Annotated in this window: 78 protein-coding genes and 2 pseudogenes; 22 read left to right on the forward strand and 58 right to left on the reverse strand. The window is 73.1% G+C overall.

Translation table 11 applies throughout. The features are described from left to right. A partial coding sequence (locus ACFP1K_RS19220) for an acVLRF1 family peptidyl-tRNA hydrolase (RefSeq protein WP_380755095.1) occupies positions 1-631 on the reverse strand: 631 nt, incomplete at its 3' end. Positions 632-1039: 408 nt separating this feature from the next. Here ACFP1K_RS19220 and ACFP1K_RS19225 point away from each other — a divergent pair. Beyond that, complete coding sequence (locus ACFP1K_RS19225) at positions 1040-2470, forward strand: EAL domain-containing protein (protein WP_380755098.1); 1431 nt, start codon at positions 1040-1042, stop codon at positions 2468-2470. Positions 2471-2476: 6 nt separating this feature from the next. Here the strand turns inward: ACFP1K_RS19225 and ACFP1K_RS19230 are convergent, their stop codons facing one another. The 7 genes from ACFP1K_RS19230 to ACFP1K_RS19260 are packed head-to-tail and all read right to left on the reverse strand — an operon-like array spanning position 2477 to position 11330. Next, positions 2477-3556, reverse strand: coding sequence for a ketoacyl-ACP synthase III family protein (locus ACFP1K_RS19230; protein WP_380755101.1), 1080 nt, complete (start codon positions 3554-3556; stop codon positions 2477-2479). Continuing rightward, positions 3553-5001 (reverse strand): cytochrome P450, encoded by a 1449-nt coding sequence (locus tag ACFP1K_RS19235; protein WP_380755104.1) that lies wholly within the window; start codon positions 4999-5001, stop codon positions 3553-3555. The genes ACFP1K_RS19230 and ACFP1K_RS19235 overlap by 4 nt, the downstream gene beginning before the upstream one ends. Next, positions 4998-6194 (reverse strand): hypothetical protein, encoded by a 1197-nt coding sequence (locus tag ACFP1K_RS19240; protein WP_380755109.1) that lies wholly within the window; start codon positions 6192-6194, stop codon positions 4998-5000. The genes ACFP1K_RS19235 and ACFP1K_RS19240 overlap by 4 nt, the downstream gene beginning before the upstream one ends. Then, positions 6191-9049, reverse strand: a complete 2859-nt coding sequence (locus ACFP1K_RS19245; protein ID WP_380755112.1) for a PEP/pyruvate-binding domain-containing protein — start codon at positions 9047-9049, stop codon at positions 6191-6193. Before ACFP1K_RS19245 ends, ACFP1K_RS19240 begins: the two co-directional genes overlap by 4 nt. Continuing rightward, entirely contained in the window at positions 9046-9768 is a 723-nt protein-coding gene (locus ACFP1K_RS19250; protein WP_380755115.1) for a nitroreductase family protein, read from the reverse strand. The genes ACFP1K_RS19245 and ACFP1K_RS19250 overlap by 4 nt, the downstream gene beginning before the upstream one ends. 3 nt (positions 9769-9771) lie before the next feature. Then, positions 9772-10440, reverse strand: coding sequence for a methyltransferase family protein (locus ACFP1K_RS19255; protein ID WP_380755118.1), 669 nt, complete (start codon positions 10438-10440; stop codon positions 9772-9774). Continuing rightward, the gene (locus ACFP1K_RS19260) at positions 10437-11330 is read right to left on the reverse strand and encodes an AfsA-related hotdog domain-containing protein (protein ID WP_380755121.1); all 894 of its coding nucleotides are present in this window, start codon (positions 11328-11330) and stop codon (positions 10437-10439) included. The genes ACFP1K_RS19255 and ACFP1K_RS19260 overlap by 4 nt, the downstream gene beginning before the upstream one ends. 379 nt (positions 11331-11709) lie before the next feature. Here ACFP1K_RS19260 and ACFP1K_RS19265 point away from each other — a divergent pair, with 379 nt between their 5' ends. Together ACFP1K_RS19265 and ACFP1K_RS19270 are read left to right on the forward strand one after the other, a co-directional pair. Next, positions 11710-12132, forward strand: coding sequence for a YciI family protein (locus ACFP1K_RS19265; RefSeq protein ID WP_380755260.1), 423 nt, complete (start codon positions 11710-11712; stop codon positions 12130-12132). Beyond that, positions 12129-13376, forward strand: coding sequence for an RNA polymerase sigma factor (locus ACFP1K_RS19270; protein ID WP_380755261.1), 1248 nt, complete (start codon positions 12129-12131; stop codon positions 13374-13376). Before ACFP1K_RS19265 ends, ACFP1K_RS19270 begins: the two co-directional genes overlap by 4 nt. A 28-nt stretch (positions 13377-13404) precedes the next feature. Here ACFP1K_RS19270 and ACFP1K_RS19275 read toward each other — a convergent pair whose 3' ends face one another. The 7 genes from ACFP1K_RS19275 to ACFP1K_RS19305 form a co-directional block, all read right to left on the reverse strand. Next, positions 13405-14010 (reverse strand): response regulator transcription factor, encoded by a 606-nt coding sequence (locus tag ACFP1K_RS19275; protein WP_380755124.1) that lies wholly within the window; start codon positions 14008-14010, stop codon positions 13405-13407. A gap of 22 nt (positions 14011-14032) precedes the next feature. Continuing rightward, positions 14033-15178, reverse strand: a complete 1146-nt coding sequence (locus tag ACFP1K_RS19280; RefSeq protein ID WP_380755127.1) for a sensor histidine kinase — start codon at positions 15176-15178, stop codon at positions 14033-14035. A gap of 3 nt (positions 15179-15181) precedes the next feature. After that, positions 15182-15919 carry an ABC transporter permease gene (locus tag ACFP1K_RS19285; RefSeq protein ID WP_380755130.1) on the reverse strand — a complete coding sequence of 246 codons (738 nt, stop codon included), beginning with the start codon at positions 15917-15919 and terminating at the stop codon, positions 15182-15184. A 3-nt stretch (positions 15920-15922) separates the two neighbouring features. Next, positions 15923-16813 carry an ABC transporter ATP-binding protein gene (locus ACFP1K_RS19290; protein WP_380755133.1) on the reverse strand — a complete coding sequence of 297 codons (891 nt, stop codon included), beginning with the start codon at positions 16811-16813 and terminating at the stop codon, positions 15923-15925. An 86-nt stretch (positions 16814-16899) separates the two neighbouring features. Continuing rightward, entirely contained in the window at positions 16900-17745 is an 846-nt protein-coding gene (gene hisG / locus ACFP1K_RS19295; protein WP_380755136.1) for an ATP phosphoribosyltransferase, read from the reverse strand. 75 nt (positions 17746-17820) lie between these two features. Then, positions 17821-18084 (reverse strand): phosphoribosyl-ATP diphosphatase, encoded by a 264-nt coding sequence (locus ACFP1K_RS19300; RefSeq protein WP_189163533.1) that lies wholly within the window; start codon positions 18082-18084, stop codon positions 17821-17823. A 115-nt stretch (positions 18085-18199) separates the two neighbouring features. Then, a complete protein-coding gene (locus ACFP1K_RS19305; RefSeq protein ID WP_380755264.1) occupies positions 18200-20629 on the reverse strand; it encodes a glycoside hydrolase family 2 protein in 2430 nt (809 codons plus the stop codon). A 317-nt stretch (positions 20630-20946) separates the two neighbouring features. Here ACFP1K_RS19305 and ACFP1K_RS19310 point away from each other — a divergent pair, with 317 nt between their 5' ends. Next, positions 20947-21990, forward strand: coding sequence for a LacI family DNA-binding transcriptional regulator (locus ACFP1K_RS19310; RefSeq protein WP_380755139.1), 1044 nt, complete (start codon positions 20947-20949; stop codon positions 21988-21990). Positions 21991-22261: 271 nt separating this feature from the next. On the opposite strand, the gene ACFP1K_RS19315 is transcribed toward ACFP1K_RS19310, so the two are convergent. From ACFP1K_RS19315 to ACFP1K_RS19360, 10 genes are all read right to left on the reverse strand, one after another. After that, positions 22262-23785 carry a DEAD/DEAH box helicase gene (locus ACFP1K_RS19315; protein ID WP_380755142.1) on the reverse strand — a complete coding sequence of 508 codons (1524 nt, stop codon included), beginning with the start codon at positions 23783-23785 and terminating at the stop codon, positions 22262-22264. Between the two features lie 344 nt (positions 23786-24129). After that, positions 24130-24432, reverse strand: a complete 303-nt coding sequence (locus tag ACFP1K_RS19320) for a metal-sulfur cluster assembly factor (RefSeq protein ID WP_380755266.1) — start codon at positions 24430-24432, stop codon at positions 24130-24132. 124 nt (positions 24433-24556) lie between these two features. Beyond that, on the reverse strand, positions 24557-24994 hold the full coding sequence (gene sufU, locus ACFP1K_RS19325; protein WP_380755144.1) for a Fe-S cluster assembly sulfur transfer protein SufU: 438 nt from the start codon (positions 24992-24994) through the stop codon (positions 24557-24559). A 3-nt stretch (positions 24995-24997) separates the two neighbouring features. Further along, positions 24998-26269: a cysteine desulfurase gene (locus ACFP1K_RS19330; protein ID WP_380755149.1), complete on the reverse strand. Its 1272-nt coding sequence runs from the start codon at positions 26267-26269 to the stop codon at positions 24998-25000. Beyond that, on the reverse strand, positions 26266-27012 hold the full coding sequence (gene sufC / locus ACFP1K_RS19335; RefSeq protein ID WP_380755152.1) for a Fe-S cluster assembly ATPase SufC: 747 nt from the start codon (positions 27010-27012) through the stop codon (positions 26266-26268). The genes ACFP1K_RS19330 and sufC overlap by 4 nt, the downstream gene beginning before the upstream one ends. Position 27013: 1 nt before the next feature. Continuing rightward, positions 27014-27352, reverse strand: coding sequence for a Rieske (2Fe-2S) protein (locus ACFP1K_RS19340; protein ID WP_380755154.1), 339 nt, complete (start codon positions 27350-27352; stop codon positions 27014-27016). Continuing rightward, positions 27349-28470, reverse strand: coding sequence for a Fe-S cluster assembly protein SufD (gene sufD, locus ACFP1K_RS19345; protein ID WP_380755157.1), 1122 nt, complete (start codon positions 28468-28470; stop codon positions 27349-27351). The genes ACFP1K_RS19340 and sufD overlap by 4 nt, the downstream gene beginning before the upstream one ends. A 2-nt stretch (positions 28471-28472) precedes the next feature. Beyond that, positions 28473-29861 carry a Fe-S cluster assembly protein SufB gene (sufB, locus tag ACFP1K_RS19350; protein ID WP_380755268.1) on the reverse strand — a complete coding sequence of 463 codons (1389 nt, stop codon included), beginning with the start codon at positions 29859-29861 and terminating at the stop codon, positions 28473-28475. Positions 29862-29881: 20 nt separating this feature from the next. Next, the gene (locus ACFP1K_RS19355) at positions 29882-30661 is read right to left on the reverse strand and encodes a helix-turn-helix transcriptional regulator (RefSeq protein WP_380755159.1); all 780 of its coding nucleotides are present in this window, start codon (positions 30659-30661) and stop codon (positions 29882-29884) included. A gap of 136 nt (positions 30662-30797) precedes the next feature. Next, positions 30798-31547 (reverse strand): VOC family protein, encoded by a 750-nt coding sequence (locus tag ACFP1K_RS19360; protein WP_380755161.1) that lies wholly within the window; start codon positions 31545-31547, stop codon positions 30798-30800. A gap of 179 nt (positions 31548-31726) precedes the next feature. Between ACFP1K_RS19360 and ACFP1K_RS19365 the strand changes: the two genes are divergently transcribed. The 3 genes from ACFP1K_RS19365 (at position 31727) to ACFP1K_RS19375 (ending at position 34566) form a co-directional block, all read left to right on the forward strand. Then, on the forward strand, positions 31727-32641 hold the full coding sequence (locus tag ACFP1K_RS19365; RefSeq protein ID WP_380755165.1) for an ABC transporter ATP-binding protein: 915 nt from the start codon (positions 31727-31729) through the stop codon (positions 32639-32641). Between the two features lie 181 nt (positions 32642-32822). After that, complete coding sequence (locus ACFP1K_RS19370; RefSeq protein ID WP_380755270.1) at positions 32823-33536, forward strand: ABC transporter permease; 714 nt, start codon at positions 32823-32825, stop codon at positions 33534-33536. A gap of 55 nt (positions 33537-33591) precedes the next feature. Further along, positions 33592-34566 carry an EamA family transporter gene (locus tag ACFP1K_RS19375; protein WP_380755169.1) on the forward strand — a complete coding sequence of 325 codons (975 nt, stop codon included), beginning with the start codon at positions 33592-33594 and terminating at the stop codon, positions 34564-34566. 50 nt (positions 34567-34616) lie between these two features. On the opposite strand, the gene ACFP1K_RS19380 is transcribed toward ACFP1K_RS19375, so the two are convergent. After that, positions 34617-36530: a sensor histidine kinase gene (locus ACFP1K_RS19380; protein ID WP_380755171.1), complete on the reverse strand. Its 1914-nt coding sequence runs from the start codon at positions 36528-36530 to the stop codon at positions 34617-34619. 105 nt (positions 36531-36635) lie between these two features. Between ACFP1K_RS19380 and ACFP1K_RS19385 the strand changes: the two genes are divergently transcribed. Continuing rightward, positions 36636-37319, forward strand: a complete 684-nt coding sequence (locus ACFP1K_RS19385; protein ID WP_380755173.1) for a response regulator — start codon at positions 36636-36638, stop codon at positions 37317-37319. Between the two features lie 13 nt (positions 37320-37332). Here the strand turns inward: ACFP1K_RS19385 and ACFP1K_RS19390 are convergent, their stop codons facing one another. Next, positions 37333-37728, reverse strand: coding sequence for a response regulator (locus ACFP1K_RS19390; RefSeq protein ID WP_380755175.1), 396 nt, complete (start codon positions 37726-37728; stop codon positions 37333-37335). 389 nt (positions 37729-38117) lie between these two features. On the opposite strand from ACFP1K_RS19390, the gene ACFP1K_RS19395 reads away from it, so the two are divergent. After that, positions 38118-38948, forward strand: a complete 831-nt coding sequence (locus tag ACFP1K_RS19395) for an ATP-binding protein (RefSeq protein WP_380755177.1) — start codon at positions 38118-38120, stop codon at positions 38946-38948. 129 nt (positions 38949-39077) lie between these two features. Here ACFP1K_RS19395 and ACFP1K_RS19400 read toward each other — a convergent pair whose 3' ends face one another. Next, positions 39078-40433, reverse strand: a complete 1356-nt coding sequence (locus ACFP1K_RS19400) for an aldehyde dehydrogenase family protein (protein ID WP_380755179.1) — start codon at positions 40431-40433, stop codon at positions 39078-39080. A 249-nt stretch (positions 40434-40682) separates the two neighbouring features. On the opposite strand from ACFP1K_RS19400, the gene ACFP1K_RS19405 reads away from it, so the two are divergent. Continuing rightward, positions 40683-41720 carry a COX15/CtaA family protein gene (locus tag ACFP1K_RS19405; protein WP_380755181.1) on the forward strand — a complete coding sequence of 346 codons (1038 nt, stop codon included), beginning with the start codon at positions 40683-40685 and terminating at the stop codon, positions 41718-41720. A 327-nt stretch (positions 41721-42047) separates the two neighbouring features. On the opposite strand, the gene ACFP1K_RS19410 is transcribed toward ACFP1K_RS19405, so the two are convergent. Then, complete coding sequence (locus tag ACFP1K_RS19410; protein ID WP_380755183.1) at positions 42048-43052, reverse strand: lytic polysaccharide monooxygenase auxiliary activity family 9 protein; 1005 nt, start codon at positions 43050-43052, stop codon at positions 42048-42050. A gap of 324 nt (positions 43053-43376) precedes the next feature. Continuing rightward, entirely contained in the window at positions 43377-44810 is a 1434-nt protein-coding gene (locus ACFP1K_RS19415; protein ID WP_380755185.1) for a PrsW family glutamic-type intramembrane protease, read from the reverse strand. A gap of 386 nt (positions 44811-45196) precedes the next feature. On the opposite strand from ACFP1K_RS19415, the gene ACFP1K_RS19420 reads away from it, so the two are divergent. Beyond that, positions 45197-46633, forward strand: coding sequence for an NAD(P)/FAD-dependent oxidoreductase (locus tag ACFP1K_RS19420; RefSeq protein ID WP_380755187.1), 1437 nt, complete (start codon positions 45197-45199; stop codon positions 46631-46633). Between the two features lie 27 nt (positions 46634-46660). Here the strand turns inward: ACFP1K_RS19420 and ACFP1K_RS19425 are convergent, their stop codons facing one another. Further along, entirely contained in the window at positions 46661-47596 is a 936-nt protein-coding gene (locus ACFP1K_RS19425) for a heme o synthase (protein WP_380755189.1), read from the reverse strand. Between the two features lie 390 nt (positions 47597-47986). Here ACFP1K_RS19425 and tkt point away from each other — a divergent pair, with 390 nt between their 5' ends. The 6 genes from tkt (at position 47987) to pgl (ending at position 57223) form a co-directional block, all read left to right on the forward strand. Continuing rightward, positions 47987-50098, forward strand: coding sequence for a transketolase (gene tkt / locus ACFP1K_RS19430; protein WP_380755191.1), 2112 nt, complete (start codon positions 47987-47989; stop codon positions 50096-50098). An 18-nt stretch (positions 50099-50116) separates the two neighbouring features. Next, positions 50117-51223: a transaldolase gene (tal, locus tag ACFP1K_RS19435; RefSeq protein ID WP_380755193.1), complete on the forward strand. Its 1107-nt coding sequence runs from the start codon at positions 50117-50119 to the stop codon at positions 51221-51223. Positions 51224-51768: 545 nt separating this feature from the next. Then, positions 51769-53397, forward strand: coding sequence for a glucose-6-phosphate isomerase (locus tag ACFP1K_RS19440; protein WP_380755195.1), 1629 nt, complete (start codon positions 51769-51771; stop codon positions 53395-53397). A gap of 197 nt (positions 53398-53594) precedes the next feature. Continuing rightward, positions 53595-55127: a glucose-6-phosphate dehydrogenase gene (gene zwf, locus ACFP1K_RS19445; protein WP_380755272.1), complete on the forward strand. Its 1533-nt coding sequence runs from the start codon at positions 53595-53597 to the stop codon at positions 55125-55127. Positions 55128-55138: 11 nt separating this feature from the next. Further along, entirely contained in the window at positions 55139-56038 is a 900-nt protein-coding gene (locus ACFP1K_RS19450; protein WP_380755274.1) for a glucose-6-phosphate dehydrogenase assembly protein OpcA, read from the forward strand. 411 nt (positions 56039-56449) lie between these two features. Beyond that, entirely contained in the window at positions 56450-57223 is a 774-nt protein-coding gene (pgl, locus tag ACFP1K_RS19455; protein WP_380755197.1) for a 6-phosphogluconolactonase, read from the forward strand. 380 nt (positions 57224-57603) lie between these two features. Here the strand turns inward: pgl and ACFP1K_RS19460 are convergent, their stop codons facing one another. Beyond that, positions 57604-58470, reverse strand: a complete 867-nt coding sequence (locus tag ACFP1K_RS19460) for a sulfotransferase family protein (protein ID WP_380755199.1) — start codon at positions 58468-58470, stop codon at positions 57604-57606. A gap of 212 nt (positions 58471-58682) precedes the next feature. Between ACFP1K_RS19460 and ACFP1K_RS41385 the strand changes: the two are divergent. Beyond that, positions 58683-59105: pseudogene (locus ACFP1K_RS41385) on the forward strand (Clp protease N-terminal domain-containing protein); the annotation flags it as partial. 253 nt (positions 59106-59358) lie between these two features. Here ACFP1K_RS41385 and ACFP1K_RS19470 read toward each other — a convergent pair. Continuing rightward, the gene (locus ACFP1K_RS19470) at positions 59359-60393 is read right to left on the reverse strand and encodes a GNAT family N-acetyltransferase (protein WP_380755203.1); all 1035 of its coding nucleotides are present in this window, start codon (positions 60391-60393) and stop codon (positions 59359-59361) included. Positions 60394-60596: 203 nt separating this feature from the next. On the opposite strand from ACFP1K_RS19470, the gene ACFP1K_RS19475 reads away from it, so the two are divergent. Continuing rightward, positions 60597-62231: an amidohydrolase gene (locus tag ACFP1K_RS19475; RefSeq protein ID WP_380755205.1), complete on the forward strand. Its 1635-nt coding sequence runs from the start codon at positions 60597-60599 to the stop codon at positions 62229-62231. A gap of 60 nt (positions 62232-62291) precedes the next feature. Here the strand turns inward: ACFP1K_RS19475 and ACFP1K_RS19480 are convergent, their stop codons facing one another. The 11 genes from ACFP1K_RS19480 to uvrA form a co-directional block, all read right to left on the reverse strand. Continuing rightward, complete coding sequence (locus ACFP1K_RS19480; protein WP_380755207.1) at positions 62292-62636, reverse strand: RNA polymerase-binding protein RbpA; 345 nt, start codon at positions 62634-62636, stop codon at positions 62292-62294. A 68-nt stretch (positions 62637-62704) separates the two neighbouring features. Then, complete coding sequence (gene secG, locus ACFP1K_RS19485; RefSeq protein ID WP_380755209.1) at positions 62705-62935, reverse strand: preprotein translocase subunit SecG; 231 nt, start codon at positions 62933-62935, stop codon at positions 62705-62707. Between the two features lie 129 nt (positions 62936-63064). After that, positions 63065-63850: a triose-phosphate isomerase gene (tpiA, locus tag ACFP1K_RS19490; protein ID WP_380755211.1), complete on the reverse strand. Its 786-nt coding sequence runs from the start codon at positions 63848-63850 to the stop codon at positions 63065-63067. 43 nt (positions 63851-63893) lie between these two features. Next, positions 63894-65081: a phosphoglycerate kinase gene (locus ACFP1K_RS19495; protein ID WP_380755213.1), complete on the reverse strand. Its 1188-nt coding sequence runs from the start codon at positions 65079-65081 to the stop codon at positions 63894-63896. Continuing rightward, positions 65081-66085, reverse strand: coding sequence for a type I glyceraldehyde-3-phosphate dehydrogenase (gene gap / locus ACFP1K_RS19500; protein ID WP_380755214.1), 1005 nt, complete (start codon positions 66083-66085; stop codon positions 65081-65083). The genes ACFP1K_RS19495 and gap overlap by 1 nt, the downstream gene beginning before the upstream one ends. Before the next feature lie 118 nt (positions 66086-66203). Next, on the reverse strand, positions 66204-67184 hold the full coding sequence (gene whiA, locus ACFP1K_RS19505; protein ID WP_380755217.1) for a DNA-binding protein WhiA: 981 nt from the start codon (positions 67182-67184) through the stop codon (positions 66204-66206). A gap of 147 nt (positions 67185-67331) precedes the next feature. Further along, positions 67332-68249, reverse strand: a complete 918-nt coding sequence (locus tag ACFP1K_RS19510; RefSeq protein ID WP_380755276.1) for a gluconeogenesis factor YvcK family protein — start codon at positions 68247-68249, stop codon at positions 67332-67334. Positions 68250-68482: 233 nt separating this feature from the next. Beyond that, complete coding sequence (gene rapZ, locus ACFP1K_RS19515) at positions 68483-69373, reverse strand: RNase adapter RapZ (RefSeq protein ID WP_380755278.1); 891 nt, start codon at positions 69371-69373, stop codon at positions 68483-68485. 626 nt (positions 69374-69999) lie between these two features. After that, on the reverse strand, positions 70000-71892 hold the full coding sequence (uvrC, locus tag ACFP1K_RS19520) for an excinuclease ABC subunit UvrC (RefSeq protein WP_380755280.1): 1893 nt from the start codon (positions 71890-71892) through the stop codon (positions 70000-70002). A gap of 1061 nt (positions 71893-72953) precedes the next feature. After that, on the reverse strand, positions 72954-73421 hold the full coding sequence (locus tag ACFP1K_RS19525) for a Rieske (2Fe-2S) protein (protein WP_380755219.1): 468 nt from the start codon (positions 73419-73421) through the stop codon (positions 72954-72956). Between the two features lie 263 nt (positions 73422-73684). Further along, positions 73685-76525, reverse strand: a complete 2841-nt coding sequence (gene uvrA, locus ACFP1K_RS19530) for an excinuclease ABC subunit UvrA (RefSeq protein WP_380755221.1) — start codon at positions 76523-76525, stop codon at positions 73685-73687. Positions 76526-76723: 198 nt separating this feature from the next. Between uvrA and ACFP1K_RS19535 the strand changes: the two genes are divergently transcribed. Together ACFP1K_RS19535 and ACFP1K_RS19540 are read left to right on the forward strand one after the other, a co-directional pair. Next, on the forward strand, positions 76724-77503 hold the full coding sequence (locus tag ACFP1K_RS19535) for a maleylpyruvate isomerase family mycothiol-dependent enzyme (protein ID WP_380755223.1): 780 nt from the start codon (positions 76724-76726) through the stop codon (positions 77501-77503). After that, positions 77500-78144 (forward strand): MBL fold metallo-hydrolase, encoded by a 645-nt coding sequence (locus tag ACFP1K_RS19540; RefSeq protein WP_380755226.1) that lies wholly within the window; start codon positions 77500-77502, stop codon positions 78142-78144. Before ACFP1K_RS19535 ends, ACFP1K_RS19540 begins: the two co-directional genes overlap by 4 nt. Before the next feature lie 76 nt (positions 78145-78220). On the opposite strand, the gene pssA is transcribed toward ACFP1K_RS19540, so the two are convergent. From pssA to ACFP1K_RS19600, 12 genes are all read right to left on the reverse strand, one after another. Continuing rightward, on the reverse strand, positions 78221-79057 hold the full coding sequence (gene pssA / locus ACFP1K_RS19545; protein WP_380755282.1) for a CDP-diacylglycerol--serine O-phosphatidyltransferase: 837 nt from the start codon (positions 79055-79057) through the stop codon (positions 78221-78223). Then, positions 79050-79697: a phosphatidylserine decarboxylase gene (locus tag ACFP1K_RS19550; RefSeq protein ID WP_380755230.1), complete on the reverse strand. Its 648-nt coding sequence runs from the start codon at positions 79695-79697 to the stop codon at positions 79050-79052. The genes pssA and ACFP1K_RS19550 overlap by 8 nt, the downstream gene beginning before the upstream one ends. Before the next feature lie 121 nt (positions 79698-79818). Continuing rightward, positions 79819-80802, reverse strand: coding sequence for a TerC family protein (locus ACFP1K_RS19555; protein ID WP_380755232.1), 984 nt, complete (start codon positions 80800-80802; stop codon positions 79819-79821). A 335-nt stretch (positions 80803-81137) separates the two neighbouring features. After that, complete coding sequence (locus ACFP1K_RS19560; protein WP_380755234.1) at positions 81138-82277, reverse strand: glycosyltransferase family 4 protein; 1140 nt, start codon at positions 82275-82277, stop codon at positions 81138-81140. Continuing rightward, complete coding sequence (gene murJ, locus ACFP1K_RS19565; protein WP_380755237.1) at positions 82264-84216, reverse strand: murein biosynthesis integral membrane protein MurJ; 1953 nt, start codon at positions 84214-84216, stop codon at positions 82264-82266. Before murJ ends, ACFP1K_RS19560 begins: the two co-directional genes overlap by 14 nt. A gap of 10 nt (positions 84217-84226) precedes the next feature. After that, positions 84227-85096: a hypothetical protein gene (locus ACFP1K_RS19570; protein ID WP_380755239.1), complete on the reverse strand. Its 870-nt coding sequence runs from the start codon at positions 85094-85096 to the stop codon at positions 84227-84229. Positions 85097-85159: 63 nt separating this feature from the next. Continuing rightward, positions 85160-86143 (reverse strand): copper transporter, encoded by a 984-nt coding sequence (locus tag ACFP1K_RS19575; protein WP_380755243.1) that lies wholly within the window; start codon positions 86141-86143, stop codon positions 85160-85162. Beyond that, entirely contained in the window at positions 86140-87336 is a 1197-nt protein-coding gene (steA, locus tag ACFP1K_RS19580) for a putative cytokinetic ring protein SteA (RefSeq protein WP_380755246.1), read from the reverse strand. The genes ACFP1K_RS19575 and steA overlap by 4 nt, the downstream gene beginning before the upstream one ends. A 160-nt stretch (positions 87337-87496) precedes the next feature. Next, positions 87497-89212 (reverse strand): DNA repair protein RecN, encoded by a 1716-nt coding sequence (gene recN, locus ACFP1K_RS19585; protein WP_380755248.1) that lies wholly within the window; start codon positions 89210-89212, stop codon positions 87497-87499. Between the two features lie 179 nt (positions 89213-89391). After that, positions 89392-90300, reverse strand: coding sequence for an NAD kinase (locus ACFP1K_RS19590; protein WP_380755250.1), 909 nt, complete (start codon positions 90298-90300; stop codon positions 89392-89394). Between the two features lie 148 nt (positions 90301-90448). Next, positions 90449-91267, reverse strand: a complete 819-nt coding sequence (locus ACFP1K_RS19595) for a TlyA family RNA methyltransferase (protein WP_380755284.1) — start codon at positions 91265-91267, stop codon at positions 90449-90451. Between the two features lie 28 nt (positions 91268-91295). Continuing rightward, positions 91296-91505, reverse strand: coding sequence for a hypothetical protein (locus ACFP1K_RS19600; RefSeq protein WP_380755253.1), 210 nt, complete (start codon positions 91503-91505; stop codon positions 91296-91298). A 202-nt stretch (positions 91506-91707) separates the two neighbouring features. On the opposite strand from ACFP1K_RS19600, the gene ACFP1K_RS19605 reads away from it, so the two are divergent. Further along, a complete protein-coding gene (locus ACFP1K_RS19605) occupies positions 91708-92055 on the forward strand; it encodes an SCP2 sterol-binding domain-containing protein (protein WP_380755256.1) in 348 nt (115 codons plus the stop codon). A gap of 526 nt (positions 92056-92581) precedes the next feature. On the opposite strand, the gene ACFP1K_RS19610 is transcribed toward ACFP1K_RS19605, so the two are convergent. Together ACFP1K_RS19610 and ACFP1K_RS19615 are read right to left on the reverse strand one after the other, a co-directional pair. Then, positions 92582-92929, reverse strand: coding sequence for a hypothetical protein (locus ACFP1K_RS19610; RefSeq protein ID WP_380755286.1), 348 nt, complete (start codon positions 92927-92929; stop codon positions 92582-92584). Between the two features lie 117 nt (positions 92930-93046). Continuing rightward, a pseudogene (locus tag ACFP1K_RS19615) lies at positions 93047-93757 on the reverse strand (HAD-IIA family hydrolase); the annotation flags it as partial.

A 93757-nucleotide genomic window follows, 5' to 3' on the forward strand; every position in this document is an offset into this window, starting at 1 on the left:
GGCCGGTGCGGAAGTCGTGGGGGGTGGCTTGGAGGATGGCCAGTTTGGGGTCGGGGACGTCTAGGAAGGGTGGGGTTTCCAGGGCGAAGACCGTCTTGAGGCGGGGGTCGGAGCGGAGGGGGGTGATCGCTCGGCGGTCGCCGCCCAGGATCACGGCTTCCAGGGTGGGGGTCTGGGGGGTGAGGATGCGGGCGGCGGTGTCGGCGGCGGCCTGGGCGGCTTCGCCGGCCTGCTTTTCGCGGCGGCGGGCGAAGCGGTGCTGGGACCAGCCGCCGGCGGCGCTGCGGCCGTGGACCTGGCGGGAGCCGACCTTGGAGGCGACCAGGCGAGAACCCTCGAAGACTCCGGCGGCGTACCCGCCGAGGCGGACCAGCAGGACGCCGACGCGTCGCTCGGCCATGGCGTGGGTCACCAGGGCCCGCACGGGGTCCGCGCCGGGGGCGGCCAGCGGGGGGAAGGGCACGTGGCACTCGGCCACCGCGCCGTCGAGCCCTCGCAGGCGCACCACGTCCCCGGCCAGGGTGGCCTCCACCGGGCCGTGCCGGTCGGTGAAGCCCCCGATCCACCCGGCCAGGCGCTCGGCCCCCACCGGCACCCAGCGCCCGCCGCCGGCGGCCGGTCGTGACGTCATGCCGCCGAACGATACCCCTCCCGCACGGATCAACCGGCCGGCCCCGGGCGCGCGCGGTGTACGAATCAACCGGCCGGCCCCGGCGCGCGCGGTGTACGGATCAACCGGCCGGCCCCGGCGCGCGGTTGCGGTCGCCCGCGCCGGCAGGAGCTTGATTACGAACGGTGACAACCGTTGAGGTGGGCGGTAAAAGAAGGATCGCGATCCAACAGTGTGAAAAATGTGGGTGAACTCCGGCCACGGTGGTATCAATCGGTCAGGAAGCCGCAGGACAATCCAGAGGTGACGGTCCCACTTCCTCGCCCGGCGGCGACCATTCCGGGAACCGCTGCTGCCTCCGGCGCGCAGCCGGCACCTCACGCAACGCAGTCACAGGGCACGGGCGGCCGTACCGGGGCGGGCGTCCTGGTGGCCTTCCTGCCGATCGTCGATCTGGACTCGGGCGGAGTGATCGCGGTCGAGGCCTCGACCGCGCACCGGCCCGGCACCGGGCACAGCGGTCACCACTCCGGCCCCGTACCCGGCGACCGCGACCCCGGGTACAGCGACCAGACGCCGTACGGAGACCACGCCCCGGCGTACGGCGACCACACGCCCAGACACGGCGGCCACACGCCTGCATACGGCGGCCACACGCCTGAGTACGGCGAGCTGACACCCGGGTACGGCAACCAGGCCTCCGGGTACCGCGACCAGACACCCGGGCACGGCGACCAGGCCTCCGGATACGGCAACCAAGCCTCCGGATACCGCGACCAGACACCCGGATACGGCGAGCCGGCACCTGGATACGGTGCGCTCGGGGGCGCGCCGCGGGGATCCGTGGGGGGACGGGACATCTCGCCCACTGTGGCGGCCGCGCATGCGGCGGCGCGGGAGGAGGCGTTGCTTCCGCTGGTGTTGTCGGTGCCGTCGGGGGCGGTGATCGAAGGGTCGGCGGCGATGGCGCCGTTGCACGAGGCTATGCGGGCGACGAAGCGGCGGCCGCGTGAGGTGATCCTGGTCGTCGGAGGGGACTTCGCGGCGGAGGACCGGCGGGCGCTGCTCGTCGGGATGGACGGGCTGCGCACCATCGGCTATCTGGTGGCCCTCGGCGGCCTCGGGGCCTCGCATCTGCCGCTGGACCTGATCGCCGACGCCGCGCCGTACGCGGCCGTGCTGTCGCCGGGTCTGGTGGACCGGATCCCGGGGGACGCGCGGCGCAACTCGGTGGGCGAGGCCATCGCCCGGATGGCGACCGGGATGGGCGTCCACGTGCTGGCGCCGGGCGTGCGGGACGAGGCCCAGCTGGCCGCGTTGCGCCGCTGGGGGGTACGGCTGGCCCAGGGCCCGCTGCTCGCGCCGCTCGACTGGCGGCCCTCGCACGGCCGGGTGCGGGTCCCGCTTCCCGTCGCGGTGGACGAGCCGGAGCAGCCGAGCTTCGCCGACCTCGGCCCGCGGGTGCAGGAGTTCCTGATGCCCGCGGTGACCCTGGACCTCGGGGCGACGGCCGAGAACGTCGTCGACGCCCTCGGCACCGAGCCGTCCATCACCAGCGTCATCCTGGTGGACGAGTTCCAGCGGCCGACGGGCAGCGTCGACCGCAGCCGCTTCCTGCTGTCCATCGCCGGGCCGTACGGCCACGCCCTGCACGCCAAGAAGCCCGCCCACCGCCTGGCCGACCCGCCGCGCGTCGTGCCGAAGACCACCCCCGCCATCGCCGCCATGCAGCTCGCGGGCAAGGACGCCGCCCGGGTGTACGACGACCTGGTGGTGGTCGACGAGGTGGGCCGCTGCATGGGCATCGTGCACGTCGGCGACCTGATCCGGCACGCCGCCGGTGTCGGCTCCGCCCGCTGACCGCGTTCATCGCGCCGCCCCGGCGGTCCGGGGCGGGGCGGTGAGCCATGCGGGGCGTCCGGTGATCTCCACGACGGCGCAGGCGAGGGAGGCGCCGCCGTTGCTGAGCATCAGGACGTGGTCGCCCGGGACGACGCCGCCGGTCGCGACGAGATGGTCCAGGGCCACCACGGGGTCGCAGGTGCCGAGGTGGCCGAGGCGGCGGCCGAACTCCAGCATCCCGCGCGAGGCGTCGATGCCGAGCGGGGTGAGCACCCCCTCGACGTAGGGCCGCGCGCCGGCGAACACGTGGGTGACCCGGGTGATCTGGTCCGCCGTCACCCCCGCCTCGTCAAGGGTGCGGCGGGCCAGCTCGGCCCGGGCCCGGGACAGGGCGTCCTTGGCCGCCGCGAACGCCGCGGGGTCGCGCCGCCGGTAGTCGGCGAACCGGGCGCCCACGTCGGGGATCCGCCCGAGTGTGGGCTCGGGCGGGAACAGCGGGATCCCGCTGCGGAACAGGTCCTCCAGCCAGGGCACCGACATCGACCCGACGGCGCACAGGCGGGCGAACCCGCCTTTCCGGGACAGCACGAGCGCCGCTCCGGCGTCCCCGGTGATGGACGTCCGGTTGGTGCCCGCCGCCGCGGCGTAGCGCCAGCGGTCGAACATCGGTGTGCCGAAGTTGTCCGCCCCGGTGACCAGCGCCGCGAGCCGGTCGTGCGCGGTGAGGAAACACGCGGCCAGCTCCACGCCGCCGAGCATCCCGTTGCACTGCTGCCTGATCTCCACCGCCGGTATCGTGCCGCCGACCACGCGCCGCTGCACGTACGTCTGCGGCGGCCATCCCTCCGGCCCGTGCGGCAGGATGCTGGCGTACATGAGCACCGCGATGTCCGCCGGTCCGTGCGCCGAGCGCGCCAGTGCCTGCTGCGCCGCCTCGGCGGCCATCTCGGGCGCCGGCCGCTCCCCCGCGACCGCCACGCCGGTCCAGCCGCTCTCGACCGCCTCCGCCGCACCGGGCACCCCCCGCCCGGCCGCCTCCCGGGTGTCCATCACCCCGGGCAGGCACACCCCCACCCCGGCGATGTGCACGCCGTCCAGCCTCACGGCCGCGCCGCCTCGTCCGGCGGGGACGGCGGGGACGGCGGGGACGGCGGGGACGGCGGGGACGGCCAGGTGACCGGCAGCGATCTCGGGCCGCGGATGAACATTCCGCGCCGCCATTCCAGCTCGTCCGCCGGGACGGCGACGGTGAGGCCGGGAAAGCGGTCCAGCAGGGCCGTGAGGCCGACGCGGAGTTCGGTCCTGGCCAGGTGGGCGCCCAGGCAGTGGTGGCGGCCGTGGCCGAAGGCCAGGTGGGGGTTGCCGGGGCGGGCCGGGTCGAAGGCGCCGGGGGCGGTGAACACGGCCGGGTCGCGGTTGGCGGCGTCGGTCAGGGGGACGACGACCTGGCCGGCCCGGACCAGGGTGCCGCCGAGGCGCACGTCCTCGGTGGCGACGTGCGGGGCGCCGCCGGTGGCGACCAGGGAGCTCCAGCGCAGCATCTCCTCCACCGCCGGGGCGACCGCGCCGGGGTCCGCCCGCAGCGCGGCCGCCCAGGCGGGGTCGCCGAGGACCGTCAGGGCGCACATGGCGAGCTGGTTGGCGGTCGTCTCGTATCCGGCCATCAGCAGGCCCGCGCCGAGCACCGAGATCTCCTTGGGACTGAGCCGCTCCGGCCCGGGGGCGGCCAGCAGCTCGGTGAGCAGGTCGCTCCCGGGTTCGCCGCGGGAGAGCGCGGCCTCCCGTGCGGCGACCAGGTCGTCGAAGTACCGCCCGGCCTCCGCGTGCGCCCGCGCCACCTCGTCCGGGGTGAAGGCGGTGGTGGACATCATCCGGTCCACCAGGGGGCGCAGCCGGGCGCGGTCGCCCGGCGGGATGCCGAGGATCCCGGAGATGGCGCGCAGCGCGAACGGCACGGTGAACGTCTCCACCAGGTCGACCGGCTTCGGCAGCGCGGCCATCCGGTCCAGGAGCCCGGCGGCCAGGCCCTGCAGCCACGGCACCTGCCGCCGGGCCCGCCGCGCGGTGAAGGCGCCCAGCACCGCGCGCCGCCTGCGGGTGTGCACCGGAGGGTCGCTGGTGGCCAGGGCCAGCGACTCGGGCGTCCGCGCGAACATCGGCCTCCCGGGGTAGCGCGCCCGGCTGAACCGATCGTCCGACAGCACCGCCCGCACCTCGGCGTACCGGCTCACCAGCAGCGCCTCACCTCCGTTCGGCAGCCGCACGGCGAGCGGCCGGGAACGTCCCAGCAGTTCGTCGTACTCCCGCGGCGGCCGCACACCGGGCCGCTCGGAGAAGGGGAAGGACTGCGGCTCCAGAGGTTCCGGCTCCCCCAGGCGCCCGGAGCCGGGCGGCCCCGCGAAAGGGACTGACGGCGGCTCCAGAGGTTCCGGCTCCCCCGCGCGCCCGGAGCCGGGCGGCCCGGCGAAAGGGAAGGGCGGCTCCGGGTGGTGCGGCGGGGTCTCGGGGTCCCGCAGCGGGGGGAGGCCGGAGGCCGTGGGGGGTGTCACACCAGGTCCTTTCCTAGGGCGGCGGCGGCCAGGTAGGCGAGGAAGGTCGTCAGGAGGAACAGGGCGGGGGGGAGCAAGGGCCAGCGGGGGGTGCCGGTGCGCCAGAAGCGATAGGCGCCGAAGGCGACGAAGAGCAGCGGGAGCAGGACCAGCCAGCCCCAGGGGGCCGCGCCGGGGATGTGCTGCCAGGGACGGGTCAGCGCCAGGGCCAGGCCCGCCGCGACGACGGCGCCGACGACGGCGAACACGGCGGTGCGGTCAGGGCCGTACGCGACGGCGTAGCCGCGCTCGCCGGGGCGGGGGACACGGGTGACCTTGCGCGCGTATTCCAGGTGCAGGAAGGCCGCGGTGGCGGTGAGCAGGGCGGGGACGGCGTGCGGGCTCGGTGTCAAGCCCTCCTGCTGGAGCACCCCGGCGTAGAGGTACAGGTTGAGCAGGATCTGCACGGGAGCGCTGACCAGGTTGCTCAGCCCGAGGTCGTCACCGGACGGCCAGCCCCACCGGCGGTCGACGGCCAGCAGCAGCAGCGTGTAGCCGAGCTGGGCGGCCAGCAGGGCGAGGACGACGCCCCGGCCGGCGTTGAGCGCCAGGACCGCGGCGGTCCCCGCCGCGATGAGCACGCCGAGGTCGCGCACCCGCACCGCGCCGCCCGGCAGCGGGCGGCCAGGGTTGTGCACGCGGTCGTACTCCAGGTCGCGGATGTCGTCCACGGCGCGCATGAGCAGCAGCGTGATCGCGAACGTGAGCACCGAGACCAGCGCCCCGCCGTCCGGCCGCCACACCCCGACGCGCGGGTCGGCCAGGGCGACCAGCGCGCTCACCCCGAGGGCCCAGGTGACCGCGTAGGGCAGGTAGAACGCGGGCGGATAACTGCCGATCACGTACCGCCGGAGCCTCGCGGCGGTCGTGGATCCTCCCCCGGCGCCGCCCGCCTCGGCCCGGACGCCGCCGGGCGCGGTCGTCGTGTCCCCCGCCACGCGCGCGGGCCCGGCGACGGTCATCATGTCCTCCGCGTCACGTGCGGGCCCGGCAGGGCCGACGCGGACGGTCGTCGTGTCCCCAGCCGCGCGCGCGGGCCCGGCGACGGTCGTCGTGTCCGCCGCGTCGTGTGCGGGCCCGGCAGGGCCGGCGGGGACGGTCATCGTGTCCCCCGCGGCACGGGTGGGGCCGGTGGCGCCTTCAGGGGTGGTCATGGTGTCTCCTCGAGGACGCGGACGGTTCCGGCGGCGCCGTCCAGTTCCACCCAGGCGCCGTCGGGGATGAGGGTGGTCGCGCCGGGGACCGCGACGACGGTGGGGACGCCGAGCAGGCGGCCGGTGATCGCGGTGTGGGAGAGCAGGGTGCCCCGTTCGACCACCAGGCCCTTGGCCGCGGTCATCAGGAACAGCCAGCCGGGGTCGGTCTCCCGGGCGACCAGGATCCGGTCCTGGCAGGACTCCGGCGGCACCGACGGATGCTCCACCACCTTGGCCCGCCCGCGCACCACCCCCTCGCTGGAGGCCAGTCCGCGCAGCAGGCGGGTGTCGGGCGATCCGGGGTCGCCGGGCACGGCGCCATCGGGGGTGCCGGGCGGCCAGGCGGAGGCCGGGTCGGCGAGCGGGCGGGGGACGGCCAGGGGGACGCCGGCGTCGGTGACCAGGCGGGGTGGCGGGGGTGGGAGGGTGGCGTGGTGTTCGCGTTCGGCGCGGCGGTGGGCGGCGAGGGGACGCAGGGCGGTGCCGGGCAGGGTGCCCTCGAAGGCGCCGAGCACCTCGGGGACGGTCAGGTCGATGACGTCAGCCGCGTCGTCGAGGTGCCCGGCGGCGGCCAGTTCCGCGCCCAGGCGGAACAGGACGCGGCGGGAGAGGCCGTAGAGCTGGCTGCGGCAGAACCGCATGTCCTCCCGGGCCGTGACGAAGCCGCGCAGCGCGCCGGACAGCGCCCGTATCACGGCGCGGCGCGGGAGGCTCGGGCAGCGCAGGCGCAGCTCGCGCTCGGCGTCCCGGCGCACGCGCAGCTCCTCGGCCCGGCTGGCGGCCACGGTACGGCCCTGGCGCACCAGGGGCCGCAGCAGGTCCAGCACCGTCCACGGCCGCTGGCGCGGGGTGGGCTCCTCCAGCTTCAGGTCACCGGTGGCCCGGTCCCCGTAGCGGCGCAGGTACGCGGTGGCGGCCGTGGCGGGCCGGGGCCCGTAGGCGCCGGACACCAGCCGCTCCCACAGCTCGCGGGCCGCCTCGGGGTCCCGCGCGGCGAGCACGTCCTCGCGCAGCCGCCGGTCGGCGCCCGCCAGCTCGGCCAGCGCGATCGCGGACCGCACCGCGGCCAGCGACCGGTTGTCCGGCCCCCCGGACAGCAACCCGAGCATCAGGGAGTGGCCGTCCTGCCCCGCCCAGCGGCGCAGCAGCCCGTCCAGTGTCTGCACGACCACGATGCCGAGGATGCTGTTGGTCAGGGTCACCCCCCAGCGGTCCGCCACCCGCGCCCACAGGCCGCGGTAGTACACGACCAGTTCCTCCGGGCCGAGCGCGTCCACCCGTTCGGCCGCCGCGATCCCGTCCCACCAGCGCAGGAAGGCGCGGACCTCGGCCTGGTGGGTGAACATCCGCCTGAGCAGCCCGGGGGCGGCCCGCAGGGCCCGCAGCCGCCACCCGGGGCGCAGCGGGGCGGCGCGCGGGGTCTCGGCGAGCCCCATGCCGTGCTCCCACCAGCCCCGGATGAACTCGAAGACCGGCATCTGGCCGTGCAGGGCGTACCAGGCGTCCATCCGGTAGAAGATCCGGCCGTCCAGCGTGCCGATCATCCGGGCCAGGTGGTGGGCGTTGCGCCGCAGCGTCCGGTCGGGCACGCCCATCCGCCGGTACAGGTCGGTGAAGATCCACCGGTAGAAGTCCCGGGCCAGCGAGTAGGTCAGCGCCCCGGACACACCGGGATAGCTCTCGGTGATGTTGTGGTTGCTCCACTCCACCTGCCCGGCCGCGGCGCCCCCGGGCCCCGGGTGGGCACCCGCGGGGGCCCGCTGGGCGCTGGAGGCCGAGTGGGCCGGGGAGTCGCGACGGGCCGAGGAGGCGGACGACGCGTCGAGGGCCGTGGCGGGAGCCGGAGGAGCGGCGGCGGTCACGATGGGGCGGGCCTGGACGACGTGGAGGGTGCCGTCCGGGGTGAAGGTGCCCTCGATGTCCTGGGGGCCGCCGAAGTGCCGTTCGATCCGGGCGGCCACCTCGGCGATCCGGGCGATGTGGCCGTCGTCGAGCACGGGGGCGACGGCCAGTTCCGGCGGGACGTCCAGCAGGGCGGGCTCGCCGGGGCCTCCGGGGGCGGGGGGCCCGACCATCCGCAGCTTGCGGACCGGTTCGGCGCGCGTCTCGCCGGTGGCGGGGTCGACGAAGAAGTGGTCCACGTCGGCCTTCTCCTGCACCACCCCCTCGCCGATGCCGTGCGCGGCGGCGATCACCAGCCGCGAGGCGCCGTCGCGCGGGTCGCGGGTGAAGGCCACGAACGAGCGGGTGCCGAGCGCCATCCGCTGCACGCCGACCGCGACCCGGGTGGCGGCGGGATCGACGCCCCGGCGCATCCGGTACAGCACGGCCTCGGGCTTGTACGCCGACGCCCAGCAGTCCACGATCCGGGCGAGCAGGTCGCCGCGCGGCACGTACAGGAAGCTGTCGCTCATCCCGGCGAAGGGGTCGGAGGCGTCGTCCTCCCCCGGCCCGCCCTCCACCGGCACCACACAGGCCCGTACCGCGGCCAGGCCGTCCGGACCGATCACCTCGTCGAACGCGGCGAGCGCCGCCCCGGCGAGCGCGCCCGGCACCTCCAGCCGGGCCACCTGCCCGGCGGCGCCCTCGCCCCAGGCCCGGACCCCTTCGGTGTCCGCCGCGGCGGGCAGCGGCGGCAGCCCGGCGCGCACCGTCCCGGTGGCCAGGTCGAAGGCGGCGGCGGGCAGGCAGTACAGCGGCGGCACCGGGAATCCGGCCGCCCGCATCGACTCCAGCCGGGAGAACTTGTTCCCCACCTCGGCCGCGTCCAGCAGCCCGGCCGCCAGCACCGGTGCCACGGTCTGCGGTGTCATACGCGTCCCTCCTCAGGGATCTCGTCACGGACCCGCCCATGGGCGCGGTCGCCGACACGGTCGGTCCGGTGGTGAACGCCGGTCCCGCCTCGCCAGCCGTCGACGTGCAGGACCTCCTCCAGGGGGCGGCGCGGGCCCGGCCGGAACCTCGTCCTGGTCCCGTAGGCGGTGGGCAGCAGGGCGCCCTGGTGGACGGTGGGAGGCAGGCCGAGCAGGCGGGCGACCTCCTTCTCCCGGTCCAGGTGCACCGTGGTCCACGCGGTGACCAGGCCGTACGTGCGGGCGGCCAGCGCGTAGCTCCAGGCGGCGGGCAGCAGGGAGGACCACAGGCTCGCCTGGCTCCCGGCCGGCAGCTCGGAGGTGTCCAGCTCCAGGCAGGGGATCACCAGCACGGGCACCCGGTGGAGCTTGGCGGCCAGCTCGCGCGCGTCCGCGGCCATCCGCGCGGGCCGGTCGCCGGGAGCCGGTGGGCTCGGCGGCGGCGGGCCGTTGCGGTCGTCGAAGGCCCGGCGGTACACGGCGGCCACCTCGGCGCGCAGATCCGGGTCGGTGAGCACCAGCCAGCGCCAGCTCTGCCGGTTGGCGCCGTTGGGGGCCTGCAGGGCGACGCTCAGGCACCGTTTGACCACGTCGAGGTCCACGTCCCTGGTCAGGTCCAGGCCGCGGCGCACCGACCGGGTGGTGGTCAGCAGCTCGTCACAGGTGAGCTCGGGCCGCATCGCTCACCACATCCCGGGGATCAGGCGGGGACGGCCGTCCGCGTACGCCCGGTAGGCGGGGATCGCCATCAGCTCGCGCTCCTCCACCCGGACCCGCCAGCCGATCACCACGGCCAGGGCGGCCAGCAGCGGCACGCTCACCGGGTTGAGGAAGAACAGCACGAGGCCGGCGTGGCCGAGCAGCATGCCCGCGTACGCCGGATGGCGGATCAGCCGGTAGGGGCCGGTCCGGACGATCACGTGGTCGTCCCGGCGGATCACATGGTGGGAGTAGAACCGCCCGAGCTCCCGCATCGCCACCACCCGCAGCAGCACACCGGAGGCGAACAGCAGCACCGGGACGGCGAGCAGCGGCGAGGGCCGCTGCCACACCGGCGGAAGGAGGATCGCCGCGCTCATGGTGGCCACCCGGGTGAGCGCGTACGTCACCAGGGTCGCCACCTCCCGGGGCGGCGCGGACGGCCGCCGGAAGGTGATCGGCGCCTCCAGCACCAGCCACCCGAGGTTGGCGGCGATGAACGCGGCGGTGAACAGCCGCAGCGGCCCGTCCTGCCCGAGGCACAGGGCCACGGCGGCCACGCTGATCGCGACACCGGCCACGAACAGCACGGGCGCGACGTACCCCGCCCAGACCCGGGACGAGGCGGGGGCCGTGGCGAGCGGGGCGCTCACGCGTCTCCCCCGTTCGCGCGGAACCGTGCGTAGCCCACGGGGGACATGCATCTGGTCGTGTAATAAAGGGAGCCCGCGGGCCTTCCGCCGGCCAGCAGGGTGAGGTCGAAGTGCGCACGGCCGCCCCGGGGCGGGGTGATCTCCCAGCGCAGCGCCAGCGGCACCGAGCGGTGCGCCGGGGCGGGCAGGTCGGCCGACACCGACAGCCACAACATCGCCGTGTCGCGGGGGCGGCGGTGCGCCCCGTGCATGGCGGCGGTGACCAGCTGCCGGCCCGCCTCGACGATCTCCTCGGCCGCGTACCGCTCGGCGCCGTGGCGCAGCAGGAAGTGCCCGGCCGGCGGGGAGACCAGCGCCGCCTCGTACCTCTCCCGCGTGACCACCGGCTCGCCGACCACCACGTTCCACACGTCGGAGCGGTGCACCAGCTCCTGGGCGATGGGCGTCACCGGAACGTCCCCGCCTGGCACGGACGTGCCCTGCCCGGCCGCGCCGGGGGGGTCGCCGTCCGCGGGGATCAGCTCGATCGTGCCCGCGCACACCGGGGCGCCGTGTTGCGCGGCCGCCACCGCGAAGGTGTCGCGGCGGCCGTCCTGGACCGGCTCGGCGCGCAGCGTGACGGGGCCGTCCAGCTCGCACATCCGCCGGAACCGCAGCGACAGGCGCACCCCGTGGCCGCCGGGCCGGGCCCCGGCCGCGGCTCGCGCGAGATCCAGCAGGCCGGTGACCAGCAACATGCCCGGCACGTGGTCAAGCGGGTGGTCGAAGAAGAACGGATGGTCCTGGTCGACCCGCAGGACGGCGCCGTCCGGTTCCGCCGCGGGGATGACGACGCTCAGCCAGTCCGACGCCGGAGCGGCAGCCGGGGCACGCAAAAACGAATTAGACATCGAGGTTCCCGCCCTCCACAGAAAAAATGAGTACCGGCTCGGCGACGGCAGGCATGCCACGCCGATGGTCCGGAACCGGGAACGCGCAGATGTCAGGTGCCGCGCGTGACTACCCCCCCGATCGGCCCCCCGACCGGTTCGTAGGCTTCATCATCACCGTGTGAATCACGAGTCCCATCTCGCAGAGTGCGCAGTTGACGACGAGCGGTGGGCCGAACGCCGCCCGGGGACCCCCGGACGAGCGCGGAACGGCCCGCCGGCACGGAGATCGGCGGCGAGGGGACGACTTTGTGATTCGGTGGCGGGTGGGTGTCCGGGATGGGGGGACGGCGTCGACGTCTCCGGTGGAGGCACCGGGTAGGTGCTCGTGGAAGAGGAGATGCGCGTGAAGTACATGATCTTGACCTATGCGTCGCAGCAGGACTACGACGGGATGGCGGGGAAGGACGGCGGCGCTCCGGCCTGGTCCGGGGAGGACTTCGCCGCGATGGGGGCCTTCATGGAGCAGTTCAACAAGGATCTGGACGAGTCGGGGGAGCTCGTCGAGACGCGTGCTCTGGCCGCTCCGGTGCACACCAGGCGGATCGGGTCGCGGGACGGGGTTCCGGTGGTGACGGACGGGCCGTACGCCGAGACGCAGGAGGTTCTCGCGGGCTACTGGATCGTTGACTGCGCGAGCTTCGACCGGGCGACCGAGATCGCCGCGCGGCTGGAGAGCTGCCCGGCCCCGGCCCATGTGGCGGCGCGTGCCTACGCGGACGTGCGGCCGCTCGCCGAGTCCCGGGCCGACCTGGAGTTCTGATCACCTCCGAGCCCGAGGTCGAGGACCTGCTGCGCGTCCTGGCGCCGCAGGTCCTCGGCGCGGTGGTACGGCGTTACGGGCATTTCACCATCGCCGAGGACGCGGTCCAGGAGGCGCTGCTCGCCGCCGCCACCCAGTGGCCGGACGACGGCGTCCCGGACCACCCGCGGGGCTGGCTGATCACCGTCGCCTCGCGCAGGCTGACCGACCTGCTGCGCGCCGAGCAGGCGCGGCGGCGGCGTGAGGACACCGTCGCCGGCCGGACGCCGGCCGACCACTGGCTGGCTCCCGCCGCCGACAGGCCGGTGCATGACTCCGACGACACGCTCATCCTGCTGTTCATGTGCTGCCACCCCGCGCTTTCGCCGGCCTCGCAGATCGCGCTCACCCTGCGGGCGGTCGGCGGGCTGACCACCGCGGAGATCGCCCGCGCGTTCCTCGTACCGGAGGCGACCATGACCCGGCGTGTCAGCCGGGCCAAGCAGCGCATCAAGGAGAGCGGCATCCCCTTCGGCATGCCCCCAGGCCCGGAGCGCGCCCCGCGGCTCGGCGCGGTCCTGCACGTGCTCTACCTGATCTTCAACGAGGGGTACGCCAGCACGTCGGGGCCCGACCTGCAACGCACCGAACTGGCGGCCGAGGCGATCCGGCTGACCCGCATGACGCACCGGCTGCTGCCCGAGGACGCCGAGGTGACCGGCCTGCTCGCCCTCATGCTGCTCGTCGACGCCCGCCGCCCGGCGCGTACCGGGCCGGGCGGCGAGCTGGTGCCGATGGCCGAGCAGGACCGGAGCCTCTGGAACGCCGAATCCATCGCCGAAGGCGTGGCGCTCGTCACCGGCGCGCTTTCCCGGGGGACACCCGGCCCGTACCAGCTCCAGGCGGCGATCGCCGCGGTCCACGACGAGGCACCGAGCGCCGAGGCGACGGACTGGCCGCAGATCGCGGCGCTCTACGAGGTGCTGATGCGCGTCACCGGCAATCCCATGGTGGCGCTGAACCACACCGTCGCCGTGGCGATGGCGCGAGGCCCGCGCGAGGGGCTCGGCCTGCTGGAGGGGCTCCAGGCCGACGAGCGGATCGCCGAGGACCACCGGTTCCACGCGGTACGCGCGCACCTGCTGGAGATGCTCGGCGATCTCGCCGCGGCCCGTGATTCCTACCACGCGGCGGCCCGCCGGACGACCAGCCTCCCCCAGCAGCGCTACCTCCACGCCAAGGCCGCCCGCCTGACGGACACCTGAGCCCACCGGGCCCCGCACCGGTGGCCGGTCAGAGCCAGCCCTGGGTGCGGGCGCGCTGGACGGCCTCGATGCGGTTGCGGGCGTGGGTCTTCTGGATCGCCGAGGACAGGTAGTTGCGGACGGTGCCCTCGGACAGGTGGAGGCGCAGGGCGATGTCGCCGATCGTGGAGCCGTCGGCGGCGGCGGTGAGGACGTCGCGTTCACGGGCGGACAACGGGTTCGGGCCGGCGCTGAGGGCGGCGGCGGCCAGGGCGGGGTCGATCACGCGTTCACCGGCCAGCACCCGCCTGATCGCGGCGGCCAGTTCCCGGGCGGGGCTGTCCTTGACCAGGAACGCCACCGCGCCGGCCTCCATGGCCCTGCGCAGGTAGCCGGGCCTGCCGAAGGTCGTGAGGATCATGACGCGGCAGCCCGGCGCCGCACGGGCGATCTCAGCCGCCGCCGTGATGCCGTCCTTCACCGGCATCTCGATGTCCAGGAGCGCGATGTCGGGCCGGACCCGCAGGACGAGGGCCACGGCCTCCTCCCCGGTGGACGCCTCGCCGACGACCTCGATGTCGGCCTCCAGGCCGAGCAGGGACGCCAGCGCGCCCCTGACCATCGCCTGGTCCTCTGCCAGCACGACCCTGATCACGTGCCGCTCCCGGCGGGCGCGGTCACGTGCCGGATCCCACGGCGGCGGGCACGGTCACCCGCAGGCGGAAGCCGCCTCCGGGGGACGGGCCGGCGGCGAAGGCGCCGCCCGCGACCTCGACGCGTTCGGCCAGCCCGGTCAGGCCGCTTCCCGCCTCGTACGGCCCGGCGTGCCGCCCGTCGTCGGCGATCACCAGGATCGCCTCGCCGTCCTGGCAGGCCACGGCGATCTCGCACCGCCCGGCCCGGGAGTGGCGCACGACGTTGGTGACCCCCTCGCGCACGGCCCAGCCGAACAGGTCGTCCAGGGCGCCGGGCAGCGGGGTGCCCGCGGTGCGCACCGCGACGGTCACGCCGGCCGCGTCCAGCGCGGCCCGCGCGCTGTCGAGCTCCTCCGACAGCCCGCGCCGGCGGTAGCCGGTGACCGCCTCGCGGACCTCCTGCAGGGACATGCGGGCCACCGACTCCACGTCGCGGATCTCGCCGGCGGCCTTCGGCGAGCCCTGCTCGGCGAGCCGGGCGGCCAGCTCGCTCTTGAGGACGATGAGCGACAGGCTGTGGCCGAGCAGATCGTGCAGGTCGCGGGCGATGCGCAGGCGCTCCTCGTTCGCCGCCAGGCGGGCCACCTCGCTCTGCGCCCGGTGCAGCCGGGTCACCAGCACGCGGGTGTTGCGGACGCTCATGAACAGCACGCCGAGCGTGACGACCTGAAGCAGCAGGAGCGTCATGGTGCCCCCGTCGGCCCCGGTGACGTGGCCGTCGACGGCCACGACGGCGGCCATGCCGAGGATGCCGGCCACGGCCGCCCGCATGGGCAGGCCCATGCTGATCACGACCGTGACGTAGATCGGCAACGCCAGCCAGCCGCCCCCGAAGACGATCGGGAACACGACGGCCATCAGCACGAGGACGGACAGCAGGGGGTAGGTCCACCGCCCGGGCTCGCCGTAGTCCCGCGGGCTGAGCACCGTGGCGACGTAGCAGGCGACGAACACCACCAGCGAGGCGACCGCCCAGTACGCCTTGGCCCCGGTGACGGCGCCGGAGGTGATGTCGGTCACCGGGTAGAACAGGTAGGCCATGCCGAAGGAGGTGCCGAGGAGACGCCTCCAGCGGGACGGCTTGTCGTCCGCCCCGCCGAAGCTGAAAACGCTGCTCAGACGACCCATCACTCAGGACCGTACCGTCGCCCTGCGGTAGGCGAGGACCGCGAGGACGCCGAGCGCGACCCCCCAGCCGAGGATGCCCGCCACCGACGCCCCCGGAGGCGCGTGCCCGGCGACGATCTCCCAGCCGATGGAGGCGTAGTCGTAGGACGGCAGCGCGTGGGCGACGGCCCGCATGGTCTCGGGCAGCAGGTCGACGGGGAACCACAGCCCGCCGAGCAGCGCGAGGCCGAACATGCCGATGATGGCCAGCGGCTGGGCGGTGTCCGGCGGGACGAGCGAGCCGATGATGAGGCCGAGCGCGGCGAACGGCACGGTGCCCGCCCACATGGCGGCGATCAGCGCGGCCCACTGCCCGGCGCCGAGGCCCACGTGCCGGGTGAGCACCGCGGCGAGGACGACGAGCAGCAGGGCGGGCAGCACGAGCAGCAGCGACGCGATCAGCTTCGTCACGATGATCGCCCAGCCGGGCAGCGGGGTGATCTGGAGCTGCCGCAGCCAGCCGCTGTGCCGTTCCTGCGACCACGGCACGGCCGTCGACATGATCGCCGCCGCCAGCGCGCCGTACGCGGCCATCGACACCATGAGGGTGACGCTGCCCCTGACGCCGGTCGCCTCGTCGACCTGGTCGCCCCAGAGGTTCGAGTACAGCAGGTAGAAGCCGACGGGGAAGGCCACGACGAAGATGACGTAGCGCTTGTTGCGCAGCATCCGCGTGACTTCCAGCTTCACGTAGTTCAGCATGGCTCAGACCTCCGCGGCCTGGGTGAGGGAGAGGAAGGCGTCCTCCAGGTCGGCCCCGCCGACCGTGAGGCCGCGCACGTCGAGCGTGGTGCGGCGGTAGAGGGCGGCCACGGTCGCGTCGGCGTCGGACGTGCGGAGCGTCACCGTGCCGGAGACGATCTCGACGCCGGTGACGCCCGGCAGCGCGTCCAGGCCGGCCGCCGACTGGGCGCCGAGCGAGAAGCCGACGGTGCCGCCGCCGGCGCCCGCCTTGATCTCGGCGGCGGTGCCGTCGGCGACGATCCCGCCCCGGGCCATGACGATCACCCGGTCGGAGTTCTCGTCGGCCTCCCGCAGGTAGTGGGTGGCGAACAGGACGGTGCGGCCCAGCGCGGCGTAGGCCCGCATGCCGGCCCAGAAGGCGCGGCGCGACTCCACGTCCATCGCGGCGGTCGGCTCGTCGAGCACCAGGATCTTCGGCGCCCCCGCGATGGCGAGGGCGAACCTGACCCGCTGGGTCTGCCCGCCGGACAGCCTGGCGGCCCGCCGCGAGGCCAGATCGGTGAGGTCCGCCGTCCGCAGGACCTCGCCGAGCGGCAGCGGGTCGGGGTAGAGGCGGCGGACGAAGTCGACGAGCTCGCGGACGGTCAGCTCGGGGATCAGCGTCCCCTCCTGGAGCATCGCGCCGATCTGGCCCGCCGCGACCGCCTCGCCGGGCGTGCGGCCGAGCACGCGGACGCGTCCGGAGGTGGGCCGCAGCAGGCCGAGCAGCATGGTGATCGTGGTCGACTTGCCCGCGCCGTTCGGGCCGAGGAGGGCGACCGTGCGTCCCGGTTCCACGGTGAGGTTCAGGTCGTCGACGGCGAGGACCTCACCGTAACGCTTGCTCACGCCGGTGAGTTCTATGGCGTTCATGGCCCCAACGCTAGGCCGGGGCGCCGGGGAACCTCAGTGCCCGGCGTCCGGGCCTGGCGATGACATTTGTCAGACGGGGCGGCGGCTCAGAGGCGGCAGGCGAAGATCGCGGTGGCGAGCACGGCCTTGGCACCGATCTCCCACAGGCGGTCCATGACCTGCTGGTGCCCGTTGCGGGGGACCATGGCGCGGACGGCGACCCAGCCCTCCCGGTGCAGCGGGGAGACCGTGGGGCCCTCCATGCCGGGGGTGATGGAGATGGCCTCGTCGATGCGCTCGGCCCGGATGTCGTAGTCGATCATCACGTACTCGCGGGCCACCCGCACGCCCTGGAGGCGGCGGACGAGCTGCCGCACCCCGCTGGTCTCCTCGGCCCCGGCGCGCCGGATCAGCGCGGCCTGGGAGTGGGCGATGGGCTCGCCGAACACCTCGAGGCCGACGTTGCGCAGGGTGGTGCCGGTCTCCACGACGTCGGCCACGGCGTCGGCGACCCCGAGGCGGATCGCGGTCTCCACGGCGCCGTCCAGCTTGATGACCCGGGCCTCCACCCCCACCTCGGCGAGGTGCTTGGCGAGCAGGCCGGTGTAGGAGGTGGCGATGCGGAGGCCCTGGAGGTCCTTGACCGAGGCGTACTCGCCGGGCCGGGCGGCGAAGCGGAAGGTGGACACGCCGAACCCGAGCGGCATGACCTCCTCAGCGGGGGCGCCGGAGTCGTACAGCATGTCGAGGCCGGTGATCCCGGCGTCCAGGGTGCCCTCGCCGACGTACACGGCGATGTCGCGGGGACGCAGGAAGAACAGCTCGCAGGAGTTCTCCGGGTCGACGACCACGAGCTCCTTGGCGTCCTTGCGGGAGCGGTAACCGGCTTCCTTGAGCATGGTCTGGGCCGCCTCGGTGAGAGCGCCCTTGTTGGGTACGGCGAGTCGCAGCATGGTGAAAGCACCTTTGATCGGATGGACGGCGGGTCGGAACGACGAGGCGTGCCGGGCCGGGTGACCGGGCCGGCACTACAGATGCTTGTAGACCTCGTCGAGCCCGATGCCGCGAGCGATCATCAGGACCTGCACGTGATAGAGAAGCTGGGAGATCTCTTCGGCCGCCCGGTCGGTGGACTCGTGCTCGGCCGCCATCCAGCTCTCGGCGGCCTCCTCCACGACCTTCTTGCCGATGGCATGGACACCGGCGTCCAGCGCCGCGACGGTGCCCGACCCGGCGGGACGGGTGCGCGCCTTCTCGGACAGCTCGGCGAACAGCTCTTCGAAGGTCTTCATGATCTCTCTCACGTCGGAGTCCCTGCTCCGCCAAGAGTAGTCGGCCCCGGACGGAAGACGTGCGAACCACGCCCCCGGAACGCTCAGGGGCCCGGACGCCCGCGCTCGCGCGTGGTCACCTGCGGGCCTCGTTGACGCACCGCAGCACGGGGTAGGAGGTCAGGGCCGCCGGGTCCAGCGGCTCGGGGGAGCTGACGTGGAAGGTGGCGGTGGCGCCGGGCGGCAGCGTGACCAGCATGTCGTCCACCTCGGCCCGCGGGTCGAGGCGGTCGGGGAACAGCGCCAGGTCGCGGACGAGGGTGCGCGCGGTCACCGTGACGCGCGTGCCGCCGGGCACCTCCTCGGTGACGACGTCCATCTCGGCCTCGGGGTAGGCCACCTCGGTGTCCTCGGCGAAGAAGCGCACCGCGGTCAGGCCGCCGGCCGAGGCGGTCATGAGCTCCTTGGCGGGGTCGCCCGCGGCCGCCACCGCCTCGGGCAGCGGCACGGACAGGGTGCCGCGCGCGGGGACGGCGACGGGGAGGGTCTCCACGGCCAGGGGTTCGCCGCTGAGCGCGAGCCGGGTGACGGTCAGCTCGCCCGACCACCCGGCGCCGCCGTCGTTGACCAGCGTGATCGCGTCGCCCTGGAAGGTCAGCAGCCGGTCGGCGTAGGCACGGCGGACGGCGTACCACAAGGGCTTGCGGCGCCCGTCGCCGTCGACGGCGGCCCAGGAGATCACCGGCCAGCAGTCGTTGAGCTGCCAGATGACGGTGCCCATGCAGCGCGGGGCCTGCGCCCGGAAGCGCTCCAGCGCGAAGGCGAGGGCGCGGGCCTGGTTGAGCTGGGTGAGGTAGTGCCAGTCGTCCAGGCCGGACGGCTGGGGCAGGTGGTCGCCGAGGCCGCGCAGCAGCTTGTCCATGCCGTCCGCGGCCTTCTGGTGGTGCGCGAGGCCGGGCGAGGCGGGGGTCAGGTGCTCGTCGCGCACGGCGCGGCGCAGCGTGGCGTACGCGGGCGGGCCCTGGAAGCCGAACTCGGCGACGAACCTCGGGTGGTAGGCGCCGTAGCGCAGGTAGTCCTCGCGGTTCCACACGTCCCAGATGTGGACGGTGCCCCGGGCGGGGTCGTTGGGCGGGAGGTCCGGGGCGCCGGAGTAGGGGCTGCCCGGCCAGTACGGGCGGGTGGGATCAAGCTCGGCGACCACGCGCGGCAGCAGGTCGTGGTAGAAACCGCCGCCCCAGGTGCGCCCGGCGAGGCTCTCCCGCCAGCCCCAGTCGTGGTAGCCCTCGATGTTCTCGTTGTTGCCGTTCCACAGGACCAGGCTCGGGCGGGGCATGAGCCGCGCCACGTTGTCCCTGGCCTCGGCCTCCACCTCGGAGGCGAACGGCTCCTCCTCGGGGTAGGCGGCGCAGGCGAAGGGGAAGTCCTGCCAGACCAGCAGGCCGAGGCGGTCGCAGAGGTCGTAGAAGTCGTCGCTCTCGTACAGGCCGCCGCCCCAGATCCGCAGGAGGTTCATGTTGGCGTCGCAGGCCTGGCCGAGGCGCTCGGCGAGGCGCTCCCGGGTGATCCTGGCCGGGAAGCAGTCGTCGGGGATCCAGTTGGCGCCGCGGGCGAACACCGGCACGTCGTTGACGACGAACGTGAACGCGCCGTCCGCGAGGTCAAGGCGCAGGGACCGGAAGCCGACGGCCCGGGTCCACTCGTCCTCGCCACCCCCGCTCGCGAGGCCGTGGCCGCCGGCGGGGGCCAGGCGGACCGTCAGGGGATGAAGGGGCTGGTCGCCGTACCCGCGCGGCCACCACACGTCCGGCCCGGGAACGGCGAGCACCAGGACGGCCTCGCGCTCGCCGGGCGCGAGGCGTGCCTCGGCGCGGACCCCGGCCACCTCGGCGGTCACCGTCAGGGACACGTCCGGCGCGGCCCGCTCCACGGTGGCGCGCACCTCCACCCGGCCGTCGTGGCCCTCCATGGTCACCAGGGGGCGCACGGAGGCCAGGCGGGCGCCGCTCCAGGCGTGCAGGCCGATGGAGCGCCAGATGCCGGCGGTGACCAGGGTCGGGCCCCAGTCCCAGCCGAAGTTGCAGGCCATCTTGCGGATGAACTGGTACGGCTCGTCGTAGGCGCCCGGCCGGTCCCCCACCTCGGCCCTGCGCTCCTCGGCGTAGTCGTAGGGCGAGCCGAACACCACCCGCAGGGTGTTCTCACCCTCGCGCAGCAGCTCACGCACCGGGAAACGATGGAACCGGTGCATGTTGGCGGTGGCGGCCACCTCGGTGCCGTTCAAAAGGACGGTCGCGACGGTGTCCAGGCCGTCGCAGACCAGGTCGACCCGCTCGGCGTCTGCGGCGCCGTCCGCGGGCCACAGGAAGGTCGTCTCGTACGCCCAGGTGGTGCGGCCGATCCATGTGAGCCGGTTCTCGTTGTCGTCCAGGTAGGGGTCGTCGATGAGGCCGGCCGCGAGCAGATCGGTGTGCACGCAACCCGGGACGACCGCCGGGACGCCGGCGATGTCCACTTCATCCGAGACGGCGGTGAGGGTCCAGCCGTCGTGCAGCGGATGGTACATGCTCAAGGGTGTCTCCTTCGGGGTCGGCCTTTCGGCCGGACGGCCGGGATTCCGCGAGGTCGCGGATTTCCGGAGGAGCGGGCTTCGGCATCGCACTGAACCGGATAAGTACCGTGAAAGTACGGTGGCCGTGTCGGAGATGTCAACGGCCGCATGACGTCGCCTCCGGAGCCCAGGCTATTCGCTGCTCCGGTTCAGCTCGAAGGGGCCCCGTGACACACGCCCGGTCCCGGCGCGCACGTTTCGTTCGCCGGAGGGCATAGTAAAGTACTGGCCGTCGGGGGTTGGTCTAGGCCTGTTCACTTGAGGGGGGCTCAGTGAAGCGACCGACGATCGCCGACATCGCCCGGCAGGCCGGCGTCTCCAAAGGCGCCGTGTCGTACGCGCTCAACGGCCAGCCGGGGGTGTCCGCGTCCACCCGCGCCCGCATCGTCGCCATCGCCGAGGAGATCGGCTGGCGGCCCAACAGCGCCGCGCGGGCGCTCAACGGCGCCCGCGCCGACACCGTGGGCCTGGCGCTGTGCCGGCCCGCCCGGTTCCTCGGCGTGGAACCGTTCTTCATGGAGCTGATCAGCGGCATCGAGAGCGAGCTTTCCGCCCGGTCGTACGCCCTGATGCTCCAGGTGGTCCCCGACCACGACGAGGAGATGGCGGTGTACAACCGCTGGTGGGGCGAGGGGCGCATCGACGGGGCCATTCTCGTCGACCTCTACTTCGCCGACCCGCGGGTCCCGGTGATGGAGACGCTCGGCATGCCGGTGGTGGCGCTCGGCCACCCGTCGGAGGCGGGGGCGCTGCTGCCGGTGTGGTCCGACGACGGGCTGGCGGTGCGGGAGGCGGTGGCCTATCTCACCGCGCTCGGCCACCGGCGGATCGCCCGCGTCGCGGGGCTGCCCCGGCTGGCGCACACGCTGCTGCGGGACCGGGCGTTCGGCGCGGTCTGCGCGGAGCTGGAGATCACCGAGGCGATCACGGTGCACACCGACTACACCGGCGAGGAGGGGGCCCGGGCCACCCGGCGCCTGCTCAGCCGTTCGCCGCGCCCCACCGCGCTGATCTACGACAACGACATCATGGCCGTGGCCGGCCTGTCGGTCGCCCAGGAGATGGGCCTTGCGGTCCCCGGCGACCTGTCCGTCGTCGCCTGGGACGACTCCCCGCTCTCCCAGGTGGTACGCCCGCCGCTCACCGCCCTCACCCGGGACATCGCCGCCTACGGCGCCCAGGCCGCCCGCCGCCTCCTCGCCCTCATCGGCGGCGAGGAGGTGACCGGCTACGAGGACAGGGCCGCCCGCCTCACCCCCCGGGCCAGCACCGGCCCCCCTCCGAGCCCCGTACCCGCCCAGGCACCGCCCTCCTGACTCACCGGCCACCCTGGTCCTGTCGCGGGCCCGCTCCGGCGCCGCCTTCCCGACTCACCGGCCACCCTGGTCCTGTCGCGGGCCCGCTCCGGCGCCGCCTTCCCGACTCACCGGGCGCCCTCGTCCTGTCACGGCCCGCTCCGGCGCGGCCACCCCGACCTCACCAGGTCCCGGACCCGCTCCCGGCCCCGCGCGGCGGGGGACGTCCCCCGGACATGCGACAGGCCCGGCCGATGATCGGCCGGGCCTGTCGTGTTCCGCTGTTTACTGCTCAGTGGCCGGTGCGGGGACCGCCGGAGCGGTCGGCGGGGCCGGAGCGGCCGCGGAAGCCGCGGCCGGACGGGGAGCCGCCGCGGGCGCCGCGGGCGTCACGGGCCGGGCGCTCGCCGCGCGGGCCGCCGCCGGAGCGGCGGTCGTCGGAGGAGCCCTCACGGCCGTCCTCGCGGGAACGGTCGTGGAAGCGGCGCGGACGCCGGCCGCCGTGACCGCCGCCCTCGCGGCGCGGACGCTCGGACGCCGGGGTCGCCGGCTCCCACACCGGGACCGCCACGCCGCTCGGCGCCTGAGCGCCCGCCAGCTCGGCGAGGCTCGGGTGGCCCGGGGTGGCCCTGAGGCGGTTCGGGCGCACGCCGGCGCGGCGGGTCATCGACTCGGCCGAGCGGCGCTCGTTGGGGAGCACCAGGGTCATCACGGTGCCGCGCTCGCCCGCCCGCGCCGTACGGCCGCCGCGGTGCAGGTAGCTCTTGTGGTCCATGGGCGGGTCCACGTGCAGGACCAGGCTGACGTCGTCCACGTGGATGCCGCGCGCGGCGACGTCGGTGCACACCAGCACGCCGATGGCGCCCTCGCGGAACTCGGAGAGGATGCGGGAACGCTGGTTCTGCCGCTTGCCGCCGTGCAGGCCGCCGGCCCGCACACCGACCCGGGCGAGCTGCTTGACCAGGCGGTCCACCCCGTGCTGGGTGCGGACGAACATGATCGTGCGGCCCTCGCGGCCGGCGATCTCCGCGGTGACGGCGAACTTGTCGTCCCGGGTGACCTGGAGCATGTGGTGCTCCATGGTGTCGACCGAGGAGGTGGCCGGGTCCAGCGAGTGGGTCACCGGCGCGTCCAGGAAGCGCCGGACGAGCTTGTCGACGTCGCCGTCCAGGGTGGCGGAGAACAGCAGGCGCTGGCCGTCCGCGGGGGTGCGCTCCAGCAGGGCGCTCACCACCGGGAAGAAGCCGAGGTCGCACATGTGGTCGGCCTCGTCGATCACGGTGATCCGGACCTCGGAGAGCGAGCACTCGCCCTGCTGCACCAGGTCCGTGAGGCGGCCCGGGGTGGCCACGACGATCTCGACGCCGCGCCGCAGCGCCTCGATCTGGCGGCCCATCGACATGCCGCCGACGACGGTCTTGATCCGCAGGCTCAGCCCGCGGCCGAGCGGCTCCAGCGCGTCGGTGACCTGCATGGCCAGCTCGCGGGTGGGAACCAGGATCACGGCGAGCGGCCGGTGCGGCGCCGCCTTCACGCCCGCGATCCGCGTGAGAGTGGGCAGTCCGAACGCCAGGGTCTTGCCCGACCCCGTCTGCCCCCGGCCGAGCACGTCCTTACCCGAGAGGATGTCCGGGATGGTGGCCCGCTGGATGGGGAACGGACTGTCGATGCCCTGCCGCGCGAGCGCGGACACCAGGGGCTTGGGCAGCCCCAGCAGGGCGAACTCCGGCGGCCCCGCGGGCGCGGCCGGTACCGCCTCGTCCTGCTGAGCGCCGGTGGGCGCGTCGGCGGGCATGGCGGCATTGAAGCTGGTCACGTTGTGTCGTGCCTTTCGATAGAAGAGATCATGGCACGTCACTTCTCGAAAAGGACGAGCCGGTGTAGTGCGGCCCATGCCGCACCTAGGGGAACAGAGCGCCGGGCGGTTCGTGATCATCTGACAACACGCGAACACCGCCCGCAGTAAAGCGCATGCCGAGTCTACCCGACTCCGGCTCCCCCACGATCAGCGGCCACCCCTCACGCCTTGTTTCCGAGGGGCCGGCCCCGCGAACACGCGCCCCTCTCACCCGCCCCAGCAGGCCGTTTCCCGCAAGGGAACGATTTCGAAAGTCACTCAGAGTGGTGCTCGCCCGGGGCGGGCGGAGGGGGTGAGGCGGGTCAGACGTTGAAGCCGAGCATGCGCAGCTGGTCCCGGCCGTCGTCGGTGATCTTGTCCGGGCCCCACGGGGGCAGCCAGACCCAGTTGATCTTGACGTCGGAGACCATGCCGTCGAGGGCGGTGTGGGCCTGTTCCTCGATCACGTCGGTGAGGGGGCAGGCCGCGCTGGTCAGGGTCATGTCAAGGGTGGCCACGGGGGCCGCGCCGGGCTCGCCGGGGTCGAGGTTGACGCCGTAGATCAGGCCGAGGTCCACGACGTTGACGCCGAGCTCGGGGTCGACGACGTCCTTGAGGGCCTCCATCACGTCGTCGAGGGTCGTATCACCGTCGAAGCCGACGGGGGTCTCCACAGGCTTGCTCACGCCGCCACCTCCTTGAACATCGCCGCTACACGGGCCAGGGTACCGCCGGGAAGGCGGACGGCGCTCATGCGGAACTCCGGACCAGTGCGTCCTTGTAGGCCATCCAGGCCAGGAGCGCGCACTTGACCCTGGCGGGGTACTTGGCGACGCCGGCGAAGGCGACGGCGTCCCCGAGGACGTCCTCGTCGGGCTCCACCTGGCCGCGCCCCTGCATGAGGCGGGTGAACTCGTCCACGATCGCCAGGGTGTCCTCGACGGTCGCGCCGGTGGCCAGCTCGTGCAGGACCGACGCGGCGGCCTGGCTGATCGAGCAGCCCTGGCCGTCGTAGGAGACGTCCTCGACCTTGCCGCCATCGCCCAGCTTCACCCGCATGGTCACCTCGTCACCGCACGTCGGGTTGACGTGGTGAACCTCGGCGTCGTAGGGCTCGCGCAGACCGCGGCCAAGCGGGTGCTTGTAATGCTCCAGGATCAGCTCCTGGTACAGCGACTCGGCGATCATGTCTTATCCGAACACCTTCTGGACGTGGTGGAGACCGCGGACCAGGGCGTCGATCTCGTCCGTGGTGTTGTACAGGTAAATAGACGCCCGCGTGGTCGCGGGTATTCCGAACCGCAGGTGGAGCGGCCGGGCACAGTGATGCCCGACACGGACGGCGATGCCGAACCGGTCGTCCAGGATCTGCCCAACATCGTGCGGGTGCACACCGGGGATGGTGAACGACAGGGTGCCGCCGCGCTCCTCGGCGTTCCGCGGCCCGATGATCCGCAGCCCGGGGAACTCCTGGAGCGCCTCAAGACCGTACACCGTCAGGTCGTGCTCGTGCCGCTGGATCTGGTCCATGCCGATCGACGTGAGGTAGTCGACGGCGGCGCCGAGGCCCACGGCCTCGACGATCGGCGGGGTGCCCGCCTCGAACTTGTGCGGCACCGGGGCGTAGGTCGAGTGGTCCATCCAGACCGCCTCGATCATCTCGCCGCCGCCGAGGAACGGAGGCATGGCCTCCAGCAGCTCCTGGCGGCCCCACAGCACGCCGATGCCGGAAGGCCCGACCATCTTGTGCCCGGTGAACGCCACGAAGTCCACGCCGAGCGCGGCCACGTCGACGCGGCGGTGCGGCACCGACTGGGAGGCGTCCAGCATCATCAGCGCGCCGACCTGGCGCACCCGGGCCAGCACGTCGGCGACGGGGTTGACCGTGCCGAGGACGTTGGACTGGTGGACGATCGACACGATCTTGGTGCGCTCGGTGACCAGCTCATCCAGCCCGGACAGATCGAGCCGGCCCTCGTCGGTGACCGGGAACCACCGCAGCGTCGCGCCGGTGCGCTGCGCGAGCATCTGCCACGGCACGATGTTGGAGTGGTGCTCCATCTCGGAGATGACGATCTCGTCGCCGGGCCCCATGCGGAACCGCTCGTCCTGCCCGATGGGGTTGCCGAAGGCGTACGCCACGAGGTTCAGCGCCTCGGAGGCGTTCTTGGTGAACACCACCTCGTCGCGGGACGGCGCGCCGACGAAGGCCGCGATCTTGTCCCGCGCCCCCTCGTACGCCTCGGTGGACTCGCTGCCGAGGACGTGCAGGGCGCGGCCGACGTTGCCGTAGTGGAGCGCCAGGTGCTCGCGCATCGCCTCGATCACCTGGACGGGCTTCTGCGAGGAGTTGCCCGAGTCCAGGTAGATCAGCGGCCGGCCGCCGGGCAGCTCGCGGGCGAGGATCGGGAAGTCGGTCCTGATCCTCTCCACGTCGAGCACGCTCGTCGTCATGGTGGTCATGCGGACGCCTTGGTGAAGCGCTCGTAGCCCTCGGCCTCCAGCTGCTCGGCGAGCTCGGGGCCACCCTCCTCGACGATGCGCCCGGCGGAGAAGACGTGCACGAACTGGGGCTTCACGTACCGCAGGATACGGGTGTAGTGGGTGATCAGCAGCACGCCGGTCTCGCCGCTCGCGCCGAAGCGGTTGATGCCCTCGGACACCACGCGCAGCGCGTCGACGTCCAGGCCGGAGTCGGTCTCGTCCAGGATCGCGATCTTGGGCTTGAGCAGCTCCAGCTGGAGGATCTCGTGGCGCTTCTTCTCACCGCCGGAGAAGCCCTCGTTGAGGTTGCGCTGGGCGAAGGCGGCGTCGATGGCCAGCGCGTCCATGCCCTGCTTAAGCTCCTTGGTGAACACCCGCAGCTTCGGCGCCTCACCGCGCACGGCCGTCACGGCGCTGCGCAGGAAGTTGGACACCGTGACGCCGGGCACCTCCACCGGGTACTGCATGGCGAGGAAAAGGCCGGCCCTGGCGCGCTCGTCCACCGTCATCGACAGCACGTCCTCGCCGTCGAGCAGGACCGCCCCGGAGGTGATGGTGTACTTCGGGTGGCCCGCGATGGCGTAGGCGAGCGTGGACTTGCCCGAGCCGTTCGGCCCCATGATGGCGTGGGTCTCACCCGACCGGACGGTCAGGTCCACGCCGCGCAGGATCTCCTTGTCGTCGACGGAGACGTGCAGGTCGCGAATTTCCAAGCTGGACACTTTAGGACTCCCCATTTTCGGCATTCTCGGCGCTGTCGAGCGAGACGAGCACGTCGTCGCCGTCGAGCTTGACTCGGTAGACGGCGACCGGCCGCGTCGCGGGGGGGCCGGTCGGCTTGCCGGAGCGCACGTCGAAACACGAACCGTGCAGCCAGCACTCCAGCGTGTCGTCGTACACCTCGCCCTCGCTCAGCCGCACCTCGGCGTGCGAGCAGACGTCGTGCAGGGCGAAGACCTCGTCGTCCTTGCGCACCAGCGCGACCGGCATCCCCTCCACCTCGACACCGGTCACGCCGCCGTCGGGGATGTCGGAGAGAGAACAGACTTTCTGAAACGTCATCGCGCCAGCTCCGCCTCCACGGCCGCGAGCACCCGGTCCCGGATCTCCTCGACCTCGATCTTCTGGATCAGCTGGGCGAAGAAGCCCCGGATCACCAGCCGTCGCGCCTCGTCGTAGGGGATGCCCCGCGCCTGGAGGTAGAAGGTGTGCTCGTCGTCCAGCCTGCCCGAGGCCGAGGCGTGCCCGGCGCCGGCGACCTCACCGGTGAGGATCTCCAGGTTGGGCACCGAGTCGGCGCGCGCGCCGTCGGTGAGCAGGAGGTTGCGGTTGAGCTCGTAGGTGTCGGTGCCGGTGGCCTCGACGCGGATGACCACGTCGCCGATCCACACGGCGTGCGCCTCCTCGCCCTGCAGCGCGCCGCGGTAGTCGACGTTGCTGCGGCAGTCGGGGACGCTGTGGTCGACCAGCAGCCGGTGCTCGATGTGCTGGCCGGCGTCCACGAAGTACAGGCCGCTGAGGTCGGCGTCGGCGCCCCGGCCGGTGTAGGCCACCGAGGGGGCCAGGCGCACGAGGTCGCCGCCGAGGGTGACGACGAAGCTCTTGAAGGTGGCGTCCTTGCCGAGGCGGGCGTGGTGGTGGGAGACGTGCACCGCGTCGTCGGCCCAGTCCTGCAGGCTGACGATCTTCAGCGTCGCCCCGTCGCCGACCACGAACTCGACGTTGTCGGCGTACACCGCGCTGCCCTGGTGGTCCAGGACGACAACGGCCTCGGCCATCGGTTCCACGGAGATCACGATGTGGCCGTACGAGACGCCCTGCCCGTCGCCGCGCAGGGTGATCACCGTCTCGGCGGAGGCCACCACCTCCTGCGGGACCGTGATCACGGTGGCCTTCTCGAACGAGGAGTACGCCTGGGCGCTCACCCGGTCGGCGGGGACGTACGCCCGGCCGAGCCGGGGGTCGTCACGGCCGACCGTCTCGACGGTGACGTCCGGCGGAGCGGACACCTCGACCACGACATTGCCCGAGACGGCGGCCGTGCCGTCGTGCAGGCCGCGCAGCCGCGACAGCGGGGTGAACCGCCATATCTCCTCGCGCCCGCTCGGCACGGGGAAGTCGTCCAGGGAGTAGGACGACGTCCCGTGCATGGCGGACAGCGGCTTGGTGTCGAGGCCCATCGTCAGCCCACCGCCCCTTCCATCTGCAGCTCGATCAGCCGGTTGAGCTCGAGCGCGTACTCCATGGGCAGCTCGCGCGCGATGGGCTCGACGAACCCGCGCACGATCATGGCCATGGCCTCGTCCTCGTTCATGCCGCGGCTCATGAGGTAGAACAGCTGGTTCTCCGACACCTTGGAGACCGTGGCCTCGTGACCCATGGAGACGTCGTCCTCGCGGACGTCGACGTAGGGGTAGGTGTCCGAGCGGCTGATCTGGTCGATGAGCAGCGCGTCGCACTTGACGGTGGACGCCGAGCCGGCCGCGCCCTCCTCGATCTGCACGAGACCGCGGTAGGACGTGCGGCCGCCGCCCCGGGCGACCGACTTGGAGACGATCGTCGAGGAGGTCTTCGGCGCGAGGTGCACCATCTTGGCGCCGGCGTCCTGGTGCTGGCCCTCGCCGGCGAAGGCGACGCTCAGGGTCTCGCCCTTGGCGTGCTCGCCCATGAGGTAGACGGCCGGGTACTTCATGGTGACCTTGGAGCCGATGTTGCCGTCGATCCACTCCATGGTCGCGCCCTCGTAGGCGACGGCGCGCTTGGTGACCAGGTTGTAGACGTTGTTCGACCAGTTCTGGATGGTCGTGTACCGGCAGCGGGCGTTCTTCTTCACGATGATCTCGACGACCGCGCTGTGCAGCGAGTCGGACGAGTAGATCGGCGCCGTGCAGCCCTCGACGTAGTGGACGTAGGAGCCCTCGTCGACGATGATCAGCGTGCGCTCGAACTGGCCCATGTTCTCGGTGTTGATCCGGAAGTAGGCCTGGAGCGGGATGTCGACCTGGACGTTCGGCGGCACGTAGATGAACGAGCCGCCCGACCACACCGCGGAGTTCAGCGACGCGAACTTGTTGTCGCCGACCGGGATCACCGAGCCGAAGTACTCCTTGAAGAGCTCGGGGTGCTCCTTGAGACCGGTGTCGGTGTCGAGGAAGATCACGCCCTTCTCCTCGAGGTCCTCACGGATCTTGTGATAGACGACCTCGGACTCGTACTGCGCGGCCACGCCCGCGATGAGGCGCTGCTTCTCCGCCTCGGGGATGCCGAGCTTGTCGTAGGTGTTCTTGATGTCCGCCGGCAGCTCGTCCCAGGACGTGGCCTGCTTCTCGGTGGAGCGCACGAAGTATTTGATGTTGTCGAAGTCGATGCCGCTCAGGTCGGAGCCCCACGACGGCATCGGCTTCTTGCCGAACAGCCGCAGACCCTTCAACCGCAGGTCGAGCATCCACTCGGGCTCGCTCTTCAGCGCGGAGATGTTGCGGACGACGTCCTCGGACAGACCTCGCCGCGCCAAGGCACCTGCGTCATCGGCGTCGGACCAGCCGAACTTGTACTTTCCGAGGCCTTCCAGCTCCGGGCGGTCGGTGACAGTCACCTTCCGGTCTCCTTGCTCGTCTCGATCGCGTTCTGCGAAGTGGCTTCGGTCACGCCGGGGTCCCCGGTCGTGTCCACGGTGGGGTCGCGGCGCGGTCGCCGCTGGGTGTTCCGCTGTGAGGCCAGCGCGGGCGGGCTGACGTGGGTCGTGCAGACCCCGTCGCCGTGCGCGATGGTCGCGAGTCGTTGCACGGGGGTGCCGAGGAGCCGCCCGAACGCCTCGGTCTCTGCCTCGCACAGCTGCGGGAACTCCGCCGCCACATGCGCCACGGGGCAGTGGTGCTGGCACAGCTGCTCGCCGCCGGACTTGGCCTCCGACGACGACGCGGCGTAGCCGTCCGCCGTCAGGGCCTCGGCGAGGTAGCGCACCCGCTCGTCGGCGGGCACGTCGCTCAGGGCGGGCGCCAGCCGCCCGACCAGGCCGCTCATCTGGGCGCGGGCGAAGTCGGCGACGGCGCTCTCCCCGGCGCGCTCGGCCAGGAAGCGCAGCGCGCCGCCCGCGAGCCCGTCGTAGGCGTGCACGAAGGTGCCGCGTCCGCGGTCGGTGATCACGAACAGCTTGGCGGGCCGCCCGCGGCCCCGCTGGCCGCGCGGGCGCGCGACGCGAGGCTCTATCATGCCTTCGGCGAGCAGGTTGTCGAGGTGACGGCGCACGGCCGCCGGCGTGAGCCCGAGCCGCTCGCCCAGTGCGGCGGCGTTGATCGGGCCGTGTTCCAGGATCAGCCGGGCGACGCGGGCGCGCGTCCCGCGCTCCGCCCCCGCATCGGCGTTCGCCATGCCAGCCACGTTTTTCACAACATCAGTGTGCCTTAATTCCTTCCCGCACGACAACCGCTGACCGCCACCCGCGACATGGGGTTTGTCACGCAGGTAAGCCTTACCTAACCCGCAGGTGAGGGCCGGTGCCGGGAAGTCAGCGGGCCAGGACGGCGAAACGGGCGCCGAGGGGGTCGGCGAGCACGGCCCGCCGCCCGGACGGCAGGTCGCGCGGCTCGCGCAGGACCCGGCCGCCACAGCGTACGCCGAGGTCCACGGCCCGGTCGCAGTCGGGCACCCCGAAATGGACCAGCCAGTGGGCCGGGACCTCCGGGGGGACGCCCTCCTCCATGGGCCGCAGGCCCGCCGCGGCGCGCCCGTCGGCCAGCCACAGGGCACCCGGCTCGCCGTCCTGGCCGCCGCGCGTCTCCCACCCGAACACCTCGGGGTAGAACGCCATGCCCCCCACAGGGTCGCGCGTCCACAGCTCGTACCGGCAGGGCGCCCCGGGCTCGTCCACCAGCCGGGCGCCGTGGCACCGGCCCGCCTGCCACACCAGGAAACGGGCCCCCTCGGGGTCCTCGAACACCGCCATGGTGCCCTCGTCGAAGACCTGCGAGGGGCCGGTGATCACCCGGCCGCCGGCCTCCTTGACCCTGTCGGCCGCGCACTCGGCGTCCTCGGCGGCGAAATAGGTGTTCCAGGCCGACGGGCGGCCCTCGGCGAACGTCGGCCCTGCACCGGCCACCGGCATGCCCCGCCAGGTGAAGCAGGTGTATCCCTCGTCGCCGGCTTCGGCGCGCCAGCCGAACAGGGCGCCGTAGAAGGCGGCCGACGTCCCCATGTCGGGGGTCGACAGGTCCGCGTAACAGGGCAGACCTGGCCGGTAACCGGTTCGTGTGGGCATGCCGGACCTCCCCGTCCGATCGCGGGCGCCGCGAAGCACACCCTGGCACGGCCCGGCGCCCGGCGGCCCGGGGCGCCCCGGGCCCTTGGCGATAGGCGCGCGCAACCTTTACCCGCGGCCGGTCACCGGCGCCCGGCCTGAGGACGGGACCACGCGACACGGTCCCTAGACTCGTCACCATGGAGTCCCCAGCCGTCGCGCTCACCGGTCTGGTCAAGCGGTACGGCCGGATCGTCGCCGTGGACGGCCTGACCCTCAGCGCCGCGCGAGGGGCGGTCACCGCGATCCTCGGGCCCAACGGCGCGGGCAAGACCTCCACGGTCGAGATCTGCGAGGGGTTCAGGAAGGCCGACGGCGGCACCGTCCGCGTCCTCGGCCTGGACCCCGTACGCCAGGCGGCGCGGCTGCGGCCCCGGGTCGGCGTGATGCTCCAGTCGGGCGGGGTGCCGCCCGCCGCGCGCGCCGGGGAGTGGCTTCGCCTGGTCGCCCGCTTCCACGCCCACCCGCTGGACCCCGGGGCGCTGCTGTCCCGGCTGGGCCTGTCCGAGCACGCCCGCACGCCGTACCGCCGCCTGTCCGGGGGCCAGCAGCAGCGGCTGTCGCTGGCCGCCGCCGTCGTCGGTCGGCCCGAGCTGGTGTTCCTGGACGAGCCGACCGCGGGGCTGGACCCCCAGGCCCGGCACGCCTGCTGGGAGCTCGTCGGCGAGCTGCGCGCCCGCGGGGTGGCGACGGTGCTGACCACCCACCACATGGACGAGGCCGAGCGGCTGGCCGACCACGTGGTCATCATCGACCGGGGCACGGTCGTGGCGCAGGGCAGCCCGAGCTCGCTCACCGGCGCCGAGCGCCAGCTGCGCTTCCGGGCCCGGCCCGGCCTGGACCTGGACGAGCTGCTGGCCGCGCTCCCGATCGGCAGCGCCGCCAAGGAGTCGCCGAGCGGCCATTACGTCATCGAGGGCCACGTCGGCCCCGAGCTCCTCGGCACGGTCACCGCCTGGTGCGCCGCCGAGGGCGTCGCCGCCGACGACCTCAGCGTGGAGCGCCGCACCCTGGAGGACGTCTTCCTGGAACTGACCGGCCGTGAACTCCGGTGACCCGGAAGACCACCCACACGCACGCAGGGCCGTCGGGCCCCTGGAGACGCGCACGGACGGACGTCGTGACCATCGCACCCGTGCGGGCCGCCGTGGCGGGCGCGCGGGCGACAGGAAGGGGGCCGCGGTGACCGCTGCGCTCGACTTCACGCCGCGGCCGGGGGCGGCCCCGCTGCCGCGGATGGTGCTGGCACAGGCGGGGGCCGAGGTGCGGGCCGTGCTGCGCAACGGCGAGCAGCTGCTGCTCACCCTGATCATCCCGGTGCTGGTGCTGGTGGGGTTCTCCGCCGCGCCGCTGCTGGAGCTGCCCGGCAGGCGGATCGACTTCGTCGCGCCCGGGGTGCTCGCGCTCGCGATCATGTCCACCGCCTTCACCGGGCAGGCCATCGCCACCGGGTTCGAGCGCCGGTACGGCGTGCTGAAGCGCCTCGGCGCCACTCCCCTGCCGCGCGCGGGGCTGCTGCTGGCCAAGACCCTCGCCGTGCTGGCCGTGGAGGTGCTCCAGGTCGCCGTGCTGGCCGGGGTGGCGCTGGCGCTGGGGTGGCGGCCCGGCGGGAACCCCGCCTGGGCGCTGGTGCTGATCCTCGCGGGCACGGCGGCGTTCAGCGGGCTGGGCCTGCTGATGGCGGGCATCCTGCGCGCCGAGGCCACCCTGGCCGCCGCCAACCTGGTCTACCTGGTGCTGCTCGGCCTCGGCGGGGTGGTGCTCCCGGTCACCGCGTTCCCGCACGCCGTGCGCGCCGTCGTGGAGCTGCTGCCGATCACCGCGCTCACCGGCGGCCTTCGGTCGGTGCTCGCCGCCGGCGGCGGACTCCCGGCGGGCCCCCTGCTCGTCCTGCTCGCCTGGGCCGCGGTTACCCTGGCGCTGGCCGCCCGGACCTTCCGCTGGGAGTGACCCGCCGCCCGTCCCCGAGCCGCACGCCCCCGTGCGGAGAACGTGAGTGCTTCCCATGACCGCGTCCCCCCCGTCCGCGACGCCGCGCCCCCGTGCCCGCGCACGGCCCGGCGCCGCCGCCCGCACGGCGTTCGCGGCCGTGCCCGCGCCGGGGCTGGTCCTGCTCGCCATCGTGTCGGTGCAGGTCGGCGCGGGGCTGGCCAAACAGCTGTTCGGGCAGTTCACCCCGAGCGCCGTGGTGTTCCTGCGCATCGCCACCGGCGCGGTGATCCTCGCCGTGCTGGCCAGGCCGCGGCTGCGCGGGCTGGCGCGGCGCGACTTCGCCGTGGTGGGCGCGTTCGGGCTGTCGCTCGGCCTGATGAACCTCGCCTTCTACGAGGCCTTGGCGAGGCTCCCCATCGGCATCGCGGTGACCGTGGAGTTCCTCGGGCCGCTCGGCGTCGCGGTCGCCTCCTCGCGCCGCCGGCTGGACCTGCTGTGGGTGGCGCTCGCCGGGGCCGGCATCGCGCTGCTGGCGCCGTGGAGCGGCGGGGAGGTGAGCCTGCTCGGGCTGCTGTTCGCCGCGCTCGCGGGGGCCTTCTGGGCGGGGTACATCGTCATGTCGGCCACCGCGGGCAGCCGCATCCCCGGGACCGGCGGGCTGACGGCCGCCATGATCGTGGCGGCGGTGGTGATCGCGCCGTTCGGCGTCACCAGCGGCGGGGCCGATCTGCTGGAGCCGCACGTCATCCTGATCGGCGTGGGCGTCGGGCTGCTCTCCTCGGTGATCCCGTACACGCTGGAGCTGGAGGCCCTGCGCCGCATGCCCAAGCGGGTCTTCGGCATCCTGATGAGCCTGGAGCCCGCGGCGGCCGCCCTGGTCGGCCTGATCATCCTGCACGAGTTCCTGACCCTGTGGCAGTGGGCCGCCATCGCCTGCGTCGTCGTCGCCTCCGTCGGCGCCACCCGCACCCAGGACCCGCCCCGCCCGGACGGCGAGACCCCGCCCGCCCCGCACGGCATCGAGCCGGAGGCCCGGCCGGTCCCCTGACGACGGGACCGTGGACGGCGGCCCTCCCCCGGCCGCCGTGCCGAGGTCTCTCAGGTGGCGGCCTTCGCCGCGGCCGGGGGAACCGTGTGGAGGGGGATGACGGCCTCCAGGCTGGTGCCCTCGCCGGGCACGCTGCTGACGGTGAGGGTGCCGCCGGCCACCTCGACGCGGTCGCCGAGACCCGCGAGACCCGAGCCGCCCTGGGGGTCGGCGCCGCCGATGCCGTCGTCGTGGACCGACAGGCGCAGCGTGCGGCCCCGCACGGTCACGCCGATCTCGACCACCGAGGCGTGGGCGTGCTTGGCGATATTGGTGAGCGCCTCCGACACGACGTAGTAGACGGCCACCTCCACCCGCTCGTCCAGCCGGCCGCGCACGCGCAGGTCGAGCTCCACCGGCACCGCCGAGCGCCGGGCGAGCATCTTCACCGCCGGGATCAGGCCGCCGCGGGACAGGATCGCCGGGTGCAGGCCGCGGGACAGCTCCTGCAGGTCCGCCACCACGCCGGCGACGTCGTCCGCCACGTGGTCCAGCCGCACGCCGAGACCGGGCAGCTCCGGCGGCACCTCCTCCCTGGCCGCGCGCAGGCCGAGGCCCACCGCCACCAGGCGCTGCTGCGCCCCGTCGTGCAGGTCGCGCTCGATCCGCCGCCGGGTGTCGTCCGCGGCGGTCACCGCGCGGGCCCGGGAGGCGGCCAGCTGCGTCCGGGCCTGCGCGTTGGAGATCGCGGTGGCGACCAGCTCGGTGAACTCCTCCATGCGCCGCTCCACGCCCGCGGCGGGCTCGGCGTCCGTCGACAGGGTGATCGCGACGCCCCACACCCGGCCGTCCACGCTGATCGGGGTGCCGACCGCGGACCGGACCCCCCGCCGCCTGGCCCACGCGGCGATCTCCCCGCACGCGCTGTCGAACCCGGTCATCCGGGCCCGCCGCCCGGTGCGCCAGACCATCCCGGCGACGCTCGGCACGTCCGGGGAGTAGCGCCAGCCCGGCGGGATCCTGAACTCCGGGCCGCGCGCGTTCCACGACCCCACCGAGACGAGCATGCCGTCGCGGTCGTACCGGACGATCGCCGCGTGCTCCACGTCGAGGATGCGGCCCATCTCGGCCGCCACCGCGCCGAACAGCTCCTCGGGGGTGACGCCGCGCGCGACCAGCGTGGCCACCCGCCGCAGCGCGGCCTGCTCGGCCACGATGCGATGCAGATCATCCCGGCTGGCCTTCAGCGCCTCGTGGATCTCGGCCCGGTCGCACGCCGCGCCGAGCAGCGACACCAGGACCGGTACGACACGCCGTTCCAGGTGACGCAGCACCGGCTCCTCCGCCTCGCCGACGATCAGCGTGCCGAGCGCCACGCCGCCCCGGCACAGCGGCAGCGCCACCCGGCCGGGGCCCGGCTCGGCGGCGCCGGGGACGAGCGTCAGGCCGGGGAGGCCGGCCGCGCGCCCCACGTGGAGCGCCGCCGCCGCCAGGGCCTCGGGCAGGTCGCGGACGCCGAGCAGTACGCGGGACAGGCGGGTCGCCAGGTCGGCCTCGCAGCGCCGCTCGTCGGCCTCCTGGCGGCGCGCGTCCGCCTCACGGCGGCGCTTCTCGGCCTCCGCGGCGAGCGCGCGCGAGACCGACGTGATGGAGCCGGTGGTCAGCGAGACGACGAGGAAGACCAGCAGGGTCACCAGTCCCTCGCCCTGGTGGACGGCGAGGGTGCCCTGCGGCGGGAGGTTGAGGAAGTCGAAGGCCAGCGCGCTCGCCACCGCCGTCGCCGCGCCCAGGCCGAGACCCCACACGATCGAGACCGCCAGGACGCCGACCAGGTAAACTACGCCGAGAGACGCGGGATCCGCGATCGTCTCGAGCAGATGTGCCAGCAGGGCCTCAACCGCGATCAGGCAGACGGCGGTCACGACGCCGAGCGCGACCGGCGGCCGCGCCGATCGCCGGAGCAGCAGCGGCAACCAGGCACACAACCACTGACAATACTCTCGCGGATCCCCCATCCCCGGGCCGGGGCACTTCCCCGGCGGCCCCCCATCGACGACCGAGCAGGGTGGCACGGAGCGAGGCGACCAGTGATGACGGCACCGGTGGGCGACCAGGGCGCGGAGCGCCGGCTCCGCGTCGTGCTGGCCGACGACGACGTTCTGCTGCGCGAGGGCCTGGCCGGACTGCTGGAGCGGTCGGGCTTCGAGATCGCGGGCCTCGCCGGGGACGGTCCCGGGCTGATCGCCCTGACCCGCGAGCAGCGTCCCGACCTCGCGGTGGTGGACATCCGGATGCCGCCCGGGCAGGCGATGGAGGGGCTGGAGGCCGCCAAGGCGATCCGTGCCTGCTGCCCCTGGATCGGCATCCTGCTGCTGTCGGCGCACGTCGAGGTCGAGGAGGCGATGGAGCTGCTCGGCTCGGGGCCCCGGGTGGGGTACCTGCTGAAGAGCCGGGTGATGGACGTCGCCGAGTTCATGGAGAACCTGCGGCGGATCGCGCAGGGCGGCTCGGTGGTCGATCCCAGCCTGGTGCAGGAACTGGTGGCCGCCCGGCACCGGGACGACCCGCTGGACCAGCTCACCCCGCGGGAGCGGGAGGTCCTGTCGCTGATGGCCGAGGGACGCTCCAACGCGGGCATCGCCCGGCGGCTGTGGATCACCGAGGGCACCGTCGAGAAGCACGTCCGCAGCATCATGCTGCGGATGCGCCTGCCCGAGACCGGGGAGGACCACCGCCGCGTGCTCGCCGTGCTGACGTTCCTCGACTCCCGCTGACGGCTCGCCGTCCTCAGGCCGGGTCCCTGTCCGCCACGGGGCACCCGTGGCCGTTCGCGCCGCGGACGATGGAGAGGATCAGCTCGGCGCACAGGTCCGACTTGGCGACGAACGCCACGGCCGGGCTCTGCTCGACCAGGTCCGCCACGTCGCTCCCCGGCCGTGCCGAGATAAGGATCAGGCACGGGGGGCGGAGCCGGGCGGCGCGCGTCAGCCGCTCCACCAGCTCGAAGCCGTCGTACTCGCCGAGATCCACGTCGACCAGCGCGACGTCCGGGTCCAGCTCGTCGAACCGTGCCATGGCGTCCAGCCCCGACGAGACACCGACCACCGAGATCCCGCCCCGGTCCAGGACCCGGCCGGCGACCCTCAGGAAGTGATCGTTGTCATCGACGATCAGGCAACGCACGGGCACACCACCAGGCTTCCAGCTGGCGTCCCGCCGCGCATTGCAGGTAGCAGGAATACCGGGCCCAGGCTGGCGTGACCCGGGGGATGGATGCTGCCGTCGAAGACGCCGCCGCCCTCGCGGGGTCATCGTGGTGAGGAAGGTGCCTCCTCGCCTGCGAACGAGGGGGCAAGGCGCACGCGCCGGCCGGTGGAGCCGTCCGATCGACGGCCGCGGCCCCGGCGCCCAAGACGGGGGATCGAATGCCCAGGAATCCTGGACCGCCACCCCGGGACCCCGGCCCGCCCGCGAAGCCGGGCCGCGGCACAGATCCCGGCGCCCCGGAGACTACAGCCCGAACGGAGGGGACCGAAGTGCCACAGAGAACCGAAGCACCGAACATCCCGGACATGTCGGCTGTGCCCGGCACCCTGACCGTACTCGGCGAGCCGCCCGTCCCGGACGCGCCCCACCTCCCGGAAATCCCGGACGCGCCCCACCTCCCGGCCACTCCGGACCCGCCCCACCGCCCGGACACCCAGGACGTGCCCCACCGCCCGGACACCCGAGACGCGCCCCGCCTCCCGGCCACTCCGGACGTACCCCGCCGCCCGGACACCCAGGACGTACCCCGCCGCCCGGACACCCAGGACGCGCCCCGCCCTTCGGGCATGCCAGATGCGCCGGACGGTCCGGACGACTCGGACGTGCCGGGGAGCGTGCTCGGGAATGTCGTCGGCCTGCGGGAGTCGCGGGCCGTCGACACGACGGCGAGGCTTCCGGCCGGTCCGGGGGCCGGGAGCGTGCGCGAGGTCACCGGCGCCGCGGACGACCCGGACGCGGGTGAACAGGCCGGGGGACGGATCTCGGCCTGCTGGGTGCTGGGCGAGAGTGTGTCCTCGATCCCGCTGGCCCGGCGGCTCGTCCGGGCCTGCCTCGCGGACTGGGGTCTCGCGGAGGACGGCGAGGTCGCCGAGCTGCTGGTCACCGAGCTGGTCGCCAACGCCCTGCGTCACGCCTGGGGGACCCCCGTGCTCACCCTGTCCGCCGACGGCTCCGTGCTGCGCTGCGAAGTCCAGGACTCCAGCCCCGAGTCCCCGCACCTACTGCAGACCCGCGTCTACGACGAGACGGGCCGCGGCCTGCATCTGGTCGACCTCCTGGCCCGTCACTGGGGCGTGCGCCAGGGCCCCGGCGGCAAGACCGTCTGGTTCGACCTGGTCGCCCACTCCGGCGAGTGACCTCCGGTCCCCCGGTCCCCTGTCCCCCGCCCCCACCGGCGCCGGGCCCGCCCTTCCCGGCGGGCCCGGCGCCGGTCCGCGCGGGTCCGGAGTCCCGGCGCCGTCGTCGGTGCCGGAGCCGTGCGGAGGTCAGCGGCCGGAGGGGCCGAGGGCGACGGTGTGGGTGGAGGTGTAGAACTCCTGGGCGGCCTTGCCCTGCTCGCGGGGGCCGTGGCTGGAGTCCTTGACGCCGCCGAAGGGCAGGTAGAAGTCGACGCCGCTGGTGGGGTTGTTGACCTTGACGAGGCCGGTGTCCAGGCGGGAGGACACGTCGAGGGCGCGGTCCAGGTCGCCGGTGTAGACGGCGGAGACCAGGCCGTACCGCACGCCGTTGGCCAGGGCCACGGCCTCGTCCACCGAGGCGGCGTCCTGGACCAGGCAGATGGGGCCGAAGACCTCCTCGCGGGCGAGCAGGTGGTCGGCGGGGGCGCCGTCGACCAGGGTGGGGGCGGCGTACCAGCCGTCCCGGGCCAGCGCCTCGCCGCCGGCGAGCACGCGGGCGCCCTCGGTGGCCGAGATCACGCGGTCGCGGGCGGACTCCTCGATCAGCGGGCCGACGGCGGTGCCGGGGTCGGCGGGGTCGCCCACGCCGAGCTTGGCGACGGCCGCGGTGAGAGCCTCGCGGACCTCGGCGGCGTTGCCCACGGTGATGACCCGCTTGGTGGCGGTGCACTTCTGCCCGGCGTAGCCGAAGGCGGCGGCGGCGATCTGCGCGGCGGCGGCCTCGATGTTGGCGTCGTCCAGCACGATGGCGGCGTTCTGGCCGCCCATCTCGGCCTGGACCGGCACGCCGCGCCCGGCCGCCGAGACGGAGACGCCGCGGCCCACGGCCGCCGAGCCGGTGAAGGACACCACGTCGGCGGCGTCCACCAGCGCCTGCCCCTCCTCCGCGTCACCGGGGACGATCTGGAACAGGCCCTCCGGCAGGCCGAGCAGCTCGGCGAGGCGCAGCGCGCAGGCCGTCGCCTGCGGGGCGGGCTTGAGGATGACGGCGTTGCCGAAGGCCAGCGCGGGGGCGGCCTTCCACAGCGGGATGGCCAGCGGGAAGTTCCACGGGGTGATCAGACCGGCCACGCCGTGCGGGCGCCTGCGGGTGTAGGCCAGCCCGGCGCCCGAGGGCTCGTGCACGGCGCCCACCGGGTCGTAGACCTGCTGGGCGTAGTACCGCAGGATGGCGACCGCCCGCCCCACCTCGCCCTTGGCCTCGGTGATCGGCTTGCCGACCTCCCGGACGACCAGCGCGGCCAGCTCGCCCGCTGCGGCGGCGACCGCCTCGGCGGCACCGGCCAGCGCGGCGGACCGCTCGGCCGCGTTCGCCCTCGCCCATCCCGGCTGCGCGGCCCGCGCCGCGTCCACCGCCGCGGCGACGCCCGCCGCCCCGGGCGTGGTGACCCGGGCGACCACGTCCGCGGGATTCTGCGGTGACCGGCTCTCGACAACGCTCATCGTCCGCCTCAACCTCTCCAGCGTCAGGGATTCGAACTCACCGCACACCGTACGACAAATCACCCGAGCGGCAGCGCGGGGGGTGGCGGGGTCCGGACGGCCCGCCGGCACGGCGGCGAGGGGGACGGCGGCGATCCGGGACCGATGTCGGAGGTGAGGGCGGAAACGGGCGATGCGGGCCATAGCGGTTATCCACAGGGTGCGGGGTTCGCGGCGGGGGCGACGGTACGGGCGCCTACGATGTGAGCCGTGACCGCAGCAGACCAGCAGCAGAGAGTCCCGGCGGAAGGGCGTCCGGCCGCGTTCGCCGATCGGATGCGCGAGCGGGGACGTGATCTGTTCCACTCGGTGTGGGCACCGACGCCGGGCAGCATACGGCGGTGGGCGCTGGCGAGCGTGGTCGTGAACGTCGGGATCACGGTCACCGGGGCCGCGGTGCGGCTTACCGGGTCGGGGCTCGGGTGCCCCACCTGGCCGCGGTGCACGCCGGGCAGCTTCGTGCCCGCGCCGCACGACTCCCACTCGCCGGTCAACATGGCGATCGAGTTCGGCAACCGGCTGCTGTCGTTCCTGGTGCTGGCGGTGGCGGTGGCCTGCGTGGTCGCCGTGCTGCGGATCGCGCCGCGCCGCGCCTCCCTGATCCGCCTGGCGGCCGTGCAGCCCGCCGGCGTCCTGGTCCAGGCGCTGTGGGGCGGCCTGGTGGTGCGCAGCCTGCTCAACCCCGTCACGGTGAGCGTGCACTTCCTGCTGTCCACCCTCATGACCATGGCGGCGTTCGCCCTGTTCGCCCGGTCGGGCGAGGGGGACGCGCCGCCGAGGCGGCTGGTCCACCGCGACATCCGCACCCTGGGGTTCGTCCTGGTCACCGCGGTGTTCGTGCTGCTGATCGCGGGCGTGGTCGTCACCGGCACCGGCCCCCACTCCGGCGACGTGGCCGCATCCCGCTTCGGCTTCGACATCGAGACCGTGGCGCGGCTGCACGCCGACATCGTGTGGGTCGTCCTCGGCCTGACCTTCGCCCTGCTGTTCGCCCTGCACGTCACCGACTCCCCCGGCCGTGCCAGGCGCGGGGCCTTGGTGCTGCTCGGCGTCGAGCTCGCCCAGGGCGTGCTCGGGTACGTCCAGTACTGGCTGGCCGTGCCCGCGGTGCTGGTCGGCCTGCACGTCCTCGGCTCGGCCCTCGTCTGGATCGCCACCCTGCGCGTGGTCTTCATGATGCGCGACCGCGGGCCCCTCGGCGCCGCGGTCCCCGTCCGCGGCGAGCCGGACGACGTCCACACCCTGTAGCTGACTATCCCCTCGATATCGGACGCGACCGCGAAAGTTTCATGCGCGGGGACGGCCGAATAACCGTGTGAGCTGCCGCTTCCCCGCCCCTCGCCCCGGAGTGCGGCGGGGCGTCTCGGTACGGCACCCGGGGAGGAGATATCTTCCGAGAGCGCATGGGAGCGCTCCCAAAACTTTCCTGTGGTCCGCGCGTTGCCAAAAGGAGGTGGCGCCTCTCGTTCTGTGCCACGGACATTCGCGTATCACGTCCGACATGGACGCTGCACGCCGTGAGGTGGAAGTGCCTGTCCACCTCACGGCCGCGTCATGTCCGGGCTCCCTCCGAGGTCAGCCGCAGGAGATGTCGGTGAACTTGGGGGTGCGGGTGGCGCCGGTCGTGGCCTGGAAGCCGGCGGTGGCGGTGTCGCCGGGCTGGAGGCGGGGTTCGGAGTCGGGGGCGTGGATCATGCCGACCGGGCCGCTCTGCATGAGGGTCCCGTCCCACGCGGACTTCATCTTCACGTCCATCTGCATCATCCACTGGACGTACCACTGGTTCAGCACTCCCTTGCCGGTGTTCTTGATGGTCACGGTGGCCTGGAAGCCGCCGCGCCACGACTTGGTCATCTTCACCGAGGCCGAGCACGAGATCGGCAGCGGCGACGCGCTCAGCGTCGGAGCGGGCGCCGCGGTGGCCGGGCCGTTGAAGATGACGTCGGAGCACCCGTAGACGGTCTCGGTGCCCCCCGGCCTGGCCCACACCGAGTAGATGATGTGGCGGCCGGACTTGGCGGGCAGCGTGCCGGAGAAGCGGTAGGCGCCCTCGCCCGCCCCGGGTTTGGGGTCGGCGGTGAGGAACGGCTGATCTTCCAGGTCGCCCCAGGTCAGCGGCAGGGTGGGATTGAAGCCGTTCTTGGTGACGTAGAGCTTGAGACCGGTCGGCTGGGGCGCTCCCGCGCCGTAGACGAACTCGAACGTGGCTCCGGGCTGCACCACCGTGGCGGGCCAGTCGGCCCGCGGCGCGTCGTAGGCGGCGTACTTGCCGACGCCTCCGCTGCACAGCTTGCCGTCCGGGATGAACCCCCGGGTGCGGCCCGCGCCGTCCGGGCGCAGCACGCCCGACCACTCGTCGACGGGCGCCGTCCCGCCGGTCTGGACCGCCGCGGCGCAGGCCGGGTTGCCGGGCTTGGCCCCGCCGGAGGCCCGGCCGTCGACGTAACAGGCGTAGGTCCTGCTGGCGGGGGTCTGCATGGCGCCGCTGGCGCCCGCCGAGCGCTGGAGCGCCAGCGTCGTCAGCCCGGCGACCACCACCGCGGCCGCCGCCAGGATCGCCACCTTTGCCTTGGGTGTCACAGTGCTACCTCTTCACATCGCGGTTCGCCACCGGAGAGAGGGCGGCGGGAAGGGGCGTGCTCGTACCGCGTCCCGATCGGGGGCACCGGACCGCACGGCCCGGCAAGGCGCCGGCGCGTGAACGCGCACCGGGCAGGCCACCCGGAACAGATCATCGGAAGTGGCCACTGACATCCGCGTACCGCGATTGAAACACGCCCGCACGACAACCGGCAAGGATGTGTGAAAGGAACCCGGGCCCCGCTCCGTCAGGTGCGGCGCGGCCCCGATCGGACCGCCGCCGCGCCCCCCGGATCGGCCATCCGCGGGCCGGAAACGCCCGGGTCAGGCCCCGCGATCGCCCGGCGTGCGGGGCGGTGAGCCGGGGCCCTGCGGGAAACCCGGGCCCTGGGGGTAGCCCGGCCCCTGAGGGTAGCCGGGGCCTTGGGGATAGCCCGGTCCCTGGGGGAAGCCGGGGGTGGGAGGCGGACCGGAGGGCCGGGGGTCCTCCGGGCGGCCCTGGGGGGCACCGGGGATCAGGGGGTCGCGGGGGAAGCCGTCCGGCGGAGGGTAGGGCGAGGTGGCCCGCCAGGTGTCGTGGCCGGGGGCGTACCCGGGCGGGGCTATGCCCTTGGCCATCGAGGACTGGTGGCGCTGCGGCACCGGGAACATCGACTTGGCGCCGCTCATGCAGGCCAGCAGCGCCTCCCGGTGCCGTTCGAAGGTGTCCCGGTCGATCACGCCCCGCATGCCGCGCTCGTGCAGCAGCCCGAGCTCGGTGGCGGCCAGCTGGTAGTCGCGCATGGCGCCGCGCCCCACCGCGCCGCCGTACGCCCGGGCCCACTGGCGCGCCTGGCGCCGTCCCTGCAGCGAGGACAGCATGAACAGGTCGACGTCGCTGACCAGCCCGAGACCGCCGTACGGCGGCAGGTACCGCTGGATGAGCCCGATGATGCGCTTGCGGTCCTTGACGATCACGCCGAGCTCGACGAAGAACAGCACCATCAGCAGCAGGTAGGCCACGCCCAGTCCGGCGAACCCGCCGTAGGAGGTGAAGCCGTTCCAGATGCCGTGCAGGGCCATCGCGCCGAGCCAGCCGAGCACCACCACCCCGCGCCGGGCGCGCCCCCTGCTCTGCGCGGCGTACGCCACGGCGATGCCGATCATCGAGGTGAACAGCGGGTGGGCGAACGGCGACAGCACGCCGCGCAGCACCACGGTCACCGCCAGCCCCTGCACGCCGTTCTGGTCCAGCGCCATGATGTAGTAGCTGACGTTCTCGCTCATCGCGAAGCCGAGCCCGACCATGCCGGCATAGATGATGCCGTCGGTCGGCCCGTCCAGCTCCTGGCGGCGCCAGCGCAGCAGCCCGAGCAGCACCAGGCCCTTCATGGTCTCCTCGACCAGCGGCGCGCCGAAGGTCGCGACCAGGTTGCGGGCGCTGGCGGGGTCCAGCTGGGTGGCCACGATGATGTAGCGCAGGTTGAGGCTGTTGAGCAGCCCGGCCACCAGCACCGCGATCCCGGCGCCCCACATGAAGGCGAAGACGAGGTCCTTGCGCGGCTCGGGTTCCAGGCGGTCCAGCGCGAGGACGCCGGCCAGCAGCAGCGGCACCGGGGCCAGGGCCAGGATGAGCGCGATCACGAAATGGACCGGCTCGCCGTTGAAGATGTCGAAGGAGAACGAGACCAGCGCGCAGATCCCGGCCAGGACGAGCCCCAGGATCAACCCGAACGACGGGCGCTCGCGCAGCACCCAGCGGGGATCAAGGTTCGTCATGGTCGCGAGCGTATTCGACCGTGCACCAAGTGTCCCCTTCGCCCCCGCCGCACCCGCACGGCTCGCTCCCCGTGATCACCGCATCACCCCGCACCGACAGCTCCCGGGCAATCATGTCTTCCCCCGGACCAATATCAACACACCCACCCAGCCAACCAACTTGACGACTTTTCCGCCACTCCGTCCGGCCACTGGGGGATTTAGGATGATATGTCGGCGTGTGACGGCTTTGTTATGGCGTATGCCCTTGAGGAGCGGCGCCACCGGGTAATACAGTCCCACGTCGCCGACACACAAGGTGTCCGCGGTGCTCAAACTCCCTGACGATCGGACTGTTCGATGGCGCATCCACCCGAGGCCGACGGCGGCGCCGAGGCGGGCATCCGATGAGCACGGCGGCGCCCGGCGTGCCCACGACCGGCGACTACGTCAACGGCGACGTCTCCTACTGGTACCGCGACATCGGCCTGCCCGCCCGCCGGGCCGCCCTGCCCGGGCCGCGCGACTACGACGTGGCGATCGTCGGCGGCGGCTACACCGGACTGTGGACGGCGTACTACCTGAAGAAGGCCCAGCCGGACCTGCGGATCGCCGTCCTGGAGCGCGAGTTCGCCGGGTTCGGCGCCTCCGGGCGCAACGGCGGCTGGCTGTCGGCCGAGTTCGCCGGGTCCAGGGAGCGCCACGCCGCCGCACGGGGGCGCCAGGCGATGATCGACCTGCAGCACGCCATGTTCGCCGCCGTGGACGAGGTGATCGACTTCACCCGCGACGAGGGAGTCGACGCCGACGTCCACAAGGGCGGCCTGCTGCACGTGGCGACCAACCCGGCCCAGGACCGGCGGCTGCGCGCCGAGCTCGAGGACCTGCGGACCTGGGGGTTCGCCGAGAAGGACATGTGGCTGCTGGACCCGTCCGAGCGCGAGCGGCGCATCAGGGTCGCCGGAGCCCTGTCGGCCACCTACAGCCCGCACTGCGCCCGCATCCAGCCCGCCAAGCTGGCGGCCGGCCTGGCCCGCGTGGTCACCGGCCTCGGCGTGGACGTCTTCGAGGACACCACGGTCACCGAGATCCTCCCGCGCGGCCACGCCGCGCACGGCCGGGCCGCGGCCGTCACCGCCCGGGGCGCGGTCACCGCGGACTACGTGATCCGCGCCACCGAGGGCTTCACCGCGAGCATCAAGGGCCAGCGGCGGCAGTGGCTGCCGATGAACAGCTCCATGATCGTCACCGAGCCGCTGCCCGCGGAGGTGTGGGAGGAGATCGGCTGGGAGGGCCGCGAGCTGCTCGGCGACGAGGCGCACGCCTACTGCTACGCCCAGCGCACCGCCGACGGGCGGATCGCCATCGGCGGGCGCGGCGTGCCGTACCGCTACGGCTCGCGCACCGACGTGCGCGGCGCCACCCAGCCCCAGACGGTGGACGCGCTGCACGCGATCATGGCCACGCTGTTCCCCGCCACCGCCGGGGCGCGGGTCCAGCACTCGTGGTGCGGCGTGCTCGGCGTGCCCCGCGACTGGTGCTCCACCGTCGACCTGGACCACCGCACCGGCCTCGGCTGGGCCGGGGGGTACGTGGGCAGCGGGGTGACCACCACCAACCTGGCCGGCCGCACGCTGCGCGACCTGGTGCTGCGCAGGGACACCGAGCTGACCGCGCTGCCGTGGGTGGGGCGGCGGGTGCGCCGCTGGGAGCCCGAGCCGCTGCGCTGGATCGGAGTGCACGCGATCTACGCGCTGTTCCGCGCCGCCGACCGCGGCGAGCGGACCGGGCCGCCGCGCACCTCGCCCTACGCCCGCCTGGCGGGCCTGATCTCCGGCCGCTGACCGGCGGCCGGGGCCGCCGGCGGGTAGTCAGTGGAGCAGCGAGTCGATCGCGACGGTGAGGAAGAGCAGCGCCAGGTAGGCGTTGGACCAGTGGAAGAACCGCATGGGCCGCAGCGCCACGCCGGTCTTGCCCGCGTTGACCCGCCCGAGCAGCCGGTAGACCTCCCACAGGCACACCGCGCCGAGCACGGCCGCCACCACGCCGTACACCGGCGTGGTGCCCGCGACCGGCCACAGCAGCAGCGAGCAGATCACCGTGGCCCAGGTGTAGGCGATGGACTCCTGCACGACGCGGCGCTCGGTGGCCACCACCGGCAGCATCGGCACCGCGGCGGCGGCGTAGTCCTCGCGGTAGCGCATGGCGAGGGTCCAGGTGTGCGGCGGCGTCCAGAAGAACACCACGCCGAACAGCACGACCGGCGCCCAGTCGACGCGGCCGGTGATGCCCGCCCAGCCGATCAGCACCGGCATGCAGCCCGCGATGCCGCCCCAGACGACGTTCTGCGAGGTGCGGCGCTTCAGCCACATCGAGTAGACGAAGACGTAGAACAGGATGGCGCCGAGGGACAGCCCGGCGGCCAGCCAGTTGACCGTGACGCCGAGGCCGAGGGTGGCGAGCACGCCCAGCACGATCCCGAAGATCAGCGCGTTGCGCGGCTCCACCGTGGCCATGGCCAGGGGCCTGCGCCGGGTGCGCCGCATGGTCGCATCGATGTCCCGGTCGACGTAGCAGTTGAGCACGTTGGCGCTGCCCGCCGACAGGGTGCCGAAGACCAGCGTGGCCACGGCCGTCCACAGCGGCGGGAATCCGCGGGCCGCCAGGAACATCACCGGCAGGGTCGTGATCAGCAGCAGCTCGATGATCCGCGGCTTGGTCAGCGCGACGTACGCCCGCACCGCGGCGAGCGGCGAGCGGCGCGCGCCGGAGACAACCGTCGGCGGCTTGGTCGTGAGCACCGTCAAGGCGCTTCCAGCGGGTGCGGGGTCAACGCGTAACCTCTGAATAGAGCGGGTCCGTGGGTGCGGGCATGAGCCGGCACCGGGAACTCACTGTAGTGCGGGGGGTCGCCGGTCCTGGCATCGGGGGCGAAAGCCCCGTGCGGGGAGGCCGTAACGGGCTCGCGCGTCGGCGCTGGTGAGCGGCCTCCGCGGCCCACCGCGCCCGTCGCGTTCCATACGTGGCCAGGCGGGCAGGTCTCCTGGACACAAGCAGCACATTCCCCGGTCATCCACAGGACGCACCAGGCATCTACGGTGAGGGGAGCGACCCGTTAAGGTCCGGTGTTGGGGAGGTAACCCGGACCGGACGCCTGATGTGCCCGGCCGCCACCGATACTGAGGGAGATCGAGCAGTTGAGCAGCGAACTCGTGCCAGACCTTGAGTGGAGCGACCTCGATCGGCGGACGGTCGACGTCGTACGCGCCCTCGCGATGGACGCGGTGGAGAAGGCGGGATCGGGCCATCCCGGTACGGCGATGAGCCTGGCGCCCGCCGCCTACCTCCTCTTCCAGCGCGTGCTGCGCCACGACCCGTCCGACCCCTCGTGGGTGGGACGCGACCGGTTCGTCCTGTCGGCCGGGCACTCCAGCCTCACCCTTTACATCCAGCTCTTCCTGTCGGGCTACGGCCTGAGCCTTTCCGACCTGGAGAGCCTGCGCCAGTGGGACAGCCGCACGCCGGGCCACCCCGAGCACGGCCACACCCTCGGCGTGGAGACCACCACCGGGCCGCTCGGGCAGGGCCTCGGCAACGCCGTGGGCATGGCCATGGCGCAGCGCCGCGAGCGCGGCCTGTTCGACCCGGACGCCGGGCCGGGCGCCAGCCCGTTCGACCACCGCACCTGGGTGATCGCCTCCGACGGCGACATCGAGGAGGGCATCAGCCACGAGGTCAGCTCGCTGGCCGGCCACCAGAAGCTCGGCTACCTCAACGTCATCTACGACGCCAACCACATCTCCATCGAGGACGACACCGCGATCGCCCTGTCCGAGGACGTCGCCAAGCGGTACGAGGCGTACGGCTGGCACGTCCAGCACGTCGACTGGACCGAGACCGGCGAGTACGTGGAGAACGTCGAGGCGCTCTACGCCGCCATGCGCGCCGCCGCGGCCGAGACCGAGCGGCCGTCGCTGATCCGCCTGCGCACCGTCATCGGCTGGCCCGCGCCCAACAAGCAGAACACCGGCAAGATCCACGGCTCCGCGCTCGGCGCGGACGAGGTGGCGGCCACCAAGCAGATCCTCGGCATGGACCCCGCCAAGAGCTTCGACGTGCCCGCCGAGGTGCTGGAGCACGCCCGCGAGGTGGTTCCGCGCGGCCGGGCGGCCCGCGCCGAGTGGGAAGAGGCCTACGAGAGCTGGCGGTCCGCCAACGCCGACCGCGCCGCGCTGTTCGACCGCATCAGCGCCCGCAAGCTGCCCGCCGGGTGGGACGACGTGCTGCCGTCCTTCGAGACCGGCAAGGGGGTGGCGACCCGCGTGGCGTCCGGCAAGGTGCTGACCGCGCTGGCCCCGGTGCTGCCCGAGCTGTGGGGCGGCTCGGCGGACCTCGCCGGGTCCAACAACACCACGATGGACGGCGAGCCGTCGTTCATCCCCGAGGAGTACCAGACCAAGGCGTTCCCGGGGAACCGCTACGGCCGCACGCTCCACTTCGGCATCCGCGAGCACGGCATGGGCGCCATCCTCAACGGCATCGCCCTGCACGGCGGCACCCGCCCGTACGGCGGCACCTTCCTGGTGTTCAGCGACTACATGCGCCCCGCGGTGCGCCTGGCCGCCCTGATGGGCCTGCCGGTCACCTACGTCTGGACCCACGACTCGATCGGGCTCGGCGAGGACGGCCCCACCCACCAGCCGGTGGAGCACCTGTGGGCGCTGCGCGCCATCCCCGGCCTGGACGTGGTGCGGCCGGCCGACGCGAACGAGACCGCCGCGGCGTGGCGGACCATCCTGGAGCACACCGACCGCCCGGCGGCGCTGGCCCTCTCCCGGCAGAACCTCCCGGTGTACGAGGGCTCGGCCGACGCCGAGAAGGTCGCCAAGGGCGGCTACGTGCTGGCGGACGCGTCCGACGGGCAGCCCGTGGTGGTCATCATCGCCACCGGCAGCGAGGTCGAGGTGGCCGTCGGCGCCCGCGACCTGCTGGAGGAGCAGGGCTTCCCCACCCGGGTGGTGTCCATGCCGTGCGTCGAGTGGTTCGAGGCCCAGGACGACTCCTACAAGCAGTCCGTGCTCCCCTCCTCGGTGCGCGCCCGCGTCGCGGTGGAGGCGGGAATCGCCCTGGGCTGGTGGAAGTTCGTAGGTGAGGAAGGCGAGGTCGTGAGCCTTGAACACTTCGGTGCGTCCGCGCCGTACAAGACGCTGTACGAGCAGTTCGGCCTGACCGCCGAGCGTGTGGCCGCCGCCGCCAAGGGCAGCCTTGCCAAGACCGGGGCCGACAAGGGCCATACGACCGGAAACTGAGGGACTGAGGAAACGGTCATGAGTGAGAACCTGAAAGGCCTGAGCGAGCAGGGCGTGTCGATCTGGCTGGACGACATCAGCCGGGAGCGGCTGCGCACCGGCGACCTCGAGACGCTGATCCGCGACAAGCACGTGGTCGGCGTGACGTCCAACCCCACGATCTTCGCCTCGGCCCTCAGCAAGGGCGACGCCTACGACGGGCAGACGCGGGACCTCGCCACCCGGGGGGTGGACGTCGGCGAGGCGGTGCGGTCGATCACCACCTACGACATCCGCTGGGCCGCCGACGTGCTGCGCCCGGCGTTCGACGCGAGCGACGGCGTGGACGGGCGGGTGTCCATCGAGGTGGACCCGCGCCTGGCCAAGGACACCGCCAAGACCATCGCCGAGGCTCGTGCCCTCTGGTGGCTGGTGGACCGGCCCAACGTCTTCATCAAGATCCCCGCGACCGTCGAGGGCCTGCCCGCCATCACCATGGCCATCGCCGAGGGCATCAGCGTCAACGTCACGCTGATCTTCTCCCTGGAGCGGTACCGCGCGGTCATGAACGCCTGGCTGACCGGTCTGGAGCTCGCCAAGGACAAGGGGCTGGACCTCTCGAAGATCGAGTCGGTGGCGTCCTTCTTCGTCAGCCGCTTCGACACCGAGATCGACAAGCGCCTGGAGAAGATCGGCACGCCCGAGGCCCTCGGCCTGCGCGGCCAGGCCGCCGTCGCCAACGCGCGCCTCGCCTTCGCCGCGTACGAAGAGGTCATCGCCGGATCCCGCTGGCAGGCCCTGGAGTCCGCGGGCGCCCGCCCGCAGCGCCCGCTGTGGGCGTCCACCGGCACCAAGAACGCCGAGTACCCCGACACGCTGTACGTCGACCAGCTGGTCACCTCCGGCACGGTCAACACCATGCCCGAGAAGACCCTCGACGCGGTGGCCGATCATGGCAAGATCGACGGCGACACGGTACGCCCCTTCTACGAGGACGCCTGGAACACCATGGCGGCCCTCAAGCAGGCGGGCATCGACTACGACGACGTGGTACGGGTCCTGGAGGACGAGGGCGTGGACAAGTTCATCGCCTCCTGGAACGAACTGCTCGCCACGGTCGAATCCGAACTACGCAAAGCCGTCTGACGCCGCACCACCCCGGCCCTCGGACACCCCGGCGCCGCCCGGCCGCCCGCGAGGGCCCCGGCCCGGCACGGGGCACCGGGTGGCCGGGGCCCCGCGGGCGCCGGAGCCGACCGGAGCCCTCAGGGCATCCGGCGGACCGGAGCCCGTGGGCGCTGCGCCGATCGGGCCTCTACGAGGCCGGATCGACCAGGACCCTTACGGGGACCGGGTGACCGGGACCCTCGCGGGGACCGGGTAACCGGGACCCTTACGGGAACCGGATCGGGCCGGACCCTTGCGGGAACCGGGTAACAGGGACCTTTGTGGGGACCGGATCGAGCCGGGACCCTGATGGGAACCGGGTAGCCGGGACCTTGCGGGGACCGGGTAGCCGGGACCTTGCGGGGACCGGGTGACCGGGACCCTGATGGGGACCGGGTAGCCGGGACCTTGCGGGGACCGGGTGACCGGGACCTTGCGGGGACCGGGTGGCTGGAGGCGGGGAAGGTGTCGGGCCGGGGGGTCGGGGTGGGGGATGTACGGCGCGTGAGGATTACTAGGTAAGGATGGATATGTCGGTAACGTTCGGTGATGATTCGGTGGCCGCGGCGGCTGCCGAGGCTGCGCGGAAGCTCGCCGAGGAGGGCGTCCCGCGGGCGCTGGCCGACGGCGACGCCACCCTCTGGGGGGGCGAGGCGGAGTCCGAGGCCGCGATCCGGCTCGGCTGGCTGAGCCTGCCCATCACCTCGCGCGAGCTGCTACCCGAGATCGGCAAGCTGGTCGAGCGCGTGCGCGCCGAGAGCCTGGAACACGTCGTGCTGGCCGGCATGGGCGGGTCCTCCCTGGCGCCGGAGGTCATCTGCGCCTCCGCCGACGTGCCGCTGACCGTGCTGGACACCACCGACCCGGGCCAGGTGCGCCGGGCGCTGGCCGACCGGCTGGACCGCACCGTCGTGGTCGTGTCCAGCAAGAGCGGCTCCACGGTCGAGACCGACAGCCACCGCCGCATCTACGAGAAGGCTTTCCGCGACGCCGGGATCGACCCGGCCGACCGCATCGTCGTGGTCACCGACCCCGGCTCCCCGCTGGAGCAGTCCGCCATCGAGGCCGGGTACACCGTGATCCTCGCCGACCCCAACGTCGGCGGCCGCTACAGCGCCCTGACCGCCTTCGGCCTGGTCCCGAGCGCGCTGGCCGGTGCCGACGTCACCCGCCTGCTGGACGACGCCGCCCAGGCCCGTGAACAGCTCGGCGCCGACGACGAGCCCGGCCTGCTGCTCGGCACCGCCATCGGCTCCGCCGCCGCCTCCGGGCGGGACAAGCTGCTGCTCGACGACAGCCTGTCCGACATCAACGGCCTGCCCGACTGGATCGAGCAGCTCATCGCCGAGTCCACCGGCAAGCAGGGCCGCGGCGTCCTCCCGGTCGCCGGGTCCGAGCCCAACGAGGCCGGGGACGAGCTGGTGGCCGGCATCGACACCGAGGGCGACATCGAGGTCCACGCCCCGCTCGGCGCGCAGTTCCTGATCTGGGAGTACGCCACGGCCGTCGCCGGGCGCCTGCTCGGCATCAACCCCTTCGACCAGCCGAACGTCGCCGAGTCGAAGGAGAACACCACCCGCATCCTCGGCGAGGCCGGCGACGGCCCGCTGCCGACCGGCACCCCGGCGCTGGTCGACGGCCCGGTCGAGGTCTACGGCGACCTGCCGCCGCACGCCAAGGACCTCTCCGACGTGCTGACCGCGGTGCTCCAGGACATCCCCGACCGCGGCTACCTCGCCATCCTGGCCTACCTCGACCGCGAGGCGGCGTTCGACGTGCCGGTCCCGCCGGAGGCGTCGTTCGAGACGATCACCGACATCTGGGCGGCGCACGACCCGGCCTCCCTGCAGGGGCTGCTGGCCATCCGCACCGACCGGCCGGTCACCTTCGGCTGGGGCCCGCGCTACCTCCACTCCACCGGCCAGTACCACAAGGGAGGCCCGCAGAACGGGGTCTTCCTGCAGATCACCGGCGCCGTGACCGACGACCTCGACGTGCCCGGCAAGCCCTACACCCTGGGCAGGCTCCAGCTCGCCCAGGCCCTCGGCGACCTCGACGCCCTCCGCCAGCGCGGGCGACCGGCAGTACGCCTGCACCTGACCGATCGCGAGGCGGGTGTCAGGCACCTTCTCGCCGCCGCACGGGAGGTTTGATGATCGACAGTGAGCGTCCGGACCCGGGCCCCGCGCCCGGGGACCCGGCGCCCGGGACCGCGGGACCCGGCAGCGACGGCGGCCCGCCTGCCGCCGCCCCGGCGCCCGGCGCCGGCGCGGCCGGGGAGGGCGCGCCGCACGCCGCCCCGGACGATTCGGTGGCCGCCGCCCAGGCCGTCGCGAGCACCGCGACCACCATGGCGGTGGCCGCGGCCAACCCGCTGCGCGACCCGGGCGACCGGCGGCTGCCGCGGGTCGCGGGGCCGTGCGTGCTGGTGCTCTTCGGGGTCACCGGCGACCTGGCCCGGCGCAAGCTGCTGCCCGCCATCTACGACCTCGGCAACCGCGGGCTGCTGCCGCCGGGGTTCTCCCTGGTGGGCTTCGCGCGCCGCGACTGGGCGCACCAGGACTTCGCCAAGATCACCCATGACGCCGTCAAGGAGCACGCCCGCACGCCGTTCCGCGAGGAGGTCTGGAAGCAGATCTGCGAGGGCCTCCACTTCGTGCCCGGCTCGTTCGACGACGACGGCGCGTTCGACGCGCTGACCATGGCCCTGGCCGAGATCGACCAGACCCGCGGCACCGGCGGCAACTACGCCTTCTACCTGTCCACGCCGCCCAAGGCGTTCCCGGTGATCATCCGGCAGCTCAAGCGCACCGGGCTCACCAAGCCGCCCGAGGGTGCCTGGCGCCGCGTCGTCATCGAGAAGCCGTTCGGGCATGACCTCGCCAGCGCCCGCGAGCTGAACCGCGTCGTCGACTCGGCGTTCAAGCCCGACTCGGTGTTCCGCATCGACCACTACCTGGGCAAGGAGACCGTCCAGAACATCCTGGCGCTGCGGTTCGCCAACACGCTGTTCGAGCCCATCTGGAACCGCGGCTACGTCGACCACGTCCAGATCACCATGGCCGAGGACATCGGCGTGGGCGGCCGGGCCGGGTACTACGACGGCATCGGCGCGGCCAGGGACGTCATCCAGAACCACCTGCTGCAGTTGCTGGCCCTGGTGGCGATGGAGGACCCCACCGCCTTCGGCGCCGCGCCGCTGCGCCGGGAGAAGGAGAAGGTCCTGGAGGCCGTCACCCTCCCCGAGGACCTCGGCCTCGCCACCGCGCGCGGCCAGTACAGCGCCGGATGGCAGGGCGGCGAGCCGGTCCACGGCTTCCTGGAGGAGGACGGCATCCCGCCGGACTCCAACACCGAGACGTACGCCGCCATCAAACTGGAGATCGCCAACCGGCGCTGGGCGGGTGTGCCGTTCTACCTGCGCACCGGCAAGCGGCTCGGGCGGCGGATGACCGAGGTGGCCGTGGTGTTCCAGCGGGCGCCGCACCTTCCGTTCACCAAGACCGACACCGAGATCCTCGGGCAGAACGCCCTGGTGATCCGCATCCAGCCGGACGAGGGCATCACCGTGCGGTTCGGCTCCAAGGTGCCGGGCACCGCGATGGAGGTCCGGGACGTCAACATGGACTTCGCCTACGGCGAGGCGTTCCTGGAGTCCTCCCCCGAGGCGTACGAACGGCTGCTGCTGGACGTGCTGATCGGCGATCCCCCGCTGTTCCCGCACCAGCGCGAGGTCGAGCTGTCTTGGAAGATCATCGACCCGATCGAGCAGTACTGGGCCGACCAGCCCGAGCAGCCCGAGGGCTACCCGTCGGGCACCGGCGGCCCCGCCTCGGCCGACGAGATGATGGCCAGGGACGGCCGCACCTGGAGGCGACTGTGACCAGTTTTCTGATGGGGTCCACCACGGCCTCCGACATCTCCTCCCAGCTGACCCGGCTGCGCCACCAGGTGGGCGCGCCCGCGGTGGGCATGGTGCTGACGCTGGTCGTGGTGTGCGACGAGAGCCGGCAGTACGACGCGGTGCGGGCGGCGTCCGAGGCGTCCCGTGAGCATCCTTCGCGCATCCTGGCGGTCATCCCTCGCGAGCGCGAGGAGGCGACCCGGCTGGACGCCGAGATCCGTGTCGGCGAGCTGACCACCGGCGAGGTGGTGCTGCTGCGCCTGTACGGCGAGCTGCGCGAGCACGCCGACTCGGTGCTGTCGCCGCTGCTGCTGCCGGACATCCCGGTGGTGGTGTGGTGGCCGGGCGAGGCGCCGCGGTCGCCCGCCAAGGACCCGGTGGGCGCGTTCGGCCAGCGCCGCATCACCGACGCCCGCTCCTCGCAGGACGCGGTGGCGGCGGTGAAGAGCCGGATCGACGGCTACTCCCCCGGCGACACCGACCTCGCCTGGACCCGCATCACGCCGTGGCGCAGCCTGCTGGCGGCGGCCTTCGACCAGCCGGTCGGGCGCGTCGCGGAGGGCTTCGTGGAGGCGGAGCCGGGCCATCCGAGCGCGGCGCTGCTGGCCGCGTGGCTGTCGGAGCGGCTGGACGCCCCGATCGCGGTGACCACGTCCAAGGGCCCCGGCCTGACCGCGGTGCGCCTGAGCACCGCCGAGGACGGCGACATCCGCATCGAGCGCCACGACTCCCGCACCGCCACCCTGTCGCGTCCCGGCCAGCCCGACCGCCACGTCGCCCTGGCCCGCCGCCCCACCTCGGACCTGCTGGCCGAGGAACTACGACGCCTGGACCCCGACCAGATCTACGAACGCGCCATCAAGCAGGTAACCACCTGCAAGGGAGTCTGACCGCGTGCCCACCCCGCCCCACGCACGCCAGGACGCTCACACCACGAGCGTCCCCCGCCACCTGCCCCGGATGCTGGCCTCATCAGCACTCCCAGCCACCCGCTCCGGGGTACTCGCCTCATGAGCACTCCCCGCCACCTGCCCCGAGTGCTCGCCCCATGAGCACTCCCCGCCACCTGCCTCAGGTGCTCGCCCCATGAGCACTCCCCGCGACCTGCCTCAGGTGCTCGAATGCGCTCCGCGCCACCTACCCCAGGGCGCTCGCGTGCACTCGGCGCCACCTGACCGGGGCGCTCGGCGCTCCGGGCCGCCTGCCCCGGGTGCTCGCGTCATGAGCGCCCTCCGACACCTGCGACCGACGGGATCCGCCATCGTGACCGTGCCCTGCCGTCCGCGACGGGATCCGGCGTCGTGAGCGTCCCATCGGTCCTGGTGCACCGGGACGCCGAGCTGCTGGCCAAGGCCGTGGCGGCGCGGCTGATCGTGGGGCTGGTGGACGCGCAGGCCGCCAAGGGGTCGGCGCACGTGGTGCTGACCGGCGGCGGGATGGGCATCGCCACGCTCGCCGAGGTGGCCGCCACGACGGCGCACGCGGCGGTGGAGTGGCCGCGGCTGGACGTCTGGTGGGGGGACGAGCGCTTCCTGCCGAGCGGCGACCCCGAGCGCAACGAGACCGGCGCCCGCGCGGCCCTGCTGGACCGGGTGGACCTGGACCCGGCGCGGGTGCACGTCATGCGCGGGCCGGACTCCGGGCTCTCCGCCGGAGAGTCGGCCGAGCGCTACGCCGAGGAGCTGCGCCGGGCGGCTCGCCCGGAGGACCACGGCCCGGTCCCGTCGTTCGACATCGTGCTTCTCGGCATCGGCCCCGACGGTCACGTGGCGTCGCTGTTCCCCGAGATGCCCGCCCTGTACGAGGAGCGCCCGGTGGCCGCCGTGCACGGCGCCCCGAAGCCCCCGCCCACCCGGATCACCATGACCCTGCCCACCCTCAACGCGGCCCGCCAGGTCTGGGTGATCGCCGCGGGCGAGGAGAAGGCAGGCGCCGTCCGCCTGGCCCTCCAGGACACCGGCCACTTCCAGATCCCCGCGGCCGGCGTCCGCGGCCGCTCCCGCACCCTGTTCCTCCTGGACCGCGCCGCCGCCTCCAAGATCCCCCCCGGCCTCGGCAGGCCCGCCTCCCCCTGATCCAGTCAGACCGCTGATCCGGGCAGGCCCCTGATCCGGGCAGGCCCCTGATCCGAGCAGGCTAGCCGTCCCTGATCGGGCAGCGCTTGATCCGGCAGGTCCGCCGCCCCGTGATCGGGCGGCCCGCCTCCCTTGATCCAGGCAGACCGCTGCTCCGGGCAGGCCAGCCGTCCCTGATCCGGCAGCGCCGGCAGGCCCGCCGCCCCGTGATTGGGCAGCCCGTCTCGTCCTGCCCCCGCACCGCGTCTCCCGTCCGCGTCGCGTCTCCCGTCCGCGTCGCGTCTCCCGTCCGCGTCGCGTCTCCCGTCCGCACCGCGTCTCCCGTCCGCACCGCGTCTCCCGTCCGTGTCGCGGGCGGGGGGCTTTACCTTGTAGATCTGTTAGAGGTAGCCCCAGGCGGTGGCCATTTCTCGGAGGGCCTCGGGGATTTCGTCGGGGTTGGGGAGTGGACGGCCGGTTTGGACCTTGCCGGTGCGGATCTTGTCGCGCCAGTCGCCGATGCCCTTGACGAACTCGCCGTGGTCGTGGTCGCCGTAGCGGATCATCCCGGGCTCGAAGCCGACGCCGAGGTAGGAGCACACGCGGCGCATCTCGGCGGCCGGGTCGTCCACCAGGGCCTCGTAGCGGACGTCGATGCCGTCGTGGCGGCGCCGGGCCTCCTGCAGGTCGCGCATGTACTGGTAGGTGTGCCGGATCGCCTCCTCCATGGGACGGGCCACCGGGTCGGCCTCGTGCCAGGAGGCCGCGATGGACGCGGGGTGGCGCATCAGGAAGACGAACCTGGCGTCCGGCCAGCACGTGGTGATGCGCTTGTGCGCGAACACGTTGCTCGGGGTCTTGTCGACCAGGACGTCCTTGCCGCTGCGCACCAGCTCCCGGTGCAGCATGCGGTCCCACAGGATGTGCTCGACGTCGCTGGTGGTGTGCCCGAGCGCCTCCATGGCCTGCCGCACCGGGTCGGTGGTCATGGTGACCGCGAGCCGCCGCACGTGCATCTCGTGCGGCGCGTGGATCCGCGAGTGGCTGTTCAGGATGACGCGGAGCAGGGTCGACCCGGACCGCACCGGCGACAGCACGAACACCGGGGCGCGCAGCAGACGGTCGGCCACGGGGTCGGCGGGGGGCCGCGGCGCCTCCGGCGGGGAAGCCGGCTCCGGCGGTTCGGACGGGTCGGCCGTCCGTGCCCGGGTGATGTTGTACCCCGTGATCCCTTCGAGAGCCGCGTTGACCTTGCTCTTCCATGCCATGGGCCCACAGAGTAGGAAGACGGGGTGACGTGAAGGTGAACGGAACCTGTGGATGAGCCGCTCTCGCATGGGTCACGGCCGTCACACGCGCCGGGGCGGGAGCGGAAGATCCGCCCCGGGAGGCCACCGGGTGACGCATAGTGGAAGCACTACACCGGGCCGGGCACGCGAGACGTCGCGACCGGCCGGCACGGACCGCACCGGAGGCCCCCGTGTTCGAGCGCTTCACCGACCCCGCCCGCCGCGTGGTGGTCGTCGCCCAGGAAGAGGCCAGACGCCTCAACCACAACGTCATAGGCACCGAGCACATCCTGCTGGGCCTGCTCGGCGAGGGCAACGGGCTGGCAGGCGCGGTGCTGAGGGAGGCCGGGCTGAGCCTGGAGCAGGTGCGGGCCGAGGTGCGGGAGCTCGGCGGCTCTGCGGGAGACGATGAGCCCGCCCCGCACATCCCCTTCGGCCCGCGGGCCAAGAAGGTGCTGGAGCTGTCCCTGCGCGAGGCCATGCAGCTCCATCACAACTACATCGGCACCGAGCACATCCTGCTCGGCCTCATGCGCGAGGCCCAGGGCACGGCCGTCCAGATCCTGGAGCGCCACGAGGTCGACTTCAAGCGCACCAGGGACGCCGTCGTCGAGGAGGTCTCGACGCTCAGGGCCCGGCGCCTCGGCGGCCCGCTGGAGGAGACCACGTCGCCGCTGATGATGCCGCCGTCGTACGGCGCCCGCCTGGAGCGCATCCTGGAGAGCCTGGACCGCATCGAGCGCCGCCTGGACGCCTACGGCATCCCGCCCGCCCCCGAGCGCCCCGGCCGCGGCCCCGCGCCGTCGCCTGGGGAGGGCACCCCGGACGACGAGGAGGGCACCGGCACGGCCGGAGCCTGACGGGTGTTCAGCCCCGCCGCGGGGAGGGCACGATCGCGCCCGCCGCGATCCTGGCCTCCACCACGCCGGGGTCCTCGGTGTAGCACAGGGTGGCGCCGAGCGAGACCAGCAGGCGGCGCATACGCGTGTTGTCGGACAACATGGTGGCCTTGACCTCGGCGAACCCCAGGTCGCGCGCCTCGGTGAGCAGCATCCCGACCAGCGCGCGGCCGAGGCCGAGCCCCTGCCAGCGGTCCTCCACCAGCACCGCCATCTCGGCGATCCCGGGATCGGGGCTGAACGTCAGGCTGGCCAGCGCGACCACCTGGCCGTCGTACCCGGCCACCATCGAGTGGCCGTGGTCGCGGTCGCAGAGCCGGTCGAACATCCGCGGCGGCAGCGCGGGCATCGCGGTGAAGTAGCGGAACCGCCGTGAGTCGGGCGAGCAGCGGTCGTGCAGGTCGCGCACCGCCTCGCGGTACAGCGGGGTGAGCGGGCGCACCTGCACCTCGACCCCGTCGGACAGCAGCAGGGGCCGCTCGGCGGAGACGGTCTCGGCCGGGGGCTGCGCGAGCCGCACCAGGGCCGCCGCGCGGGCCGCCTCGGTCAGCGTGAACGGCAGGCCGAGGCGGCGTAGCCGGATGGCGCGGCGCGGGGCCACCGGAACGGTCAGCAGCGTCGGGTCGGGCAGGTCGGACAGGTCGGCGCCGTACACCCAGCGGGCGTCGTCGGCGCGCAGCAGCTCGGCGAGCACCTCGGGCAGCCGCCACGGCATGTCCCGCAGCCGGACGGCCAGCAGCAGGGCCCTGGTCGGCTCGTCGGTCAGCTCGTGCGCGGTGGCGGGCACCACCTGGACCCGCCGTCCGCCGGCGGCCTCCAGGGCGGTGCGCACGGTCTCCGCCGAGGCCGGGATGTCGGCGACGAATTCGTCCACGGTGCCGTCGGTGTCGGGCTGCACGCTGAGCCCGAGGATGTTGCCCCCCTTGGCGGCGAGCGCGGCGGCGAGGGACGCCAGCCTGCCCGGCCGTTCGTCCACGGTGGTCCGGATCCGCAGGAAACCCATTCCCCAACCTCCTCCATCACCTTCATCCCGAGTCTCCAAGGATGCAGTCGCTCTGTTACGGGACTGCTACGCAGCGATGAGCCAGGGGTTTCGTTCGGCGGTTTTGCGCTTAACACGTGTTCCATCACATTTGTCAGGAATCACTAGGCTCACCAGGCGGGCCGGTCACCGTGGCCACCCGTTGATGGAGCAGGATGTCCTCGATGAGCGATCTGATTTTCCGGGGCGGCCCCGTGTTCACCGGCCCCACCCCCTGCCCCCCGCCGGCCGGCGGCCCGGACGCGGTGCTGGTGCGGGACGGCCGCGTCGCCGCCGTCGGCGCCGAGGCCGACGTGGTGCCCCTGGCGCGTCCCGGCCACGACACCGTGGACCTGGCCGGGCGGCTGCTCACCCCAGGCTTCACCGACGCGCACGTCCACCCCGTGCAGGCCGGGCTGGAACGGGCGAAGTGCGAGCTGTCGGAGGTGTTCGGCCTGCCCGCCTACCTGGAGATCGTGTCCGCGTACGCCGCGGCGCACCCGGACCGGCCGTGGATCGACGGCGGCGGCTGGGACATGGCGGCGTTCCCCGGCGGCCTCCCGCACCGCTCGCAGCTCGACTTCCTCGACCGGCCCGCGTACCTGATCCAGCGCGACCACCACGCGGCCTGGGTGAACACCCGGGCACTGGAGCTCGCCGGCGTCACCGCCGCCACGCCCGACCCCGCCGACGGGCGCATCGAGCGCGACCGGGACGGCACGCCGAGCGGCGTGCTGCACGAGGGCGCGATGGACCTCGTGGGACTGCTCACCCCCCGCCCCTCCCCCGCGGACATCGAGGCGGCGCTGCTGGACGCGCAGGACCACCTGTTCTCGCTGGGCGTCACCGGCTGGCAGGACGCCATCGTGGGCTCGTACGCGGGCTCGGACGACAATCTGCCCGCGTACCTGTCCGCCGCCGCCTCAGGCCGGCTCAGGGCCCGCGTGGTCGGCGCCCTGTGGTGGGACCGCACGCGAGGCGCCGAGCAGATCGAGGAGCTTACCGCGCGCCGCGCCATGGCGGGCGGGCTGTTCTCGGCGGGCAGTGTCAAGATCATGCAGGACGGCATCGCGGAGAACTTCACCGCGGCGGTCATAGAGCCGTACTGCGGCTGCGGGCCCGATCAGCGCGGCCTGTCGTACGTGGACCCGGTCCTGCTGCGCGGCCACGTGGCCGAGCTGGACCGGCTGGGGTTCCAGGTGCACTTCCACGCCATCGGGGAGCGGGCCGTCCGGGAGTCGCTGGACGCCCTGGAGGGCACCTCGCCCAGCAACCGCCACCACATCGCGCACGTGCAGATCATCGAGCCGTCCGACGTGCCGCGCTTCGGCCGCCTCGGCGTCACCGCCAACCTGCAGCCGCTGTGGGCCACCCACCACCTGCAGATGGACGAGCTGTGCATCCCCTTCCTCGGCGAGGAGCGCTCGTCGTGGCAGTACCCCTTCGCCGAGCTGGTGCGCACCGGGGCGCGGCTGTGCGCGGGCAGCGACTGGCCGGTCTCCTCGGCCGACCCGCTGCAGGGCATGCACGTCGCGGTCAACCGCACCGAGCCCGGCGGGTCGGTGCACGCGGGCTACCCGACCGCGGGCACGCCGTTCCTGCCCGAGCAGCGGATCGACCTGGCGACGGTCATGGCGGCGTACACCGCGGGCTCGGCGTGGATCAACCACGACGACGACGCCGGCGTGATCGCCGAGGGCGGCCGCGCGGACCTCGTCGTGCTCGACCGCGACCCGTTCACGCTGCCGCCCGGGGAGATCTGGACCACCCGGGTCGCGATGACGTTCGCGGGCGGCGAGGCGGTGTACGAGCGGCCCTGAGACGCGCGAAAGCACGAAAGGCCCCCCGGGCGGACCCGGGGGAGCCTTCGAGACGGCGTTCTACCAGGGCGAACGGTTGTTGCGCAGGCGCTCCAGGGCCTCGGCGAGGATCGCCGCGCCGTCGGTGTCGCTGCGCCGCTCCTTCACGTACGCGAGGTGCGTCTTGTACGGCTCGTTGCGCGGCGGAGCGGGCGGAGCCGTCTCGTCCTGACCGGCGGGGAGGCCGCACCGCGGGCAGTCCCAGTACTCCGGGACGGCCGCGTCGCTGGCGAAGCTCGGACGCGTCTCGTGCATGTTGGCGCACCAGAACGAGACCCGCACGCGAGGCGCCGCCTCGCCGCGCTCGGCCTCCCCCATCGGACCTGCGCCGACACGGCTACCACGGATCGCGTTGCCACTGCCCACGGATGAACTCCTCGCTTGATCGCCCGCCACCGGCGGGGAAGAACTCTCTCAGCCTGCCCGGCGGAGCGCTACGGCTTCAGCAACAGGCCCAGCGCGACGATGCAGACGAGCCATATCGAACCGGTGATGATCGTGAGCCGGTCGAGGTTGCGTTCCACCACCGAGGATCCACCGAACGACGACGTGAACCCACCGCCGAAGAGATCCGAGAGGCCGCCACCCTTGCCCTTGTGGAGCAGCACGAGCAGGACCATGAGGCCACTCGCGAGTATGAGGGCGATGGAGATTCCGATGATCACCGTTGACCTGTTTCCGTGTAACGCGCGCCGGGGCGCGACCTGACCTGCACGACCATCGTCTTCCGACGATTCAAGGCTTCTCTTTGAGAGTACGTCGTAATCCCACGTCGTACCTCCCAAACTCTTCAGCTAGCCCGACATTTCGCCAAATCGACAGATCTTAACGAATTCCGCCGGATCTAGGCTCGCGCCGCCGACCAGGGCACCGTCGACATCCGGCTGCGCCATGATGCCCGCGATGTTGCCGGACTTGACCGACCCACCGTAAAGGATACGGACGGCCGCGGCCACCTCGGTGTCGTACAGCTCGGCGAGTCGCGTGCGGATCGCCCCGCACACCTCCTGCGCGTCGTCCGGAGTGGCCACCTCGCCGGTGCCGATCGCCCAGACCGGCTCATAGGCCACCACGATCGACTTGGCCTGATCGGTCTTCACGCCGTTCAGCGCCGCGTCGAGCTGGGAGAGGGTGTACGCCACCTGGCCGCCCGCCTGGCGGACCGGCAGCCCCTCGCCGACGCACAGGATCGGCGTCAGGCCGTGGCGGTAGGCGGCCTGCACCTTGGCGTTGACGAGCTGGTCGTCCTCGCGGTGGTACTGCCGCCGCTCGGAGTGGCCGGCCAGCACGAACGTGCAGCCCAGCTTGGCGAGCATGGTGCCGCTCACCTCGCCGGTGTAAGCGCCGCCGTCGTGCTCGGAGACGTCCTGCGCGCCGTACAGGATGCGGAGCTTGTCGCCGTCCACCAGGGTCTGCACGCTGCGCAGGTCGGTGAACGGCGGCAGCACCGCCGCGTCGGCGCGGTCGAAGTCCTTGTCGGTGAGCGTGAACGCCAGCTTCTGGACCAGGGCGATGGCCTCGAGGTGGTTGAGGTTCATCTTCCAGTTGCCCGCCATCAGGGGCTTGCGGGCGGTGCTCATCGCGCACGCTCCGCCCGCTGCGGCCTCACGGTCGTCATGATGGTCAGTCCTCCAGCGCGGCGAGTCCGGGAAGGGTCTTGCCCTCAAGGTATTCGAGACTGGCCCCGCCACCGGTCGAGATGTGGGAGAAGCCGTCCTCGGGGAGGCCGAGCTTGCGCACGGCGGCCGCCGAGTCGCCACCGCCGACGACGGTGAAGCCCTCGGAGGCTATCAGCGCCTCGGCGACGGCACGGGTGCCGTCGGCGAACGCCTCGAACTCGAACACGCCCATCGGGCCGTTCCAGAAGATGGTCCGCGCGTCGGCCAGCTTGGCCGCGAACAGCTCGCGGGTCTTCGGGCCTATGTCCAGGCCCTCGCGGTCGGCGGGGATCGCCGTCGCCTCGACCACGTCGTGCGGCGCGTCCTCCGCGAAGTGGGTGGCGGCCAGGATGTCGACCGGCAGCACCAGGTCGACGCCGCGCTTCTCCGCCTCGGCGATGAAGCCGCTCACCTGGCCGAGCTGGTCCTCCTGGAGCAGGGAGTTGCCGACCTCGTGGCCCTGGGCCTTGAGGAAGGTGTACGCCATGCCGCCGCCGACGATCAGCCGGTCGACCTTGGTGAGCAGGTTGGCGATCACACCGAGCTTGTCGGAGACCTTGGCGCCGCCGAGCACCACGGCGTACGGCCGCGCGGTGTCCTCGGTGAGCTTCTTTAGGACCTCGACCTCGGCCACGATCAGGCCGCCCGCCGCGTGCGGGAGGATCTTCGGCACGTCGTAGACGCTGGCGTGCTTGCGGTGCACCGCGCCGAACCCGTCGCCGACGTACAGCTCGGCGAGGCCGGCCAGCTTGTCGGCGAACGCGCCGCGCGCCGCGTCGTCCTTGGAGTCCTCGCCCGCCTCGAAGCGGAGGTTCTCCAGGAGGGCGACCTCGCCGTCGCCGAGCGCCGTCACGACCGCGCGGGCGGACTCGCCGACCACGTCGGAGGCGAAGCGCACCGGGCGGCCGAGCAGCTCGCCGAGGCGGGCCGCGACCGGGGCCAGCGAGAACTCGGGCACGACCTTGCCCTTCGGGCGGCCGAGGTGGGCGCAGACGATGACGCGCGCCCCGCGCCCGGCCAGGTCGTTGATCGTGGGCAGCGACGCGCGGATGCGGCCGTCGTCGGTGATGACGTCCCCGTCGAGGGGGACGTTGAGGTCGGCGCGCACGAGCACGCGCCGGCCCTTGACGTCGAGCGTGTCGATGGTGCGCATCAGAGCTGCGCGCCCACCAGCTCGATGAGGTCGCCGAGGCGGTTGGAGTAACCCCACTCGTTGTCGTACCAGCCGACGACCTTCACCTGGTTGCCGATGACCTTGGTCAGGCCGGCGTCGAAGATGCAGGACGAGGGGTCGGTGACGATGTCGGAGGACACGATCTCGTCCTCGGTGTAGGTGAGGTAGCCGCGCAGCGGGCCCTCGGCCGCGGCCTTGAGCGCGGCGTTGACCTCCTCCACGGTGACCTCGCGCTTGAGCTCGACGGTGAGGTCGGTCGCCGAGCCGGTGGGGATCGGCACGCGCAGCGCGAAGCCGTCCAGCTTGCCCTTCAGCTCGGGGAGCACCAGGCCGATCGCCTTGGCGGCGCCGGTGGAGGTGGGCACGATGTTCAGCGCGGCGGCGCGGGCGCGGCGGAGGTCCTTGTGCGGGCCGTCCTGGAGGTTCTGGTCCTGGGTGTAGGCGTGGATGGTGGTCATCAGGCCCTTCTCGATGCCGAAGGTGTCGTTGATGACCTTCGCCATGGGGGCCAGGCAGTTGGTGGTGCAGGAGGCGTTGGAGATGATCGTGTGCGCCGACGGGTCGTACTTGTCGTGGTTGACGCCCATAACGATGGTGATGTCCTCACCCTTGGCGGGCGCGGAGATGATCACCTTCTTGGCGCCGTTGTCGGCGTGCACGCGGGCCTTGGCGGCGTCGGTGAACAGGCCGGTCGACTCGACGACAACGTCCACGCCGAGGTCGCCCCAGGGCAGCTTGGCCGGGTCGCGCTCGGCGAACGCCTTGATCGCCTTGCCGTCGACGGTGATCTCGTCGGCCGAGCTCTTCACCTCGTACGGAAGACGGCCCAGGATGCTGTCGTACTTCAGCAGGTGGGCCAGCGTGGCGTTGTCGGTCAGGTCGTTGACCGCGACGACTTCGATGTCCTTGCCGCTCGCCGCCACGGCACGCCAGAAGTTGCGGCCGATGCGGCCGAAGCCGTTGATGCCTACGCGGATGCTCACGGGACCAGATCTCCTCGAACTTCGTGCGCCGGCTCGGGCCGGCGCCGTGGCGGGCTGAAACCTCACGCAAGCCTACCGGGTGCCCATTGGTGTAGACCACGTGGCTCCGCCCCCCCGCTCAGGGGGCGAGCATGTCCGCCGTGAGGTTGGCGTCGGTCGCCGCGATCCCGAGGTCGGAGGCCCGCTTGTCGGCCATGGCGAGCAGGCGGCGGATGCGTCCCGCGATGGCGTCCTTGGTGAGCGGCGGGTCGGCGATCTGGCCGAGTTCCTCCAGCGACGCCTGCTTGTGCTCGACCCGCAGCCGGCCGGCGATCACCAGGTGCTCGGGGGCGTCGTCGCCGAGGATCTCCAGTGCCCGCTGCACCCGCGCCCCGGCCGCCACCGCCGCCCGGGCGGACCTGCGGAGGTTGGCGTCGTCGAAGTTGGCCAGGCGGTGCGCCGTGGCGCGCACCTCGCGGCGCATGCGGCGCTCCTCCCAGGCCAGCACGCTGTCGTGCGCGCCGAGCCGGGTGAGCAGCGCGCCGATCGCGTCGCCGTCCCTGACCACCACGCGGTCCACCCCGCGCACCTCGCGGGCCTTGGCGTGGATCTTCAGCCGCCGGGCCGCGCCGACCAGCGCCAGCGCCGCCTCCGGGCCTGGGCAGGTGACCTCCAGCGACATCGAGCGGCCCGGCTCGGTCAGCGAGCCGTGCGCCAGGAACGCCCCGCGCCAGGCCGCCTCGGCGTCACAGGTCGCCCCCGCGACCACCTGCCGGGGCAGCCCGCGCACCGGGCGGCCGTGGTTGTCGATCAAACCGGTCTGCCGGGCCAGCGCCTCACCGTCGCGGTACACCCGGACCACGTAGCGCGACCCCTTGCGCAGGCCCGCCGGGGCCAGCACCATCACCTCGGCCTTGTGGCCGAACACCTCGCCGATGTCCTTGATCAGGCGCCGGGCGGTGGCGTTGGTGTCCAGCTCCGCCTCGATGACGATGCGCCCGCCCACCAGGTGCAGGCCGCTCGCGAACCGCAACAGGGTCGACACCTCGGCCTTGCGGCAGCAGGGCTTAAGCACCGCGAGCCGGCTCAGCTCGTCCTTCACCACACCCGTCATGGCCATGTGCGTGTGTCCTCCCCCATACAGACATACCGACCCGTCGTCATTGACGGCGCCGCCGCGCCGTACCCGGCGGCCGGTGCGTCGCCGCCACGTGGCTCCGCGGGCCCCCGGCAAGTCTCTCGCACCCTGTGGGCGCGCTGACCAGGATCAACGCTTCTCACGGAAAATCTCGTCCAGGACCGAGGCAAGCCGTCGTGCATCGTGCCTGGGTGAGCCGTCGGAGGCGGCCACCTCGGCCAGCACCAGGCGGCCGCCGAGAGACTCGACGGCCTTCTCCAGCTCGCCGCGCTCGCCCACCACGCCGGGGTCGGCGAGCACCACGTCGACGGTGAGGCCGGGGGCGTGCTCGTGCAGCACCTGGAGGTGCTTCTCGGCGGAGAACCCGTCGGTCTCGCCCGGCTGGGGCGCCAGGTTGAGCGCCACCAGGCGGCGGGCGGCGGTGCGGTGCAGCGCCTCGGCGAGCTCCGGCACCATGAGGTGCGGCAGCACGCTGGTGAACCACGAGCCGGGGCCGAGCACCACCCAGTCGGCGTCGCGGACCGCCGCCACCGCCTCCGGGCAGGCCGGGGGGTCGGCGGGCACCAGTGAGATCGACCGGACGTTGCCCGGCGTGCCGGCGCACGCCACCTGGCCGCGGACCACGCTGAGCACGCCGTCCAGCTCCACCTCGGCCTCGATGTCGATGGGCACCGACGCCATCGGCAGCACCCGCCCGTGCGCGCCGAGCAGGCGCCCCACCCAGTCGAGCCCCGCCACGGGGTCGTCGAGCAGTTCCCAGAGCGCCACGATCAGCAGATTGCCGACCGCGTGACCGTGTAACTCCCCCTCGCTGCGGAACCGATGCTGCACGACCTCGCTCCAGGTCCGCCCCCATTCGTCGTCCCCGCACAACGCCGCCAGCGCCATCCGCAGATCCCCCGGCGGCAGCACCCCGAGCTCCCGCCGCAACCGCCCACTGGATCCCCCGTCATCCGCCACGGTGACCACGGCCGTGACCTTCCCCACCACCCTCCGCAGCGCCGACAAGGACGCGTAAAGCCCATGGCCCCCACCGAACGCCACCACCCGCGGTCCCCTGCCGACCTCGGCACCGTCTCCGGCGTCCCGCTCCGGCACGTCACCCTGTCGCGGGCGGGCATGCCGGTCCCGCCCGGCGGGCGGGCCGGGGTCGTGGAACGGGTCAGGGCCGGCGAGTGGAGCCTCGCCCGCGGGCCGGTGGGCGGCACCGGGCGCGGAAGGTGGGCCGCTCCGGGCGGGAGCGGTGAAGGCGGACGTCGTTGTCCGGGGGTTCTGGTGGCTCACTCGCGGCCTGTGTCCCTATGGCTCACCTGCACTTCCATCCCCCGATCACGCAATCGGGCGCCGATCTGCTCGGCCATGGCGACGCTGCGGTGCTTGCCTCCGGTGCAGCCGACGGCGAGGGTGGCGTATCCCTTGCCCTCGCGGACGTAACCCGCCGCGATGACGCCGACGACCTCCTCGTAGGCGTCGAGGAACTCCTTGGCGCCCGGCTGGCTGAGGACGTAATCGCGCACGGGGGCGTCCAGGCCCGTCATGGGGCGCAGCTCGGGCACCCAGTGGGGGTTCGGCAGGAAACGGCAGTCGACCACCAGGTCCGCGTCGACCGGGAGGCCGTACTTGAAGCCGAAGGAGAGCACGTTGACCCGCAGGCCGGGACGGCCCTCCCCGCCGAAGAACGAGACGATCTTGCCGCGCAGCTCGTGGACGTTGTGCGCGGTGGTGTCGATGACCAGGTCGGCGTTGGCCCGGACGTCGCGCAGCAGGCCGCGCTCGCGGGCGATGCCGTCCACCAGCCTGCCCTCACCCTGGAGGGGATGCGGGCGCCGCACCGCCTCGAACCTGCGGACCAGCTCCTCGTCGCTGGCCTCCAGGAACACCACCCGCACCGCGACGCCGCGCCCCTCCAGCTCCTCGATCGCGGTGTTCAGATCCGTGGTGAACGCCATGCTGCGCACGTCGACCACGGCGGCCACCTTGTCGGTGTCCAGCTGCACCCGCCCGGCCTCCTCGGCCATGGCGAACAACATCCCCGGCGGCAGATTGTCGATCACGAACCAGCCGAGATCCTCCAACGCCTTGGCCGCCGTACTCCGCCCGGCCCCCGACATCCCGGTAATGATGACAAACGCGGTATCCCCCGCCCCCCCACTCCCACCCGCGACACCCACACGCACAGCCCCCACACCCCCAGCGGAACCCGCACCCGCAACCGCCCCCGAAGCACCCGCTCCCCCAGCGGCAACACTCGCCCTCACGGCCGTATCCGCCCCCGAAGCACCCGTCCCCCCAGCGGAACCCGACCGCGCGACCGTACCCGGCCCCGACGCACCCGTCCCCGCGGCGGAACCCGGCCCAGCAGCCGAACCCGCCCCAGCAGCCGAACCCGGCCCAGCGGCACCCGCCCCTGCGGCGACACCCGCCCTTCCGGCCGTACCCGGCCCCGAAGCACCCGTCCCCGCAGCGGAACGCGCCCCAGCAGCCGAACCTGGCCCTGCGGCACCCGCCCCTGCGGCGATACCCGCGCTTACGGCCGTGTCCGGCCCCGGAATACCCGTCCCTCCGGCGGCACCCGAGCCCGCGGCCGTACCCGGCCCCGCGGCCGTTCCTCTGGCGGTGCCCGTCCCTGCGGCGCCCGATCCCACGGGCGTGCCGGGCCCCGTGGCGGCCGTTCCTCTGGTGGGACCTGATCCTGTGGCCGTGTCCGGTTGCTCGGCCGTACTCCCGGTGGCGCCCGATCCTGTGGTGGGTGCCGGGTGGGGTGTGGCGGGTCTGCCGGACGGTCTCCTGTGCTCGGTCACGTGCTCTCCCCCTTCAGCGCCGCGACGATGGCCTCGGCCGTGGCACGGCCGATGCCTGGAATCTCCTGGATCTCGTCCACGGTCGCCCCCCGCAACCGTTTGACGGATCCGAAATGTCTGAGTAGCGCCTGTTTGCGGGCCGCGCCCAGGCCGCGGATCTCGTCCAGGGCGCTCTCCGTCAACGACTTGGCGCGCTTGGCCCGATGGTAGGTGATCGCGAAGCGGTGGGCCTCGTCACGCACCCTTTGCAGAAGATAAAGGCCCTCGCTGGACCTCGGCAGGATGACGGGCTGGTCGTCGCCGGGCAGCCAGACCTCCTCCAGGCGCTTGGCCAGGCCGCTCACCGCGACGTCGTCCACGCCGAGCTCGTCCAGCGCCCGCTGGGCCGCCGCCACCTGGGCGGGGCCGCCGTCCACGACGACGAGGTTCGGCGGGTAGGCGAACCTGCGCGGCTTGCCGGTCTCGGGGTCGATCGGCTCGGGGTCCAGCTCGCCGCTGGAGGACCGCTCCTCCAGGTACCGCTTGAACCTGCGGCAGATGACCTCGTAGATGGACGCGACGTCCCCCTGCCCGGCCATGCCGCGGATCGCGAACCGGCGGTACTCGCTCTTACGGGCCAGGCCGTCCTCGAACACCACCATGGAGGCCACCACGTCGTCCCCCTGCAGGTGGGACACGTCGTAACACTCGACGCGCAGCGGTGCCTGCTCCAGGCCGAGCGCGTCGGCGATCTCCTGCAGGGCCCGGCTGCGGGTGGTCAGGTCGCTGGAACGGCGCAGCTTGTGCTGGACCAGCGCCTCCTTGGCGTTGCGCTCGACCGTCTCCATCAGGGTCTTCTTGTCGCCGCGCCGGGGCACCCGCACCTCGACCCTGCCGCCCCTGCGCTCGCCGAGCAGCTCGGCCAGGGCCTCGGCGTCCGGCGGCATGGCGGGCACCAGCACCTCGCGGGGCACCGCCTCCGGCGCCGCCTCGGCGTACATCTGGAGCAGGAAGTGCTCCACCAGCTCGCCGGGGCCGTTCTCGTCGACCTCGCCGACCACCCAGCCGCGCTGGCCGCGGATGCGCCCGCCGCGCACGTAGAACACCTGGACGGCTGCCTCCAGGGGATCTTCGGCGAGGGCGACGACGTCGCAGTCGGTGTCCTCGGTGAGGACCACGGCCTGCTTCTCCAGGGCCCGCTGGAGCGCCTGGATGTCGTCGCGCAGGCGCGCGGCCCGTTCGTACTCCTCGGCGGCGGCGGCCTCGCGCATCTCGCGTTCCAGCCGCTTGATGAAGCGGCCGGTGTTGCCGCCCATGAAGTCGCAGAAGTCGGCGGCGAGGGCCCGGTGCTCCTCGGGGGTCACCCTGGCGACGCAGGGGGCCGAGCACTTGTCGATGTACCCGAGCAGGCAGGGGCGGCCGATCTGGCCGGCCCGCTTGAACACGCCCGCCGAGCAGGTGCGGATGGGGAACACCCGCAGCAGCAGGTCCACGGTCTCGCGGATGGCCCAGGCGTGGGAGTAGGGACCGAAGTAGCGGGTGCCCTTGCGCTTGGCGCCGCGCATCACCTGGACCCGGGGGAACTCCTCGCCCATGGTGACGGCGAGGTAGGGGTAGGACTTGTCGTCGCGGTACTTGACGTTGAAGCGGGGGTCGAACTCTTTGATCCAGGAGTATTCGAGCTGGAGGGCCTCGACCTCGGTGCCGACCACCGTCCAGTCGACGCGCTCGGCGGTGGTGAGCATGGTCTGGGTGCGGGGGTGCAGCCCGGCGAAGTCGGCGAAGTAGGAGTTGAGCCGCTGCCGCAGGCTCTTGGCCTTGCCGACATAGATCACCCGGCCGTGGGCGTCCCGGAACCGGTAGACACCCGGCGACTCGGGGACCGACCCGGGCTCGGGCCGGTAACTCAGGGGGGTGTTCGCGGGTCTGGCCACAAAGAAAGCCTATCCGCCCCCACCGACAGATCAGGGCCCCAAGCCACCCGCTTAGGGGGCCCCGCCCAGCCCTTCCACCCCAGGCCGAGCACCCACCCCACACCACCCACCGCCCCGGCGTCCACCCACCACCGGGAACAAGCGGTGGTCACACCCCCCCGGCGATCTCCCGGACCACGCCCCCGAGACCTCCGCACACGGTAGCCCCCCGCGATCTCCGCACGTGTAGCCCCCCGTGCCCGCCGTCACGAGGTACCGCATATCCGCGAAGTTCACGCGCCTCGGGTGGGCAGTGAGTACTACGGCGCCGGATCGATCACCCCGTCCTACCGTCCCGCCCGGCCGGTCAACCACCGTAAGACGGCGCCGAATTCGCCGTCCCACGTCCCGCCGCCGCGGCGCCGGTCGAACAACCCCGGGACGGTGGCGCATGGTGACCGCTCGTTCGTCCCACCGGCGGACGAACCCACAGCACAACGCACGGTGACCACTCACCCACCGGCGGACGAACCCACGACACAGGCGCACAGTGACCACTTCACCCACCCGTGAACGAAGCCCACGACACAGGCGCACAGTGACCACTTCACCCACCGGGCGGACGAAGCCCACGACACAGGCGCACGGTGACCGCTTCTCCTGCCGGACGAAGCCCACGCCGCCGGCATGTGGTCACCACTTAGCCCGGCCGCGGACGAAACCCACGACGCCGCTGATGAACCGCTCGTGCCGGTGATGGTCGGACCCACGACGCCGGCGCATGGTCACTACTCGTCCCGACGACGGACGTAACCCATGACGGTGGCGCATGGTGACCGGTCGTTCTGATGGTGGAAACGGTGGAGCGGGAGGTTGTGTGGAGGGCTCCGGGTGGGGTGGTCGTCCGGCGTCCTTTCGGGGGCGTGGGGGTGAGGGTGCCACGCGGGGTGGGGCGCCGGGTTGGGCGTTGCACGGCCGGGGCGGTGGCTCCGCGGGTGGAGGGGTGCTCCGGAGGGGACCGGGGCGCCCGCGGAGTGTGGGGCCGTGGTGGGAATGCGTCAGGCTAGGGCGATGTTGCCGCCGTCTACCTTGATGGGCTTTTCGGCCAGGCCCTCCTTGGAGGGGCCCTCCTGTACCGAGCCGTCGGCGATGCTGAACTTACTGTTGTGGCAGTGGCAGACGATGCTGCCGCCACTGACCGAGCCCACGGGGCACTGCATGTGGGGGCAGATCGAGCTGAACGCCTTGAACTCGCCGTCCGATGGCTGGGTGATGACGATCTTCTCTGCCTTGAAGATCTTGCCACCGCCCTTGGGGATGTCGGCGGTGCTGGCCAGGCCGCCCACCGAGTCCCCGGCGCCGGAACCGCCGGACGGCGACGCCTCCCCGGTCGGGGCGGGCTCAGTCGCCGCGCCGTTGCCGGCGGGGGCGGCACCGTACCCACTGCACGCGCTCAGCACCGCGGCGAGGCCCGCGCCGCCGGCGCCGACCATGACCGCGCGCCGTGTCGTTTCCGTCTCCGTCATCGTTCGCCTTCCTTGAGGTGAGTCCTACCCGGTACGATCCGCGACCGGATTTGGTTCAGGTTGAGCCACGCCCGACTCAGGAAGTATGAACGAATACGCATAACGTCCGGCTCAAATCACATAGTTCGTTGAATCTTTCATTAGATCAGGTGGCCAGGACGGTGCTGACGGGACCGCCGGGGCGGTTGACCACAGTCCAGGCCACCCGCGCGTGTGGACCGGTTGAATGTTTCATTAGTTGGGGACGTCTGAATCCCCCGGGATCAGGTCGCCAGAATCTTGCTGAGGAAGCGCCCGGTGTGGCTGTCCTCGATCCGGGCCACCTGCTCGGGCGTGCCGATCGCGAGCACCTCACCGCCGCGCGACCCGCCCTCGGGCCCCATGTCGATGATGTGGTCCGCCGTCTTGATCACGTCGAGGTTGTGCTCGATCACGATCACGGTGTTCCCGCCGTCGACCAGGCGGCCGAGCACCCCGAGGAGCTTGCGGATGTCCTCGAAGTGGAGGCCGGTGGTCGGCTCGTCCAGGACGTACACCGTGCGGCCGGTGGACCGGCGCTGCAGCTCGGAGGCCAGCTTGACCCGCTGCGCCTCGCCGCCGGACAGGGTGGTGGCCGGCTGGCCGAGCCGGACGTACCCCAGGCCGACGTCGTTGAGCGTCTTGAGGTGGCGCTTGATCGCCGGGATCGCGTCGAAGAACTCCAGCGCCTCCTCGATCGGCATGTCGAGCACCTCGGAGATGGTCTTGCCCTTGTAGTGGACCTCCAGGGTCTCCCGGTTGTACCGGGCGCCGTGGCAGACCTCGCAGGGGACGTAGACGTCCGGCAGGAAGTTCATCTCGATCTTGATGGTGCCGTCGCCGGAGCACGCCTCGCACCGGCCGCCCTTGACGTTGAAGCTGAACCGGCCCGGCTGATAGCCGCGGATCTTGGCCTCGGTGGTCTGGGCGAACAGCTTGCGCACGTGGTCGAACACCCCGGTGTAGGTGGCCGGGTTGGACCGCGGCGTGCGCCCGATCGGGCTCTGGTCGACGTGGACGACCTTGTCGACGAGGTCGGTGCCGGTGACCCGGGAGTGGCGGCCCGGCACGGTCTTGGCGCCGTTCAGCTCCTTGGCCAGCGCGGCGTACAGGATGTCGTTGACCAGGGTGGACTTGCCCGAGCCCGACACGCCGGTGACCGCGGTGAACACCCCGAGCGGGAACTCGACGTCCACGCCCTTGAGGTTGTGCTCCCTGGCGCCCTTGACCACCAGCCGGCGCTTGGCGTCCCGCTTGCGCCGGGTGGCCGGGACGTCGATGGACCGGCGCCCCGACAGGTAGGCCCCCGTCAGGGAGTCCTCGCTTGCCAGCAGCTGCTCGACGGTGCCGGACACCACGACCTGGCCGCCGTGCTCCCCGGCGCCCGGCCCGATGTCCACCACCCAGTCGGCCATGGCGATGGTGTCCTCGTCGTGCTCGACGACGATCAGCGTGTTGCCCATGTCGCGCAGCCGGATCAGGGTGTCCAGCAGCCGCTGGTTGTCGCGCTGGTGCAGGCCGATGGACGGCTCGTCCAGGACGTACAGCACGCCGACCAGGCCGGAGCCGATCTGGGTGGCCAGCCGGATGCGCTGCGCCTCGCCGCCGGCCAGGGTGCCCGCGGCGCGGTCCAGCGTGAGGTAGTCGAGGCCGACGTCGAGCAGGAAGCCGAGCCGCGCGTTGATCTCTTTGACCACCCGCTCGGCGATGTGCATGTCCCGCTCGGAGAGGGCGAGCGAGCCGAGGAACGCCGCGCACTCGCCGATCGACATGCCCGAGATGTCGGCGATGGACCGCTCGCTGACCGTCACCGCCAGGGACACCGGCTTGAGCCGCGCCCCCTTGCAGGCCGGGCAGGGGATCTCGCGCATGAAGCCCTCGTACCGCTCGCGCGAGGAGTCGCTCTCGGCCTCGGCGTGCCGCCGCTGCACCCACGGGATCACGCCCTCGAAGGTCGTGTAGTAGGAGCGCTGCCGGCCGTAGCGGTTGCTGTAGCGGACGTGGACCTGCTCGTCGTGACCGTGCAGGAGGGACTTCTGGGCCTGCTTGGGCAGCCGCTCCCACGGGGTGTCCAGGTCGAAGCCGACGGCGAGGCCGAGCGCCTCGATCAGGCGGATGAAGTAGTCGCTGGTGTGGCCGCCCGCCCACGGTGACAGGGCGCCGTCGCCGAGCGTGCGCTCGGGGTCGGGCACCACGAGCTCGGGGTCGACCTCCATGCGGGTGCCGAGGCCGGTGCAGTCGGGGCAGGCGCCGAACGGCGAGTTGAACGAGAACGACCGGGGCTCGAGCTCCTCGAACGACAGGTCGTCGTAGGGGCAGTACAGGTGCTCGGAGTAGAACCGCTCGCGCCCGGGGTCGTCCTCGGGGAGGTCGACGAAGTCGAGGGTGATCGTGCCGCCGGACAGCTGGAGCGCGGTCTCCACCGAGTCGTTGAGGCGGCGGCGCGCGGTGTCCTTGACCGAGAGCCGGTCGACGATCACCTCGATGTCGTGCTTCTCGTACTTCTTCAGCGTGGGGGGCTCCTCGAGCCTGACCACCGTGCCGTCCACCCGGGCGCGGGCGAACCCCTTGGTCTGCAGCTCGCGGAACAGCTCGGCGTACTCGCCCTTGCGGCCGCGCACCACCGGGGCGATCACCTGGAAGCGGGTGCCCTCGGACAGCTCCATGACCCGGTCGACGATCTGCTGGGGGGTCTGGCGGGCGATGGGACGGGCGCAGCGCGGGCAGTGGGGCTTGCCGATGCGCGCCCACAGCAGGCGCAGGTAGTCGTAGACCTCGGTGATGGTGCCGACGGTGGAGCGGGGGTTGCGGGACGTCGACTTCTGGTCGATCGACACCGCGGGCGACAGGCCCTCGATGAAGTCGACGTCGGGTTTGTCCATCTGGCCGAGGAACTGCCGTGCGTACGCCGAGAGCGACTCGACGTAGCGCCGCTGGCCCTCGGCGAAGATCGTGTCGAAGGCCAGGCTGGACTTACCGGAACCGGACAGGCCGGTGAATACGATCAAGGCGTCCCGGGGCAGGTCGAGCGAGACGTCCTTCAGGTTGTGTTCGCGAGCGCCACGAACGATCAAGCGGTCGGCCACGGCAGATCTCTCAGGTAGGGGTGCGGATCCACGACGGCCCGATGCGGCCGCCTCTGACTAGTCGCGGTCACTCTAACGAGGGGGTCCGACAATTCCGGTCCACCGCGAGGGGGGCGGGACGTCCCACCCGGAACACGCGGTGCCCTGCCGCGAGACGCGGTCGCGCGGTCTGGGATGTCTAGCGCAATGATGTCGTGCATGACCGTTCTCGACGACCTCAAAACCGAACTCTCCGCGGCCAACGACCGGCTGCTCGCCGCCGTGGCCCGGCTCTCCGACCCGGACGTCGCGGCCCCCTCCCTGCTTCCGGGCTGGACCCGCGGCCATCTGCTCACGCATATCGCGCGCAATGCCGACAGCCATCTCAACCTGATGACCTGGGCCAGGACGGGTGTGTACACCCCACAGTACCCGGACGCGGCGACGCGGGACGCCGAGATAGCGGAAGGCGCGGCCCGTCCGGCGAAGGAGCATTACGATGACCTCGCCGAGAGCACGGCCCGCCTGGACCACGCCGTCGCGACCATGCCGCAAGAGCGCTGGGCGGCCATGGTGAGCGGGATGCAGCCGCCCGAGCACCCGGCGTGGTACATCCTGTCCCGCAGGCTCCGGGAGGTGGAGATCCACCACTCCGACCTCGGGTCCGGCTACACCTGGGCCGACTGGCCGGCGGCGTTCGTCCGGCGGGAGCTGCACGACGCGCTGGCCTGCTGGCCGCGCGAGGGCGGGCCGGTGAGCGAGGTCCGGGCCGACGGCCGCGTCTGGAGCGGGCTCGGCGAGGGCCCGGTGGTGGAGGGCCCGTCCGCGTACGTCCTCGCCTGGATGACCGGCCGCCTCACCGGGGAGGGCGCGGGGCTCGGTGATCGCGCGGGCGCCGAGGGGCTTAGGCTGGCGGCGAGACCGCCGGCGGCACCGAAGTGGCCGGCGGCGTCGGCGCCTGCCGGCCTCCCGGCGGCCCCACCCGAGGAGTACCCATGAGCTACACCGGTGACGTCACCGCGAACGGGCCCGCCGACGTGCGCGAGCTCCCCGGCCTGACGATCAGCAAGATCGAAGTTGGCGACTTCGGCAACAACGCCTACCTGCTGCGCTGCACCGAGACCGGCGACGGCCTGCTCATCGACGCCGCCGCCGAGCCCGACCGGCTGCTCGGCCTGATCGGCGGCGCGCCGATCAGCACGATCGTGACCACCCACCGCCACCAGGACCACTGGCTGGCCCTGACCGAGGTGGCCAAGGCCACCGGCGCCGGGACGGTGGCCCACCCGCTGGACGCCCCCGAGCTGCCCGTCCCGATCACCCGGACGGTGGAGCACGGCGACCAGGTCACGGTCGGCGCGGCCACCCTGGACGTCATCCACCTGCGCGGCCACACCCCCGGCTCGATCGCCCTGCTGTACGGCGACGGCCACGTCTTCACCGGCGACTCGCTGTTCCCCGGCGGCGTCGGCAACACCGAGCGCGACCCGGCGAGGTTCGAGCGGCTCTACACCGACGTGGTGGAGCGGATCTTCGACCGGCTGCCCGACGAGACGTGGGTCTACCCCGGCCACGGCAAGGACACCACGCTCGGCGCCGAGCGCCCCTCCCTGGAGGAGTGGCGGGCCCGCGGCTGGTAGAAGCCGCCCGGGACGCACCGGAGGCCCGGCCCCTCAGGGGGAACCGGGCCTCCGCCGTCTGTGGTGACGCGCCGCGCTAGCGGACGGCCGCCTCGGTGTCCTTGCGCTCCTTGCGCTGCTCCCGCTTGAACATCAGCACGCGCAGCGGGATCGCGGAGACCAGCGCGATCTGCATGGCGGCGCCGATCTGGATCAGCAGGTCGCCGCCGGACAGGTCGGCCGCCCAGATGATGAGGCAGGCCACGTTGAGGATGATCCAGGCCAGCACGACCGCCGCGAGGTTGCCCTTCGGCTTGGGGTACTCGATGCGGCTGACCATCAGCCACGCCACGGCGAACACGCCGAGCAGCGTGAGGTACGACGCCTGGAACAGCAGCACGATGGACACCACGGTCATCGCGCCCATGGGGATGGGCAGGCCCATGAAGTCGCCGCTCTTGGTCTTCACGCAGGCGAACCTGGCCAGCCGCACCACGCCCGCCGCCAGCACCGACACCGCGGCGAACAGCGCCAGCAGCAGCGGCATCCGGTGGGAGAACCCCGCCCAGGCCACCACCATGAACGCCGGGGCGAACCCGAAGCTGATCACGTCGGCGAGGTTGTCGAGCTCGGCGCCCATGGCCGAGGCACGGAACCTGCGCGCCACCATGCCGTCGAACAGGTCGAAGGTGGCGCCGATCAGCAGCAGCACCACGGCGGTGGCGAAGTAGCGCGGGTCGGGCCGGAACTCCCCCTGGGCCTGGAGCTGCCCGATCGCCGACCAGGCCAGCACGCACACGGCCAGGAACCCGCACATCGCGTTCCCGAGGGAGAGCGAGTCGGCGGCGGACAGCCGGAAGGCCTTACCGACCGGTCCGCGCGGTTCGTCCTCCGCGGCGTCCATGTCCTCCATGGACCAGCCGGCATCAGCCATGGTCAACGCGAGTCACCCCTGCCGTCATCCGCTGCCCCACGGTCACCGCGGGGGCGATCCCTTCCGGAAGATAGACGTCCACCCGGGAGCCCAGCCGGATCAGCCCGATCCGGTCTCCCTGCGTCACCTTGGCGCCCTCGCCGAGGTACGGAACGATGCGGCGCGCCACGGCGCCGGCGATCTGCACCAGCTCGACGGTGCCGAGAGCGGTGTCGAAGTGCCACACGACCCTTTCGTTCTGGTCGCTGTCCTTGTCGAACGCGGGCTTGAAGCCGCCCGCGACGTGCTGGATCGAGGTCACGGTGCCGTCCAGCGGGGCCCGGTTCACGTGGACGTCCAGCGGGCTCATGAAGATCGCCACCCGGGTCCGGCCGTCCGGCCAGGGGTCGATGCTCTGCACGACGCCGTCGGCCGGGCTGAGCACCAGGCCGGTGCCGGGGACCCGGTCGGGGTCCCGGAAGAACCAGAACATGGCTCCGGTGAGCGTGGTCAGCGGCACCGCCGCGACGGCCCACCGGCGTGACCGCCGGGTCAGCGCCACCGACAACGCGGAGGCTGCCACGGCGGGCACCAGCCAGGGGGAGACTCCACGAGCCAGTCGTACACGCCGGCGTTCGTGGCTGGGCGAATCAGTGGACACAGGTAACCTTTGTGGTGTGCGCGGCCAGAGACCGGTTCGTGACTTTATCGCCGAATGCTACCCATCCCGTAGGCCGTACATAGCAATACGAGACAAGCAAAGCGCCTCGCACACCAATTCGCTACCCCTGGGACACCTTCGCCCGCGCCTCGGCCGCGCCGGCCCTCCTGTCGAGCCTCGCCTTGATCAGGCTCGCGACAGTGGTGATCACCATGGTGCCGCCGATGACCGACAGCGAGACAGAGATCGGTACCTCGGGCGCCCAGCCGACACCGTTGCCGTGCAGGGCGTCCAGGACGAGTTTAACCCCGATGAACGCCAGGATGAACGACAGACCGTAGCTGATGTAGACCAACCGCTGCAACAGGCCGCCCAGCAGGAAGTACAGCTGACGCAGTCCCATCAGGGCGAACGCGTTCGCGGTGAACACGATGAAGCCGTCCTGGGTGAGCCCGAAGATGGCCGGAATCGAGTCGAGCGCGAACAGCAGGTCGGTGGTGCCGATGGCCACCATCACGATGAGCATCGGGGTCACCATGCGGCGCCCGTCCACCTTGACGGTGATCTTGGATTCCACGTAGCCGTCGGTGGTGGGGAAGACCCGGCGCACCCAGCGCAGCAGGACGTTCTCCTTGAACTCCTCCTCGTCGTGGCCCCGCAGCATGTTCACCGCGGTGTAGACGAGGAACGCGCCGAACACGTAGAACAGCCAGCTGAACCGCTCCAGCGCGGCGGCGCCGACCGCGATGAAGATCCCGCGCATCACCAGGGCGAGCAGGATGCCGACCAGCAGGACCTTGTGCTGGTACAGCCGTGGAACGGCGAAGCGCGCCATGATGATGTAGAAGATGAAGAGGTTGTCGATGCTCAAGCTGTATTCGGTCAGGTACCCGGCCGCGAACTCACCGGCCTTGTCCGCTCCCGCCACAAGGAACAGGCCGACGCCGAACAACACGGCGAGCGCGACATAGAACCCCACCCAGAAGCCGGCCTGCCGCAGGGAGAACTCCCGAGGCTCTCCTCGGTCGACGATCCACAGATCGATCGCCAGGACGATGAGCAACCCGCCGATGACTCCGGCCCATGCCCACACCGATACGCTCAAGTCAAACCTCCGGCCCGCGTCAAAGTGCCGGAGGTCTCTCCCGCCCGCGCCTGACGGCGTCGGACCGGCAGCCCCGGGTACGCCATACCGGCGGACCGTGATGACGAGGCTGTCGCGTAGGGATACTCCCCCCCTCGCCGAGGAGTATAGGCGAGCTTATAAGCCCTACCTAATCAGGCTTTGCACAATGCCCGACTTTCCCCCCAACTCCTGTCATTCCGCCAGCTCAGCCCATCACTCCCCATCCCACCCCAAACCCCTACCTGTTCCCCGTAAACCCCCATGTCACCCGCCTCCTCGCCCCCGGCAGGCTGCCCCACCCGTCTCACGGGCGCTCACCGCCCCCTGGAGCCCCTGGCCTGCTCGTACGCGGCGCGTACCGCCTGGACGGCGTCCTTCTCGTCCGGAAGCTCGCGGGCGGACGCGGCCGCGGCGAGACGCCGGCCGAGGACGGGGTCGGCGAGCAGGCGGGCGATCTCCCGCCGCAGGGCGGCCGGATCCCCGGGGGGCACCAGCAGCCCGGCGTCGCCCACCATGCCGGGCAGCCCGCCGACCGCCGTGGCGATCACCGGTGTGCCCGCCCGCAGCGCCTCGTGCACGCTGAGCGGCAGGCCCTCCCAGAGGCTCGCCACGACCAGGGCACGGGCCGCCCGCAGCAGGTCGGCCACGTCAGGCCGGTCCCCGAGCAGCACCACGGGAAGCCCCTCGGCGACGATCCTGGCCGCAAGCCCGGGACGCAGCGGCCCCTCACCGGCGACCACGAACAGCGGCCGCACCCCCTCGTACGGCCCGGCGGCGGCCGTCAGCAGCGTGTCCAGCCCCTTCTGCTGCGCCAGACGCGCCACGGTCAGCAGGATCGGCCGCTCCTCCGCCGTGGACCCGGCCGCCGGGCCCTCACCGCCGGGGGCGGCGGCCAGGAGCTCGGCGCGGACCTCGGCGGGCGGCCGGCGGGGCACGGTGAGCGGCGCGGGGACGACGGCGGGGGTGACGTTCCGGGCACCGCGGGCCGTCATGCGGTCGCCGAGGTCGGGGGCGACGACGAGGACCGCGTCGGCCCGCGCGGCGGTGACCCGCTCGAGCACCCCCCAGATCGCCCCGATCATCCCCCCGGCCGTCAGCGCGTTGTGCAGGGTCACCACCAGCGGGGTACGGCGCCCGGCCAGCGCCAGGGCGGCCAGCGCGCCGGCGCGCAGCCCGTGGGCGTGCACGACGTCGGCCCCCGCCGCCAGCGCCCGCAGCCGCAGCACGGCGCGCAGGTCACGCCCGGGGCGCGGCCGGTCCGAGATCGGCACCTCCGCGAACCGGGCGATCCGCGAGAACCCGAACGCCTCCTCGGTGCTCCCCGGCCCCGCCACGACGACCTGGAGCCCCTCACGGACCAGCCCGCCCGCGAGCATGCGCACGTGCCGCCCCACTCCCCCGGCGCTCGTCCCGAGCACCAGCAGCACCCGCGACGGCGCCTCACCCTCCGGCATCCGACCTCTCCCGCTCAAGTCCGCCTCCCATCCCGTCCCCTGCCCCCCGGAAACCACCGCGACCGTCACCAGCTCCGTCTCGGGAACCACTGCGACCGTCACCAGCTCCGTCCCGGGAACCACCGCGATCGTCGCCCGCCCCGTCCCGGAAACCACTGCGACCGTCGTCCGACCCGTCCCGTGAACCACCGCGATCGTCGCCCACCCCGTCCCGGGAACCACCGGGACCGTCGTCCGCCTCCGGCCCCTCCCGGGAACCGCCGGGACCGCCCGGCGGGCCTCCAGGGCCGCCGAGGTCGTCCGGGACCGTCCCGGCAGTCCCGGGCGGGCCGTCCGGGGGCCCGGACGCGGTGCCGCGCAGGCGGGACAGGGCCATGGACAGGTCGCGGCGGGACAGGGCGGCGGTGATCGCGACGCCGGCCGCGACCGCCGCGAGCCCGGCGAGGGCGGCGACGGCGGCGCCCGCCCAGGGACCGGTGGCCGTCAGGGCCGAGGTGATCCAGTGGCCGGTCAGGAAACCGGCCGCGCCGGCGAGGACCGCGGCCAGCAGTGCGCGGGGCACGCCGTCCAGCGCGCGGGCGCCCCGGCCCCGCAGGACCGGCACGGCGAGCAGGGCGCCGGCGGCGGTCATGCCGACGGTGCTGCCGAGGCCGAGACCGGCGAGCCGCCAGGGCTCGGGGAGCACGGCCACCAGCACCGCCTGCGCCACCATCACGACGCCCCAGCCCGCCACCGTGCCCACCGCCGCCGCCCGGCCCCGCCCCGCGGCGTACAGCACACGGCTGAGGTGGGCGACCAGCCCGTACCCGACCAGCCCCGGGGCGAACAGCGCGATCGACCTGGCCAGCTCGTCCGCCCGCACGTCGCTCGCCATGCCCCCGACGAACACCTCGGCCACGGGGGCCGCGACCGCGGCGAGCGCCCCGGCGGCCAGCCCGCCGACCAGCACGACGGCCCGGGTGGTCGCGGCCGTCAGCGCGGCGAACCCGGCGTCGTCGCCCCGTTCGGCCCGCGCGGAAAGAGCAGGGAACGCACTGGTCGCGATGGGCACCGCGAGCACGGCGTACGGCACCTGGTAGATCGCCCAGGCATAGGTGTACCCGGCGACGCCGCCCGCCCCGACGCGGTTGTTGGCGAGCCAGACGACGAACGCCGTGGCCACCTGCTGGGCGATCAGCGCCCCCAGCCCGGCGGCGGCCAGCGCGCGGACCCGGGCGGCGACGCCGGGCGGGAACCGCAGGACGGGCCGCAGCGGCAGCCCGAGCCGCGCGGCCGGGCCGAGCACGGTGACCACCAGGGCCAGCACCCCGAGGGTGGTGCCCACGGACAGGACCAGCTCCCCCGCGCGCGGCACGTCCGCCGGGGAGGTGGCCCCCTGGCCGAGCGGGACGAAGACGAGATAGGCGACGATCACCACCACGCTGGACACCAGCGGCGCGAGCGCCGGCCCGGCGAACCGCCGGTGCGCCTGCAACACGCCGTACAGCACCACGGCCACCCCGTACAGCGGGATCTGCGGCGCGAACACCACCAGCATGCGCGCGGCCACCGCCGTCAGCTCACCTGGCGCGCACCCCGCGACGTTCCCCGCGAACAGCTCCATCAGCGGCCCCGCGACGAGCGCGGTGACGACGCCCAGCGGGACCAGCACGACCATCACCCACGTCAGCAGGGCCGAGGTGATCCACCCCACCCGTTCCGCCGCCCGGTCCCCCGCGACGACGGGCACGACCATGCCGGCCAGGGCGCCGCCCACCACCAGTTCGAACACGAGGTTCGGGATCTGGTTGGCGGTGAAGTACGCGGTGGCCAGGCAGTTGGTGCCGACGGTGCGGGCGAGGACGAGCTGCTTGGCGAAGCCCACCACCCGCGCCAGGATGGTGATGCCCCCGATCAGGAGCGCCGCCGCGGCGACGCCCTGCCCAGCCCTGCGCATCATGTGGTGCGGATCATGTGGTGCGGCGGCCCAGCATGTCGAGGCGGTGCAGCACAGGGTTGCCCGCGATGACCTTGGTGAAGCTGACCTTCTCGGACGCGGCGGTCAGCCCGGCGACCACGCCGAGCGCGGCCAGCCGGCCCCGGCGGCCCAGCGAGGCCGCCGCCGCCACCCCGAGCAGCGCGCCGAGGGAGTTGGCGCCCGCGTCGCCCAGCATGGCCCGCTCGCCGAGGTCCTCCCCGAGCAGCGCGGCGCCCGCGCCGAGCGGCACCGCGGCCAGCGCCGCGCCCGCCGGGGCGCCCTTGACCAGGGCCGCGGCCAGCAGCGGGCCACCGGCCAGCGCGCCCACCTTGAGCGCCCGGCCGGGACGCAGGTCGAACAGGTTGGCGAGGTTGGCGCTCCCGGCGATCAGCGCGCCGTCCACCAGCACGTCCGCCAGCCGGGCCGCCCGCGAGGCGTTCCCGGCGCGGGGCAGCAGCGCCGCGGCGGCGAGCCCGGAGGCGCCGATGCCGAGGATCTTCACCGCGCCGGTGGTCACCTCGCCGCGCGCCAGCGCCGCCAGGTGGCCCTTGAAGCCCTTGGACGAGGCGGTGCCGCGCAGGTCGTCGTACGCGCCGAGCGCACCGCCGCCCACTCCCGCCAGCACCGCCGCGGCCCGTGCCCGCACGGGAAGGCCGGGTGCCAGCGCGACTGCGGCGCCCGCCCCGGCCACGAACGCCGGGCCCTCCAGCAGCGTGATCGGCTCGCCGCGGTGGTTGGTGCGGGTCCAGGTCTTCTCGTCGCCGACCGGGGGCCGCCGGGTGAACGCCGTGTACGCCGCGCGAGCGGCCACGGCGCCGAGGGCGGCGCCGGCCAGGGCGCCGAGCAAGGAGCGATGGGCCACAGCAGATCCCTCTTCGTGGTGGGCGCCCGGCGCGTCGGCCGTGGCGCGGGACGTCGGGGCGGGTCAGCCGCCCGTGCCCCCGTCCGGGGTGGGCGAGGGCGTGGCCGCCGGCAGCGGTTCCGGCTCGGTGGCCGTGGCGTCGGAACCCAGGCCGTACTGCCCGGCCTCCCCGGCCACCTGCTCCCGCAGAGCGTAGACCACCACGACCCGCCCGAAGGCCATATCGATGTTGTCGACGGTGGACACCGCCGCGGACGCCTCCCCGGAGGAGCGCACCGCGGCGATCAGGCCGGCCGCGGTGGACGTCGGCACGACGCCCGCGACCACGCTGCCCTCGGCCGCGGCGTCCAGCCCGCTCGCCAGGGACACCAGCGCGCCGGTCTGCGTCCCGGCGTCCTTGCCCTCCGGCGGCGTGGCGGGCGCCACCACGATGGCGAGGGTGGCCGGCTTGGCGGGCTCGCCGTCCAGGGTGACCAGGCCGCCGGTCTCGAAGGAGTCCAGCACCCCGGCGGACACGGGGTTCTCCTTGCCCGCCACCGTCTTGTCGGTGGTCACGAGCGCGGAGGCCAGCACCGCGGCGGCCTTCTGGTACGGACTGGAGTCGACCGGGAACGTCAGCGCGAGAGGCTTGACCGTGGTCGCCAGCTGGTCCAGCGCGGTGGCCTGGTCGGCGGCGAGGTAGCGGTCGGTCAGCGCGACCCGGCCGCTGAGCGTCGCCCCGGCGGCGGTGACGGCCTCGAGCAGCGACTCGCCCTGCCGGGCGTCCGCGCCGGGCGCCTCGACGAGCACGACACTCTCGCCCGCCAGCGAGCCCTCGACGAGCCGCGGGAGCCGCTCGGCGACGAACGCGTCGCTGGCGCCGCCGCGGGTCAGCGCCAGTGCCTTCTCGGCCTGGAGCTGGTAGTTCCTGGCGCGCAGGCGCGCCGCGGTGTCCTCGGTGAACCTCACCAGCGGGGCGTACAGCACCGTGCTGCCGAGCACGATGCCGAGGGCCAGCGCCAGGAAGATGGCGACGATGGACACGAGGTGGTACCGGAAGTCGATCACGAGAACAGCCCCACGAGCCAGAAGATGAAACCGTTCCACGCGTCCCGGAGGCCGTTCAGCCAGACCTTCCCCATGGGGGAGAACCACAGGACCACGCTCACGGTGACCAGGGCGGTGGCCACCAGCAGCAGCAGCGAGCCGATGGAGATGCGGCTGCGGTACAGCCTGCTCACGCCCTTGGCGTCCACCAGCTTGCCGCCCACCCGCAACCGGGTCAGGAAGGTGCTCGCCATGCCGGAGCGGCCCTTGTCCAGGAACTCCACCAGCGTGCCGTGGGTGCCGACCGCGACGATCAGGCTGGCGCCCTTGTCGTCGGCGAGCAGCATCGCGATGTCCTCGCTGGTGCCGGTGGCGGGGAACACCACGGCCTCCTGGCCGAGCCGGTGGACCCGCTCCAGGCCGGGCGCCCGCCCGTCGCGGTAGGCGTGCACCACGAGCTCGGCGCCGCAGCACAGCGCCCGCTCCGACACCGAGTCGAAGTCGCCCACGATCACGTCGGGCAGGTACCCGGCCTCCATCAGGGCGTCGGCGCCGCCGTCCACCCCGATCAGCACCGGGCGGAACTCGCGGATGTAGGGCCTCAGGGTGGCGATGTCCTCTTTGTAGTGGTAGCCGCGCACCACGACGAGAACGTGCCTGCCCTCCATGGACGTGCGGATGTCGGGGACACCCACGCCGTCGATGAGCAGGTCCCGCTCGCGGCGCACGTACTCGAGGGTGTTGGTGACGAAGGCCTCGATCTGCTCCGACAACCCGGCCCTGGCCTCGGCCATCGCGGCGCCGACGCTCTCGGCCGTGAGGGGCTCGCCCTTGCCGGCGACCTCGTCGTCGAGGTGGACGGCGCCCTCGTGCACCCGCAGCACCTGGCCGTCGCGCACCTTGTCGAACAGCTCGGGGGTGGCGTTGTCGACCAGCGTGACACCGGCGTCGATGAGGATCTGCGGGCCGAGGTTCGGGTAGCGGCCGCTGATGCTGGCCGCGATGTTCACCACGACCGACGCGCCGCACGCGACAAGGGCCTCCGCGCTCACCCGGTCGAGGTCGACATGGTCGATGAGCGCGATCTCCCCGGGCCGCAACCGCTTGGTCAGCGTCTTGGTCCGCCGGTCGACCCTCGCGACCGCCGTCACCCCGGGAAGGTCGGCGACCCTCCGTCTGCGGAGGCGAGGAACGTTCAAGGCCGGCACCTTCATCACAGACCATCCTGCCAGAGCATGCGGGCACGACGGCCCTGGACGGCGATGTGTGTGGAAACCGGCACCCCCCGGCGGACGGCCGCGGCCCGCTCGCGCGAACCGGCCCACCGGGGCTTCCCGGCAGGACAAACGGACGCGTTCTCGCAGGTCAGGAGGGTCACCTTGCCTTGTCGGCCTCGGCGATCGACAGAAGTTCCTCGGCGTGGGCGCGGCCGAGCTCGGAGTCCTCCAGACCGGCCAGCATGCGGGACAGCTCGCGGGCCCTGGCCTCGCGGTCCAGGGCGGTGACGCCGCTGCGCACCACCCGGCCGTCGCTGGCCTTCTCCACCACCAGGTGCTGGTCGGCGAACGCCGCCACCTGGGGCAGGTGGGTGACCACGATCACCTGGGCGGTGCGGGCCAGGCGGGCCAGGCGGCGGCCGATCTCGACGGCCGCCTTGCCGCCCACGCCGGCGTCCACCTCGTCGAACACGAAGGTCGGCACCGGGTCGGCACCGGCGAACACCACCTCGATGGCGAGCATCACACGGCTCAGCTCGCCGCCCGAGGCGCCCTTGTTGAGGGGCAGCGCCGGGGCGCCGGGGTGGGCCATCAGGCGCACCTCGATCTCGTCGGCGCCCTCGGGGCCGAACTGCCCGCTCGGGCCGACCGCGACGACCACCCGGGCGTGCGGCATGGCGAGCGCGGCCAGCTCGGCCGTCACCGCGTCGCCGAAACGCTCGGCGGCGGCCGTGCGGACGCCGGTGAGCTCGGCGGCCAGCTCGGTGAGCCGGGTGGTCAGCTCCTGGTGCTCGCGGGTCAGGTCGGCGATGCGGTCGTCGTCGCCGTCCAGCTCCAGGACCCGGGCGGCGGCGCGCTCGGCGAACGCCAGCACCGCCGCGCTGTCCTGGCCGTACTTCCTGATCAGGCTGTTCAGCAGCGCGCGGCGCTCCTGGACGGCGGCGAGCCTGGACGGGTCGGCGTCGACCGACTCGGAGTAGGCGGCCAGCTCGGTCGCGACGTCGGAGACGAGGTACCCCGCCTCGGCCAGCCGGTCGCCGATGCCCGCCAGCGCCGGGTCGAAGCCCCGGACGGCCTCCACCGCCGTCCTGGCCTCGCCGAGCAGCGACACCGCGTCCTGGGCGCCCTGCAGGCCGGCCACGGGGTCGCCGAGGAGGGCCGTGTGCGCGGTGACGGCGGCGGTCTTCAGGGCGTCGGCGTGCGCGAGGCGCTCCTCCTCCTGCTTCAGCTCGACCTCTTCGCCGGGCTTGGGGGCGGCCTTCTCGATCTCCTCCAGGCCGAAGCGGAGGTTGTCGGCCTCCTGGGCCCGCTCCCGGGCCCTGGCGGTGATCTCGGCGAGCGTCTCGCCGATTTCCTTGTGGCGCTTGTAGGTGTGGGTGTAGGCGCGCAGGGGCTTGACCAGCTCCTCGCCCGCGTAGCGGTCCAGGGCGGCGCGCTGGCGGCCCGGCTGGAGCAGCCGCTGCTGGTCCATCTGGCCGTGCACCGCGACGAGGTCCTCGGCGAGGTAGGTGAGCGTGCCGACCGGCACCGAACGGCCGCCCAGCCACGCGCGGGACCTGCCCTCGGTGGACACCGAGCGCGCGATGATCAGCCGGTCGACGTCGATCTCACCGCCGATGTCGTCCACCTGCTGGGCGACCTTGCCGAGCGGCTCCACCACCAGCGTGCCCTCGACCGTGGCACGCTCTGCCCCCGGCCGCACGCGCGCGGGATCGGCCCGGCCGCCGAACAGCAGCCCGAGCCCGGTGACCACCATCGTCTTGCCCGCGCCGGTCTCGCCGGTGACCACGGTCAGCCCCGATGAGAGCTCGAGAACAGCCTCATCGATCACGCCGAGCCCTTTGATCCGGACCTCATCGACCCGTGGCCGCACTGGGTCCCTCCCGCCGTTTCGCCGCGCTGCCTCCGATCGGGCGCACCTCGCCGGACCATGTGGGGCGTGGCTCGGTCACCTCATCACGCGGATAGATCCTACGCGCATTTCCCCAACCTTTCCCCTGACCGTCCCACCGCCCTTCCGGTGTGCCCTATCCTCCCCGGCCGCGCCCGCGGTCAGAGGCGGACCCGGCCGCGCCAGCCCTGGACGGGAAGGTCGAACTTGGCGACGAGGCGGTCGGTGAAGGGCGCGCCGGTGGTGTCGACGTCGTGCAGGCGGGCCAGCCGCACCGGGACCGAGGCGCGGCGGACCTCCACCCTGGCGCCCGGCGGGAGGTCGAAACGGCGGCGGCCGTCGCACCACAGGACGCCGCCCGGGGTGCCCGGCACGACCTCCAGCGCGACCGCGGACCGGGGAGACACCACCAGGGGACGCGCGAACAGCGCGTGCGCGCTGTTGGGGACCAGCAGGAGGGCCTCCACCTCGGGCCAGACGACCGGGCCGCCCGCCGAGAACGCGTACGCCGTCGAACCGGTCGGTGTGGCGCAGATCACGCCGTCGCAGCCCCACCGGGACAGGGGCCGCCCGTCGATCTCGGCCACCACCTCCAGGATGCGGTCGCGCTTCTCCACGCTGGCCTCGTTCAGCGCCCAGGTGGACGCCAGCACCTCGCCGTTCGCCCTGACGGTCACGTCGATCGTCATGCGCTCCTCGACGGCGTACCTGCGGGCCACCACGCGGTCCACGGCCTCGGCCAGGTCGGCCATCTCGGCCTCGGCGAGGAAGCCCACGTGCCCGAGGTTCACCCCGAGCAGCGGCGTGCGGGCCGGCCTGGCCAGCTCGGCCGCGCGCAGCAGCGTGCCGTCCCCGCCGAGCACCATCAGCACCTCGGCGTCCTCGGCGGCGGCGGGCCCCGTGGGCACCACGTCCACGCCGGCGGCGTCGATCTCCTCGGCCTCCGTCTGCATGACCCGCACCGTGAACCCGGCGTCCAGGAACCGCTCGATCACCAGCCGCGCGCTGTCGACCGCGGGCTTGCGCCCGGTGTGGGCCGTGATCAGCACCGTACGTTTCGTGTCAGCCATGCCCTCGCTCCGCTCGACTGTCATCCGGCGGCCCGCTCAACCGTACTCACGTCCGGCCGCCTCCCGGCCCGCGCGCCTCGCCGGGGCCCCGTTCACCGCGCCCGCCCGCGCCCGCGGGTGGGCTCCCGTGTCATCCTGTGCCGGGCATCTACTGGGGTCCCTCCTCGACCGCGCGGCCGATCTCGGCGTCCAGATCGGGCACCGGGGGCGGCCCGTCGCCCTTGCCGAGCCAGATCAGGTACTCCACGTTGCCCGACGGGCCGGGCAGCGGGCTGGCCGTCACCCCCCGCACCGCCAGGGACAGACCGGCGGCCGAGGCGGCCACGTCGCGCACCGCGCCGGCCCGCAACACCGGGTCGCGGACCACGCCGCCCGCGCCCACCAGAGTTTTTCCCACCTCGAACTGCGGTTTCACCAGCATCACCAGATCGGCCCGCGCGGCGGCGCACGCCGCCAGGGCGGGCAGGACCAGGCGCAGCGAGATGAACGACAGGTCGCCGACGACCAGCGAAGGGGCCTCGCCCACCATCTCCGGCGTCAGGTCGCGGACGTTCACCCGCTCCATCACCGTGACCCGCTCGTCGGTGCGCAGCGACCAGGCGAGCTGGCCGTACCCCACGTCCACCGCCACCACGTGGGCGGCGCCGCGCCGCAGCAGGACGTCGGTGAACCCGCCGGTCGACGCGCCCGCGTCGAGGCAGCGGCGGCCCTCCACCACCAGCCCGCGCGGCGTGAACGCCTCCAGCGCGCCGAGAAGCTTGTGGGCGCCGCGCGAGACGTAGTCGGGTCCCTCGGCGAGCTCGGCCACCAGGATCGGGGACGCGGTCTCGACCTGCGTCGCCGGCTTCGCGGCCGTCCGGCCCGACACGGTGACACGGCCGCCCGCGATGAGGTCGGCCGCGTGCTCCCGCGACCGCGCGAGCCCTCGCCGTACCAGCTCGCTGTCCAGCCGGACCCTGCGGCTCACCATGCCGCGTCCCCTTGGCGCACAGCGGTCACCGGCGGCCTTGCTCCGATGCCGCGGGGACGTCCTCCACGGAGGCCAGGGTGGCCTCCAGCCCGCCCAGCACCTCCTCGAACACCGCGACGTGCTCGCGCACCGGGGTGTCGCCGAGGACGGCCATCCGGGCCAGCGCGGCGGTCACCCCCGCCTCACCGGCCTCCGCCGCACCGTCGGTCACCGCGGCGCCGTCCGTGCCTGCCATGTCCATTCCGCCCCGCATCCGCTCCACCGCTTCGCGCGCCGGACCCGCCGGCGCCCACCCGACCGTATCCGAAAGGCGACCCCGCCGATGCTGTTGTCTTCCCTGGCCGCGCCCGCGCGCCGGATTTCGCGTAGTAGTCAAGTGAAACGCTACCTTCCGTAGGGCAGGGCAGCTTGGGGCTGATGAGAAAGGGGTGTCACGCATGGCGAGCGTCGATGAGTGCCGGGCGGCGCTGGACAAGCTAGCCGAGCAGTTCGGGGAGCTTGACCAGGAGACACGCTCGAAGCACGTGGTGGACCGCACGCTGAGCTGCCGGATCACCGACCTGGACGTGACGTTCTTCGGCCGCATCCACCAGGACGGCCTGGAGGCCTTCACCGACGTCCCACCTTCCGACGGCCGCCCCGCCGACGTCCGCATCCGCGTCGCCAGCGACGACCTGCTGTCCATGGTGAACGGCGAACTGGACATGGCCAAGGCCCTCTTCGGCGGCCGAGTAAAAATCGACGCCAGCCTCAGCGACCTATTCCGCCTCCGCAAACTCCTCTAACCAAGCCCCCCCACAACTCGGGCGAACACCACACGAGCGCAACCCGACCTCAGGTGATCCCCGCACACATCCCAGCATGACGATCGCCCCGCAGAGCACCACGAAACCAAATGCCGCGGCGCGACACGCCACGACACCATCAGCCGAGACCGCCCCAACGACCAGACAACGTGCCAGGCCCAACACGCAAGCCGACCACACGAGCGTCACCACGCCCGCCCCAGCGATCCAGGCGACATACCCAGATCCTCGATACGGGCACCAAGCATGCCGGGCCCGGCCGCGCTGCCGTCCCCCACCTAGGTGCCCCCCGGCCGCCCCAGCGATCAAGCGGCATCCCCGGAATCCTTGGAGCGGGGTGACGAGCATGCCGAGCCCGGCCGCACTGCCGTCCCCCACCTAGGTGCCCCCGGCCACCCCGGCGATCAAGCGGCATCCCCGGAGCCCTTGAGGCGGGGTGACGAGCATGCCGAGCCCGGCCGCACTGCCGTCCCCCGCCTAGGTACCGCCCCGGCCGCCCCGGCGATCAGGCGGCATCCCCGGAATCCTTGAGACGGGCGACAAGCATGTCGAGCACCTCCTGTACGGCGTCCGCGTCCGCGCGGCCATTCCCCGCGTGTCTCCAGGCGGCGGCACATGCGACCCGGAGCCCGTCGATGGGGTCGCCGTCACCGTCGAGACGCAGCCGCCCACCGTCCCACCAGGCCGTCCATCCCTCCCTGGTCCACGCGCTCCGTGATCCTGCCGCCCCTCCCGGCCCCGAACCCGGCGATCCCGCGACCGTCCCGCTTCTCGTCGCCCTCGGCGCGTCCGCCGACCCTTCAGCTGCCGCAACCGACCCTTCAACACCCGTCAGCGGTCCTTTGGTGCCCATCGTCGGGCTCTCGGTCCCCGTCAGGGGCCCTTCGGTTCCCCTCCCCGGGCCATCGGTCTTCGTCACCCGCGCCTCGGTGCCCGCCGGCGGGCCCTCGATCTCCGTCACCGGTGCCGGGGGCTGGTGCAGCCCGGTGAGGTCGGCGGCGATGTGGGTGGGGCGGTGCTCGGGCGGGGCGGTAAGCAGGCTGAGAGGGCCGTCCACACCGGTGAGGACCAGCAGGCTGTCCACACCCGCCCGGGTGGCGGCCTCGATGTCGGTGTCCAGGCGGTCGCCCACGACGAGCGGACGCTCGGCCTTGGTACGGAGCATCGACTCCCGGTGCAGCGGCGACTCCGGCTTACCCGCCACCACCGGTTCCACCCCGGTGGCCGTGGCGATCACCCGGGTCAGCGCCCCGTTGCCCGGCACCACACCGAGGTCGGTCGGCATGGTCGTGTCCGCGTTGGCCGCGACGAACCACGCCCCCTGCCGCACGGCCAGGGCCCCCTGGCTGAGCAGCCCGTACGAGATGTCCGCCCACATCCCCTGCAACACGGCCACCGGCCGCTCGGCCGCCGCCGTGACCGGCCGCAACCCACGCTCCCGCACGGCCCGCCGCAACCCCATCCCCCCGACCACCAGCACCGCCGACCCCGGCGGCACCTTCTCAGCCACCAGCCGCGCTGCGGCCTGCGCCGAGGTGACGACGTCCTCCGCCCCCGCGGGCACCCCGATGGCACTCAAATGCTCGGCGATCGCCGCAGGAGTACGCGACGCGTTGTTCGTCACATAAGCCAGCCGCACCCCCGCCCCCCGAGCCCGAGCCAACGCCTCAGGCGCCCCCCG

This window comes from Sphaerisporangium aureirubrum, assembly GCF_042658925.1.
Classification (GTDB): Bacteria; Actinomycetota; Actinomycetes; order Streptosporangiales; family Streptosporangiaceae; genus Sphaerisporangium; species Sphaerisporangium aureirubrum.

Excerpts from the sequence above, each read along its gene's own strand:
- ACFP1K_RS19475 (WP_380755205.1), top strand. The coding sequence starts at position 60,597 with ATGAGCGATCTGATTTTCCGGGGCGGCCCCGTGTTCACCGGCCCCACC.
- ACFP1K_RS19495 (WP_380755213.1), bottom strand. The coding sequence starts at position 65,081 with ATGCGCACCATCGACACGCTCGACGTCAAGGGCCGGCGCGTGCTCGTG.
- ACFP1K_RS19285 (WP_380755130.1), bottom strand. The coding sequence starts at position 15,919 with ATGCTGAACTACGTGAAGCTGGAAGTCACGCGGATGCTGCGCAACAAG.
- ACFP1K_RS19535 (WP_380755223.1), top strand. The coding sequence starts at position 76,724 with ATGACCGTTCTCGACGACCTCAAAACCGAACTCTCCGCGGCCAACGAC.
- ACFP1K_RS19375 (WP_380755169.1), top strand. The coding sequence starts at position 33,592 with ATGACCGCGTCCCCCCCGTCCGCGACGCCGCGCCCCCGTGCCCGCGCA.
- zwf (WP_380755272.1), top strand. The coding sequence starts at position 53,595 with ATGGCGGTGGCCGCGGCCAACCCGCTGCGCGACCCGGGCGACCGGCGG.
- ACFP1K_RS19365 (WP_380755165.1), top strand. The coding sequence starts at position 31,727 with ATGGAGTCCCCAGCCGTCGCGCTCACCGGTCTGGTCAAGCGGTACGGC.
- murJ (WP_380755237.1), bottom strand. The coding sequence starts at position 84,216 with ATGATGCGCAGGGCTGGGCAGGGCGTCGCCGCGGCGGCGCTCCTGATC.
- tpiA (WP_380755211.1), bottom strand. The coding sequence starts at position 63,850 with ATGAGCACCGCCCGCAAGCCCCTGATGGCGGGCAACTGGAAGATGAAC.
- ACFP1K_RS19250 (WP_380755115.1), bottom strand. The coding sequence starts at position 9,768 with ATGCGGCCCGAGCTCACCTGTGACGAGCTGCTGACCACCACCCGGTCG.
- ACFP1K_RS19240 (WP_380755109.1), bottom strand. The coding sequence starts at position 6,194 with ATGACCACCCCTGAAGGCGCCACCGGCCCCACCCGTGCCGCGGGGGAC.
- sufU (WP_380755144.1), bottom strand. The coding sequence starts at position 24,994 with ATGATCGCCGAGTCGCTGTACCAGGAGCTGATCCTGGAGCATTACAAG.
- ACFP1K_RS19605 (WP_380755256.1), top strand. The coding sequence starts at position 91,708 with ATGGCGAGCGTCGATGAGTGCCGGGCGGCGCTGGACAAGCTAGCCGAG.
- ACFP1K_RS19300 (WP_189163533.1), bottom strand. The coding sequence starts at position 18,084 with ATGAAGACCTTCGAAGAGCTGTTCGCCGAGCTGTCCGAGAAGGCGCGC.
- ACFP1K_RS19590 (WP_380755250.1), bottom strand. The coding sequence starts at position 90,300 with ATGGCTGACACGAAACGTACGGTGCTGATCACGGCCCACACCGGGCGC.
- ACFP1K_RS19260 (WP_380755121.1), bottom strand. The coding sequence starts at position 11,330 with ATGTCTAATTCGTTTTTGCGTGCCCCGGCTGCCGCTCCGGCGTCGGAC.
- ACFP1K_RS19450 (WP_380755274.1), top strand. The coding sequence starts at position 55,139 with ATGGGGTCCACCACGGCCTCCGACATCTCCTCCCAGCTGACCCGGCTG.
- ACFP1K_RS19370 (WP_380755270.1), top strand. The coding sequence starts at position 32,823 with ATGGTGCTGGCACAGGCGGGGGCCGAGGTGCGGGCCGTGCTGCGCAAC.
- ACFP1K_RS19330 (WP_380755149.1), bottom strand. The coding sequence starts at position 26,269 with ATGACCACCATGACGACGAGCGTGCTCGACGTGGAGAGGATCAGGACC.
- ACFP1K_RS19600 (WP_380755253.1), bottom strand. The coding sequence starts at position 91,505 with ATGGCAGGCACGGACGGCGCCGCGGTGACCGACGGTGCGGCGGAGGCC.
- pssA (WP_380755282.1), bottom strand. The coding sequence starts at position 79,057 with ATGGCTGATGCCGGCTGGTCCATGGAGGACATGGACGCCGCGGAGGAC.
- ACFP1K_RS19610 (WP_380755286.1), bottom strand. The coding sequence starts at position 92,929 with ATGGGCACCAAAGGACCGCTGACGGGTGTTGAAGGGTCGGTTGCGGCA.
- ACFP1K_RS19340 (WP_380755154.1), bottom strand. The coding sequence starts at position 27,352 with ATGACGTTTCAGAAAGTCTGTTCTCTCTCCGACATCCCCGACGGCGGC.
- sufD (WP_380755157.1), bottom strand. The coding sequence starts at position 28,470 with ATGGGCCTCGACACCAAGCCGCTGTCCGCCATGCACGGGACGTCGTCC.
- whiA (WP_380755217.1), bottom strand. The coding sequence starts at position 67,184 with ATGGCCATGACGGGTGTGGTGAAGGACGAGCTGAGCCGGCTCGCGGTG.
- ACFP1K_RS19355 (WP_380755159.1), bottom strand. The coding sequence starts at position 30,661 with ATGGCGAACGCCGATGCGGGGGCGGAGCGCGGGACGCGCGCCCGCGTC.
- hisG (WP_380755136.1), bottom strand. The coding sequence starts at position 17,745 with ATGCTGCGACTCGCCGTACCCAACAAGGGCGCTCTCACCGAGGCGGCC.
- ACFP1K_RS19400 (WP_380755179.1), bottom strand. The coding sequence starts at position 40,433 with ATGAGCGTTGTCGAGAGCCGGTCACCGCAGAATCCCGCGGACGTGGTC.
- ACFP1K_RS19280 (WP_380755127.1), bottom strand. The coding sequence starts at position 15,178 with ATGGGTCGTCTGAGCAGCGTTTTCAGCTTCGGCGGGGCGGACGACAAG.
- ACFP1K_RS19540 (WP_380755226.1), top strand. The coding sequence starts at position 77,500 with ATGAGCTACACCGGTGACGTCACCGCGAACGGGCCCGCCGACGTGCGC.
- ACFP1K_RS19420 (WP_380755187.1), top strand. The coding sequence starts at position 45,197 with ATGAGCACGGCGGCGCCCGGCGTGCCCACGACCGGCGACTACGTCAAC.
- ACFP1K_RS19385 (WP_380755173.1), top strand. The coding sequence starts at position 36,636 with ATGACGGCACCGGTGGGCGACCAGGGCGCGGAGCGCCGGCTCCGCGTC.
- ACFP1K_RS19415 (WP_380755185.1), bottom strand. The coding sequence starts at position 44,810 with ATGACGAACCTTGATCCCCGCTGGGTGCTGCGCGAGCGCCCGTCGTTC.
- ACFP1K_RS19560 (WP_380755234.1), bottom strand. The coding sequence starts at position 82,277 with ATGCCGGAGGGTGAGGCGCCGTCGCGGGTGCTGCTGGTGCTCGGGACG.
- ACFP1K_RS19265 (WP_380755260.1), top strand. The coding sequence starts at position 11,710 with ATGCGCGTGAAGTACATGATCTTGACCTATGCGTCGCAGCAGGACTAC.
- ACFP1K_RS19290 (WP_380755133.1), bottom strand. The coding sequence starts at position 16,813 with ATGAACGCCATAGAACTCACCGGCGTGAGCAAGCGTTACGGTGAGGTC.
- ACFP1K_RS19305 (WP_380755264.1), bottom strand. The coding sequence starts at position 20,629 with ATGTACCATCCGCTGCACGACGGCTGGACCCTCACCGCCGTCTCGGAT.
- ACFP1K_RS19320 (WP_380755266.1), bottom strand. The coding sequence starts at position 24,432 with ATGGAGGCCCTCAAGGACGTCGTCGACCCCGAGCTCGGCGTCAACGTC.
- tal (WP_380755193.1), top strand. The coding sequence starts at position 50,117 with ATGAGTGAGAACCTGAAAGGCCTGAGCGAGCAGGGCGTGTCGATCTGG.
- ACFP1K_RS19470 (WP_380755203.1), bottom strand. The coding sequence starts at position 60,393 with ATGGGTTTCCTGCGGATCCGGACCACCGTGGACGAACGGCCGGGCAGG.
- ACFP1K_RS19460 (WP_380755199.1), bottom strand. The coding sequence starts at position 58,470 with ATGGCATGGAAGAGCAAGGTCAACGCGGCTCTCGAAGGGATCACGGGG.
- ACFP1K_RS19525 (WP_380755219.1), bottom strand. The coding sequence starts at position 73,421 with ATGACGGAGACGGAAACGACACGGCGCGCGGTCATGGTCGGCGCCGGC.
- ACFP1K_RS19245 (WP_380755112.1), bottom strand. The coding sequence starts at position 9,049 with ATGACACCGCAGACCGTGGCACCGGTGCTGGCGGCCGGGCTGCTGGAC.
- ACFP1K_RS19395 (WP_380755177.1), top strand. The coding sequence starts at position 38,118 with ATGTCGGCTGTGCCCGGCACCCTGACCGTACTCGGCGAGCCGCCCGTC.
- ACFP1K_RS19360 (WP_380755161.1), bottom strand. The coding sequence starts at position 31,547 with ATGCCCACACGAACCGGTTACCGGCCAGGTCTGCCCTGTTACGCGGAC.
- steA (WP_380755246.1), bottom strand. The coding sequence starts at position 87,336 with ATGAAGGTGCCGGCCTTGAACGTTCCTCGCCTCCGCAGACGGAGGGTC.
- ACFP1K_RS19440 (WP_380755195.1), top strand. The coding sequence starts at position 51,769 with ATGGATATGTCGGTAACGTTCGGTGATGATTCGGTGGCCGCGGCGGCT.